Genomic DNA, 115,343 nt, shown 5'->3' with positions numbered 1-115,343 from the left:
ATGATATTCCGGTGTTTCATGTCTATTCGCTCGTGAATCGCGCCTCCATTTTGGACTTGGCCCCGGGCACAAGCTTAATTGAGGGATTTGGATCGAGAGGATATGACGTTTATTTGCTAGATTGGGGAGCTCCTGCTTATGAGGACAAAGATATCACGCTAGAAAACTATATTGTTTCATATCTTCAGCAGGCAGTGAAACGGGCAATCAGGCATTCGGGAGCCGCTGAAATTTCATTAATCGGCTACTGCTTAGGAGGGACAATGGCCGCGATTTATGCTGCCATTGCGGAGGAACCGATTCGAAATTTAATTTTCATCGCTACACCGGTGGATATGAAAAATCTCCCCATTATGAATAAATGGGTGGAGGCGCTTCGAAGCGGAACGATTCAGCCTGCTTCATTTTTTCGCGAGATCGGCATCGTACCAAGGGAATTCATTAAGGCAGGAGTTCGATTATGCACAGTTCCTCTTTACTTTAGCCACTATTTCTCTCTTTTGCAGCGCGCCCATGATGAAGCCTATGTGAGGAAATGGAAGCTTTTCAACGATTGGACGAACGATCATATTCCTTTTTCGAGTGCCGCTTTTCTTGATTTAATGGATTTGATTGCTCAAAATAAAATAATCAATGGCCTCCTTCGAATAAAGGGAAAGTCTGTTCAATTGGAAAATATCACGGCCAATTTGTTGGTTGTGTGCACAAATGGAGATCGCTTAATTCCAGCTGAATTATCTTATCCGATCATCGAAAAAGCTTCAAGCCATGATAAAACATATCAACAAGTGGAAGGAGGACACGTATCGTTTGCGTTACAAGGAGGAATGCCGGAATTTTGGGATGAATGGCTAAAGCAGCGCTCGTCCTTATAGCTTCTCCCTTTTATCATCTGTTTTGTTCCCTGTTCCATTATGGATAGGGACTATTTTTTTATGTTTTTACTGGCAGGCCTTCTAACAAAGCCTATCTGTTTTTTTTACTTTAACCTATATGGACCGGAATGAACCTCTCCTCCCGTTCCTTCGTGTAGAGGAGGAGACTTCTCGGTGGGGAGTGTGAAAAAAATCGTCATCAATGAAAAAGCTTCATCGGACGGAAAGAATAACGGAAACAGGTGCGGATAATTCCAATGGTGGGCGACCGGACAACGCCGCTTTACAGAATGGTGAATAGGTCTGAAAGCGGCGTTGTTTCAATCTTTGTCACGTATCCGCAGCTGTAGATTGTAGATTTTGATTTGATAGATGAGTATGGAAAGTATGATGCCGTCCATTCATGTGATGAAGCGACAGTTGAAGATCTTTCATCCCTTCCGTCTTTTTTGCTATTAAGCTGAATCTGTATAGATGTTTATGACAAAAACCCCATCACCGTCGGAAGGAGGAAAAGCGGCCATTCACTCATCATAGATGAAGGGACTATTTTTGGATAGGTGGAAAGGCAGATATGATCATATTGAATGATTTTGCAGAGCGGAATGCATCGTCTCTACATATATATGAATAACAGTTTCTCTGTTCAGAGCGCTGGAGCTTGTCTGTTTATGTGATAAAGAAAGAACATTGGAGGGATGATAGTGGCGGAAGATATTCATGTGTTGCTTTTAGATTATACATCACCGATTTCGTTATCGAAGGTGCTTATTTCTTTACAGCTTCTTCACTTGCGGATTAATCATATTACCATAATAAACAAAGGAGATTTAGTCCCTTCGCTTCATATTCCCGCCTTGCCGCAACCGGTAACATATCAAAAGATCATCGAAGGAAATTTAGGGAAAACAATCCAACAGCTTGTTAGAGCAAGTGGGTGCGAATATACATTATTTCTGTACGATCATGATTATTTAACAGAAAAAATTCAACACGTATTATTGCAATTGGAGAAAGACAATATGATGATGGTCGATTCGTATCGTGTCCGCGATTTAACGATACATCGCCCTTTTTTAGTAAAAACGCGTCTTTTGCAGCAATCCTCTTCTTTATTGGAGCATCAAGTCCCGTTCAAGGAAGCGGTATTGCCTTGCTGGTTCAGTCGTTTAAACGCAGTCGATACCGTCATGATTTCAGAGGGAGCGGTCAAGCAAACAAGAAGCGTTGCGAATCATACTAGCTTTTATAAACAAGAGATGATCCAGAAATACTTTAACCGTCCTATAAATTTCGCAGAATCCCCTTCAATTTCCATTATGTTGGCAAATTACAATATGGAACAATATATCGACATCGCTCTTGCTTCCTGTTTTTATCAAACGGTACAACCTGATCAAATATTGGTGATTGACGATGGCTCAAGGGATCGCTCCTATGAAAAAATCCAAAAGTGGAATGGGGTAATCCCCCTCGAAAGCTTCCAGCAAACAAATAGCGGGAAAGCGCGTGCTTTCAATCAATTATTGCCGCAAATCAAGTCGGATTTTGTGTTGGAGCTGGATGCCGATGATTGGCTGGATCCTGATGCGATGGCTGTTTTAAAACAACATTTGGCCCAGCTTCCCGAGGATGTTTCTGTTCTTTATGGGAATTTGAGATTTTGGAAGCAACAAAACAATGGGGATGTCATATTTAAAGGAATTCGAAAAGGGAAGCCTGTTCACAATCAACAGGATTTAATAGAATATCCTTTTCCGTTAGGACCGCGTATCTATAGAACGTCGGCTTTAAAAGAAAATGGCGGCTTCCCTGTAAAAGATTTTCAGGATGGCCGCCTGTACGAGGATGTACTAGTGTTAAATGATTTATTAAAAAAGGGACATCTTCATTATGAAAATTTTACTATATATAATGTTCGTAGGCATCATGCAAGCATTACGAAAAAAAATCACTCCAAATGGAGCGAATTCATCAAATATCTTGATTAAGAAGCGATCGGGAAGCGGATAAAGTTAATGTCAGCAATTAAAATAAAATGTGTGACATTGCTGTATCCAGTAAATTCTACCACTACAATCGAGTTATCTTTTAAGCCTCCTAAAATCCCGGATACAAATAAATCATTCGTTTCAAGCTCTACCAATTGACCAACACGCTTTGCAAGTTCTTCTCTAAATGTGGGACTAAACATAGAAGTGGTTCCCTCCTTTAAATTTCATTAACTTCTTCAATTTTGTCCAGGGGAATCAAAACTAATGAACCATCAAACTCTACCATTACGATATAATCCTCCTGAATCGCAATCAGTGTGCCACTAATCACTTCACTTGGAGTTGTAACGGCAATTTCCTTATAAAGATATTGCTCGAGCCCGCCAGGAGTTGGAGGACTAGGACATGGGAGATGAATAGAAAAATCAAGATCGATACCTAGCAGGTCAATCATAAAGGAGAAATCGATCCCGCAGTTAGCGGAGTCCGTCGGCGTTAATCGTTGTGTAAGAGCAACGAGCTGTTTTTTTAATTTTTCTGTTTGTGGATTAGTTGCCAATGTAACCATCCTTTCATTCATTGATGTTTGATACTTTGATAGTATATGTATCAACGGATTCTCTTGGATAAGCGATTTCACTAGGAATTGCATATTTGATGCAATTAACTATATAGATTTGGAGCGAAAAATCGACAGCGACGGAAAGTGTTTCAGTGTGGAGAAAGAATAACAGAAAATGGTTTGTGAATGTTGGATATTCACTAGTATTTATTTTTATATAGAGGCAATTGGATACATCAACTTTATTCCAAAGTGAGCAGGTGATAAGCCATTTCGCTAGTCGGGCGACTAAACAACATCGTTTGCTGACAAAGGGATTGGTCAGCCGTCGGTGTTGTTCCACCTTTCGTCACATGGACGCGAAGAGAGTTTCATCTTCAAGGGATGTTGGAGCTTATCGTTTGCTAGCAAAACCATTTTTTCCCGTACCTTTTCCGCTGTATTTCATAGTATGTATAGAGAGGCAACTTGATATGTCGACATTTTCGCTTCTTCGCTGAAGCGATTGTTGGCTTTCGGCAGTTGAGTGATCGAACAATGTCGTTTCTAGGTTTGAAAGACACTTCATTGTTCGATCCTCCATCGTGATGGAAGCAAGTCACCGTCTTGTCTCCAACTGTCGAAAAAATCAAGTCGCTTCTTTCCAATCTGCTATAAATCCATCTTCAAAATTGTATATAGAGGAAAAATGGTGATGGAGGGATCATGATGAACGTGATTATTTTTCCCCCGACGATTGATTGGTCATGGATGAGGCAACGGCCGCAACAATTGGCCAAGCAGCTGGCTAAAAGAGGATATACCGTTTTTTATTGCAATCAATCAACGCAAAAGAAGCCTGTAGAAGAAATGATGCCAGGATTATATGTTGTTCATCATTTTAGTAAATGGGTAAGAGAAGAGTATCCAAGACTGAAACAGACGTATGGAAATGTGGTTGGCCTATGGTGTACGTGGCCAAAATTAACGCCCTATATCAAAAAAATGAAACCGGATTGGGTGATCTATGATTGTGTAGATGAAATGGAAAGATGGCAGCGCTATGAACCGGAAATGGTAAAGCGATCGAATGCCATTATTTGCACGTCACAGCCTCTGTTTGAGCGGCTGCGAAAGGACTATCCCTTCAAGCGTATTGAGATTGTACGAAATGGCTACGATCCCGATTTATCACTTCATCTAGAACATGCATCGTCCATCCTTCCACGTGATTTACCAAAAAATAATAGGCCGCTAGTAGGTTATGTAGGGGCATGGGCACCATGGATTGACGAAGGGCTTGTGCGGCGGCTGCTGCGGGAGGAACTTGATTTAGTTGTCATTGGAGCCGAATTTGGCTTGAATTATTGTTCATACGGCAAATCGAATGTGCATTTTCTAGGACATAAAGCGCATGAGCAGCTTGCGAACTATCTCCCTTTTTTTCATGTTTGTATCATCCCTTTCCAAAAAAATAAACTTACAGCTGCTGTTAATCCTGTCAAAGCATATGAATATTTAGCAGCTGGAAAACCTGTCGTTTCAACCAATCTCCCCGAATGCAGACAGATGTATCCTTATGTAGAAATCGGACATTCTCATGATGAATTTGTTTCCAAGGTACTTCACTATATCCAGCATGCAGGAGATGCGTCTGATCGCATCCGCTATGCCTTGCAGCACACTTGGGATCATCGCGGTGAGCAAATCGAAATGATTATTAAAGATTTCGCGTCTTAAAAGAGATGATATAACGATGGAAGATGTATTCTATCATAAAATGGATTTATGCTTTCGACATCATTTCTCATATTTGAAACTGGCACCATATCATTTATATAGAGAGGCAATTTGACATGTTCACCTCTTTGAATAAGCGAATGTTGGATGACCGAACAACACCGCTTCCGGATCAATGCATTTGTCTGGAAGGCGGTTCGTTGTTTGGTGATCTGTCATGCACATTGGTATGACGAAGGCAAGGCGAAAAAATCAAAGGCTGCTTTTGAATGGGCCATCTAGTTTATCTTCTCGTTCACCATTCACAAATGGATCAAATGTCGAAATCCTTGATCACTTATATATAGGTTTTCAGTCTTGTCGCGAAAGTATGAAAATGTGCAGAGCGATATGTTCCAAGGATATTCTAGGTTTTCTGCCGTTCCGAAAATAGGAAAGAGCAATATAAATATAATCATAAACGTTGGTCATCTCTTTTATTGATTGAGCTAACAAAAAAGTTTGTTTCTATGAAAATATGAAACAGAAACAATGATCATGCACCATGTGTGTGTTGCAAAATCTAATGGGTTGCTTATCCTTCTGCTTTTATCGCTATCTGTTTTAGTAGGGGGAAAGAATAAACAAGAAGAGCTTATGGATGTCGAACCATTTACTTGTACTTACAAAAAGAAAAGGGTGATGTTATATGAAAGTATTAATCCATGGCTTTTATGGAGCCGGAAACGCCGGAGACGACGCCATTCTTCATTCTATTATCCGCACGCTTAAACAAGTCAATCATCAAATAGAAATCGTAGTGATTGCTTGGTCTAAAAACATCAAAGCGTATTACGGAGATGAAAAAATTGATTATATTTATGGCCTGGATTTTAAGCGGATTGCCCAAGCTTTAAAAGAAAGCGCACTATTGATTGTCGGAGGCGGAGGATTGTTTCAAGATTATAACACTTTTGCACCAGAAAATTTATTCATCGATCAAAAAGGAGCATTAAATTATTACTCAGCTCCCATTATTTTAGCGAAAATGCTAAATATCAAAACCATGCTATATGCTGTTGGAGTCGGTCCGTTAGCGAGTGAGGAATCGAAGCGGGCTATGAAGTGGATCGGCGAAATGGTCGACAGCATTACAGTAAGAGATGCTGCTTCAGCGCAGCTATTAACCTCGTTAGGTATCTCCAAGCAACAACTATCTGCCGATCCGGTGATCACATTACCTGCTGCTGATCAAACCAACTTCTCACTGAACAAAAAAACGTCGTTGCATAAATATATTGGATTGAATTTGCGCAATTGGTCATATGACCGCAAAAGCGCAAAGAAGGCAGAGCATCAGCTTATTTCTGTACTCAATCAGCTGTCTGAGAAATATTTGGTTACTTTTGTGATTATGTCTTTTAACAAACTACCATCAGAATTAGAAAAAGCGCGCCAGCTTGCTAAACGTCTTAAAGGAGATTCACTGATTTTGCCATATGATTGCTCTCCGGAGGAATATAAATCGATGTGTAGAGAGCTGGATTTAATGATTGCGATGCGGCTTCATGCCAGTATTTTTGCTTTGAGCGAAGGAGTGCCAAGCATCGGGTTATCCTATGATGACAAAGTAAGCGGTCTTTATCAAGAACTGGATTTAAAACCATATTGCTTTCCGATTGAAGAGATCGATATATCCTCTCTCCGTATGCTCATCGAGGACTGTCTGATCAACCCTCAAAATCATCGCCGGTTGATTCAGGATAACGTTACAGTTTTGCAAGAGAGAGAACGGATCAATCAAACCGTTCTAATGAAAATGCTTGGGGGGATGTAAGGATGGACAGCAGCACGTTAAAAATCGTATTTATTGGCAGATATACAGAGGGAGAAACAGGAATTATCCGCAGCATTCAAATGGGATTGCTTGAAAATGGCTATCAAGTGCATGAGATCAATTTAAAGCTAAGACCCCATCTCATTTATAATCCTTATCGTCGTTTTGGTGGCCATGGACCTGTGTATGTGAAATGGCCAGCCATTAAGGAAGAGGTGGCTCGCTTTCAGCCAGATATCATTCTGTTTTGTGCCGGAGGATTGACATTTCAGCCGGAGGTTCTAGAAGAAGTCAAAAAATATTGCACGGTCATTGGAATGACATTAAGCGATCCGGATGTGTATCCGACTGTCAGGCAGTTCGTTGGAAAATTTGATTACCACACAACGAATTCAGTTTTATCCTATAAACAATATAAGAAAGCAGGGATAATGAATACATTTTATATGCCGTTTGGGATCGACTCGCGCTTTTTTATTCCACGAGAGCCTGTTGCCAAGTACCAATCAGATGTTTCAATCATTGGCCATTATCGGCCCAATCGATTAGAAATTGCCCAATCGCTTCAAGATATTTTTCAAGCAAAAATTTTTGGAAGAGGATGGCCTTTGCAATCGGAAGGCCCTGTATATGGCGAGGAATGGTTTCAAGCGATGCATTCGGCGAAAATGGTCGTCAATTTTCCGAAAACAGGTGCAGGGTATACGAATGTGAAAGTTGGTGTCTTTGAAGCGGTGGCTACGGGAAGGTTGTTATTTACAGAGTATTTCGATGAAATGCGTCAGTTTTTTGAATATGATAAAGAAATTGTCGGATATAAAAATAAAGAGGATTTAATTGAAAAAATTCGTTACTATTTAGATCACCCTGACGAGGCTGAAGCGATTGCCCGTGCCGGACAAGAACGATGTGCTAAATGCCATACATGGAAGCAGCGTCTCCATACATTTTTCAGCGAGATCACATTAAAGACACCAGAAAAATCGTGGAGTGACTTACTCCAATCATAATCATAGACAGAACTAACACCAGCAGGGGGTCCCTGCTGATTTTATTGAACGCCGGCCATATCATCTTGTAAAACCGAGTCATGGTCCGCTGTTTTGTTTCATAAGGGCGATGTCCCTACTTTCGGCCGCTGATGGGGCAGGAGAGCAATACAGACAGTTGATGTGGCAGCTCTTTAACGGAAAATAGAAGAGCTGCTAGAAAGCATCAACGATATGGGAACGACGATGGAGAGTAAAGCCGTCAGCTTCTACAAACCTTATTTTCCTGCGCTTGCTTCTTGCCGCGCCGGATGAGAATGATAGAAAAACACACGGTAGTTGCATGTGCAAACGATGATGGAGGCGATAGCAGCGACAACCATAAGGGTAAAGACGATAAAAATTTGATATTTGACTGCAGCGATTGGTTCAGCCCCGGCTAAAATCATCCCTGTCATTGTTCCGGGAATTTGAACAAGCCCCATTGTTTTTAACGTGTCAACCGTCGGGATCATGGCGATTTTTATAGCGTTCCGTTTCATTTCCTTCTCATCTGTATTTTCTGATTTTTTCATCGTTTCTAGAACTACGCTAGCAGCCACCATGGCTGTCCCCGAAAACATTCCGCCGACCGGGATGATGTATTGAGCTTGGAAAGGAATGACGCCAACCATAAGCCATAAGCAAATAGAAAAGCCGACAGATGCAGAGATTCCCAACAATACAAAAGCAAATGTGCGTCTATATTCTATCCCTCTTTTAGAAACATTCAGCGAAGCAGCAATAATCATAGCCAATACATAACCTATGATGACATACCAGTGTTTAAAGGAGAAAATATAGGAAATAAAATACCCGAGCAGCAGGAGTTGAATGAATCCTCTTAACGAGGACCAAAGGATATCCTTTTCTAAGTTTAATGATTGTTTGTATGAAACAATGATAGGGATAAAAACAAAAAATAAAATGGCTAAAAGAGCCGTATTGTGAACATCTCGCAACGTAAAGCATCCTTTCTTCCTTAGTTGAGAATAGTTATCATTTATCTATTAGTATAAAGGAAAAACTTGTTTATTGTCCAATGTTAATCAGATCAAGGTGAGCTTCAGGGGGAGATCGTTTTTGCTGAGAATGACCTTTTCATGCGGAAGAAAAAAATGGTCTGTGTTAGTTTGTTCACACGGAGATAGGATACGTGAATGTGGCAAAAGGAGCAGAAGCATACAAAGCTGTGCTTCATGGAGATACCGTAGATGATGCTGAAGCGTTCAAAAAGATGCTTTCTAGAATCGTTGCTTAAGCAAGGGAAGGGGGGCCTATTATGATGTGGATAAAATTTAACTTTTTATCATGTGCGTTGTGATACATGGAGATTTAGATTGAAAAACCGGCTGGTATTTAGATATGATACATCAATTCAATATTTGTCCCCAAGTAAGCGGATGATCGCCGATTTCGACGGTTAAACAACTGAACAACACCGTTTCCAGACAAATTCATTTGTCTGAAAGCGGCTGGTTGGAGACAAGTTACGCACTTGCTTTCGAGTGTTGCCAGCATAGGATTCTGTTTATTGGATGATTCTTATATCATTTGCAAATGGATTGAATGCTGAAATCATTCATTGCTTATATAGGTAGCTACCTACACTCTAAGCGGAAGTTTTTTATTTGTTCAAAATGGGACATTCGCCCACGCTCTCCGCATTTGCCTGACATATGTATGAAGTGTGGGAATTTATGAAAGGTGAGGAGGAAAATCAACATGAATGATTTTATTGGTCAAGACACGAGAATTTGGGGACGTCCTTGGGGATGGGGAGTTCGTCCATGGGGGTTTTTTGGTCCACGCCCATTTTTCGGTGGCGGTCCCTTTTTTGGAGGTTTTTTAGGAGGATTATTAGGCAGCGCATTGGTTCCTCCATTTTATGGTGGATACCCATATTTTGGATACCCTTATTACTATTAAAAATAGGAAAGGAGGAATCAAGCGCTAGTATTGATTGATGAGAGGAGAATCGTAATGATTCGGGCAAACCCTTATGAAACGAGATGGTTTTTCGGTGGCCCATTTTTAGGTGGACTGTTAGGAGGATTAGTGGGGAGCGCGCTAATTCCACCGCTTTTTTACGGATACCCGAGACCATACGGCCCATTTCCTCCGTATGGTCCGTATCCTTATGGAGGATATTGGTATTGATGAGTGTTTTCCCCCGTACGTTTTATACGGGGGAAAACATTTATTGAACATTTGGTTGATATGGAAATTGATTCGTATATCCTTGGAATTGTTGATAAGATTGTTGCAGCTTTTGTTGATCTGCCGCTTCAAGCTTATACCATCCTTTTTTAAACATAAGATTATACAGTTCGCGCTGACAATTTTGCGTTTCAGTAAAAATATGCAGCATATCCTGATATAATTGTTGGTGGCTTGCTTCATGCAAAAATGTAGTATAGGAAGAGGTCATATATTTTTCAGTGGCTAATAAATCATTTAAAAAGTCGCGGTCGTTCATTTGTGGTGTTTTAGCCACTTGTGTTTCTGGATTTTGAATAGATGATTGGTTCATTTATTTTCCCTCCTCATTGAAAAGATGATGTAATGGATGGATTTGGCTGCTGCAAGTGTTGTAAAATTTGTTCATAATGACGTTGATGCATTTGTCCAGCTCTTTCGATAGCAGCTGCGACTTCTGGATCTTGGCACTGCGATGCAAAAAAGTGCGCTTTTTTCAGAGCGAGCAAGTTCCAAGACATCATATCTGTGAAATACATGGCATCTTTTGATGAAATCATTTGCGGCGGCTGAGGCATAGCAGCCTGCTGTTGGATGGGTTGCTGTTGCATAAGGTTCCACTCCTTTTATATAAATATGGTATCAATGACTCGGTTGTAGATTATCCGGTTTGTGGAATAATATACATAAAGGCGAATTTTGTCGAAAAAAGATATTCAATTATAAAAAAACATGCTAAAATCATCGTAGATGGTACGTGAAGGCGTTTACGGAAATAAGGAGGTAGTAAGATGGAGCAATTGATGCGTGACTTTTTTTTGTTTTTATCAAAAAATAAAACATTGACAAAATTGGCGAAAAAATACGGGTTGCGCTTCGGGGCTTCTCGTTTTGTGGCTGGAGAAACGATTGAACGTGCTGTAGAAGTGATTAAAGATTTAAATAAAAAAGGGCTTGCAGTGACGATCGATTATTTAGGAGAGTTTGTTGATAACGCAAAAGAAGCGAATGAAATGGCTGACAATTCTATTGAAGCCATTCGCGCAATCGGAAGAGAGAAGCTGAACTCCCAGCTATCCTTAAAAATGACATCAATGGGACTAGACATTTCTGATGAGCTTGTGATGCAAAATATGCGCCGGATTCTAGATGCGGCAAAAGAAAATGGTGTATTTGTTACCATTGATATGGAGGACTATTCACGTTGCCAAAAAACATTGGATATTTTTAAGCAATTGAAAAAAGAATATGATAATGTGGGTACGGTATTGCAAGCGTATTTATATCGTACGGAATCCGATATTGAAGATTTAAAAGATTACCATCCGAATTTGCGCCTTGTTAAAGGAGCGTACAAGGAATCGCAGGAAGTAGCGTTCCCTGAGAAAAAAGATGTTGATGATAATTTCAAAAAAATTATTAAAATGCATCTGCTGAATGGAAACTATACGGCGGTAGCGACTCATGATGATGCGATTATTGAATATACGAAACAGCTAGTAAAGGAATATAACATTCCAAATGATCAATTTGAGTTTCAAATGCTGTACGGAATTCGCCCAGAAAGACAAGAACAGCTTGTTCGCGAAGGATACACCATGCGTGTCTATGTACCGTATGGAACGGATTGGTACGGCTATTTTATGCGCCGTCTTGCTGAACGCCCAGCGAATGTAGCGTTTGTTATCAAAGGAATATTGCGTAAATAGTAAATGTACAAATATTCATGGTTTATTGTTTTGTGAAAAATCACAGCATGATATGGCTAAACACAAGCTTTTCTGCCTCTTCCGTTGGACAGCATGATAACGTTCGTTATTTGGAGAGGGCCGTACCTATCTCATGTGGTTAAGCTTTTAACAGTGAATGAAGAAAAAAATTCGCGATTTTGTTTCTTCGTTTGATTCCGCCTTTATTTTTCTGCTCTATCCAAAAGGGGCTGCCTGTTACCAGAAGGCAGCCCCTTTATATCGTTCACTCGTGGTGCTGTTCGATTGCTCGATCACCGACTCCTCAAATGGAAGAGAATGTTGAAGGATCAAGTTGTATGGATCATTGTTGCATGTATTGCCCAGCTATAGCAAGTATCGTTACTCTCCTTGCATGTTTGCTTTTTTATATTGCTGATTTTGACTTGTTTTTTTCCCGCTTCCATCCATCTCGACATTTGGTCCTGCGTTTCCTTTGACACTTGCGGCGCTGACGGCTGCTTTAGACGGGTTCTTCTGCATTTTTGCCATCCCTATCACCTCCGTTTTTAGCTTGGCTGAAAAAAATAATTTATACTCTAGACAAAAATTGTTAAGCATATATATTGCGAAAATTTAAAAGATACTTTATATTTAAATTATAAGAATAATAGTCAGCCAATATTTTTTTTGAGAAAAAATGAATGATTATTCATTCAATATATCGGAGGGGGAAGTTGCCATGGTCAAACGGATTAAACGGGCCGCGGTATTAGGTTCTGGAGTAATGGGCTCCGGCATTGCCGCACATTTAGCGAACGTCGGCATTCCAACCTTGCTTCTTGATATCGTGCCGCGTGAACGAACAAAGGAGGAGGAAGCAAGAGGTCTTACATTTGAACATACAGCTGTTCGTAACCGCTTGGCGAATCAGGCTCTGCAAAAGCTATTGAAGCAAAAACCGGCGCCGCTGATGGCGAAAGAAAAGCTGGCGCTCATCGAGACCGGAAATTTTGAAGATGACTTACACCGTCTGGCGGAGGCTGATTGGATTATTGAAGTAGTGGTGGAGAATTTAGACATAAAAAAACAGCTGTTTGCTAAAATCGACGCAGTCAGAAGAGAAGGGAGCATTGTAAGTTCCAATACGTCTGGTATTTCAGTGGAAGCCATGTCTGAAGGACGTTCGGAAGATTTTAAAAAGCATTTTTTAGGGACTCACTTTTTTAATCCGCCCCGCTATTTAAAACTTCTGGAAATCATTCCGACGAAAGCCACTGATCCAGAGGTTGTTGCCTTTATGAAGGAATTTGGCGAGGAAGTGCTTGGGAAAGGAGTCGTCATTGCTAAAGATACGCCTAATTTTATTGCTAATCGCATTGGAACGTATGGGCTGCTAGTAACAGTGCGAGAAATGATCAAAGGAGGCTACAGCGTTGGCGAGGTTGACTCGGTTACAGGGCCGTTAATCGGACGTCCGAAAAGCGCTACGTTTCGCACGCTGGATGTCGTTGGTTTAGATACATTTATTCATGTAGCGAACAATGTATTTGAAAAAGTGGACGGAGAGGAAAAAGAGGTTTTTCGCACTCCTGATTTTATGAAAGCAATGCTGGAAAAAGGATGGCTTGGCAGCAAAGCAGGACAAGGATTTTTCCTCAAAAAAGGAAAGGACATTTTAGAATTAAACTATGAAACCCTGGAATATGAACCAAGCAAAAAACTAAAAACACCAGCGGTCGAGATGAGCAAGCAGGCTAAAGGATTAAGCAATAAATTGAAAGCGCTTGTATATAGCGATGACCGTGCTGGAGAATTGCTTTGGAATATTTTAAGCCCGGTCCTTCTTTATTCGGCACAACTGCTAGGGGAAATTGCCGATGATATTGTCGCCATTGACCGGGCAATGAAATGGGGATTTGGATGGGAGTTTGGCCCGTTTGAAACATGGGATGCGATCGGTGTGGAAGCGTCTGTTCGCAAAATGCAAGAAGAAGGAAAGAACGTTCCTGATTGGGTTGCTCAAATGCTTGCTGCGGGGCATACATCCTTTTATAAGCGAGAAAACGGAAAAGTTTTAGTTTATGACAAGGGAGAATACAAGCCTGTTTCAGAGAATCCAAAAGTCATTCATCTTAAACGGTTAAAAGAAGAAAACAGGGTTATCAAAAAAAATAGCGGTGCCAGCTTGATTGATTTAGGGGATGATGTTGCGCTATTAGAGTTTCATTCACCAAATAATGCGATCGGCCTTGATATTGTCCAAATGATCAACGACTCGCTAGAGGAAGTCGATCGCAACTATAAAGGCCTTGTCATTGGAAACCAAGGGAAAAACTTCTGTGTTGGTGCTAATCTGGCTCTGATTTTAATGGAGGCCCAAGATGATAATTATTTTGAAATTGAGCTCGTTGTGAGACAGTTCCAGCAGGCGATGATGAATATTAAATATAGTCCAAAGCCAGTGGTTGCTGCTCCTTTTGCGATGACGCTTGGCGGCGGTACGGAAATTTGCTTGCCGGCCGCACGCATTCAGGCGGCAGGAGAAACGTATATGGGATTAGTTGAAGTTGGTGTTGGGTTGATTCCTGGCGGCGGTGGAAACAAGGAACTATATATTAAATATTTAAACAGCCTGCCGAATGGGGTGGACTTTGATTTGCAAAAAGTGGCGAATAAAGTGTTTGAAACGATTGCGACGGCCAAAGTATCTACATCGGCGTTGGAAGCTCGCGAGCTGAATTTTTTAAATCGACAAGACGGAATTACGATGAATGGTGACCATTTGCTTTATGATGCCAAACAGGCTGTAATTTCTCTATACGACAGCGGTTATCAGCCGCCTGTGCGCAAAAAGATTCCGGTCGTAGGCGAGTCTGGATACGCGGCATTGCTTTTAGCTGCTCAATCCATGCACCTTTCCGGTTATGCGACAGAGCATGATGTAAAGATTGCCAAAAAGCTTGCCTATGTCATTGCTGGAGGAAAAGTGCCGTACGGTACGGAGGTAGATGAACAATATTTATTAGATTTAGAGAGAGAAGCGTTTTTAAGTTTAGTAGGAGAAAGAAAGTCGCAGGAGCGGATGCAGCATATGCTTGTAAAAGGAAAGACGCTGCGCAACTAAATAACAAACATAGATATGCGGCCGTATCAAATGAGCCCAGGGGGCTTTCTCTTAACAATCGCAAGGGGATGGATTGACTGGCTTATAATCCGCTGCTCTCGTCAAAATTGCGTGGAATATGGTTTGGATGCGGTGGGGCATTCATGCTCGTAAAATCTTAAATAAAGCCTATATAGAAACAGGGGGGAAGATTGTGAGAGAAGCAGTCATCGTAGCGGGAGCGCGTACTCCGGTCGGAAAGGCGAAAAAAGGGACGCTTGCTCATATGCGTCCAGATGATTTAGGCGCGCTTGTTGTGAAAGAAACATTAAAGAGGGCGGAAAATTATGATGGAGACATCGATGATTTGATTTTTGGCTGCGCCATGCCGGAGGCGGAGCAGGGGCTAAATATAGCCCGCAACATAGGGGCATTGGCAGGTCTCCCTTATACTGTTCCAGCGATTACGATCAATCGCTATTGCTCATCAGGGCTGCAGGCGATTGCTTATGCAGCGGAGCGCATTATGCTTGGCCACTCTGACACGATTATCGCTGGCGGCGTTGAATCAATGAGTCTTGTCCCCATGCTGGGGCATGTTGTGAGACCGAATGCAAAAATTGCTGAAAGCATTCCAGAATACTATATGTCAATGGGACATACAGCGGAGCAAGTGGCCATGAAGTATGGAATCAGCCGCGAAGAACAGGATGCGTTTGCTGTACGCAGCCATCAGCGGGCAGCCCAAGCGATCCGTGACGGGAAGTTTGTGGATGAAATTGTTCCAGTGAATGTCACGATCCGTACGGTTGAAAATAACCGACTTGCGGAAAAACAGATCGTATTTGCTGAAGATGAAGGTGTTCGTCCGGAAACGAACAAAGAAATATTAGCAAAGCTGCGCCCGGCGTTTGCCGTTAATGGAACAGTCACTGCAGGAAATGCGTCGCAAACAAGCGATGGAGCAGCAGCGGTCATGGTGATGGATCGCGAAAAGGCAGAAGCGCTTGGCTTGAAGCCTCTTGGAAAATTCCGTTCATTCGCCGTAGCAGGCGTCCCTCCAGAAGTGATGGGAATCGGGCCGATTGCTGCTGTTCCAAAGGCGCTAAAGCTTGCTGGATTAGAGCTTTCCGATATCGGATTATTTGAGCTAAATGAGGCGTTCGCTTCACAAGCGATTCAAGTGATTCGGGAGCTCAGTCTAGATGAAGAAAAAGTCAATGTCAATGGCGGAGCGATTGCACTCGGGCATCCGCTCGGATGCACAGGGGCTAAATTAACGTTGACCTTGCTTCATGAGATGCGCCGCCGGCATGAGCAATTTGGTATTGTTACGATGTGCATCGGCGGCGGCATGGGAGCCGCTGGTGTATTTGAATTACTGGAGTAGTGTAAAGCAGATGATATCAAGGTTGTTCACATAAAAAACAAGGGGGAGAAACGCAATGGCAAAAGCGATGGATAATGTGGTGAAAGGTGGCAGCTTCTTAATTGAAGAGGTAGACTGCGGACGCGTGTTTACTCCGGAAGATTTTACAGATGAGCATAAAATGATCGCCAAAACAACAGAGGAATTTGTGATCAATGAGGTGTTGCCTCAGTTAGAGCACTTAGAAAATCATGAGTTTGATCGTTCTGTTAAACTGCTAAAGAAAGCGGGAGAAATTGGACTTTTAAGCGCGGATGTACCGGAAGAGTATGGAGGTTTGTCGCTTGATAAAATCAGCTCAGCATTAATTGCCGAAAAAATGGCGCGGGCCGGGGGGTTTTCGATTTCGCATGGCGCCCACGTAGGAATCGGCTCACTTCCTATTGTATTATTTGGAACAGAAGCGCAAAAACAAAAATATTTGCCGGCATTGGCCACAGGTGAAAAGATAGCGGCTTATGCTTTAACAGAGCCGGGCTCCGGTTCGGACGCTCTAGGGGCGAAAACGACAGCGAAGCTGAATGCAGAAGGCACTCACTATGTTTTGAATGGAGAGAAGCAATGGATTACCAATGCAGGGTTTGCGGATGTGTTTGTCGTTTATGCTAAAGTGGATGGCGAGCATTTCTCGGCTTTTATTGTAGAGCGTGATTTTCCTGGGGTGTCTACCGGAGCAGAAGAAAAGAAAATGGGAATTAAAAGCTCTTCCACTCGCACATTAATTTTGCAAGATGTCCTTGTGCCGAAGGAAAATTTATTAGGGGAAATTGGAAAGGGGCATGTCATCGCTTTTAATATTTTAAATATTGGCCGTTATAAATTAGGTGTCGGAGCAGTTGGCGGCTCCAAACGGGCTCTAGAGGTGACGATTCAATATGCGAATCAGCGCCAGCAATTTAAAACGCCAATTTCCCAATTTTCATTAACACAAGAAAAATTTGCGACGATGGCATCAAAACTATACGCTGCGGAGAGCTCGGTATATCGCACAGTTGGATTATTTGAGGAGCGCATGAGCAAGCTGGATGCCGAACAAGCGAGAGAAGGAAAAGAAATTGCTAGATCTATTGCTGAATATGCCATTGAATGTTCATTGAATAAATTTTTTGCAACGGAAGTATTGGATTACATTGTGGATGAAGGGGTACAGATTCATGGCGGCTACGGTTTTATGCAGGAATATGAAATTGAACGGGCGTATCGCGACTCGCGCATTAACCGTATTTTTGAAGGAACGAATGAAATCAACCGCCTGTTAGTACCGGGAACGTATTTGCGGAAAGCGATGAAGGGAGAGCTTCCTCTTTTGCAAAAAGCGCAAAAGCTGCAAGAAGAGCTCATGATGCTGATGCCGGAAGAAGTAGGAGATGGATTGCTAGAGCAAGAAAAATATTTGGTGCGGAACGCGAAAAAAATTGCTCTGTTGACAGCCGGCCTAGCCGTGCAGAAATTTGGCCCGAAACTAGAGAAAGAACAAGAAGTGCTAGTGAATATTGCCGACATTGTCAGCAATATTTATGCGATGGAATCAGCACTTCTTCGCACAGAAAAGGCGATTCAAAAATTTGGAGCAGAGAAAAATAAACAAAAAATTTTATATACAGAAATTTTCTGCCAGGAAGCATTTAATGAAATCGAAGCACATGCAAAAGAAACGATTGTAACGGTTGAGCAAGGAGATATGCTGCGAATGATGCTATCGGCATTGCGCAAGCTTACGCGCCATACTCCAATCAATGTCATTGCCAAAAAACGCGAAGCGGCGGCCGCGCTCATTGAAGCAGAACGTTATATTGTGTAATAATGAGAAGTACCAGACGAATCGTCTGGTACTTTGTTTATAGAGGGTGGTGAACGATCATGTTAACTTTTTACTGGTATCCGAAATGCAGCACTTGCCGAAAAGCGAAAAAATGGTTAGAGGAGCACGGCATCGCAGTGAATGATGTACATATTGCCGAACATCCACCAACAAAAGATGAATTAAGAGAGCTTTATCAAAAAAGCGGGCTTCCGCTCAAAAAGTTTTTTAACACAAGCGGCATGAGGTATCGGGAGCTAGGATTAAAAGATCGCATCAGCACAGCGACTGACGACGAGCTGCTTGAACTATTGGCATCGGATGGCATGCTGATTAAACGGCCGATTGCAACAGATGGGACGCATGTGGTAGTAGGATTTGATGAGCAAGCTTATGAAAAAATTTTTGGACAAGTATAACGAATACAGTCGAGTTTTTCAAAAAAATCAGTTATTATTAGAAAGAATACATTGCTGTTGGAGGGACATAAATCATGAACACACCAAAAGAATTGCGCTATTCTGAAGAACATGAATGGGTACGTGTGGAAGATGGTAAAGTTCGAATTGGAATTACTGATTTTGCGCAATCCGAGTTAGGAGATATCGTATTTGTTGAGCTTCCAGAGGTAGGTGCGGAACTTACAGCAAACGAGCCGTTTGGCAGTGTTGAATCAGTGAAAACGGTTTCTGAGCTGTATGCCCCTATCAGTGGAAAAGTTGTTGAAATTAATGAAGAATTAAACGACAATCCTGAATTTGTCAATGAATCTCCATATGAGAAGGCATGGATGATTGTTGTTGAGCCGACTGATTTAAGCGAAATCGATCGTTTATTGACGGCTGAACAATATGAGCAAATGATTAACCAAGAATAAGAGCGATTCTAGCACGCCGTGGCTAATAATGCCGCGGCGTATATATTTTATATGAATAGTGAATGGTTAAAGCAAGCATGGATTTTGTCTCCGATCTCAAGGCTGTTTTATTTTTGGAAGCAGGAAGGTAGAAAACAAAGAGCGAATGGAATACAATATACATAACTTCTTTTCATTAGGTGATGATCATGATGGATAAAGAAAAAGTAATTATTGTCGAGGGGCGATCCGATAAAAAGAAAATAGAGGGCATGATTAAAGATTCTGTTGAAATCATTTGCACAAACGGGACGATCAGCCGTGCCAAATTAGATGAGTGGATTGATCAGCTATATGATAAAGAAGTGTTTATCTTAGTGGATTCGGATGAAGCGGGAGAACGATTGCGAAAGCAGCTGCGCCGTGAATTTCCTGAGGCGGAGCATTTATATATCGACCGCATGTATCGAGAGGTAGCCGCAGCACCTAAAAAACATATTGCAACGGTGCTACTGAGCGCTAACATTGATGTGTATGCAGATGATTGGTAAAAGGTGTGAAGAAGTGTGGAAGAAGTAACGATACAGCAATTAGATGAACTCATTCAGCAGGAGGAGTTTGTATGTTTGTATGTATATACACCGATGTGCGGCACATGCCAGCTGGCGAATCGCATGGTCAGCATTGTTCAAGAGCTGGTTTCTCATGTAGCCTTTCGGAAGTCCGATATTAACTATATGCCGGATCGAGCGGTCAGCTGGGAAATTGAAAGTGTACCTTGCCTGCTGTTATTTAGAAACGGGGAAATGAAAAAGAAGTTATATGCATTTCAATCTGTTCCCTATTTATATGAGGTGATTCAAGAATTGCAAAAGCTATAATGCATGCATTTATGGATAAGAGAAGAACAAACAGTAGATGGGTCCATTTTAGATTGTGCAGAAGTGTTGGCATCCGTATAGATTGAAGCAAGCTTTTGGGGGCTTGCTTTTTTATTTAGAGTTTTTTTGACATATTTCTCGGGAAATATGAAAAATCGTGTACGTTTTCTTGATGATTTGTCGACAAGTTTATAAAGGAATTATGCTTTTTCCTATGGAAATAAATGAGAGAAAAGGATAATGGAGAGGCGGGAAAACGATGAAGATTTATGAATTAACTAAAAAATTTATGGAACGTGTACAGACGTTGCACCATCTGTTGCCGATTTTACCGGAGGAGGAACTCTACATTCGCTTTGAATGCGATGCAGAAACACTGATTTTCGCCATTTCAAAAACGGGAGTTCATCTGGCGCAGGAAGCTGATGAAAGGAAAATATTAACCATTAGAGGGTCGAAAGAGGCGCTTGTTAGTCTGTTGAAAGGTGAACTTAAATTGCAGCAGCAGCTCCGCTTAAAAGAATTAGTGGTTTCCGGTAGCTTTCGTCACATGCTTTTATTAGAGTCGCTTCTTCATTTAGCTAAACCATATCGTTATGCCTCTTGAATATGAAATCACGAAATGTTATTGACATGATAAAAAAACAGTGTTATTATTCAGAAAAATAAAATAATAAACAAGTTCTTATCAAGAGTGGCGGAGGGACTGGCCCGATGAAGCCCGGCAACCGGTTTGACACGGTGCCAATTCCAGCAGAGTGTATCGCTCTGGCAGATAAGAAGAGTTAAAGGAAATTCCCCCCTCTTCTTATGATGAAGAGGGGGTTTTCATTTGATTATAAAAAGGAGAGGATGACAGTGGGCGAAAAATCATATCGTTTAGAAACGCTGGCGGTGCATGGGGGGTTAAGTCCAGATCCTGTGACAGGAGCAAGAGCCGTTCCGATTTATCAATCGAACGCTTATCAATTTGCCAATACGGAGCATGCAGCCAACTTATTCGCATTGAAAGAAGAAGGGTACATTTATACGCGCATTCATAACCCGACCGCCACAGTCTTTGAGGAAAGAGTAGCACAATTAGAAGGAGGAATTGGAAGTCTTGCAGTAGCAAGCGGCATGGCTGCAATCACGCTTGCGATCTTAAATATAGCGCAAGCAGGAGACGAGATTGTGTCAGCTTCAACGCTATATGGAGGTACATATAACCTCTTTGCCACTACCCTTCCGAAATATGGAATTAAAACACATTTTGTTGATCCTGCTAATCCGGAAAATTTCCGTGCTGCCATTACGCCAAAAACGAAAGCGATCTTTGCAGAAACGATTGGTAATCCAAGTTTGCACGTACTAGATATTGAAGCGGTAGCCAACATTGCGCATGAAGCGGGCATTCCTCTCATTATTGATAATACGTTTGCCACTCCATATCTATGCCGTCCGATTGAGTATGGAGCGGATATCGTTGTTCATTCAGCTACTAAATGGCTGCTTGGAAACGGTACAACGCTTGGCGGCATTATTGTAGACGGAGGAAAATTTAATTGGGATTCTCCTAAATTTCCGGGATTTACAACTCCGGATCCAAGCTATCACAATCTTGTGTATGCAGAAGCTTTAGGTCCGGCTGCTTATATCATTAAGGCTCGTGTGCAATTGCTGCGGGATCTTGGACCAGCGATTAGCCCATTTAATGCGTTTCAATTTAATTTAGGGCTTGAGACGCTTCATGTACGCATGAAAGAGCATATTGCTAACACGCGTCGGATTGTAGACTATTTAGATCGCCATCCGGCAGTAGAATGGGTGCTGTATCCTGGACACGAAAAGCATCCAGCCAAGAATTTGGCCGAAAAATATTTGCCGAAAGGAGCGGGAGCCGTTGTGGTGTTCGGCATTAAAGGAGGAAGAGAAGCGGGAGCGGCTCTCATTAACAACGTGAAGCTTTGGTCGCACTTGGCCAATGTAGGAGACGCCAAAAGCTTAATTATTCATCCAGCCAGCACCACGCATCAGCAGTTGAGCCCAGAAGATTTGCAGGCTTCGGGAGTTACGGAAGATTTGATTCGTCTATCGGTCGGCATCGAAAATGTCGAAGACTTAATTGAGGATTTAGAGCAAGCCATCGCCATTGCCACAGGAATTCGTTCGCTGTATTCAGAGGTGTAGAAAATAGCCGTCAACAATTGAATCGGTCATGAAGTCCATTCATATTGATAAAACAATAGTTTCAACGAGAGGTTTAGAACATATTAAAAACAGGCGTGGTGATGATCCAATAAAACCGATTAACGCCGTCCGATTCCTCGTTTTTCCATCATAATCTGTAAACCCTTTGCTTGTCCACTGTCAGCATGTCTTTGTCAAACAACGAACGCTTTGTGGGCAAGATGGGCCCGCTGGCGCTTTTGCTCGAGGGAGATGCCGAAAAGGTTGTGTTAAGCCAGAGAATTTTGAATGGATCATCGGCGCTTGTGTATTGATTCTATGATTAGGAATTATTTTTCTGTTGACACCTTCCTTTATAGAATGATAGAATCACTTTTGTAGTTTGTATGATTCTTAGGTAAATTAAAGTATTAACTGAATAAAGGAGCGTTGCTGCTCTTATCAAGAGAGGTGGAGGGATGTGCCCTATGAAACCCGGCAACCGTCAGCATTCGACTGAAATGGTGCCAATTCACACAAAGCGTTCGCTTTGAGAGATAAGAGACAGAAATGGGAGATATTAAAACCTTTCTGTTCTCTTGAGCAGAAAGGTTTTTTAGTTGCGGGAACAAGGAAGGTGAATCGCGTTTGATTACGCTAGAAAATGTAACAAAAGTATATTCGTCAAGCCAGGGAGCGGTAACAGCTGTCAATGATGTAAATTTGCACATTAAAGAAGGGGAGATTTTTGGCATTATTGGATATAGCGGTGCTGGAAAAAGCTCGCTGATCCGTCTTTTAAATGGCTTGGAAAAGCCTACAAATGGAAGAGTGATGGTTGCCGGTCAAGACATCGCAAGTATTAAAGGAAGAGAATTGCGCAAGGCGCGGCAAGAAATCGGAATGATTTTTCAGCATTTTAATTTGCTTTGGTCAAGGACGGTCCGAGACAATATTGCGTTTCCCTTAGAGATTGCTGGGGTTCCAAAGGACCAGCGGTTAAAGCGGGCGGATGAACTTATTCAGCTTGTGGGTCTGCACGGAAGAGAAAATGCCTATCCATCGCAGCTCAGCGGGGGGCAAAAACAGCGTGTCGGTATTGCCCGGGCGCTCGCGAACAACCCGAAGGTGCTGTTATGCGACGAAGCAACTTCTGCTTTGGATCCGCAAACGACAGATTCGATTCTTGAGCTTTTAGTTGATATTAATCAACGTCTCGGATTGACCATTGTATTAATTACTCATGAAATGCATGTAATCCGTAAAATATGTGATCGTGTGGCGGTAATGGAAAACGGAAAAATTGTCGAAGAAGGAAAAGTATTGGATGTATTTCAAAATCCGCAACAGATGATAACGAAACGGTTTGTTCAACAGATTACGGAACCTGAAGAAACGAAAGAGACGATTGCTCATTTGTTCAACCAATATCCTAACGGCAAAGTTGTCCAGCTTACTTTTGCTGGCCATGCGACTGAACGGCCGCTCATCGCAGAACTGATCCGAAATTTTGAAATAACCATTAATATTTTGCAAGGGAAGATTTCACAAACCCATCAGGGCTCGTATGGAGTGCTGTTTGTTCATATGAGTGGAACGGATGAGGAAGTAGCCAAAGCGCTTGACTACATTCGTCAGCAACAAGTCGGTGTGGAGGTGATGACGAATGAGTAGCATGTTTCCTAACGTTCAATGGGAATCGATTTGGGCGGCAGCGTCGGAAACGCTGTATATGACAGGAGTTGCCGTGGCGTTTACATTTGTATTTGGACTCATTCTAGGATTGTTGCTATTTTTAACATCCAAAGATAATATTTGGGAAAACAAAGCCATTCATACAATCGTTTCTGCTTTTGTTAATATTTTTCGTTCTATCCCGTTTATTATTTTAATTATTCTGCTTATTCCTTTTACAAAGATGCTAGTCGGTACGATTCTTGGGGCAAACGCGGCCTTGCCGGCGTTGATTATTGGCGCTGCTCCATTTTATGCGCGCATGGTGGAGATCGCTTTGCGTGAAATTGACAAAGGTGTGATTGAAGCGGCGAAAGCCATGGGAGCGACAACGGCGACAATCATCTGGAAGGTATTGATTCCTGAATCGCTGCCGGCTCTTGTCTCAGGGATCACAGTAACCGCTATTGCGTTAGTTGGCTATACGGCGATGGCGGGAGTAGTGGGCGCTGGTGGCCTTGGGAATCTTGCTTATTTAGAAGGGTTCCAACGCAGTCATAACGATGTGACCTTTGTTGCTACAGTGCTCATTTTAATCATTGTATTTGCCATTCAGCTTATCGGTGACTTTGTCACTTCCAAAATAGATAAGAGATAACAATATAAAGGAGGAAAAACAGATGAAAAAATGGTGGGGTGCATTATTAGCGGTAGTGCTTGTGCTCGCGTTGGCGGCATGCGGCGGCAAAGACGGCGCACAAGGAGACCAAGAGAAAAAGGAATTAGTAGTAGGCGCATCGAATGTGCCGCATGCTGAGATTTTAGAAAAAGCGAAGCCAATTCTTAAAGAAAAAGGCGTCAACTTAAAGATTGTCACATTCCAGGATTATATTTTGCCGAATAAGGCGTTAGAGAATAAAGAAATCGACGCTAACTATTTCCAGCACATTCCTTACTTAGAGGCACAAATGAAAGAAAACGGCTATGATTTTGTCAATGCTGGCGGTATTCATATTGAACCAATCGGAATTTATTCTAAAAAATACAAAAGCCTTGAGGAGCTTCCAGAGGGAGCCACCATTATTATGAGCAACTCTGTCGCTGATCACGGGCGTATTTTGTCCATGCTTCAAGAGAAAGGACTTATTAAATTAAAAGACGGCATTGATAAAACAAAAGCCACTGTTAAGGATATTGTAGAAAATCCGAAGAAGTTAAAATTTAAAACCGATGTTGATGCCGGTTTGCTGCCACAAGTTTACCAAAACAATGAGGGCGATGCGGTCGTGATTAACGCCAACTATGCTTTAGATGCCGGATTGGATCCTGCGAAAGATCCGATTGCTGTCGAGTCGCCAAAAAACAATCCATATGTGAATATTATTGCGGTACGTAAAGGCGATGAGAATCGCAAAGACATTAAAACGCTTGTCGAAGTGCTTCAATCCAAAGAAATTCAAGATTTCATCAAAAAAGAATACAAAGGTGCTGTCATTCCAGCAACTGAGTAATACTATAAAGAAAGCGGAAGCTTCATAGCGGAGCTTCCGCTTTTTAATGTTCTCTTACTTTTGGTGTAATCAGCATGAGAAACCACGGGGCTTGATGATTATGCAACCATTTTCTCCAGATTGTTCAAGCCGATTTTTCTTTTCGATTCAGTTATATGATCTTCCCATTTTAGTCAATAATATAACCGCAGTTCTTATGATTTTGAAAGGAGCTTGAGGATGAATCAACCAACACATTCTTCAACAGAAGCAGCATTGCAGCATTATAAAGAAGGATTGGGCGCCTTCACACAGAAAATTCCCGCAGTGGCAGAGAAATTTAATGCCTTTACTGAAGCATGCTTTCAGGAGGGAGCTTTGTCGCAAAAAGAAAAGCAATTGATCGCTCTCGGGATTAGCCTAGCTACACAAGATGAATATTGTACGATTTATCATACGAAAGGCTGTATCGATCAAGGGGCGACAGAACAGGAAATCTTGGAAGCTTGCAGCGTTGCGGTAGCGTTTGCGGGAGGCGCAGCGATGAGCCAAGCGGTGACGCTTGTTCAAGAATGCATTGCCGAATTGACGACAAAACATTAGTGCAAAAGCCTCCAGAATAGGAGGCTTTTTTGATATGTTTACTTATTAAACTTTTTTATTTAAAAAGTATACTAATGGAGTTAAATGGTTGCTAATACCTTTCATTTGTTATAAGATTGTAATGAGAATAAAATGAGAATCATAATAACGATGAGATACACAAACTTCTTTTAGAAAATTGGAGGTATTTTTATGGCGGTATTGACAATCAAAGATCTTCACGTATCAGTGGAGGGGAAAGAAATTTTAAAGGGTGTAAATCTGGAGGTAAAAGGCGGAGAAATTCATGCCATTATGGGGCCGAACGGAACGGGAAAATCAACGCTATCTTCCGCAATTATGGGCCATCCAAAATATGAAGTAACAAAAGGAAGCATTACACTAGATGGACAAGACGTCCTTGAAATGGAAGTAGATGAGCGCGCGCGCGCCGGTTTATTTTTAGCTATGCAATATCCAAGCGAGATTAGCGGTGTAACGAATGCCGATTTCCTTCGTTCTGCCATTAATGCTCGTCTTGGAGAAGGGAACGAAATTTCGTTAATGAAGTTCATTCGCAAATTAGATGAAAAAATGGAGTTCCTTGAAATGAACTCTGATATGGCTCATCGTTACTTAAATGAAGGATTTTCCGGTGGAGAGAAAAAACGCAATGAAATTCTTCAGCTTATGATGCTAGAGCCGAAAATTGCGATTTTAGACGAGATCGACTCGGGGCTTGATATTGATGCTTTAAAAATCGTTTCAAAAGGTGTCAATGAAATGCGCAGCAGCGATTTTGGCTGTTTAATTATCACTCACTATCAACGATTGCTTAATTACATTACACCAGATTATGTGCATGTGATGATGCAAGGACGCATTGTGAAATCCGGCGGTCCGGAATTAGCGCAGCGCTTAGAAGCTGAAGGATATGACTGGATTAAAAAAGAATTGGGCATTGAAGATGAAATGATTGAGCAAGAAGCGTAAGCGTTAGGAGGATTATTTATGGCAATCGAAACGAAACTACCATTCGATCAACAGTATGTGCGCACTTTTTCTGAAGGGCGCGGAGAACCAAGCTGGCTTTTAGATCTTCGCTTACAAGCTCTTGCCAAAGCAGAAGAGTTGTCATTGCCAAAGCCAGATAAAACAAAGATTGATAAATGGAATTTTACCGAGATCACACAACATTTTGTACAAAGTGCGCCGTTTGCATCTCTAGAAGAACTTCCGGAATCAGTAAAAACACTTGTTGATGCAGGTGAAGAAGCAAAAAATTTATATATTCAACGCGACCAGACACCAGCATATGTTTCATTATCGGATGACTTAAAGAAGCAAGGAGTTATTTTTACGGATATTTTCACGGCTGTGCGCGAACATGGAGAGCTTGTGAAAAAATATTTTATGCAGGATGGAGTCAAAATTGATGAGCATCGCTTGACGGCTCTTCATGCAGCGCTTCTCAATGGCGGCGTTTTTGTATATGTTCCTAAAAATGTGGAAATCAATACCCCGCTTCAAGCTGTTTATATTCATGAAACAAAGGATGCGGCATTGTTTAATCACGTGATTGTTGTAGCGGAAGCGAATAGTAAACTTGCCTATGTTGAAAACTATGTTTCCATCCATGAAAATGCGAATGCAGTGGTTAATATTGTCGCTGAAGTATTTGCCCATGAAAATGCACAAGTGATTTTTGCAGCGGTTGACCATTTGGCAAAGGGAACGACCACATATGTCAATCGCCGCGGGATCGCAGGACGCCATGGCCGCATTGAGTGGGCATTAGGATTGATGAATGATGGAAATACCGTTTCTGAAAATATTACGCGATTAATCGGCGACGGTTCTTATGGTGACACAAAAACCGTGGTGGTTGGACGCGGCGAGCAAACGCAAAACTTCACGACAAGCGTTGTGCATTACGGCAAGAATACAGAAGGCCGCATTTTAAAGCACGGCGTCATGAAGGATAGCGCGACTTCCATTTTTAATGGTATTGGCAAAATTGAGCACGGTGCTTCGAAATCAAATGCTGAGCAAGAATCGCGTGTGCTTATGCTCAGCGACAAAGCGCGCGGCGACGCCAATCCGATCCTTTTAATTGATGAAGATGATGTAATAGCGGGCCATGCTGCTTCTGTTGGACGGGTGGATCCCATTCAGCTTTATTATTTAATGAGCCGAGGCGTTCCAAAGGTGGAGGCAGAGCGTTTAATTATTCATGGATTCTTAGCACCTGTTGTCAAAGAAATCCCGCTGGAGAACGTGAAAAAGCAACTTATTGAAATCATTGAAAGGAAAGTTAAATAATGAACGTAAAAGAGGTTCGTCAGCTGTTTCCAATTTTAGACCAAGAAGTTAATGGGAAGCCATTAGTATATCTTGACAGCGCAGCTACTTCTCAGAAGCCTCTTCCGGTAATTGAAGCGCTTAATCAATATTATCGCGGATATAACTCAAACGTTCATCGCGGCGTGCACACGCTTGGAACGAAAGCGACGGATGCGTATGAAGGAGCGCGTGAAAAAGTACGCAAATTTATTAATGCAAAATCAACACAGGAAATTATATTTACACGCGGGACGACGACCGCATTAAATACCGTGGCGGCGAGTTACGGACGCGCCAATCTGCGCGAAGGAGACGAAATTGTCATCACGTATATGGAACATCATAGCAATATCATTCCTTGGCAGCAGGTGGCTAAATATACAGGCGCTACGTTGAAATATATTCCGCTTCAAGAAGACGGATCCATCAGTCTAGAAGATGTTGAAAAAACGGTGACGCCGAATACAAAAATTGTTTCTGTTATGCAAGTATCGAACGTTTTAGGTGCGATAAATCCAATTAAGCAAATTGCGCAAATTGCTCATCAAAATGGTGCTGTCATGGTTGTGGATGCTGCACAAAGCGCACCGCATATGAAAGTCGATGTGCAAGATTTGGATTGTGATTTTCTTGCATTTTCTGGGCATAAGATGTGCGGTCCGACAGGCATTGGCGTATTATATGGTAAACGTTCGCTTTTGGAGCAAATGGAACCCGTTGAGTTCGGCGGAGAAATGATTGACTTTGTCGGTTTGTACGAATCGACATGGAAGGAACTCCCATGGAAATTCGAAGGGGGAACGCCGATTATTGCTGGTGCGATTGGGTTAGGAGCCGCTATTGATTTTCTTGAACAAATCGGTTTAGAAAATATCATGGCTTATGAACACCAATTGGCGCAATACGCGCTAGAGCAGCTTTCCGCTATTGAAGGCTTGACGATCTATGGACCAAAGGAACGTGCAGGTCTTGTCACATTCAATATCGACAATGTTCATCCTCATGATGTGGCCACGGTGCTTGATGCGGAAGGAATTGCCGTCCGTGCCGGACATCATTGCGCGCAGCCTTTAATGAAATGGCTCCATGTTTCCGCGACTGCGCGAGCAAGCTTTTATTTATATAATACTGAGGAAGACATTGATCGGTTAGTAGCGGCATTAAAGAAAACGAAGGAGTATTTCAGCCATGTCTTTTAATAACCCTTTAGATACATTGTATCGCCAAGTCATCATGGATCATTACAAAAATCCGAGAAACCGCGGCGTGCTTGAGGATGAAAATATTGATATTAATATGAACAATCCGACATGCGGCGATCGTGTCCATTTAACGATGAAGGTAGAAGACGGAAAGGTGATGGATGCGAAATTTGAAGGGGAAGGCTGTTCGATTTCGATGTCGTCTGCTTCGATGATGACGCAAGCAATTAAGGGAAAAACGATCGAAGAAGCGCTAGAGTTAGCCCATGTCTTCTCTGATATGATGCAGGGAAAGGAATACGATGAATCGCTTGATTTAGGAGATATTGAAGCGCTTCAGGGCGTTTCTAAATTTCCTGCTCGCATTAAATGTGCGACGCTTGCATGGAAGGCGATGGAGAAAGGCTTACGCTCACAGCAATGAAAGGCTTGTAAAAAAGGAGGCGAATCATAATGGCGAAAAAAATGCCAGAAATCGGCGAATATAAATATGGCTTCGTCGATAAGGATGTTTCGGTGTTTCGTGCGAAACGCGGATTGACGAAAGAGATTGTAGAAGAAATTTCGCGAATGAAAAATGAGCCGCAATGGATGCTGGAATTTCGCTTAAAAGCGTTAGATATTTTTTATAGCTTACCAATGCCACAATGGGGTGGCGATTTATCAAGTTTAAATTTTGATGAAATTACGTATTATGTAAAGCCATCAGAAAAATCAGGGCGTTCATGGGATGAAGTGCCTGCGGAAATTAAAGCGACATTTGATAAATTAGGCATTCCAGAAGCGGAGCAAAAATATTTGGCAGGGGTATCAGCGCAATACGAATCCGAAGTGGTGTACCACAACATGAAAGAAGACCTTGAAAAGCTCGGTGTGATTTTTAAGGATACGGATTCCGCTCTTAAAGAAAATGAAGATATTTTCCGAGAGCATTGGGCAAAAGTGGTGCCGCCAACAGACAACAAGTTTGCAGCGCTTAACTCGGCAGTGTGGTCGGGCGGCTCGTTCATTTATGTTCCGAAAGGAGTGAAAGTGGAAACTCCGTTGCAAGCATATTTCCGGATTAACTCGGAAAACATGGGACAATTTGAGCGTACATTGATTATTGTCGATGAGGGCGCACATGTGCATTATGTGGAAGGCTGTACCGCTCCGGTGTATACCACAAACTCGCTTCACAGCGCCGTTGTGGAAATTATTGTGAAGAAGGGTGCGTACTGCCGCTATACAACGATCCAAAACTGGGCCAACAACGTCTTTAATCTTGTAACGAAGCGTGCAGTTTGCGAAGAAAACGCAACAATGGAGTGGATTGACGGAAATATTGGCTCTAAATTAACGATGAAATATCCGGCTGTGATTTTAAAAGGAGAGGGCGCGCGCGGTTTGACGCTTTCCATTGCTATCGCTGGAAAAGGCCAGCATCAAGATGCCGGGGCGAAAATGATCCATTTGGCGCCAAACACATCTTCGACCATTGTTTCTAAATCTATTTCTAAGCAGGGCGGAAAAGTAACCTATCGCGGAATCGTCCACTTTGGTCGAAAAGCATCGGGCTCTCGCTCCAATATTGAATGTGACACGCTCATTATGGATAATCAGTCTACTTCTGATACCATCCCATACAATGAAATTTTAAATGACAACATTTCATTAGAGCACGAAGCAAAAGTATCAAAGGTATCAGAAGAACAACTGTTCTATCTCATGAGCCGAGGCATTTCGGAGCAAGAAGCGACGGAAATGATCGTGATGGGCTTCATTGAGCCATTTACAAGAGAGCTTCCGATGGAATATGCGGTAGAGATGAACCGTCTCATTAAATTCGAGATGGAAGGAAGTATTGGTTAATCCTTATCCTATCAAGGTGTAGTGTTTCCTTGGGGACGCTGCGCCCACCATTGATCCATGATTGCATCTGATCAGCTCTATTGATTTAGCTTCATCCCCACACTGTTGATTAAATATCCAGCAGTGTGGGGTGTTTTTATAGTCGAACATTCTAGTTTGGACGAACAAAGAAGCCAACATGTTTTGCTTCATCCCTGTTTCTAGCCAATGTATACAATAAAGCTGCGTTGTTTTCATGGAAGTTCAGGCCGATTTGCTACATTATTTTTCCACATAATTGTGTTATGATGAAGTTAAGGTGATGCGGATGATTTATATCGGATTAACTGGCTGGGGAGATCACGACAGCCTTTATCCACCCGGTCTTGCTTCTAAGGATAAACTGCAAGAATATGCGGCTCATTTCCCAACTGTCGAGGTCGATTCTTATTTTTATGCGATTCAGCCGCAGCAAAATGTAGAGAAATGGATTCGTGAAACTCCTGACGCTTTTCGTTTTATTGTAAAAGCGTATCAAGGAATGACAGGCCATGAACGTGGAGAAATCCCCTATTCAAGCAAGGAAGAAATGTTTGCTGCTTTTTTATTGTCCATTGCTCCGTTTTTAGAAGCGAAGAAGCTGGCCATGGTGTTGTTTCAATTTCCGCCTTGGTTTGATTGCCGGCGTGAGCATGTTGCTTACTTGCGCTGGTGTCGAGAGAAAATGGGGAATGTTCCAGTGGCCTTAGAGTTTCGGCATCAGTCATGGTTTTGGCCTCGTTTTTATGAAAAGACATTGAAGTTTATGGAGACGGAAGGATGGATTCATAGCATATGCGATGAACCGCAGGCAGGGGAAGGATCGATTCCGGCTGTTTTACATCCAACAAACCGCGAAAAAACACTGATTCGTTTTCATGGCCGCAACGTGCACGGATGGAATAAAGCAACGAGTGGAGAAAATTGGCGTGCAGTCCGTTATTTGTATCGCTATCGTGAAGACGAGTTGCGCGAATGGGTGCATCATATTCGGCGTCTTCAGAAGCAAACAAATGAGCTTTACATATTATTTAATAATAATTCTGGCGGAGATGCGGCAGATAACGCCAAACAGCTGCTTCAAATGCTTGGTATCGAGTATACGGATTTAGCGCCAAGACAGTTAGATTTATTTTAACGGAGAGGGGTATAATGGAGTACGTATTATTGGTTTTGGTCGGTTTTTTGGCCGGTACGATCGGCAGCTTAGTAGGGTTAGGCGGAGGGATTATTGTTGTACCTTCATTATTGTTTTTAGGAGCCATCCACTTTTTGCCCGACGTTTCTCCGCAAGTAGCAGTTGGCACATCACTAGTGGTCATTATTTTTAATGGTCTTTCCTCGACGCTGTCTTATATGAAAGAACGCATGGTGGACTATCAGAGCGGATGGCTTTTTTTTATCGGAAGCGGACCAGGGGCCATGCTTGGTGCGTGGACCAATCAAATGCTAAGCTTGAAACATTTTTCGCTTTACTTTGGCTTGTTCTTAGTTTTCGTTTCGTTTTTGTTGATGCTGACCAAACGTTCCGCCCATTTGCCTAAACAAAAGCATTTTGTTGTCACGCGCACATATATAACAAATGAGGGAGAAACGGTCATCTATGGATACCATCCGGCAATCGCGATTGCGATTGCCTTTGCCGTCGGCTTCTTCGGCGGATTGTTTGGGATTGGCGGAGGATCGCTGATGGTTCCAGCGATGATCCTGCTGTTTTTCTTTCCGCCGCACGTGGCTGTGGCCACATCCATGTTTATGATCTTTGTGTCTTCCGTTGTGAGCTCTATTACCCATATCGTGCTGGGAAATGTGGAATGGCTGTTTGCGATTGCTTTGATCCCAGGCATTTGGATTGGCGCAAAGATAGGGGCATGGATGAATAAAAAACTTAAAAGCCAAACGCTTGTTTTGATGCTGCGGCTTGTCCTGATTCTGCTTGGAGTGCGCCTTATTATTCAAGGCATTTCATAAAAGAGGTGTTTTTGGTTGAAGCAAAATCTTTATATTTATCATACAAACGATGTGCATAGCCATTTTGAAAATTGGCCAAGAATTGCTAAATTTTTGCAGGATAAACGACGCGAACATGAACGGCAAAACGAAAAAATGCTTTTGTTCGACATCGGTGATTTTATCGATCGATTTCATCCCATTACAGAAGCAACAAGGGGAAAAGCGAATGTGCAGCTATTAAATCAATTGCAGTATGATGCGGTGACGATTGGCAATAATGAAGGAATCACGCTTAATTATGAGGAGCTGAGTCAATTATATGAAAACGCCCGTTTTTCCGTTTTAGTAGCGAATTTGTTTGGAAAAGATGGGAAACGTCCGCCGTGGCTTCAGCCGTATCGCATCATTTCCGTGTCTGACACCCTTCGTATTGGCGTAATTGGAGTCACCGTTTATTTTAAAAAATTTTATGAGCTGCTAGGATGGAACATTACTCCACCATTAGAATGGCTGAATGACATTGTACACGATGTGCGGAAACAGGCCGACGTCGTGATTTTGCTGTCACACTTGGGAATTAACGATGACGAGTTCATTGCGCAAACGGTATCAGGGATTGATCTGATTCTCGGTGCACATACGCATCATGTGCTTTCAAAGGGGAAATGGGTGAACGATACGCTTCTATGTGGCGCTGGAAAGTATGGACAACACATTGGAGTGGTGAAGCTGTCCATGCCGGAAAAGAAATGGGAAGCGGAAGTAGTAGATATAGCTGCGCTTTCGGAATGCGAAGACACAAAGCAGATGCTTATGGGGCTGGAGAAGGAAAGCTTACAGCAGCTTGACAAAGAAGCAGTGGCTGAACTCCATCAAGAACTGCCTTTACAATGGTTTTCTCCATCACCTTTCGCTCAGCTGCTAGCCTCAGCCTTAAAAGAATGGTGTAGCGGCGATATAGGTATGGTGAACGCAGGAGTGCTGCTCGAACCGTTGCCAAAAGGCATTGTCACAAAAAAGGATTTGCATCGAATTTGCCCTCACCCGATTAATCCATGCAAAGTGTATTTACGGGGAGACGAACTAAAAGAAGTGATTTTACAAGCTCATACAGAAACGATGAAGCGGCTCTCCATAAGAGGATTCGGATTTCGCGGCAAAATAATGGGACAAATGGCGTATGATGGCGTGAAACTGCAAACAGAGAAGACAAGTGATGGCTCAGAACATGTTCGCCATATTTTTATTAATGGTAAGGAGCTGAGGGCTGATCAAACGTATGCTGTCGCTACGATTGATATGTTTACTTTCGGGCATTTTTATCCACAAATTCATCGCGCTCCGCAAAAAATCTATTATATGCCTGAATTTCTGCGAGATTTGCTGGCATGGAAATTAGCCCAGCCATCGTAAGCACACTTTTTTCTCTTTTTCATACATTGAATTAGAGAAAGGAGTGTGTTCGGTATGATCGATGTTAAACCTGTTATGATTGACAATTATCCATTTATCGCAATTTCTGTGCAGCTTCCTAAAACGAATTTATTAGCGGTCGCAAGCGATCAAGGGTACATTATGTGCGGAGCTCTAGATGTGGGATTATTGAATGAAAAACTGAAAGATAGAGGGATTATTGCAGGCAGGGCGGTAGGTGTCCGCACCATTGAACAGTTGCTAGAGGCGCCATTAGAGTCGGTAACGGTGGCAGCTGAAGAAAGAGGAATTATGGTTGGAATGACAGGAAGGGAAGCTTTGCTTAGAATGAAATAAAGGTTCTATAAATAGAAAAACAATCGTTTGATTTATAGAGAGGCAACTTGGGGTGTCAACACATTGTCGCTTTCTCAATGAAGCGGCGGTTTTATTGCGACTGTCGGGATGTCTAACGCCGCTTTCATCGTTCTGGGAGGCGGCGTTATTTGATTGCCAGGTTCGTTAGTTTAAGCCTTTATATCGAGGCAAATATCGAGTTACATCTATAATTGGGATAAAAAAAATAACAAATGTCCTCTCTTTCAAGCATACATATAGCTTGTAAAGGGGGGATTTTCCATTGACTGCATTTCCCGGACGTTTACCAAAAAAAGGGCCTCTTCCTTTTCGTTATTTATTCTTGCTCACTTTTGTTTTTTTTATTTTATCTACAGTAGTCAGTCTTTGGATTATTAATAAAGGAATCGAACCGGTGTTAATGAATATTGCCGAGAGTGAAACGAAGAGAGTCGCTAATCTGGTCATCAACAGCGCGATTAAGCAGCAAATTGAAGAAGAAGAAATAAACATGAATGATGTAATTGTGATCCAGCATGATACAAACGGCAATATCGCTTCCATTAATTATAATAATGCGATTGTCAATCGGGTTGTTACCAAGCTTGTTGATCGCGTGGAAAAGAATTTAAAAGCAGCATCTCGAGGAAAATTTCAGGAGCTTGAAATTTCTAGTGTGGGCGTTGAAGATTCGGAATCGAATGAGGATGGAATTATCTATTATATACCTGTTGGTCAAGCGACAAATAATGTGTTGCTTGGAAGTTTGGGACCTCGCGTTCCTGTTCGGTTTGACATCATCGGTGATGTGACGCCAGAAGTGAAAAAAAGCATCCAGCCGTTTGGAATTAATAATGCCCTTGTAGAAATTTCCGTCCGTGTCGAAGTGAATGTTCAAGTGATTATTCCATTTTCAACAAAACCGATTGTTGTGACTCGGGACTTTCCGGTTGCAATGCAGGTCATTGAAGGAGAGGTTCCAAACTTTTATAACAACGGAAATAATGTGAATCCATCGTTTGAAGTACCGACTCATTAATATGAAGCAGATGGATTTCCGTCTTTTTATAGAATCGATACGATGAGAAGCTGGGATGTATAACTGATGCAAAGCAAAATCTCCATTTTTTCGATGGTCGAAGGCAAGCTGCCGACTTCTTGCCAAGCATCCGCCTTTAGGCCCGTTCATCACTCTGTGACGCGCCACCTGACTGTGTGTGGCGGAAAAGGTCAAATTTCAGTTACTGTTCTCTATTATGTAGGGTAAGAAGAGATCGGATCATTTCCGATCTCTTTGTTTTCGTTTTATTTTCTCCATTCTTTCCCATATTTTTAAATGCGGATACGGATCAAATGACCACTCTGCATAGCCGTTATCTTTATACATGCCATAATGAAGATGCGGTGGAAATTTACCGGCAGTGCCGGGAGGGCCATAGCCTGAGCTGCCAACAGCGCCGATAATCATTCCCGGTTCAACAATTTGTCCTTGATGCAAACTTCCAGCAAATCCGTTTAAATGGGCAAAATAATGATACGTATTATTAATATCGCGTATGCCAACACGCCATCCTCCGTACTGGTTCCATCCTTTTAATTCAACGATGCCGTAACAAGTGGAGCGTACAGGAACTCCATAATCAGCGAAAATATCTGTTCCTTCATGAATTCTTCTTCCCCCCCAGCCTCTTGCATCGCCCCAAGTATCTTTATAGGTGTAGTTAGCGTGAAGAGGAAGAGGAAATGCGTGAGTATCAAGACGAAGAGTGCCATATTTTTTATAAATTTTCACTTTTCCTAAAATCATATCGACGGTTTTACTGCGATGATAATATTGCCATAGAGCCATTTTTAAATGCTCATGATCGGTGCCGTATGATTGGAGAAACCGCGCCATGGAAAAAATAATATCCTCATCATTTGTCGAATCAGCTACACCATCTCCATTTCCATCCATTCCAAAACCGCCAAATTGTGAGATCGTGAACGGATTCGTATCATTTTGATTTTTATTAAGAGGGCCAGACCATATTTCCGGTTTAATATAAATACCAAGAACGCCTTTCGCTTTCGGTAAATCGCGGCGCACAAGGCGGATATTTCGTTCATATTGATCAATTGCGGCAAAATAATACCAAGGAATGAGCGAGACTGCTTCTGCTTGTTTGTACAGCTCCATTCGCCGTTCATAAATATCTTCATCATGCATGGTTTCTTTTGCAAAGACGGACAGGGGAAACGAAACCATGCATAAAACGGCCAATGCCAGAGAGATTAGTTTATACACATCTTCCTACTCCTTTCAGAAAATCTGATATCATTAGTTTGAGGAGATTGGCGGTTTTCATAAATATTAAAAATTGGAAGCTGCAAGCGGTTACGACAATTTCCTTTGTGTTCAACCTTGCTTTTTTTTATAATAAAAATGTGTAAATAAATTATTGGAGTGTGAAAAATGGCTACAAACGAAGAACGCATTCGCAAACCCGATTGGTTGAAGATAAAGCTGAATACGAACGAAAATTACATCGGCCTGAAAAAAATGATGCGCGAAAAGCAATTGCATACCGTTTGTGAGGAAGCAAAATGCCCGAATATCCATGAATGCTGGGCTGTAAGAAGAACGGCCACCTTTATGATTTTAGGGGATGTTTGTACGCGTGCATGCCGTTTCTGTGCGGTCAAAACGGGCTTGCCGACTGAGTTGGATTGGAAGGAACCGGAAAGAGTGGCCGATTCCGTGCGCATTATGAACTTAAAGCATGTTGTTGTAACAGCTGTAGCGCGCGATGATTTAAAAGACGGAGGAGCGGCTGTGTTTGCGGAAACGGTCCGTGCGGTTCGCCGCAAAAATCCGTTTACGACCATTGAGGTGCTTCCGTCTGATATGGGTGGAGTATATGAAAATTTAAAAACATTAATGGATGCTCGGCCTGACATTTTAAATCATAATATCGAAACCGTCCGCCGTCTCACTCCAAGAGTTCGTGCCCGCGCTACGTATGAGCGCTCCCTTGAATTTCTACGGCGTGCTAAAGAATTGCAGCCGGATATTCCAACTAAATCCAGCATTATGATTGGACTTGGAGAAACAAAAGAAGAAATTATTGAAGCGATGGATGACCTAAGGGCTAATCATGTTGATATTTTAACGATTGGACAATATTTGCAGCCGACAAAAAAACATCTTAAAGTACAAAAATATTATCATCCGCATGAATTTATGGAATTAAAAGAAATAGCGCTAAGTAAAGGATTCAGCCATTGCGAAGCTGGACCGCTTGTGCGCTCTTCTTACCATGCGGACGAGCAGGTGAATGCGGCCGCGCGCCAAATGAACCAGCAAGCATAAATGTCAAAAGGTCCTGTTTTTTGTAAACAGGATCTTTCAGCTTGTCGACTTTGTCGACAAGCTTTTTTATTATAGTTGAGGAATAGTAAGGTGTATGGAGGTGAGAAATATGCTTCAACGACAAAATACGGACAAACGTCATTCGATGATGGCTGTTACTCTCGATGAGTTAGTACCCCAAGACCATCTTGTTCGAAAAATCGATGCAGCGATGATTTTTCGTTTATCTATGATTGATGAAAGATTTGTATTCGGAAGATAAAGGTCGTCCAAGTATTGATTCTGTCGTTCTGATTAAAATTCCATTGATTCAGTACTTATTTGGGATTCGACTTTCATGATCCGATCAACGTCAATTATAAATTATCTCGCATTATCTCACAATTATGTCTCGTTATTTCATAATTTATCATCATCACGATTAGTATTATTTAATATTCTCCGTGCGAAGCCGTTTGCGCGCAGCCTCGAACCGAACGATACCCGCCTCGTCACGATGGGACAGGAGCGTTACCGCGTGTATCGTTACAAAGGCATCCTAAACGGTCTTGAGAATGCGGTGGTGCTGCTGGCTTGGAAGGCGGATCAGCTGACGACACCGGAACCTCTCCATTGCGTCTTGAGCACCGACCGGGAATTGAGCGACTGCGTTACTACGCCCAGCGTTGGACAATCGAATGCTTTTTCCGTCAGGCGAAAGATCAACTGAAGCTGGATGGATACCGCGTTCGCCACATGCAGGCGGTGAAACGGTATTGGGCGGTGGTGCTCTTGGCCTGCGTGTACAGCATCGCTGAATCCCGACAAAACCTCTCCGCCGGACTGGAGCTTCTTCGATCGCGGAAAGGCCACCGCGTCGTAGAGTTCATTTATGACGCCGCGAAGCAAGATATTCCCATTGATGTGATCAAAAAACAGCTCCGTATCGCGTAAGGGGTACCCTGTTTGTCTCTCTAACCATGGAAATTATTGTGATTAAAAATGCTCATCTACAGATACATAAAAGTAAAAGGTCAATGGATGGATTTGTATCGTGCAGTTAATTTTGAAGGAAGTACCATTGATTTTTATTTAAGCAAAACAAGTGATCAAAAGGCTGCAAAGCGCTTCCTAAAGAAGCTTTGCGGTCTTTTTATGTTTCTAAGCCTCGTGTCATCACCGGCGATAAAAATCCAGCGTATTCAGTAGCCAGTCAACAGCTAAATATAATGCTCCCCAATGTCAAGACACACGAAGTGGAGTTCTAAGTTCATTCTCCTTTCGAGTATTGGGTCATTAGGCTGCACAAAATTCTCTACCGTTGTAAGTCTCCAGTGGACACAGATCGCCAATCGAGGAATGGGGTCTGTAGGTGTTGTATTCATGAATATACTCGGTAATGCCTTTTCTCAATTGACGTGGTGTCTCAAATTCTTGGGGGTAGATCAGGTCATATTTCAAAGTTCTAAAGAAACGCTCTGTTCTCACATTATCCAGAGCTTGTCCTTTTCCATCCATGGAGACTTTGATCTCGGCTCGATCCAGTAAACCTAAGTAATCCGGGTTTGTAAAGTGCGACCCTTGGTCCCTATTCATTATTTCAGGCTTGCGGCTTTTCAGTGCCCGTTCCAGACAGTTCATAACAAAGGTTTTCTCTAAGGTGCTGGAAAGCTCGTAATCGACGATACACCGACTGCACCAATCTATGATGACAAAGAGGTACATAACGCCCTTCTCCATCCGGAGATAGGTAATATCGATCCCCCAGACCTGATCAGGACGACAGCTATTTAGCTTTCTAAGTAGATAGGGACGAATATACTGAGCATGGTAACGCTTGCTGAGGTGGGGCTTCGGGTAAATGGTGTGCATGCCCATCTCACGCATCAATCTCCGGATCTTCTGACGATTCACGAGGATATGGTCATCGCGGCGGATGACTTTTGTGATGGTCCGGTAACTCCACGTAGGGTGGACCGTGTGCAGTTCATCGATTCTGCGCATGATAAATAAGTCGTCGTCAGAGATCACCGTCTCCTTGGGCGGCTGACGATAAACGCTGCTTCGATTGATGCTTAACAATTCAGCCTGCCGGCTAATCGTAATCTGAGAATCACTAAAATCAATATTATTTTTTCTTCCAGCCTGGTCCGAGGATTTCTGTAGATTTTTTTTCCAACCCGTCTACCCCATGGGTAAGCTGGCCAACCTTTTGCTCCAGTCCTGTGATATGTTGTTTACTTTGTTCGAGTTCCTTTTCGGCTTCGGAAGGCCCTTTCTTAAACACTTCCGAGGCCCGTTCGATGAACTCCTTTTTCCAACGAGAGAGTACAACTGGGCTGACATCATATTTGGCTGCAATTTGATTCACAGTAGATTCTTCTGACAAGATTTCAAGGACGACTTTCGTTTTAAATTCTGGCGTATGATTCGTTCTCTTCTTCATAGTTACAGTATAACTTAGATTTCGGATTTTGTGTTTCCCCCCCTGGGGACATTATAGTCCTTGCGCTTCTAACTCCATGACACGGTTCAAAAAAGGGGAAATCGGTGTTTTTCTTTTTCGTCGATGAATCGGTGGCGGAGTTGTCGTCTGAAGGTATTTTTTCACCGTTTTCCGATCCAGATCATATTCCTTCGCAAGCCCAGAAATGTTCTTCCCTGATGGATGAGCCGTTTGGATTTCTTGAATAAGTGCCCATTTTTGTTCTTGGCGCTCCTTTTTCCTCTTTTCTGCCTTTGTCCTTTCGATTTCACGAACAGATGGGAGAGATTTACTCCATGTCATCACAGAAGGAACGAGGAATAAAAGAAGAAAATCCAGTCTCTTCTTCGCATTCCCGATCAAATGCCATCGATCATACACATGAAGGATGGAAGGATTGGCATTGGCCATCCCTTGACGGAATGCTGTCAATCCATTTGAATTTTCCATCAAAAGAAGAATTGTTGTTCGGTAATCTGTCACTAATTCGCTTGATGAAGGAAATTCTTGACTTACCTCCGACAGCCGAAAAAATTTGTAACAGAATTTCTGATTATTTAGAACTCTAATCTTCAAGTTAAAATGATATAGATGTTTTACTATCCCCCACTTTGTACTTTTTGTAAAAAATAAACAAATAAATAAATAAGGGGATGGACAAAATTGACATTCCAAAGATCATGCCCTTGTATCCAGATTGTTCTCCAACTATTCCATATAGTGGGTACATAATAAGAGTTACAAAGTTTAAGGCTGTTCCGAAAAAAGAAAGAACAGTTGCTCGAACTTCTTCCTTAACATATTTATTTAAAAAGAAATACACAGAAGGCTCTAGAAAATCTAATTTAAGATAAATAAGGAAAAATCCAAAGATTACTAAGGGTATATATTCTGTAAGCAAACATATAATACCCACAAAGAACATACTGGTTGTAATAATTAATATTGTCTTTAATGTTAGTTTTGTCAGATGATAGGAATTTATAGCTGCTAGCGCACTCAGTACCGTACAAATACCATAAATGATTCCAATAGAATTAGTACTAATATTTAACTCATTAAAATATCCCTGAATAAATATAGTTACGGTGTTAGTGCTGGCAGCTAAAGTAGTCATAAATAAAACCAAAAATTGAATAGTAGGAATCCTTTTAATAACATTTAATCCTTCTGATGCAATTTTTAGAGGAGTTGTCCTAGATACTCTTTCTTTTATTGTTACAGATTTATTTTCTGGGAAGAATAGGATTACTAGTGTGGCAAGTAAAAACAAAATTCCTTGCCATAAAAAAGGTAAATTTATTGATTTAGAAGCTAAGAATCCTCCAATTATTGTTGTTGTTCCCAATGAAATTGCCGCGATCGCTTCTCTCCAACCTAAAAATTTTGGATATTTACTTTCCAAACCTTTTCTTTTTAAGTAATCATACAACATGGCTTGATCTGAACCACTAAGAAAAGAGGAAGCCATCGCATCTAAGCTAAATAATATTAAAAACACCCAAAAATATCCAGATATATCCAAAAAGCTAGTACTATAGAGTAGAATTCCAGACAAACTGGCTAGTAGACTACCAATAGCCATAGAGTATTTTCTTTTTATATAGTCTGCTAGAACACCACTTGGAAATTCGCTCAAAAAGCGAATACTATAATAAGAAAGCTGGATTAAACCAAATTGAAAAAGTGTAATTTTATTATTGATCATAAATATCAGTAATATAGATCTTGAAAATCTCGAGTTAGATAAAATTATAAATAAAAAATAAGATAGATATCCCATTAATACTTCAGTCCCTTTTTGATGAATAAAATATATAAGTTAAGGATTGAAAAAACGGTAGGAAAGTTGGAATATTGCTTGATCCGATGAAAAAACACTTCAATCGATCAACGCTTTTGATACATGCCATCGATTATGTCTGCCGAAACATGAGATTGATGACGACACAAATCTCAAACCTTCACAAAATGAAGATATTAGTAAATCTCAATAACACTGAGAGAATTAGATTGACTACAGTAAAACCTCTGAATTATTTTTTTATGAATTTGCACACAAAAAATAAAATTGTAACTAGGGTACCGTCAAAAATTTTGTGTAATGTAAGATAGATAGGGTATCTCTGAAATGGATTTTAGAATAAAGAGGGGGACTGTTTCCTCCACACAGGAGACTGAATATTCAGTTTTCTGTGCAGAAAGGGAGAATCCCCTAATTTTGTTTATTTACAACATTTGGTTAACCATAACGTTCTTCAAACATTCGTTGAAGGGCTTCATGAGCTTCAGCAAATCCTCGCAACCTTCTCCCTGCCCATTTCTCGTTAAAATCTTGAATCGTCAAATACACGATTTTTTCAGCAGCTTCTAAACTGCTCAAACTGTTCATCGGCTTGAGACATTTCCGAATCTCCTTGATCGTTCGTTCAATGGCATGGGTCGTGTAAATCACACTTCGAATACGGCTTGGATACTCCATAAATGTAAGGAGGACATCCCACTCATGGGCCCAAGATTGAACTTCTCTCGGATACTTGCTGGACCATTTCGACTCAAACTGTTGAAACATCTGGAACGCCATCTCCTTATTCGGTGCGCAATAAATCAGTTTGAGACCCTCTGCCACTTCAAATTGATCTTTTTTCCGAACACGATGTAAGGTATTACGCACTTTGTGAACGACACAGCGCTGCACATCGGCTTTCGGATAAACGGCTTTAAAGGCTTCCTCCAATCCCGGTAGTCCATCGAATACGCCCAGAAGCACTTCCTTTACGCCCCTGTTGTATAGTTGTTGAAGAATCTCCTGCCATACATAGGCGCTTTCCTGTCCTCCCACAAAGAAATCAAGAATTTCACGATACCCTTCTTCGTTTACCCCTAACACGACATAAATGACCTCTTTTTCTACTGTATCTCGACGAAGTTTCACGTACAGCCCATCCAAATATAAGACCGAATATCGCTTTTGTAGAGGACGTGTGTGCCATTTCGCAATGTCCTCCTTTACCACATCCGGATATGACTAATCGTTGTTGGTGAGTAGGCATTCCCTAAAATTCGTTCGATAAACTTGCCAATTTCACGCGTACTCATCCCACTTTGATACATCTTGATGACGAAATGCTTTACACAAAATTTTATACATCATCAGCATGGGGCTGTCCAAAAAGTCAGGGTAACTGACTTTTTGAAGCCCCTCTTATTTTTTTTATTTTTTAAAAAAGTACACAAAAAAATCGTCCTATCCTGTAAAATGAAGGTACCACCACAACATTCCAGAAAGGACGATTTTTATGAGCAATCAAATGATTACTACTGAAAATTATAACACGCAAATGACACTTTTTCCAGAAACAGAGGAAAAAAAGCTCTCTAAAAGACCATTAGCCCCTACTTTTAAACCCTATGACAACCGTCAAATTCAAGTTATTTTTGATATTGAAGCCCTCATACCAGAACATCACGTCGCACGAGTAGTGGATGAAATGGTTGAATCTGTACCAGATGAGCTATTGTTTTCTCATTATAAAGGCGGCGGCAGAAGTTCCTATCATCCCAAAATGATGCTGAAAATCATTCTGTATGCTTATTCTCAAAAGGTTTATTCCTGCCGAGGAATCGAAAAACTAATAAAAGAAAATATTCCTGCCATGTGGTTAGCTGCGATGCAACAACCCGATTTCCGCACGATCAATGAGTTCCGTGGAGAACGGATGAAGTCCTTGATGGATGAGTTATTTGAAGCGATGATTCTGAAATTGATTGAAGAAAATTACATCACGATGGAAAACTACTTTTTGGATGGTACTAAGATGGAAGCCAATGCCAATAAGTATTCTTTCATGTGGAAAAAATCAACCTCGAAATTGGAAGCGAAGTTAAGAGAAAAAATTCAAGAAACACTTCAGTACATTCAAGAATTAACCCAATTAGAAGCAAGAACAGCACAAAAAGAGGCGAACGAAGATCCAGAAATCACGGAACAGAACTTGGAAGCCATCGCTCAAAAATTAGAAGAAAAAGTCGAAATCCTAACAGAGGAAATCGAACAGGAATCCGATACAAAAGTTCGGAAGGAAAAACGAGCAGAACGCAAGAAATGGAAAAAACCTTTAAAGCTGATTCGGGAAAATTTCTTACCACGACTAGCTACATACAAGGAACAGAACGAAATCTTTGGCGATCGTAACAGCTATTCAAAAACGGATAAAGACGCAACTTTTATGCGAATGAAAGAAGATCATATGAAAAATGGTCAACTGAAGCCATGGTATAATGTGCAAATCGGGACAGAGAATCAGTTTATCTTGTTTTATACCATTCATCAACGACCAACCGATACACGTTGCTTTATCCCACATTTGGAGAAGCTAGCGTCCACTTCATTACCGATGCCCAAAACAGTCATTGCAGATGCAGGATATGGCAGTGAAGAAAACTATGTATATGCGATTGGTGATGAGAAAGAGCCTCGATTTGATTTTCTCATTCCTTATGGATCCTATGTACAAGAACAGACACGCAAATACAAAAAGGACATTAAAATGCGAAAAACTGGACCTATTGTGAAGAGGATGATTGTTTTATTTGCCCGAATGGAAGAAAAGTAACGTTTAAAAAATATCAAAACAAAAAGAATCCGTCTGGTTATGAGCAAAGCTTCAAAATATACGAATGTGAAGATTGTACAGATTGCCCATTAAAAGCGCAGTGCACGAAAGCGAAGGGCAATCGTCAAGTTCACTGGAATACCGTCTTCGAAGAAATGAAAGCGAAGGCAAAAACAGCCCTTGAATGTGAAGAGAAAGCCGCCATCTACGCTCGGCGCAAAGTCGAAGTAGAAAGTGTGTTCGGTCACATCAAGGGCAATCGGTCGTTCCGCAGATTTTCTTTGCGGGGCCTCGACAAGGTACATGTCGAGTTTGGGATTGTGGCGTTAGCCCACAACATACTGAAAGTAGCAGGCATCCGCCAGCTACTTTCGAAGAAAAATCGAAAAAATACAAAAGGGGCTGTCTCATAAGGGTCTGACCTCACGTGCGTTTAACAATATATAGCTCATTTATCCAACATTATGTCATATATATTGTGTTGTGGGGGCTGACTCTTCGATTTTGAGACAGCCTCTTCATTTTAGGGACTTATCAGACAGTCCCATTTTTTTGCATAAAACAAAATAGGTATAGTTGTTGAGTGACAAAAAAGTTGTTTAAATTACATAAATGTTGTTTAAATGCAAAAAAGTCGTTTAATTTTCTTTTTGTACCAACGAAGCAGGATAGAGAATAAGGTAATGAATGGTTAAACCTAAATAAAAAGGTTATTTATTTGATAATGTCGAAACTCTAAATAGGGAAAACAATATAAGAGACTTGCTTCGATAAATTAATTAAGAGGGGTGGTTTTTAAATGACTTTTTTGTTCGTAAACATAAAATAAAATAATCTAATAAATTGGGAGTTTTTATCGAAAAGATAACGCACTGAAAAGGACATTTTTACTTTGAAAAAACAGGATATAATTTTTTTAGGAAAGTGCGAGATGTAAAGTGATAAAAGGGATGTTTAAATTGTAAAAATATTTAAAAAACACAGTTTGCGGATTAAAATGGAAGTAATATAAAACTTTGGCTCTTCACCACAAAATGTACTTGACAATTAAATTTTTTTGTACATAAAGATACAAAAAAAGCGAAATTTCCTGTATGATAAAGGTGACCAAACCATCAACCATGGAGGAAATTTCGCATGCATTCTCAGTTGATCAAAGGTTTTATCGATTTACCAGACTTTCTTATTCAAGGAGAACGAAAAGAGGGAGATCGCTGGATTTTCGAACTGTCTCTTCCTCCGCATTGCCCGGTCTGCCTCGTTTGCTTCGGACGTACAACGAAAGTGTCATGCATCCAAACGGAAGCAATGGATCCATGGCTATACTCATACAATCGGTCTATTTTGTATTGAACTCCCTGTTGAAAGAAGACGTTGCTCCACTTGTTCCCTTACGTTTACCGTTTCCTATCCAGGACTTCCATCTTACAGTATCGTAACGGAATCGTTTCAACAGTGGGTCGCTCAGCTCTGTATCGAAAAAACGATTCAAGAAGTCGCTCACTTTTTACAACTTGCTTATACAACGGTAGAACGTTGGTTTTATCAATATACCTCGGCTTGTTTGTCAACTTCGGATTCGACCGTTGTATGCGTGGATGAATTCGCTTTCCGTAAAGGACAAGATTATAGAGTAGCCGTAGATGGATGCTCAAACTCGGCGTGCCCTGTCTATGGCTTCAGGAAAGAATGAAGAAGCGATTGCAGAGGTCCTTCAACCTGTCGCTTCAACGGCGAAGTATATCGTCAGTGATTTGGCTCCAGCCATGAGAAAAGCCATTCAAAAAGTGTGTCCAAGATCCATGTTCTCGATCACTTCCATGTCATTCAGTTGTTCACCGATGCACTCAAGCGTTGCCGTAAATACCTTGCTAAAGGTGGAACGAAACATGGAAGCGTTCGCCGTGTTTGCCGATTATTGAGCCAACGGCCAGAAAAGTTGACAGAAGAAGAGAGACAGAACGTTCGACAATGGTGTCAAGAAAGTTCGTATTTACGCCATGTCTATCAAACTCTTCAGCACTTCCGTTACGTATCGAAAAGTCCAACAAGAAAACAAGCCGAAACTCGTTTGGCACAATGGTTTGATCGCCACCTCTTTAGTGAATGTGCGGCTGTGCGAAAGTATTACCAAGGCGCTGCTCGCTCGAAAAGAGGCGGTGCTTTCTTGCATCGTTTTTCCTTATTCCAATGACCCAATGGAAGGAATCAACAACAAAATCAAGTTGATCAAAAGGCGGGGATATGGATACCGAAATATCCAACGCTTTGCTTTGCGTGTGCGTTTAGAGACTGCTATCATATGTTAACGTAAAAATCAAGTACATCTTTTGGTGATGAACCGAAATTTTGTTTTTTACGGTGGTGACTTGAAATGCGTGATTCTAATGACATTTATGCTAATGATAGTGTAGTGGATTATATGACACATCCAAATTTAATAATCATTCTTATCGTTGTAAACATGATATTGATGGCAACAGCTAAAAGAACATTTCCTTTCATAGTTTTCTGTGGTTTATTGCTTTTGTATTGGATTGGATTCGTTTATGATTATAGTTTTACTATGGAAAGAACTCCGCATGAAATACTTAGTAACCTCATGAATATCTTATACATAATATTTCCTTGGATGGTTTGGTGTTTCTTTGTTTACAGTGTCTATTCGAACGTTATACAACTTTTTAAGCGTAATAAATCTTAAATATAGTGTGTTTAATGAACGAGTGCGTTCGTGTAATAGTAATAGAAGAAGAAAACACCTAGCTTTTACAAGACGAATTTTTTATGTCCTAAAATCAATATTGAATGATGACAGAACCAAATATTTAATAGATAAGGAAAAGATTTATATGAATTCTAGCTAGCTTACAATTTATTGGAGGAATTATTGCTGTAATAATTTTTCGGGTACTATAAAAGGATGAAACTTGTAATTATAGCGTCAATTCTGCTTTTCCCCTCCTATTACTCTCATTCTAGTTTTGCTTTTAGATACATCAGAAAATTCAGGTAACATTTAATATTTATGGTTTGTAACTGCTAAACTAAACTGGACAGTTTCCGACAAATAAAATTGGACACTCATTTACCAAAAACGCTCTTAACAGCTAAGATAGATATTGACATTCTACTTAGTTGCTAGGAGGAAAAGAAAGGTGGATAAGTGGGAAGTGTACATGGAAATTTACCAACTGTTAAAGCAGGGATTTAGTAAAGTTGCAGTAGCTAAAAAGCTAAACATATCCCGAACAACTTTATATCATTATCTTCAGCGGTCACCAGAAGAGATGACGAGGTGGTTAGCTTCCACAAAGCAAAGGAAATTAGATCCGTATCGAGATATGATTTTACAGTGGATTCAGAAACATCCAGACATCTCAGCGTCCCAGATACAAGATTGGTTAGAGGAACGTGATCCAAACCTTTCGGTTGGAGAGAGTACCGTACGTCAATATGTCCGGCATTTACGTGAAGAATGGAAGTGGACCTCTGTCAATAGATTGGACAGCCAGAATCGAGAAAATTACGCAATTTGACCGTACATTCGTTCGTATTGAAAAGGTGTAAGATACCCGATAGCGGAATGTACGCGTTTCCGGTTGTAGAAAAACTCGATGTATTCAAAAATCCGACTTTGGGCTTCCTTGCGGGTTCTGAACTTCTCCAGATAGACGAGTTCCTTTTTGAGCACGCTGTGGAACGATTCGATGCAGGCATTGTCATAGCAGTTGCCCTTGCGGCTCATGCTGCATTTCATCCCGTATTTCAAGAGCCGTTTTTGGTACTCATGAGATGCGTATTGGCTGCCGCGATCGGAATGATGCAGGACTTCGCCTTTCGGCCGTTGACGGTTGTAAGCCTGATCCAGAGCTTGCAGGACCAATTCCTTGGTCATTCGCTCATCGGCGTGCCAGCCTACGATTTTGCGCGTGTACAAGTCCATCACGCTCGCGACATAGAGCCATCCCTCGTCTGTCGGAACGTAAGTGATGTCCGCCATCCAGACTTGATTGGGAGCTTGTGCCCTGAACTGCTGGTTCAGCACATTGTCATGCACTGGCAGATTGTGGTTCGAGTTCGTCGTCGTCTTGTATGTCTTGACGGTGCGCGACTTAAGCCCCAGTTCCTTCATGATGCGGGCGACCGTTTTTTCGGATACCCGAACACCTTGCTGGCGCAAGACTTGAGCGATCTTCGGGCTGCCGTACAGGCGACGCGAGTCCACAAAGATACGGCTAATCTGTTGTTCTAGTTCTCGGCGACGTTTCTTTTGCTCGCTTTCCTGGCGCCTGGTCCATTGATAATAACCACTCCGGGATACGTTCAAAACCTTGCACATCTCCGATACCGGATACTTGGAGCGGTGTTTGTGGATAAACGCAAAGATCCGTTCCGGTCTTTTGCGAAGATGTGCATCGCCTTTTTTAAAATTTCGTTCTCCATCTCGAGTTGGCGGATTCGTTTCTGCCTTTCGAGAAGGGTTTTTTCCTCGATTTTCAGGTTGCCGCTGCCGCGAAACGCATGGACCGGATCCTGTTTGAATTCGTTGATCCAGCGGTACAGAGTATTGTCGGATACGCCCAATTCTCGGGCGACCTGCGCCACCGGCTTCCCCTGTTCCTGAATCATTTTTACGGTTTGGATTTTGAACTCTTTGTCATATTTCTGACTCATCTTCGGACACCTCGATTTTGCTAGGTTTATTGTCGCATTCTCGATTCTCGGTGTCCACTATTTAGTCTAGCATCACTTTGCCTCATCTGGTGAAAGAGAGACGACCAACGAATTTGTAAGATTAAGCCTCTTGTGCTTTTTGTCTTTAAACTTCTCTTTTGAGAATTTATCTAGTGATTCTGGATTTTTTAATGTTACAATGTACTCTTCTTCTGTGGATTCTGCAGAACTCGTGGGAGCAACAGGTTCAACAAAAGTAATAATTAGTAAGAGAGATAAAAATAATGCTAAAATTCTTTTCATTCTTTCACTCCTTTTACATTTTTATATAATTACATGAAAATATTAAGATAACTGTTGGTACCGTCAAGAATTTTGTGTAATGTAAAATAGATAGGGTATCTCTGAAATGGATTTTAGAATAGAGAGGGGGGCTGTTTCCTCCACACAGGAGACTGAATATTCAGTCTTCTGTGTGGAAAGGGGGGATCCCCTTTTATTTCGTTAATTTACAGTGTTTGGTTAGTGATAACGCTCTTCAAACATTCGCTCGAGGGCTTCATGAGCTTCGGCAAATCCTCGCAACCTTCTCCCTGCCCCTTTCTCATTAAAATTTTGGATGGTCAAATACACGACTTTTTCAGCAGCTTCTAAACTGCTCAAACTGTTCATGGGCTTGAGACGTTTCCGAATCTCCTTGATCGTTCGTTCGATGGCATGGGTCATGTAAATCACACTTCGAATACGGCTTGGATACTCCATAAATGTAAGGAGGACATCCCACTCATTAGCCCAAGATTGAACTTCTCTCGGATACTTGCTGGACCATTTCGACTCAAACTGTTGAAACATCTGTAACGCCATCTCCTTATTCGGTGCGCAATAAATCAGCTTGAGACCCTCTGCCACTTCAAATTGATCTTTTTTCCGAACACGCTGGAGCGTGTTGCGGACTTTGTGAACGACACAATGCACATCGGCTTTCGGATAAACCGTCTTAAAGGCTTCCTCTAAACCCTAGTAGTCCATCGAATACGCCTAGAAGGACTTCCTTGACGCCTCTGTTGTATAGTTGTTGAAGAATCTCCTGCCATACATGGGCGCTTTCCTGTCCTCCCACAAAGAAATCAAGAATTTTACGAAACCCTTCTTCGTTTACACCTAGCACGACATAAATGCCCTCTTTTTTACCGTATCTCGACGAAGTTTCACGTACAACCCATCCAAATATAAGACCGAATATCGCTTTTGTAGAGGACGTGTGTGCTATTTCGCAATGTCCTCCTTTACCACATCCGTGATATGACTAATCGTTGTTGGTGAGTAGGCATTCCCTAAAATTCGTTCGATAAACTTGCCAATTTCACGCGTACTCATCCCACTTTGATACATCTTGATGACGGCTTCCTCAAGCCAGCCGGTATGGCGTTGGTAAGGGGTGAACAACTGCGTTTGAAATTCCCCGTTTCGGTCTCTTGGGACCAAAAGTCCTTCAATACGACCATACTGCGTATCTAGATTTCGTTGATAGTAGCCGTTTCTCATATTCGATGTTCCGGCTTGTTCTATTTCGAGGAAATTTTTTATTTCTTCCCGCATGATCCGTTCTAGTTTTTCCTTTACAAACTGACGAATGGCGTTTTCCATTTGATTGACCCAGTCTACATTCGGTATACTTTTAGACATAGGTAGGGTTCTCCTTTCTCTAAGATTTTTGGCCAAATCAGAGAATACCCTACCTTTTTCTTTTGGTCTAGTAAAATGCTTTACACAAAATTTTATACATCATCGTAACTAGAGATGTATATTTATAAATTTATCCAAAAGTTATAATCTGACAGTAATATAACATAAATTGCAAAAAATATAACACAAATTATACCAAAAAAATACAACAAAATAACACATTATTCGACAAATATTTTTGATAACCCTTGAATTCATAGCCAGTATACCTTTATATATTTCTTAATATTTCGAATTTTTTATTTTAAATACTTGTACAGTATCATATTAGATAAAATTAGACACATGGCTTTACATGGAGTGACGGACATGTTTTATCACATGTATTTACGACGGCAATCGACATGACGAATCTGTCGAACCTGGATCTCTGCCATCTTTATCTAAATGGAATATTGAATTTGCGTTGCGTGATGCGGCAGATGATAGTAAATCAATTCGTCAAGCCATGGCAAGCAACCATAGCCGACCTTCCCATCATAACTGATTCATTTTTTGAATGAACTCGTCTTTTGTTGGATTCGTGTATAAAAGCGTAGTATGAATGTTCGAGTGTCCTGTTGATTGGCCACTTCATGTACACTCAATCCTCGGCTAATGGCGTGAGAACAAAAAAATGTCGCAAATCGTGAGGAGTTATCCCTTTTCCGATGTGTTCCGAGTACTCTTTAAACAGCTTATTGATCGTCGTGCGGTTTAACGGTTGATTGCGGTTGCTAATGAAAAGGTACTCACTCTCAATCCCTTTTTCTTTTTGTTCCTTTAACCATAACTCGAGAGCGGATTTAACCTTGTCGTTCATAAATACTACTCGATACTTATCTTCTTTGCTACTTCTTATCGTGATTTCCCTAGAAACAAGGTTGCAATCGCTCATTTTCAGGTTCAGCGCTTCAGAAATTCGCAGTCCAGCATACGCCAAAAGGGTAACTAACGCATAGTTACGCTTATTTCCGCTATCCAGTACCAGTTGACGGAATTTCTCAACGTCTTTCAGCTCCACTTTGGCCAATGAAGCGTATTGTGGCTGTACCTTCATATAATCCTTTTTGGTTAATACCATATCCCGCTGTACTTTCGTTTCGAGCAGAAACTCATTGAATTTGACCAAGGCGTTTAATTTTGTGTTAATTGTTGGTTTTGCTTTCTTAACGGTTCGTAAAAAAGAAATATACTCTTGAACATTCTCACGATGAAGCCGTTTAAACTCTACATCTTTGGATTCATCAAACCATTTCAAAAATCCTGCGACCGACTGCAAATAGCTTTTAATGGTATTTTCGCTTTTCCCTTCTTCCCATAAATATCGTTCGAATTGTTCCAGCATTCCTCTCACCACCTATAAACTATGTTGAATTTTACACTTAAATATTGCCACCATCATCATTACTATTCAACATAGTTCATATTTTATGTTGAATGAAAATGACATTGCAGCAAACTAAGCTACTTCCTAACGATCTACGAACTTATAAAAACGATAATCAATTTTAAGCCACTTATTAATCCCGTAGAGCGTTTTTTAAAGCAAGGGGAAAACCATTACCCTGCCATTTAAAATGCGTTATACGCCAATTTTAGCGGCCATTTTTTTGTTCAGGGATAAAAATGGAGTATTTTTTTATTTTTGAAAAAAAGAGTAATAAAACATGCAGTAAAGTTTGTTTATCCCATCATGTTTTATCCTTCAATTTTTTCTTGGCCTTTAAAGGAGTGGACGAATTATCCATCCCCCCTTGCGTTTTGCGAGGTCATCCATATGAGCGGAGCTTAATTCTGGTCATAGACACAATCGGGTACAGCGTAGGGTGCCCAATTGTAACTACCCAGCCGTGGGTATGTTTAATGGGGTATAGCCGAACACTGAATTTTCCTAGCTTCGCCGCATTTTTTGCTGCACTTAGAATGACACAAAAAAACTCCGACCATATATGTTTTTTACGCCCATTTTTACGCAATAAAAAATGCCTACCAAAGTAGGCGAAAGCTTGTCGACTTTTTCGACAAGCTGAGGTCCTGTTTTTTGTAAACAGGACCTTTTCGTTATTTTGCTTTTGTTTCTTTTGGTGTGCCATCGCGAAAATCACGATCGAGACGATCGTTCATTTCATGAATCATTTCGCCATTGGCATTTTCTCCGTCACTCAGCTTCCGACCTTGCGGATATTTAAGCATGTCTTTAATCGTTGTGTCGAGAATTTGGTCAATATTTTGGCTGTTCGAATCTAAACGGCCAAAGCGTTCGATTTCTTTCATCATTCGCGGGTCATCCGCGACATAGACATGATAGTAGCGCGGTACGACAGAAAGGGCGGTTTTTTTCACTTGATCGGCTGTCTCCAATCGGTTTTTTGTATCTGTATCGTAAGCAATGAGTACTTCCTCATCAGTTACGAGCGTCGCCACATCATTCACATTTGGCAGCTGTACACATAATTTGCTAATTAAATCGGCGACCCGTTCGCGATTTAATGTTGGCATCGCGCCATAAGATGTTCGATCTCCCATAATTGGGCTTTTTTGATGGCGGACGTAACCGAAGTTATTCAGCCTTGAATCATTGCCGTTTGGAACGCCTTCGACATTATATAAATCATTTCGGTCGGTGACATTAATCGTATTTCCATTTCGTCTATATAAATCCCCGTTGTTGTTATCCTCTGCCATTTGCGCACATCCAGTGAGAGACACGACGGCGCCAATGGAAAAAGCAAGGACCGTTTTCTTCACTATAAACACCTCCTCGTTTTCATCATTCCTTTCTATGCAAACTTTCATAACAGTAATTGATTGGGAGTGCTTCATCATTTATGATAAAGGATGAGGTGAAAGAAATGATTTGTATTAACAATACATGCTATGAGCTAGTTGAAAATGTGAAAAACGGGTTCAATGAAGAAGCCTTTCGCACACGCTATGCGGATATTTTGAATAAATACGATTATATTGTTGGAGACTGGGGATATAATCAGCTACGGCTGCGAGGCTTTTTTGACGATCATAATCAAAAAGCGACATATGATACAAAAATTAGCACATTATCCGAATATTTGTATGAATATTGCAATTTCGGCTGCGCCTATTTTGTATTACGAAAAGTTAAAAAATAAGCATGGCTGAGATGGTAGGCAAATACAGTTTACATGATGCCTTCTTTCTAACAGGTGATCATTTAACACCCTCCACGGCGAAGTTTCCCACCTTTACACGCAGGGAAGGTGAGAGGAAGGGGTTCATGTATAAAGTTATCGCGCCTTTTTCTGCCTCAGACGGTCTTAAAAACGCTTGCCACATAAAGATAACTGAGCAAAGATAAGAATGAAACAAAGAAGTTCATAAGCGGATGGGCGAAGAGAGGGGCTCAGAATGAAAGCGCTGGTCAATAGGATGGCTATCTCAAGAGATATGAGATAGCCATGTTTTTTCGTTAGTCATTAAGCTGATCATACGGAGGTTGTTCATCCCTCGCCGGATCATCATGAGGTGGATGGGCTCCTGGATATTGGCGTGGAATATTTTGATGGAACGCTTTATATTCATAATTAAAGTTGCTGTAATAGCGTTGTCCTTCATGCCAAGGTGTACTTTTATTTTGGACAGGTTCCTCTTTCCTGATGGGCGATCCGTATGGACCATCGGGAAATTCTTCAGATGTCAGAAAGTCTCTCCGTTTTTCGACACTGGAAAAGTCCGTATAAGGCATTTTGTTCATCCTCCTTCATCTAAGGGGATGTTTATAATATGCCCCTAAAATGAACACGATATGAATAACGGAAGCAAAAATGTCTCTCCGCTTTGTTACAGGCAGAAGACTTCTCGGTGGATGGGGTTAAATCACCTCAAACAAGAAAGAACGCAAATCGTCGGCATCTTCTTCACTTAATTGGTAAGCATGTTCTAAATAGCCTGGCTCTTCAAGATCATCCTGCCCAATAATGGCAAACCGATTACCTTGCATATCAAGAACGAGATATTTTCCATAAAAGCGGTCGGTTTGAACGATCGCCAAGTCAAAGCGCTGCCGTTGGCCAAGGAAGCTAACAAATCTTGTCTTGGATTCAACGGCATCATCATATAAAAAAAATCGTTCACTCATGCGTTGCACCTCCAAAAAAGTCGATATATTCATCTTACCAGACGTTTATGCGATCTGTCTCCGTTTGTTATAATACACTATAAAGGGGTTTAATTGAAAAGGGAGGCAGGATGACATGTATTTTGTTGATCGCGCTAAAATTGAAGCAACCTTATGCTATATGGAGCGGCTATTAAGGATTTATGAACAACAAACGGAATGGGAGGAAGAAATTGCTCAGCTCGCATTTGAACGTATTGCCCATCTTTGTATTGATGCCGTGCTTGATGTGGGAAACGCGATGATTGATGGCTTTATTATGCGAGATCCGGGCAGTTATGAGGATATCATTGATATTTTAACAGATGAGAAAGTCATCACAAGCGTTCAAGCTCAAGAGTTAAAAGCCATTATTCAATACCGGAAAATGCTTGTGCAGCAGTATACAGAACAAAACCATTCCGAGCTGCTTGCAATATTCCGACGGGCGCTGCCCGCTTTGCAGTCGTATCCAGCTTCGGTTCGCATATACTTAGAAAATGAACTTGGGCCTGTTTCAGCGTTTCGCAATTGATCATTGATTTTTGAAACTTTTTTGTTTAAAAATTGTGTAAATGTCAGAAATAACGTAAAATGAGGGAGAGGACGGTGAACGAGATGAATAATCAATCCTCTTCCACGAAACAGCAATTGCTGCAGCTGTTGAAAATAGAAAAACGGCTGACCGCGGGTGAACTAGCCAAGCGGCTAGAAGTGAGTGAGATGGCTGTGCGCCGCCACCTTCATACATTGGAGCGTGACGGTCTTGTTCAGGCAACGCTTGTTCGCCAAGCGATGGGAAGACCAACGAATGTATATGAGCTGTCGGAGAAAGGGGAAGAACGTTTTCCGCAGCATTATAAACAGCTCACGATGGACTTGCTCAAGGAGCTGGAGCATGTAGCGGGAGCCGAAATGCTGGAAAGGCTTTTTCGAGCGAGGACCGAACGGCTCAAAGCAACATATGAGCGTGATTTTCAGAAGAAAACATTTGAACAAAAAATGAAGCGGCTCTTAAAGCTGCAAAATGAGCAAGGATATATGGCAAAAGTCAAGAGGGATGAAGACGGAACGTACCACCTCATTGCGTATCATTGTCCCATTTCTGAAGTGGCTAAAGAATATCATTCTGTTTGCTCGTGCGAACAGCAGCTTTTTCGCCAGCTTTTGGACACTTCCGAAGTTGTTTTACGCACTTGTATAACAAAAGGAGACGACAGGTGCCACTATCAAATAAAAGAACAGACAGGTGAATGATAAAAAACAAGAACGCTCTATTTATGCAATAAAGGGCGTTTTTGTTTTTGCGTTCGGACTTTTGATCGAATGGATGTTAGTATAAGTGTCGCCGTTTCATAAGGAGCATATATTTTGTCATTCCAGCGTGTTTGTTGTTAATATAACCTTGTTTTACGGTTGTAACGTTTCCTGCAACCCAATCCCTATATCAAGGAGTCACAAATGGAGTGCCAACGGTTTTCTCCATGTCCTTATGAACATCATGCAAAAAAGAAAGGAGGAAGGCGCATTCCTCTCCCCCTTACTCCCTTTAGTCGTTGGAGCGGGGGGGCTCCTGCGCCAAAAATATGATGAAGAAATATAAAGGCTATTTAATTGATCTGGACGGAACCATGTACCGTGGAACAGAATGTATTGCAGAAGCAAGAGAATTTGTAAAAGAGCTGCATCGGAGAAATATTCCTTATTTATTTGTTACCAATAATTCCTCACGCACACCCATACAGGTGGCTGAAAAGCTGAAGTCATTTGATATTCCAGCGACTGAACAACAGATTTTCACAACAAGCCAAGCGACAGCGAACTATATTTTTGAACAAAAACCGGACGCTTCGGTCTATGTCGTTGGTGAGGACGGAATTCGTGAAGCCTTAAAAGAGAAAGGATTTACATTTGCAGCAGAGGATGCTGAATTTGTTGTAATGGGCATTGATCGGGCGATTACATATGAAAAGCTGGCCATCGCTTGTTTGGCTGTGCGCAACGGCGCTACATTTATTTCGACTAACGGTGATATCGCGATTCCTACAGAGCGCGGGCTGTTGCCTGGGAATGGATCATTGACAGCTGTGGTCGCCGTTTCTACGCAAGTGTCCCCTATTTTTATTGGTAAGCCCGAAAAAATCATTATGGAACAGGCATTAAAGGTTCTAGGAGTGCCTAGAGAAGAAACATTAATGATCGGTGACTATTATGATACGGATATTAAGGCAGGAATGAACGCAGGAATCGACACATTGCTTGTACACACTGGCGTTACTACAAAAGAATTGCTAAAGCAATATGATCAGCAACCAACTTACACGGCAGATTCGCTTCAAGAGTGGCTGGAAAGGCTTTGATGTGCCGATGCTCCATTCATAGCTTAACAAGGTTCGAGAGAAGAAGTATACCATGAAAAAGGGTGCCTGTTCATTCAGGCACCCTTTCCGATGAAAGCAGAAATAGGCAATGGATAGCCCATATGAAGCTTCGCCCTAGAGGCGGGGGATAAAATATCGTCTACGATGATCACCTAATAATAGGCATTGTCTTTTGTTTTGTATAAACATCAAGAATGGAATGCTCGGCTAACGTTCGCTTTATTTTTTTTCATGGGCGGCACGGTGTGCCAAACGGCTTGAAGCTGCTGCCGCGATGGCTCCGACAATGTCATCTAAAAATGTATGGCATTTTCCTGTTGATTTATCATTCAAATATTGGAGAATTCCCGGTTTTTGTTTATCAATGTAGCCGTAATTGGTGAAGCCAATCGATCCGTATACATTCACAATCGATAAGGCGAGAATTTCATCTACTCCGTATAGCCCTTCATCTCGATGGATGATGGATTGAAGAGGTTCTTCCAGCATCCCTTTTTCCGCTAATACATCCAGCTGTATTCCTGTAAGAATCGCATTTTGAACTTCACGTTTGGAAAGAACACGATTCACATTTTCAATGCATTCTTCCATTTTTAAGTTTGGATGGTATTTGGATTGTAGATAGTATACTAAATCAGCAATATCTTCGATTTTGACGCCACGTTTTTCTAGCCAATTGCGAGCGGTTTGTTCGAGATTTTCCATTGATTTCACCTATTTCTTTTATAAAGTGTTTTGTATTGTATATGTTTGCTGCCGTGTAAACGTGTCTAATTTATGCATGATATCATGGGTGTTGATAGTTAGACCGCTTCATTGCAGCCTGTCTGCCAGCCGGACATCGATGATTGGCTGCCTTTTTGAAAATAAACAGCGATGGCTGTCTGCTTTGCTTGTATTTTTATCAATGAAAGCATCACTTTGTTTTTTCCTGATCAAGCCTATACCATACTGTCGCAATGTTTTAGCAAAACAGAGGAAAATCCATCTTTATTGAATTTGTTAGTATTATACTCAAAAAGCGAAATAGGGCGCAAATATTTTATGTCTATGCCGGCTCGACAGATTATACAAATTTTTCTTATGCTCTCCTCATATACTTTGTTGAAGGAGGATGAGAGCTGTGCGTGAGGTCATTAACGATGAATACGGGCTAAGTATAGAGCAGACAGAGAAGATTGGAGAGTATGATACATTTCTATTCAAAAATGAACGATATATGATTGTTCCTGTTGAACAGCGAACGAGTGAGGAAGTTAATGAGTTGTATCAGATGGGAATGTACTTGCACGCGAAAGGAGATCTATCAGTCGCTTCTTTTGTACAGACCAAAACAGGTACGATCATAGCCTATCATCAAGACCGGCCTTTTGTTGTTCTGCGTATTTATCCGCACGTATATACGCGAACGATTCCAATGGGCAAGGAATTAGCAAAGCTGCATGAACAGGGGCGGCATTTTCCAGCCTATGTTGCCCACTGTAAGCGAATTGGTCTATGGAAGGAATTGTGGGGGCAAAGGCTTGATCAGATGGAGTCTTTTTGGAAGGAAAAAATAAAGATGCCACGAGAAGCAGAGTTTGAGCAGCTGTTTATTGAATCCTTCCCATATTATATGGGGCTTACGGAAAATGCTATTCAATACATCACGGATACGGAACTGGATGAACAGCCGTATTTTGTTGATTCGGCTACCATTTGCCATGAACGAATTGCCCACACCCTTTGGGCTGAAGGAAGAGAGGTCAAGCTGCCGACAGATTGGGTATATGATCATTGCGCGCGCGATTTGGCAGAATGGGTGCGAGCCTTATATATGAAAGAAGGAAGAAGCGATGATGAGCAAATTCGCCATTTTTTCCGTGAGTACGAACGTTTGACGCCGTTGTCCGCTTTTGCTTGGCGGCTTATCTACGCCCGTTTAGTATTTCCGCTTCACTATTTTGAATGTATTGAAGGCTATTACTCCACCAACAAAGAGGAAGAAAGGCATGGACGGGAACAGACGCTTCGAATCATTTTGGCCAATACAAGAAACTATGAGCAGTTTTTAGCCACCTTTTATGACCGGCTTGAGCTTGTTCGCCGCTTCCGATTGCCAACCATTAAATGGCTATCGCCTGCCTAGCCTTTTGTATATGAGAAGAGCATCCTATAGACATGCCCGGTCGGCAAGCCAATCGGCTTGTCGACTTCAGCAGAAAAGCGAGAACTCCAGCCCTGTTCATTGGTTTGTGTTGAATCATCAATACCTATGCTTTTATAAAAATGTGATGTATTTAGTTGGCTTGCTTCTGTGGTTGTAAGGCCGATCGATCAAGAGAAATCTTTTTTTTCGTTTTGTTTATGATAAGATGAAAAAGAAAGATGATCGTATAAGGAAGGAGACGGGGCAATAGTGAAGCCGTATGTTTTTATTACGAGAAAATTGCCAGATGAAATCATTGCACCTCTCAAGGAATATGCGGAAGTGACGATGTGGCCTTACGAAGATGTAGCTGTATCAAGAGAAGTTTTGTTGGAGGAAGCGACGAAAGCGGATGCGCTACTAACGATGCTTTCAGAGCAAATCGATGGTGAAGTAATGGAAGCTGGAAAATCGTTGAAGGTTGTCGCCAATTTAGCTGTCGGTTTTGATAATATTGATGTCTCACTGGCAACGGAGAAGGGAATCGCCATTTGTAATACACCAGATGTATTAACGGATACAACCGCGGATTTAACATTTGCGTTATTGTTAGCTGCTGCGCGTCGTATGGTAGAGGCTGCTGAATTTATCAAAAGCGGCGAATGGAAAAGCTGGAGCCCTTTTCTACTGGCGGGAACGGATGTTCATCATAAGACGATTGGAATTGTTGGAATGGGAAAAATCGGCCAAGCGGTGGCCAAACGCGCTGCAGGGTTTGACATGAACATTTTATATCACAACCGGTCGAGAAACGAGCAGGCGGAAGCGCAGCTTGGCGCAGTCTATTGTTCTTTTTCCGAGCTTTTGCAGCAATCTGATTTTATCGTTTGCTTGACTCCTTTAACGAAGGAAACCCGGCACCTCTTTAATCGTTCCGCTTTTCAAATGATGAAGCGTTCCGCGATTTTTATAAATGCTTCAAGAGGGGCGGTTGTCGACGAAGATGCCTTGTACGAGGCGCTTGTTCAACAAGAGATTGCAGGTGCAGGATTGGATGTGTTTACAAAAGAACCGATTGATCCTTCTCATCCGTTGCTTTCCTTAAAAAATGTCGTGGCCTTGCCTCATATTGGCAGTGCAAGCATTGAAACGCGCTGTAGCATGATGGAATTATGCTGCCAAAATATACTGGCTGTCTTAAAAGGCGAGACGCCAAAAACGCTTGTAAACAAAGAATGGTTACTCAACCGCCACAATGCGTAATTCCCCGCATAGCGGGGAATTTTTATGAATAAAAAATTATCTGAATTTACTTGATGTTAAGCGTTTTCAGAATATATGATAATAAAATAATCATTGTAAAAGAAAAGTATATCTTTTATAATGTCTACTATAAAAGAACAAATGTACATACAGGAGAAACAAAAGGGGTGGAAAATGTGGCAAAACCGATTGCAGTAGGCTTATTAGGATTAGGAACAGTGGGGAGCGGTGTAGTTAAAATCATTGAAAACCATCAGGATCAGCTTATCCATCAAGTGGGTTGCCCTGTTGTCGTGAAAAAGATTCTTGTGCGCGATGTATATAAGGAACGTGATGTTCAGGTGAACACTTCATTGCTGACCACCCGTGCTGATGAGGTGATCAACGATCCAGAGATCGATGTGATTATTGAGGTAATGGGCGGAATTGAAGAAACGAGAAGGCATCTTTTGCAAGCATTGCAGCAAGGAAAGCACGTGGTAACGGCTAATAAAGATTTAATGGCCTTATATGGTTCGGAATTGCTGGCCACAGCAACAGAAAACGGATGCGATTTATTTTATGAAGCCAGCGTTGCAGGGGGCATTCCCATTTTGCGAAGCCTTGTCGAGGGATTAGCTTCTGACCGCATTACAAAAATGATGGGGATTGTCAACGGAACGACTAATTTTATTTTAACGAAAATGTGCAAATACGGGATGCCTTATGAGCAAGTGCTTGCAGAAGCCCAGGCTCTTGGCTATGCGGAAGCCGATCCGTCCGCGGATGTTGAGGGATTGGATGCAGCCAGAAAAATGGCGATTTTGGCTCGTCTTGGTTTTTCTATGAATATCGATTTAGAAGATGTACAAGTAAAAGGCATTACGGATATTACGGAAGAAGATTTAGATTATAGCAAACGTTTAGGTTATACGATGAAATTAATCGGTATTGCCCATCGTGATGGCGATAAAGCCGAAGTCAGCGTGCAGCCGACGCTGCTTCCTGATTCACACCCGCTTGCTTCTGTGAGCGACGAGTACAACGCTGTATATGTATACGGGGAAGCCGTTGGAGAAACGATGTTTTATGGACCTGGAGCAGGCAGCTTGCCAACCGCGACCGCTGTCGTATCGGATTTGGTGGCGGTGATGAAAAATATGCGGCTTGGCGTCAACGGTAGAAGTGCAGTCGCCCCGCAATACGAGAAGCGTCTAAAATCACGTTCAGAAATCTTTTCTAAATATTTTGTACGCATCCATGTGAAGGATGAGGTGGGGGCATTTGCTAAAATTACCGCAATTTTTGCTGAGCAGGGGGTAAGTTTTGAAAAAATTCTTCAGCTTCCGCTTAAAGAAAAAGGGCTGGCCGAGATTGTCATTGTTACTCACAGGGCCTCACAGCAGGCTTACGAAGACATTTTGCAGCGTTTAAGGGATCTTGAAATTGTTCATCAAGTCAAAAGCTCGTACCGCGTAGAAGGGAATGGAAATTGATGATGTGGAAGGGATTATTGCATGAATATCGTCATTTTTTGCCGATTACAGAAAAAACCCCGCTTCTTTCACTAAATGAAGGAAATACTCCGCTTATTCGTTTGGAGCGTTTATCGAAGTTGCTTGAAATCGATCTTTATGTAAAGGTCGAAGGGGCCAATCCAACGGGTTCATTTAAAGACAGGGGAATGGTTATGGCTGTCGCCAAGGCGAAGGAGGAAGGAAGCCATACGATTATATGCGCTTCGACAGGAAACACCTCTGCGGCAGCGGCTGCGTATGCGGCCAGAGCAGGATTGCGCTGCATTGTTGTGATTCCGCACGGGAAAATTGCAATGGGCAAGCTAGCTCAGGCCTCGATTTATGGAGCAGAAATTTTCGCCATTGAGGGCAATTTTGATGAGGCCTTGAAAATGGTGCGCCGGCTTAGTGAAATGGCGCCAATTACCCTTGTTAACTCGGTCAATCCATATCGAATTGAAGGGCAAAAAACAGGGGCCTTTGAAATTTGCGATCAACTGGGAAAGGCACCGGATGTACTAGCGATTCCTGTTGGTAATGCGGGAAATATCACCGCTTACTGGAAAGGGTTTAAAGAGTATCATGAAGCGAAAGGCACGGGTCTTCCAGAAATGCGCGGGTTTGAAGCAGAGGGGGCGGCAGCGATTGTCCGCAACCAGGTCATTACTCAACCAGAAACGATTGCAACCGCGATTCGCATCGGCAATCCGGCAAGCTGGAATCAAGCGGTGCAGGCCGCTAGCGAATCGAAAGGGAAAATTGATGAAGTATCCGATCAGGAAATGGTGACGGCTTATAAGCTTCTTGCCAGAGAAGAAGGCATTTTTGCTGAGCCAGCTTCATGCGCATCCCTGGCAGGGGTCATCAAGCAGAGAAATAACAAGGAAATCAGCAGCGGAAGCACAGTCGTTGCCGTGCTTACTGGAAATGGATTAAAAGATCCGGCGATTGCCATCGATGTGGCAGAAATCAAGCCGCTTGTTCTCCCAAATGATGAACAGGTCGTATTTGAGCATATTCAAGGGGCTGTTCGCCAATGAAAGAAGGAGAGATGCTAAAGATCGTTGTTCCAGGCAGTACGGCTAATCTAGGACCTGGATTTGATTCGCTTGGTCTTGCCGTTTCTCGTTATTTAGAATTGGAAGTGCATAAAGGCGATGAATGGCGCTTTATTCCTCAAACGGCCGAAGTTCAAACGATCCCTCAAGGAACGGAAAATTTGATTTTTCAAGTGGCAGAACGCCTCGCCAGCCAGTATGGACGTGCCCTGCCGCCTTGCGTTGTCAAGGTATTCAGCGATATTCCATTTACGCGCGGACTTGGAAGCAGCGCTGCAGCTGTTGTCGCTGGAATTGAATTAGCTAATGAGCTTGCGGACTTATCCTTGACAATGGAGGAAAAAATACGGCTGGCTGCTGCTTATGAGGGGCACCCTGACAATGTTGGCGCTTCATTATATGGAGGACTGGTCATTGGCAGTCATCGTAACGAGGAAACGACGATTGTCCATCTTTCTGATATTGATCTCGATTTGGTCGCCGTCATTCCCAGCTATGAATTGGAGACAAAAAAAGCACGCAGCGTTCTGCCGCAATCGTTCACTAGGGCAGAAGCAGTAGAGGCAAGCGCTATAAGCAACGTTTTAGTCGCTGCACTGCTCATGAAAAACTGGGAGCTGGCCGGAAAGATGATGGAATGCGATTTATTTCATCAGCCGTATCGTCAAGAGCTGATTCCAGAATTACCGCTTGTCCTGCCGCTTGCGAAGGAATATGGAGCGTTTGGTGTAGCGTTGAGCGGCGCAGGGCCAACCATCCTTTGTTTTGTTGAGCCTGGAAAGGGAGCACATGTAAGAGAACGATTGGCTCCTCATTTTCAGCATTGCCAGGTTGAAACGTTAACCGTCGAGCCAAAAGGAAGTCAAGTGTATAAAACAACCTTAGAAGCATATGAAATGGATAGGTAAAAGAAGAGAAGGGCGTCCCGCTTAGGACACCCTTCTATTTATGTTTAGAATACTTGCTCTACTTCAACGACTCCTGGCACTTCTTCTAAAAGAGCACGTTCAATTCCGGCTTTTAAAGTGATGGTTGAGCTTGGGCAGCTGCCGCAAGCACCAAGCAAGCGCAATTTAACTACGCCGTCCTCAACGTCGACAAGCTCGCAGTCGCCGCCATCGCGAAGAAGGAATGGGCGCAACTTATCTAACACTTCTTGTACTTGTTCTTTAATTTCCAAATCGCTCATTCTTATCGACTCCTTTCCTTAACTTTATTATAATCGGTATAAAGAAAAAAATCTAATAACTTTATTTGTCATAGAGAGGAAAGGTGGCCGCCTATGTCGTTAAAGCAAGTGGAAATATGCGTATATGGCGCAGAGATCATATGTGCTTCGTGTGTTAATTTGCCCTCTTCAAAAGAAACGTATGAGTGGCTTGAAGCCGCCATTAAACGGAAATATCCGGATCAGCCGTTTCTTATCACATATGTCGATATTTTTAATCCGCCGGATGACCAGGTTAAGAAAGCGTTTGCGGAAAAGGTCATTGAAGAGGATTTATTTTACCCGGTTGTGGTTGTGGAAGGGGAAATTGTGGGAGAAGGAAATCCGAAGCTAAGGGCCATTTATGAAAAAATGGAGCAATACGGTTATCAAGCCGTTGAGCAACTGTAAAAATAAAACACGGCCGTCAAAAGTTTTTCCTATAAACTTGGCGGCCGTGTTTTACATTTTTACACAAGTGTTGATGAACCATTATTTTACTAAACATATGGAATGATTGGGCTAGAAATCAAGCCAGTCAATGGGTTTTTATTGGAGCATCCACACAGCTGACATTTTTATGCATTCAGGCTTTGCTGACTGGAAGCAGAAGCATGCAGCCTTCGGGAAAAGTAGCTGTGCAAAATCATACCGATGACAATGGCTAGCATGCCGAACCATGAAAGGGCTGAAGGCATGGGAGCCGACAAGAGGAGGATTTCTCCGAACACGGCGAAAAGCACTTCCATTGATTGTGTTGCTTCAACAGCCGCCAGCTTATGCATATCTTTGCGCACCATGTCGGTAGCTTGAAAAAAAAGAATCGTAGCAATAATTCCTGAAAAGATAGCGACGAGCAGTGACTGGATGATTTGTTCCTTGCTTGGTGCGCCTGCTGTCATCAACCCGTATAGCGATAAGAGCAGCCAAAATGGCAGGCTGGCCAACGTCATTCCAAGCGTTCGCTGATAGCTATCCAAACGGCCGCCGCAAATTTCCATCATTTTACGATTACCAAGCGGATAAGCGAAGGAAGCGACAATGACTGGCGCAACACCGAGCAGAACCGTGCGCCAAGATACATGGTTGGCTTGCTCAAGCTGCATAAGAATAATGCCGAAAAAAATGATCAATGAGATCGCCAGCCCTTTAATAGGAATCTTTCCCCGAACTTTTTTCAATCCTTGTGGCGTTTCGATGGTCTCGAAAAAAAGAGGAGCGAGCAACGACCCGGATATAATCGTAAATTGCCACGTCCCGGCAATCAGCCAGCCTGGAGCATACATGGCAGCAAAGCAAAGCGGGGCGTAAAACAGCCCGAATCCGACCAAGCTCCATACGAACCAAGAGCTAGGCTGCTTTCTCATCTCTTGAAACAAAACCCGCGTGTTTTTTCGTGAAGCGACAATAAGAAAAAGAAACGGTACCATAAAAATAAATCGCAGTGATGCGCTCCACACCCAACTCCCTCCAGATAATTCCATTGATCGATTAAGGATAAAAGTGGAGGCAAAGAAGAAGGCCGCACAAATTCCTAAGAAAATCGGACGCAATGAGCTCACCTCTTACATGTGATTGAATGATCTAAAACATACATGTGGATAAAATAGTTTCCCTCGCTTGCCCTATTTGCATCAACCCACTAGATCTGGGCGGGGTATATGACTTATTTTAGCAGAGATGGAGGAGAAGGGGTATCGATAAATACAAGCTTGAAGATGGAAAGCCCTTTCTTTTGACCACCCATATGAGATGGTGTCAGAACCGCATTAGATGAGGAACATCGTATTTGTAAACCTGTGAACGACTCACCACTTATGAAGTGAGAGACGATTTTCTAAGGGGCATTTCAAGTTTCCATCTAGTACGTACCGGATGGAAGAAAAATGAAGTCAGGGAAATCCAGTGATGGTTTGCTGGATTTGTTATTGTTGCATATCTTTTTTCAATCAAAAAGGCGGAGTCATTTCCGCCTTTTTTTACATCAAAAACCGTCGGAGTTTTGATTTTTTATAAGCAAATACTGATTGATCAAAGGTTTTGAAGATATTTTGAGCCGTTTTGCATCAATATCCATTATGATATTTGTACATCCAAAGAACGCCAGATTTTAACAGACGCGGCACTCTGCCGGTTAAAGGACGGTCAGCGACAAGGCCAAATCCATGCTTTTTGCCGAGAGAACCGAGAATGCCTTTTAGCTTAATCGGCGGAAATTCGTTTGGCGGTTCTTCTCCGCGCCAGCGGCTTTGCAGCACTTGAACAATTTGCTCTGCCTGTCCTTCCGCAAGCTGTGCGCTTGGGGAATGAGGAAGGCTCGCACAGTCGCCGACAACATAGACATTTTCATATTCAGGGATATGGTGCTGGTTGGTTAAGACCACGCGGCCTTGCCCGTCTTTCTCCACATTTAACTCACGAACGACCCGGCTTGGCTGGATTCCTGCTGTCCATACAATGGCGTCACAGTGAATAGGCTCATCGTGATTATATAATATGCCTTCTTCAACTTTTGTAATATTGGAATGGCGGACAATGCTGATGCCATGCTCATGAAACCAGCTTTCGACATATTGGCTGAGCCGCTCTGGAAACATAGGTAAAATTCGTTCTCCGCGGTCAAATAGCATCACGTAAAGATCAGGACGGCTTTCGGCCAGCTCACTTGCCAATTCGACACCGCTTAATCCTGCTCCGACGATACCGACAGTGGATTGCGGAGGTAAATTGCTTAATGTTTGATATGTGACACGGGATTTTTCAATCGACTGGATGCTATGTGTAAACTGTTCCGCCCCAGGGACGTTATGATACTTATCCTCACAGCCTAATCCGATGACTAAATCATCATATGCTACAGTCGTCCCATCATGCAATAAGACCGTACAGGCATCCAAATCAATACGAACAACTTCTCCAAAGCAATATGTGAGGCGAGGGTGTTCTGGAAAAGGTACACGAATATCGTGGTCGCTGACGGTACCAGCAGCTAATGCATAGTATTCCGTTTTTAAACAGTGATACGGAACACGGTCAATCAGCGTAATGTGAACGTTCTCAGGTAAATGGTTTGGGAGAAGGCGAAGCAAAATTCGCATATTTCCATAGCCCCCACCAAGCAGAACGAGGTTTCTCATGCTAGAATTCCCCTTTTGTAGTTGTCTTTTCACGCAAAACGTTGACCAAATGACATTAAAAGTATAGCGAAATTGTGACAAAATCACAATAATTTTTCGAAAAAAATGATAAATATATAAAGGACTTTCTTTATTCAGGATGGCGGAATCAAGAAATAAAGTGTCATAAATTGACGGCGACGATAAAAATCGTTACCATTTAAAGCAGGTAGTGAGGTGACAAGCGTTGATTCAGCCAATTATTGAATTTTGTATAAGCAACTTAGCGAATGGTTCACAAAAAGCGCTGGAAAAATTGGAAAAAGATCCGAACCTAGATATCATTGAATATGGATGCCTAAGCTATTGCGGGAAATGCGGCCAGTCGCTTTTTGCGTTAGTAAACGGCGAAGTAGTAACAGGGGAAACGCCGGAGCATTTGGTAGAAAACATTTATAAATTTCTTGAGGAAAATCCAATGTTTTAGAAAAAAGCGGCTGCAGACAGCCGCTTTTTGAATATCCTTTTTTATATGGTTGTCGCTTGATATGTTAGCATAGAGTTCGTCAGATTTTTGCCATGCGAATGCGTGAAGAAAAGATCAGTCACAAGAAGCTCTGAATCTAAGATTTATTCGTTCAATCTTTATAAATGCATGCATATCGATTTTTGGGAGCCATTGGTGCTAGAAATCGACCACTTGCGCTTATTTTAGCCGTTCATCGCCGTGTTGATGGTTAGAGTTTTCGCCGCTGCGAATTTCCTGCCATCGTTCATGAGCCATAGCAATAATCCCTGTTTCAATGGTTTCCTTCTTTTTCGCAATCACTTTTGAAAAATATAAAATCGCCTGTTTTGTTTCACCTAATCTTCGATGCAGTTCACCTATGAGATAAAGAATACGCACCTCAGACATATGGGTTCCAAGAAAATCGTCGTTGCTATAGGATGCCATGTATTCCTGTAAAGCGAGACGCATAAAACGCTTTTCTTGTTCAGGAACTTTGTATGTGCGATAAAGCCAAGCAAGACGCATATACAAGCCAGCAAGAACAATGTGTTTTTCCTGCTTCAGCGTAGCTGAATAAATCCCGAGCTTATACGTGCTAACCGCTTCTTGAAACGTTCGCTTTCCACTATAATTGTGTCCGCTCCAAAGCTGACAAATATGTTGCTGAATCGCTTCAAATGTTTGAGGAGGGAAATAAGCAGAAAAATCTTCTGTCACCGAAAATCCGCAATGAGGACAAACACTCACATAATAAAGCAGCGGATTTAGGTCTTCAGACTGGTAGTATGAACAAAAATCGCTGTCGTGTTTTATTGGCCGAAGAAAGCGGGAGCGAATCTTTTTCGTGGTGTATGGCTGATGACAAACAAGGCAAGAAATCTTCCGATCATATAACTCATTTATTTCCATGATGCTTCCCCCGCGATTGATTTAAGGATAAAGGCCTATTACAAATTTATTATACAGATAAGAGCACAAAAAAAGAAGATGCCAGAGCATCTTCTTTTAAAGGTGTATATGAAAAAACGGGGGATATTTTCATTGTTTCCCAACAATATCGCGTTTATACTTATATGTACAAAATTTTTAGGAGGATGTACAATGGGCAATTTTTCGTTTGCGAAAATGCACGGCTTAGGAAACAGTTATATATATGTCAATTTGTTTGAAGAGACGATCCCAGAAGAGCTTTTGCCAGAGCTAGCGATCAAAGTATCCAATGTTCACACAGGGATTGGATCGGATGGACTGATTTTAATTTGTCCGTCAAACGTCGCTCCTGTGCGCATGAGGATTTTTAATAGTGACGGCTCCGAAGGAAAAAATTGCGGCAACGGCCTTCGCTGTGTAGCGAAATATGCTTATGAGCATCAGTTGGTGAAGGAGCGCTCATTTTTTATTGAAACATTGTCAGGGCTGGTGAAAGCCGAAGTTTCTGTGGAAAATGGCCTTGTGACTAACGTAACTATTGATATGGGGCACCCTCGCCTTAAGCGGAGTGAAATTCCGATGATCGGAGAGGAAGCAGAGCAGGTGGTCGCAGAACCGATTCGGATCGCTGATCAAACATATACGATGACCGCTGTTTCCATGGGGAACCCGCATGTCATTTTTTATGTAAATGATATTCACCAGGCTCCTGTGACCTCGCTTGGTCCTATTGTTGAAAAAGACAAACGGTTTCCAGAGGGGGTTAATGTGGAATTTGTAGAAGTTGTCAGTGATCATGAACTGCACTTTCGTGTATGGGAGCGCGGTTCAGGAGTCACACAGGCGTGCGGAACAGGGGCGTGTGCAGCGGTGGTAGCCTCCGTACTGAATGGTTGGACGGCCCGTAATCGTGAAACAGTTGTTCATCTATTAGGTGGCGATTTATTTATTACCTGGACAGAGGAAGGAAATGTGCTGATGACAGGGCCTGCCGAAACCATTTGCACAGGTGTGTATGAGTACTAAGATCAAGTGTTGATCTCAATCGGTAAATGGATCTTTGGCCCAAATGATCGTTAGTTGTCCAAAGAAAGCTAAAGCTGTAGCAAAATGGAGGCTGACGATTTGAATCGTTTGAACAAGTGATAGGAAAACAGATATACTAATGAAAAAGGAGGGAATGATATGAGCGACGTCATTCAGTTGACGGAAGCAGCGGCGTTTCAAATTAAAGATATGATGAAAGAGCATGGAGAAGAGAACGCTTATCTCCGCGTAGGAGTAAAGGGCGGCGGCTGTAGCGGATTATCATATGGCATGGGGTTTGAACATGACCGCCATGAAGATGATCATGAGCTGGAGCAGCATGGTATTAAAATATTGATTGATAAAGAAAGCGCGCCAATTTTAAAAGGCACGATTATCGATTACAAACAGTCGTTAATGGGTGGAGGTTTTACAATCAACAACCCGAACGCGATCGCCACATGCGGCTGCGGATCGTCGTTCCGTACGGCGGCAAACGCTGGAACACCGGAGGAGTGTTAAGGCTATTTAGCGACGAACTTCTTTATAAAAAGGGCGTCCTTATGTTAAGGGCGCTCTTTTGTGTTATTTGCCATAAACATTGTGTTCCATATTTGTGAAGAAAATAAAACACGGCAAGGAGGGCTAGGAATCGACCGCCTTGCCGCAGATGGTTTAGAACATAGAAGAAGAATGCATTGGCTGTATTTTGGCTTTTGGATCAATATAGGCTTTCGCGTTATTGACTGCCGTTGGCGCTTCACCGAAGCCGCAGGCAATTAATTTTACTTTTCCTTCATATGTGCAAATATCGCCAGCTGCATAAATGCCTGGAATATTTGTTTCCATTTTGGAGTTTACTTTAATGGAGTTTTTTTCAATTTCAAGTCCCCATTCTTTAATCGGTCCAAGGGATGATACGAATCCATAGTTGACCACTACGGCATCCACATCAATCGTTTCTTTTGAGCCGTCTTTTGCATTTTCGAGAATCACTTGGCGAATGCCCCCATCGTCACCGACTAAATCAACGGGCACAAATGGTGTTTTGACAACAACTTTGGAATTCATTAAATTCTCTACACTATGCTCATGAGCCCGGAATTTATCGCGGCGATGGACAATGGTCACTTTTTCAGCAATTGGCTCAAGCATAAGCGCCCAATCGACAGCCGAGTCGCCGCCGCCGCAAACAAGCACTTTTTGTCCCGCAAATTTATTTAAATCATCAATAAAGTAATGCAGGTTTTTCCCTTCATATTGAGCGGCATCTGCCAACTCAAGGCGTCGTGGCTGGAAGGCGCCGTTTCCAGCTGTAATGATGACAGCTTTCGAATAATGGATTTCTTTGTTTGTTGTCAGTTTAAAAATACCATCATCCTGCTTTTCCAGTTTTTCAACGGATTGTTCTAAGCAAACGGTCGGATTAAATTTGGCCATTTGCTCCTTTAAATTATCAATCAGTTCTTGTGCGCGAATTTTAGGAAACCCAGCGACGTCGTATATGTATTTTTCTGGATAAAGAGCAGATAACTGTCCTCCCAATTGTGGAAGGCTTTCAATAATTTTTACGCTTGCTTGGCGCATTCCTCCATAAAACGCTGTAAACAGCCCTGTTGGTCCGCCGCCAATAATCGTAATATCATATACCTTCTGGTCTTCCTTCATGACCCCTTCTCCCCCTACTCAATGAAAAATGCAGACACTTACATCATAACATATTCATTACTTTTATAAAAAAGAAAAAAATCACTTGAAAACGATACGAAAAAAGACTAATATGTTTTTGGATGGATTGTTAAGATTTTTTGACAATTATTCGACATTTTTTTGTCCCTTATCGTGAATTTATTCACAAACTTTTTTTCAATAAAATGCAGCATGAAAGCGCACGCTAGTGGTAAATGCTGCAAATAAAAAATAAAAAGGTGGAAGTGATTGAGTTGAAAAAGCCAAATGTTGTAATTTTAGGGGCAGGCTATGGCGGTTTGATGACCGCGGTGCGCTTGCAAAAGTTTGTTGGAGTGAATGAAGCGAACATTACTCTTGTCAACAAAAACAATTATCACTACGAAACTACGTGGTTGCATGAGGCCTCAGCTGGAACGCTGCATCATGATCGTGTGCGCTATCCAATCGCTGATGTGATTGATCGCAGCAAAGTGCAATTTGTGCAAGATACGGTTGTTAAAGTAGTTCCTCAAGAGAAGCGAGTGATTTTACAAAACGGCGAATTAACTTACGATTATTTAGTCATTGCGCTCGGTTTCGAATCTGAAACATTTGGCATTAAAGGGCTAAAAGAGTACGCATTTTCTATTGCTAACGTGAATGCCGCCCGCCAAATTCGCGAGCATATCGAATATCAATTTGCGACCTATCATACAGAAGAAGAAAAGCGCGATGAGCGTTTAACGATTGTTGTTGGCGGTGCTGGATTTACGGGTATCGAATTTCTTGGCGAGCTGGCAAACCGCATTCCAGAGCTTTGCCGTGAATATGATGTGGATCCGAAAAAAGTGCGCATCATTTGCGTTGAGGCTGCTCCGACAGCTCTTCCTGGCTTTGATCCAGAGCTTGTGGAATATGCGGTTAGCTTGTTGGAGCGCAAAGGAGTAGAGTTTAAAATCGGAACAGCCATTAAAGAATGTACACCAGAGGGCATTGTGGTTGCGAAAGGTGACGAAGTTGAAGAAATCAAAGCAGGCACAGTCGTTTGGGCCGCGGGTGTGCGTGGAAGCTATGTCATTGATGAATCTGGCTTTGAAGCAATGCGGGGCCGTGTAAAAGTGGATCCGTTCTTGCGCGCTCCTGGTTATGATAACGTATTCATTGTCGGCGACTGTTCACTAATGATTAATGAAGAAACGAATCGCCCATATCCGCCTACAGCACAAATTGCGATGCAGCAAGGCGAGTTATGCGCGAAAAACCTTGCCGTTTTAATTCGCGAACAGGGCGAACTGCAGCCATTTAAGCCAGATATTAAAGGAACGGTATGTTCGCTTGGGCATGACGACGCTATTGGCGTTGTGTTTGGTAAAAAGATGTGGGGGGCAAAAGCAAGCTTTATGAAAAAAATGGTTGACAATCGCGCCCTCTACTTGATTGGCGGTCCATCTCTCGTTATGAAAAAAGGAAAATTTAAGTTCTTCTAAATAAAGAAATACTTAGATGTGGGCAAACAAGCTTTTGTTTGCCCTTTTTTAAAATTGAAGAAAAAAAGAGGTTGAAGCATATGAAAAAGAAGCGTGGGCATGTGTGGCTGGCGGCGGCAGGGATCGTACTCAATGATGCGGGGGAATGGCTTGTTGTCAAGAAGAAGTATGGCGGATTGCAAGGACAATGGTCATTGCCGGCAGGATTCGTGCAGCGTGGAGAAACAGCAGATGAAGCGGTGATCCGGGAAGTGGAGGAAGAAACAGGAATCCAAGCCGAAGTGATCGGATTGATTGGATTGCGCACAGGAGTCATAGATGATGAAATCAGCGACAATATGATGATTTTTTTGTTGAAGGCTTTATCCAAAAAATGGTCATCCAACAAGAGGAACTATGGACAGCGGCGTTTTTATCGAAAGAGTCTCTTTTGCGTGATTCAAGTGCATCGACTTTGCTGCAGCATCTGCTGAAAGCATGGCCTTTATCCTATTTCCATTTTCATAACGGATTGGATCCGGGTGAACCATTCGGATATACAAAATACCACGTTTATTTCAAAAATTCAAAAAATTAAGAAAATCAAAGGAAATGAAAGGATTTTGCCAATGTATCCGTTTACATCGAGGGAAATCGTCCGAAATGCTCCTTTTCTTTTTGTATAGATCTTTGATATATTATCAGAAAATTAAGAAAAGGGAAGAGGGATGACATGATGAAAAAGACAGAATCAACGGTATGCCCATATTGTGAAGGAAATGGTTACGTTCAATTGTTGTTAGGCGGTTCAGAAACATGCTATTGCTGCTCCGGAAAAGGAACCGATAGCAAAAATCGTAAATAAATGATAACTGGGGGCAAGTTTATATGCTTGCCTCTAGCATTTTGCTATGCAAAAGCGCTTATATGAATGCTTTCATTGACTCCCATTCTACGTTTCAGTACACTTAAGAAGGATGTACTGGAGGTGATGGGGATGGAAATGAGCGTACCCGTTTTATTAATATCCATGTTATTGTTTTTTGTGTTATTTTTTGGGATTGGCTTTTTATTGAATATGATTTTAAGAATGTCGTGGATTATGGCCATTTTAAGTCCGATTGTCTTTATTTTTATTATTGATGATGTGAGATGGACAGAATATTTTACTCATCCAGGCGCTTCGTTTACTGCGCTCAAACACAAAATACTATCGCTGGCGCCTGCTGATGTTATGATCCTTAGCAGCGGGCTTGTCGGCGCCATTTTTGCCGGAATTGCGATTCGGGCGCTGCGTGCTAAAGGATATCAAATGTTTTAAGACTTTCGCTGAATAAGCGAGAGTCTTTTTTATTTTCTCATTCTTCCCCCGGTGAATATTTCGTTTTCCCTGTGGAAATAAATAGAACCATGGGAGGAGTGAGGAAATGAATATAATTAGAAGAATGAGTATGACGCTTTTATTTATCGGCGCGCTTTTTACTACATTTCAATCTGTTTCTGGAGTAGAAGCGAAGACAATTGTTCACTCACTTTATAATTCATCCGTTTCATTTTTTCAACGCAGTTATTCTTTTTTTGATAACTTCGAGATAGACAACCGTGCATTAGCAAATGAGCAATGGACTCGATATGAAGAGCGGGCGCAGCCGCAAATTTCATCCGAACAAACGATGAATCACTCGCTAAACTTAGAGGAAGCGATCGATTGGTCGCAATACCCGTCCACTACTGTTGTTGCGACTGGCTATACAGCAGGCGTGGAATCGACAGGGAAATCGCCGAACCATCCGGAATACGGCATTACTTATTCAGGTGTACGAGTCAAAAGAGATCTCTTTTCAACGATTGCTGCTGATTTAAATGTGTTTCCTATTGGAACGATTTTGTTTATTCCGGGATATGGATATGGGGTAGTGGCAGATAAAGGAGCGGCTATTAAAGGGAACCGCATTGATTTATACTACCATACAGTAGATGATGTGTACAAACATTGGGGCAAGAAAACGGTGAAAGTTTATATTGTAAAAAAAGGAAATGGGACATTATCCGAGCAAGAGCTAACTAAATTAAATGAGGATGAAGCCATGCAAGTATTTCGGCAGCAATATTTAAAATCGGAAAGCTAATGAAAATAGAGAAGGGCTGTTCATGACAGCCCTTCAGATTGTTTATAAATGCTTCCATCCTGCGTCATGGGTCTCGTACGTCCCAAGCACTCGGCCATGTTTCTTGTCTGCCAAGTGGCTTTAAGCCAGTCTGGTGTGAGACCATCACCAATGAAGAATGTTAAAATGGTTGTAGACAAAGTCAACAGTGACTTTGTCTTTTTTCGTGAAGTAAAGGATCGATATGATCATATTCTGGAAATATGTCAGGGTGAAGTAAAGAAGCAAGTTTTTTTAATCCGAGCAGTAGCCTTGGTGAAGGACGGCAAAATAAAGATTCTTCGAGGACGGAAATGCGCCCTGCTTTTACTGCTTGGATTTCGCTCCATCCGGGACGTTTGTTGACGATGGTTGGATCGATTTTTTCCGTTCTCACTCCAACCCAAACAAGGCAAATATGTTCCGGGTTTCGTTTTTTTACTTCATTCCAGTCTGTTTGGATATTGGCTGCCTCGATATCAGCAAAAACATTCGTTCCTCCTGCTAGCGCGCTTATTTCAGTAAGCCAATTTGTTCCTCCAGGAGTGAATACAGGTTTTGGCCACCATTCCCAGTAGAGAGAGGTCGGCGTCTCGATCTTTTTAGCTAGTTGCTTATAGCGATGGATAAACGTTTGATAACGAGTGACGATTTTTTGTGCTTGTTCTTTTTTGTGCATTGCTTCTCCTAATAAAAGCAAATCGGAAGCAATATCATTCAACGAATTTGGCTGGAAGACGATATAAGGAATACGTCGTTTTTGCAACTCAGCAATGTTTCTCTCCATTCCTGGCACGCTTAAGGAAGCAAGCACAAGATCTGGATTCATCGCTTCGACTGCATCCATATCGATCTTTAGATCAGGCCCCACTTTAGGAAGGGAATGTACTGCTCTTGGCCAATCCGAATAATCGTCCACGGCGATTAAATTCTCTAAGCCTCCTAGGTAAGCGAGCAGTTCTGTATTGCTTGGGCATATGGAAATGATTCTCATGATTATCACCTCTTTTTTATTCCATAATGGTGTATTCTTCTTCTGCTGTGCGGTTTCCTTGTGATATGCTGAAAAAGGGGAGGGAGAAGCATGTATCCGCTTGCGTATTATGAGTTTTTTGTGAAATTTAACGAGGGAGATTTTTATACGTGCCATGATTTATTGGAAGAAATTTGGATGGAGGATAAAAGCAATTTTTTCATTAAAGGATTGCTGCAAATGACGGTAGCTTTATATCATTATAGCTATGGCAATGTGAAAGGAACACGGATGATGATGGAAGCTGCCCAAAACTATTTGCAGCCTTATCGGCCCATCCATTGGGGGCTGGATGTAGAAGCGGTATACAGCTTTATTGAGCGCTGTCTTGACTTGATTCCAGCAGATATTGAGCGAGTGGATTTTTCTCAGATTCATCGTCTGCCTTCTCTTCCTGAGCTTGTATTAGTGCTACAAGATTAGCTGGCTAGCGAAATGGGATGATGCATTGTATGATGATAGAGGAAAAATCAGACAAAGGAGGATTCATATCATGTTTAAAGTGGTTCAGGAGTCTCTAAATGAAACAAAGCATGAGGCTTGTATTGTTGGGATATTTGAGCGGCAGAGCGCATTGGGTGGTGTGCTGGCTGCTTGGGATGAACAGTTAAATGGACAACTTACAGCATTGTTGAAAGAAGGAGATCTTTCTCCAAAGCGAAAGCAAATTGCTAAAATACATACGCTAGGGCAATTGAATATCAAGCGCCTTTATTTTGTAGGATTAGGCAAGGAATCAGACCTGACATTTGATGGATTACGAGAAACGATTGGCCGGCTGTTTAAAATGTTAAAAGGAGAAAAGCTCACAGAAGCAGCAGTGGCTCTCGATACGTTTATTACCGAAAATCTTGATGCTAGCGAGGCAGCTCACGCTTTTGCTGAGGCGTTTGCGCTGGCGACATATCAATTTGTCGGATATAAACAAAAATCAAATGAACCAGAAAAGAAACTGGAAGAGATGACTGTCTATACAGCGGCGGACCCTAAAGAAGTGGAAGTGAGCCTTTTGGTCGGTTCTGTTTATGGAAGGGCTACCAATTCAGCTCGGACGCTGGTGAATACACCAAGTAATTTATTAACGGCGACAGATTTGGCCGATTATGCAGTAGAATTGGCGCGAAAATATAAGTTTGAATACGAGGTGCTGGAAAAAGCGGAAATGGAAAAGCTCGGAATGGGAGCGCTGTTGGCTGTTAATAAAGGGTCGTCGGAACCGCCGAAAATGATTGTTTTGAAGTACCAAGGGAAGGAAGCGTGGGAGAATGTCATCGCGCTTGTCGGAAAAGGAGTAACCTTTGATACAGGCGGCTATTCCATTAAAACAAAGGATGGAATTGTCGGTATGAAGACCGATATGGCCGGTGCAGCCGCTGTCCTTGGTGCGATGGAAATTATCGGTGAACTCCGGCCGGAGCAAAATGTGATCGCCGTCATCCCAGCTACTGATAATTTAATTAGCGCTGATGCGTTTAGACCGGACGATGTGATTACATCCATGAGCGGTAAAACGATTGAAATTAAGAATACTGATGCAGAAGGGCGCTTGATTTTAGCGGATGCCATTACTTATGCCAAGCATCATGGTGCGAACTACATTATCGATGTAGCTACCTTAACAGGGGGCGTCATTATTGCGCTTGGTGTCCATACTACAGGCGCGCTGACGAATCATGAGGAAATGTTTGAGCAGCTTTTAGAGGCATCAGTGGAAACCGGTGAATGTATTTGGCGCCTGCCAATTACAGAAAAAGATAAGGAACGTGTACGCAATAGTCCGATCGCTGATCTCAACAACTCTCCAGGACGCGAAGGCCACGCGATTATGGGCGGAGCCTTTCTCGCTGAATTTGCTGAGAACACTCCTTGGGTACATTTAGATATTGCCGGTACCTCCGTTACATCGAAAGACCATGATTTAGGGCCGGCCGGTGCAACCGGTGTGATGGTGCGCACTCTTGCTACTTTCGTCGAGCGTTTCCAGTAAGGAGAAGAAGCCGTTCATCAGCGGCTTCTTCAGACTGTTGAGAACTTTTTATCCTACATCGTTTGCCGCACTCGGCTGTGTTCCGTGTCTCAGATCGGCGAAGGGAAAAATCAAAATGATTAAATGAGACAAAGTTTTTTGTTAAGCTTGCTGCTGCTACGCTGAACCACTCCCACCTCCGTTTCATTTAGAGGTGGGAGGCTTTTTAGTAGATATGTTAACTCTAAGACGAATACGAGCGAATCGTTCATCCAAATGTAAAGATAATGTAAATTTAGTGTTAATTTTTTTTAAAATTGTTGTAAATTCGACGGTTATTGATAAAATAAGACAGGATGGCTCAACATTAGTTACATAAAATGGGGGTTTTTTTATGGTTTTTGCACCAAAAAAAGATGTCTTTTTTGATTTATTGTTTACAATTTCGGAGAATGTAAAAGAGGCAGCACAGTATTTTGTTGAGTACAAAATCAATAACATTAGTGATCTCAAAGAGTTTGCACGTGTCATGAAAGAGTATGAAAAGAAAGGCGATTCGTTTATTCATGAGCTTGTCGTTGCTTTAAATAAGACATTTATTACGCCGATTGAACGGGAAGATATTCACCAATTAGCGATGAAAATGGATGATGTATTAGATGGATTTGAGCAATGCTCTGCTCGTTTTGAAATGTTTTCGTTTACCGATATTGATGACCATATGGCGAAATTTTTTGAAAATATTTATCAAAGTACCATTGAAATCGCTAAAGCGTTGAAACTGTTAGCAAGCAAAAAACTGCTTGATATGCGGGTACATGCCATAAAAATCAAAGATTATGAAACAAAATGTGATGAAATTTTAAGAGCCTCTATTAAAAACTTATTTGTGACACAAAAAGATCCAATTAAATTGATCCAATATAAAGAATTGTATGAAATGCTAGAAGAGATCGCTGACAGCTGTGAGGATGTTGCCAATACCATTGAAACCATCATTATGCGCAACGCGTAAAAGGAGATTGCTCTTTTATGGATACGGTGTTCATACTTACAGCTTTAGTTGTCATCTTTGCGTTAGCTTTTGACTTTATTAATGGCTTTCACGACACAGCGAATGCGATTGCAACATCAGTTTCGACAAGAGCACTGACGCCGCGTCAAGCGATTATTTTAGCAGCGACGATGAACCTAATCGGTGCTTTAACTTTTACAGGGGTTGCTAAAACGATTACGAAAGATATTGTTGACCCGTTTGCCTTAGAGAATGGTTCCGTTGTTATTTTAGCAGCGCTGACAGCAGCGATTGCTTGGAACTTAATTACATGGTATTACGGAATTCCAAGCAGCTCTTCTCATGCGATTATTGGGGCTGTTGCCGGAGCTGCTATCTCAGCAGCCGGTTTTGACGTTTTGAACTACGAAGGATTTTTGAAAATTTTACAATCCCTTATCCTTTCTCCGTTTCTTGCATTTGGCGTAGGGTTTATTATGATGAATTTATTCCGAATAACGTTTAAAAACGCCAACCTCTCCAAAACGACCAAGGGATTTCGCATGTTTCAAGTGTTGACGGCAGCGATGCAGGCTTATACACATGGGACGAATGATGCGCAAAAAGCGATGGGGATTATTACGATGGCATTAATTGCTGGAAATTATCATCACTCCACTGACATTCCAGAGTGGGTGCGTTTCTCAGCAGCCATTGCCATGGGGCTTGGAACCTCCGTTGGCGGCTGGAAAATCATTAAAACCGTTGGCGGAAAGATTATGAAAATTCGTCCTGTCAACGGGGCAGCAGCTGACCTTTCTTCTGCCCTTATTATTTTTGCGGCAACGACATTTAAATTGCCGGTGAGTACGACTCACGTCATTTCTTCTGCTGTTATGGGGGTTGGTGCGGCACAGCGTGTGAAAGGTGTAAAATGGGGAGTCGCACAGCGCATTGTGCTCACATGGATTATCACTCTGCCTGTTTCAGCGTTGATTTCCGGATTTATTTACCAATTATTTAAATTATTCTTATAAGAAAAACCGGGCGTTGATTTTACGCCCGGTTTTTTCAATTATGCTGCATGTCGATTGGCTGCGAACGATTTGCGAAGAGAGGCATAAATTCGAGGCGATATTACGCCGGCGACGATGGATAATATAATATCCTTTGGCAGAGGTACGAACATCCAGGCCCATGCCATGCTATAAGAGAATCCTTCTGGAGCTTGTCCCCAATATTTATACGCTAAAAACATCCAATTTGTACCGATTACATAATTGATGATCATTCCGATGAGGGCAGCGACAACAAAACGAACGACAGAAGGAGACGGGCTGCCTTTTTCGACGATCCAACCAGTGATATATGCTGCTAAAATATAGGATAGAATAAAGCCAAATGTCGGACGGACAACCATGCTGAATCCACCAGAAAATTGGGCGAATACAGGTGCGCCGACTAAACCGACGAGCATATATACAATCATGGCAAAGGCACCTAGGCGCCGTCCTAAAACAGCACCGGCAAACAAACAAAAAAACGTTTGCAATGTAATCGGTACTCCGCCAATGACTAAAAATGGTGCCCAAGAAGTAATATTGGCTCCAATGGCCATTAAGGCTGCGAACATGGCGATTAATGTCATATCAAGTGCGCGGAATGACGGTTTTGGTGTCATATGTGAACCTCCTTGTTTATTTGGTTAACAAAATCGTATCGAACAATTGCTTGACTGTCAATTAATTTTTTGAATAATCCGGTCGTTTTTAGAAAATATATAAATACAAATGAAAGCTGGACAAATAGGATCTGTATACGATTAGAGGAAATCGGTGGCTTGCCTTACTCGCGTGAAAGCGTGCCGCCGCAACGAGATCATGGTTTGCTTACTTTTGTATAGATGCTGATTCAGTGCCATTACCATGGGTTACTATAAAGGCTCCAATAGCGAGAATATGGGGGAATTGATATTGAAAACGGAGAAAGATCGAAACCATATTGAGAGGGCAAGCCAACAAGGTGCTCGTGAGGATCTCATCCATGTAAGTTCGGATGATGAAGGAAGCGATTATGATTTACGGGATGCACAGGAGATTGGACGAAAGCAACTCGATCATGAATAAAACATCAGACTGCTGATAAATGCTTTCATGTTGCATCACTTGTTTTGCTCGTCCGCTTATGAACGTCTTGATTCGATTCTTAACTTTGTTCCTTATCCGACAAGTGTTTTCAAGACAATCTGAGGGAAATGAATGGATGCTTAAAGTGATGGTCAAAGCAAAAATGGACTTTATTTACAATCTGAGATGTTTGGCTTCTCAAATATCTCAAAAACTAAAATACGTTCCAACGCAGTCCGATGGTTAGTTGGCAGCAATGAGGCATGCTAGACGAACCTCTCCCCCTCTTAACCGAGTGTAGGTGGGAAGGCTCACTTATACGTCATGAACATGAAACAGAAAAGAGCGAGTCATTAGCATGAACTCGCTCTTTTTTACTACATTAGATAGCGCAAAAATAAATACAAATGTGATAGAAGCAAAGCGATCAGCGTTAAAGGAGCACCGATTTTCAAAAAATCCATATAGCTGAATCCATGTCCTTCTCGTGAAGCGATGCCAGCGACAATAACATTAGCCGAGGCACCGATGAGAGTGCCGTTTCCTCCTAAGCAGGCTCCGAGCGCTAACGCCCACCATAAAACATCAATTTGCGGGGCATCAGGCGACAATCCCATTCCTGTTGCCATATCTTTAATCAGCGGAATCATCGTGGCGACAAACGGGATATTATCAATAGTCGCTGAGGCGATTCCTGAAACCCAAAGAATAAAATAGGCAGCGACTGGAATATTGCCTCCTGTCACATCCAATGCTTTTTCAGCGAGACTTTTAATCAAACCGATATCGACAAGCCCTCCTACTAATGTAAACAACCCAGCAAAGAAGAAGATCGTCACCCATTCTACTGAAGAAAAGATATCTTCCATCTCATGCTCTTGCACTCCAATCACCATGAGAATCGTCGCGCCAGTCATTGCAATAACGGCTGCATCGACATGGATAGAAGAGTGGAGAATAAATCCCAAAATCGTTAGCACTAAGACGGTGACAGACTTTTTTAACAAGACGCTATCTTTAATGTAATCGCTCTCATTCAGTTCCATTAACTGCTCAATTAATTTTTGATCGGATTTTAACTGGCGGCGATAAATCAAAAATAAGACAGCCACCGTTACAAGCATAATAATGACGACGATGGGAGCCAAATTCGTTAAAAAATCGTTAAAATCTAGATGTTTATTTGCTGAGCCAATCATAATGTTGGGGGGATCGCCGATCAGAGTAGCGGTACCGCCGACATTTGAGGAAAGCACCTCAGAGATTAAATAAGGAACTGGATTCACGCGAAGGATACGCGTAATTGAGAACGTCACCGGGACGATAAGCAAGACGGTTGTGACATTATCAAGAAAAGCTGATAATACAGCTGTCAGCAAAGATAACATCACTAAAATGCGGCCGGGATTACCTTTAGCGGCTTTAGCGGCCTTAATGGCTACATACTGAAAAAAGCCGGATTTGCTGGTAATGTTCACAAGAATCATCATTCCGATTAATAATGTAATGGTTTCCCACTCAATGTGATGAGTAAAGGCTTTATGCAAATCAACAATTCCAAAAATCACCATGAGTGCGGCTCCAAGAAGGGCAATCACCGCGCGATTGATTTTTTCTGAAATAATGATGGCATAGGTGACTAAAAAAATAGCGATTGCTGCATAATATTGCACATTTGAAACTTCTGCTGCTACTGTGTCATGCAATGGTTTTCACCTCTTTATTGAATAGTTTGTCCACAGGAAGGGCAAAGCAAAGGGGATGAGTTCTCAATGTCTCTTGTGTAAAACACAAACTGGCAATTCGAGCATTGCACTTCCCTCAAGCGATCAATAAATAGCTTATGCGATGGGCGCTGCGGAATGGATGTATCAACCATCTCTACATGAATCGCTTCGCGCGAATCGTCTTCCGCCACGACAAGTCCTTCGGCTTCCTCTTTTGTTCGCCAGCCCTGGTCGATTAAATGCTGCTGCAGCTGGCTATGAGACGAATGCTGAAGCATTTCCTCAGCCAATTTCATATATTGCTCATTTGTCAACGAAACAAATGGCACACCCGTTTTTTTCTTTTCCCAATATGCTTTTAATTGTTCCTCCGTAAAAATCAAAGTTACGATTTTATGAATGACGACATTTTTCAACGATAGTTCCCCTTTCTTTGACGGTATATTCCCCAATGTTTATTATAGCTTTTTCTTTATAGGGACTCAAAAAATTTTTAGAGGCGTACGTTCGCCCTTTTTTGTTTATTTTCTGAAAAAATAAGTAAAAGAATGGAATCTCATGATATAATAAAAATACGATCATCGTCCGAGTGATGAATCATGGCGAACGAGTGTGGAGAAAGGAGGGACAATCATGCAGGCGAAGGACCATCAATATTTGTTTCTTGATTTTGAATTCACGATGCCTGAAAACAAGACAAAGCCGCGCGGTTTTTTTCCAGAAATCATTGAAGCCGGCCTTGTATCGGTCATCAATGGCCAAGTCTATGACCAATTTTCTTCCTATGTCAAGCCAGTTCATTTTCCCACTTTGACGGAGCGATGTAAGTCATTTTTGAACATTGCGCAGGAACAAGTTGATCAAGGAATTTCTTTTGAAGAGCTCGTACATTGGTTGCAGGAATATGACCGCTTATGCCCGAATACCGTTGTTACTTGGGGAAACATGGATATGAAAGTGCTAAGGCATAATTGTTTGCAAGCCAATCTCCCTTTTCCGTTTACCGGTGAACACCGTGATTTAGCGATGGAATATAAAATGTTTTTTGGAGAACGCAATCAAACTGGGCTGCGCAAAGCGGTTCAAGAGTATGGAAAAGAAGGAGTCGGAAAGGCGCATTGTGCGCTAGATGATGCGTTTACTACCTATAATATTTTTAATTTAGTAGAGAAGGATAAAAAATATTTAGCGAAGCCAGAGCAGCCAACGATTGGCGAGCGTGTAGACTTTAGCCAGCTGCTAAAAAAATTTGCGTTATAATAGGCCAAGTCACCATGTGCAGTGGTTTGGCTTGTTTGTTTTTGTTATAATCAATCTTGCCAAGATTTTATCGAATGAGAGGCTGACGAAATGATGATTCCATATATCCTTAACTTATTTTTATATTTTCCAGAAGACAAGCGTGAATACATTCCAGCGGCTATCACGTGTACTTTATTTTTAATCGCTGCTCTTTTAACGATGCGGCTTATTATTAAAATTTCAAAATATCAGGAAGAAAAAGCGAAGCAATTTGAAGAGCAGCTCAGAAGAGAAAACATTATTCAAGATGACAAATAATCGTTTAAATTCCCTTTCGTCTGGAAATACTGCATGAAAAAAGAGGCGGGAGGGATTTTGTGTTTAAAAGATTATATGTGTTATTGGCTATACTTGTGCTTGCCAGCGGCTGCAAGCAGTCTGCACCAACAAAGCTCAATGTCAAAATGGTGAATCGTGCAGGCGAAGTATTGGGGACGGCGAAGCTATCCGAGCAGCCGAGAGGGGTCAAAATTTCATTAGATTTGGAGGGGCTTCCTCCGGGGACGCATGCAATTCATATTCATGAAAAAGCCAGCTGTAAAAAAACAGACTTTCAGTCAGCTGGCAGCCATTATAATCCTGATGAGAAAAAGCATGGTTTACTTCATCCAGAAGGAGCGCATGCCGGTGATTTGCCCAACATTATTGTGAAAGAGGACGGAACTGTAAAAACGGAATTGATGGCCCCGCAGGTGACACTAAAGGAAGGTAAGGAGACATTACTAACCAAAGCAGGCACCGCTCTAGTGATTCATGCAGGCCAAGATGATGGAATGACTCAGCCGGCGGGAGATGCGGGAGATCGAATTGCCTGTGGCGAGATCAAACGATAAAGAATAGAGGATTTCTTTGCAAGTTTTTTCATTGTTATAGAAATCAAGTGTTATGTTTAATCTTTTCATATTTTTCGCATTCTAACACCATCCATCGAGAAGTCTCCCACCTCTAAGCGAAGTGGAGGTGGGGAGGTTTATCGAATCGTCCATAAAATCTTTCCGACGCTACTTCTGCTTTCGAGCTAATGGTGCGCTTCGATCGCTTCTTTACGCATAAATGGTTTTCCGATTTTCATTTTTAGCTGTCCAGTTGCTAAAAGCTAGGTGAAATGTCTGGCTTCTGTATATCCGTATACTTCATGACTTCCGGCGGACCAAACTCTGTTATGACAATCGTTTTCATCTATATCCCATCCTTTCAATCCAAGCTATTGCTCGTCAAGGTTTTTGAGTTTCAAAGCAGAAAAATAGGCTTACAGTCCCTCGAAAGCGTCCCGAAGTCGTTCGAAGGCATTTTCAAGCGTTTGTTTTGTGCAGGCGATGTTAAGACGGATAAATCCACGTCCTTCATCACCGAATTTGCTGCCCATTTCCACAGCAATTCTCCCTTTATGGAGAAGCCGCTGCTTAAGCTCCGTTTCTGTTATTCCAAGGCCGCGACAATCGATCCAGATAAGGTATGTTGCTTCTGGACGAACGGCTTGTACGCCTGAGAAAGAATTGTGAATAAACGTGCATGTACGGTCTATATTGGTTTTTAAATATTCCAATAGTGCATCAAGCCACGGACCTCCATAACGGTAGGCGGCTTCCGCTCCAACAGTGGCGAATGTGTTAAGTGTAAAAAAGCCGCGCCGATGCTGAACTTGATCGAATTGTTTTTTTAAATCGCGATTTGGAATAATCACACTCGCTGATTGCAAGCCAGCCAAATTGAATGTTTTCGTCGGTGCCAAGCATGTCACGCTTATGCTGGCGAAGGCTTCGTTTATGGAAGCGAACGGAGTGTGACGAAATGGCGAAAATGTTAAATCCGCATGAATTTCATCGGATACAACGATCACGTTATTTTCTAAGCAGAGAGATCCTAGAGTCTCCAATTCTTTTCTGGTCCATACTCGTCCCCCAGGATTATGAGGGCTGCATAAAAGCAGCATTTTGGCCCCTTTTAACTTTTCCTTAATATCGTCCCAGTTGATTTGATATCCACCCTCAGTCAGAAGAAGGGGACTTTTGAACAGTTTTCGCCCATTTTTTTGTACAAGTTGAAATAAAGGAGGATATACTGGCGTGAAAACCACAATCGCATCATTTGGGGAAGTGAAAGCTTCGATACATGTTGCTAGCGCTGGAACAACACCAGCAGAAAATGAGATCCAATTTGTCTCAATCGTCCATTGATTTCGGTTTTTCAGCCATTCTGCGAGTGCTTCTTTTAACGAGTGAGGGATGGCAGTGTAACCAAATACCCCATGCTCCAAACGGTCAGTGAGCGCTTTGATGACAGGAGGAGGAGCTTGAAAATCCATATCCGCTACCCACATTGGCAATACGTCTGGAACCCCGAATATTTGTTCTGCTTCATCCCATTTTACCGAGTGGGTATGCCGCCGCTCGATCATATCGTCAAATGAATACATGGTAAATAACCCCTTTCTTGCAAAATAATCACTGAGCGAAGGATGACCATCATGGCTTATTTTTTTCTGATTGAGAAAGAGCCTCCAAAAAAGCCGCGATGCCCACGCTAAAAGAAAGGCTCCATCCACCGCTTTATTTTGCTCCGTGTGATCGATTATAATTGGTTTATCATCTCATAAGGAAAGGCGGATCATGCGATGAATGCAGCGAAAACCAATCAAACATTGCTTGAGATGATTCAGCGCTGGGACCCGTTTGGCTACGGAGTAGAAGCCTATGAAACGGAGGCGGTAGATGTGATTCAAGCTGTTCATGAATGCCATGATGCTTATACGCTTGCTAAAAAAATCCAATCCATTTATGAATTCTCTTTTGAACAGCTAATTCCTTTCAGCAACTGCATGAAATTAGCGGAAGCTTTATTAGTGGTCAAGCATGGAGCAGAATGCTCGCTGTCATGATAATCGATTCTCGCTTTTGGCTGATAAAAACATGGATGAGCGCCATGAAAAACGTCAATGGGGCAAAGCGATCGCGCAGATGAACGGCTGCGGATCGCTTTGCTTATTTTTGCTGCTTCTATCAAAAATTTTTCGTGCAAATGATCATGAATTGTGTGAAAATTCTCTATAGGGGGGATTCATGATGAAATTGACGGAAAAAGAACTGGAAATCGTGGAAATACTCGAAAAAAATGCCCGTTTGCCGCTGGAGACATTGGCAAAGATGGCCTCATTAACAACAGAAGAAGCAGCAGCGATTTTAGAAAAGCTTGAGGAGAAAAAAGTCATTGTTCAATACGCCGCTATTGTTGATTGGAGGAAAATTGATGGGCATGAGGGGGTAACGGCGATGATTGATGTCAAAGTGACACCGAAGCGCGGCGTTGGATTCGACGAAGTTGCGGAACGGATTTATCGCTTTCCAGAGGTTAAGTCGGTGTATTTAATGTCAGGAGCGTACGATTTATCTGTTGTTATTGAGGGACGCTCGATGTCGGAGGTGGCTCATTTTGTTTCAGAGAAATTATCGACTCTAGAATCAGTCATTTCCACGACAACACATTTTATTTTAAAAAAATATAAACACGATGGTACGGTGTTTGAGCAAGGAGAACAAGATCGGCGTATCGTGGTGTCACCATGACGCGGGCAACCAAAACATATGTATCGGAAACGGTCAGCCGATTAAAGCCATCAGGCATTCGGCGTTTTTTTGACTTGGCTGCAAGCATGGATGGCGTTATTTCGCTTGGGGTGGGAGAACCTGATTTCATCACCTCATGGAACGTGCGAGAAGCGTGCATTTTATCGCTGGAACAAGGGCATACATCTTATACGGCCAATGCGGGACTAATGGAACTGCGGGAGGAAATTTCCTCTTATTTGCTGCGGAAGTTTCAAGTGAAATATTGCCCGGAGGGTGAAGTGCTTGTGACAGTTGGAGCGAGCCAAGCGCTGGACTTGGCTTTGCGGGCGATCATCAATCCGGGTGATGAGGTCATCATTGTTGAACCAAGCTTTGTCTCCTATGGACCGCTTGTGACGTTGGCTGGAGGAACTCCTATACCGGTTCGGACAGAGGGAACAGATGAATTTAAGCTTCGTCCCCAACAAATTTTGCAAGCATTAACGGAACGAACGAAAGCGATCCTCCTTTGTTCGCCCAATAATCCGACTGGTACTGTATTGAACAAAGAAGAGCTGGCCGCGATTGCTCACATTGCGAACATGCATGATTTGCTAGTCATTTCCGATGAAATTTATGCCGAGCTAACATATGACGAGAATTATACGAGCTTTGCCGCAGTGGGAGGGATGCGGGAGCGCACGATTTTAGTGTCTGGATTTTCAAAAGGGTTCGCGATGACGGGATGGCGCCTCGGCTTTGTAGCTGCTCCTGAGGAAATCATGCAAGCGATGCTGAAAATTCACCAATATGCGATGATGTGCGCACCGACAATGGCTCAATATGGAGCCATTGAAGCGTTAAAAAACGGTGAACATGACGTGGAGGAAATGCGCAAAAGCTATCGCCGCCGCCGCAATTATTTTGTTCAATCATTAAATGAAATAGGCCTGCGCTGTCATATGCCGGGTGGAGCATTTTATGCATTCCCTTCCATTCGGGAAACAGGTCTTACATCGGAGCAATTCGCCGAACAGTTATTGTTAAAGGAAAAAGTGGCAGTTGTCCCTGGCAGTGTGTTTGGGGAGAATGGAGAAGGATATGTACGCTGTTCCTATGCCTCATCACTTGAGCAACTGCAAGAGGCGACCAAGCGAATGAGAAGATTTTTGCTTCAGCTGTAAACGTGGGAAGCTTGTTGTTTCCGCCACTGTTTGAGGTGGCGGAAACGCCCTCTTTTATTGAGGGTCTCCGTATTTGATTTCATAAAGCATTTGCATGACACGGAGAAAGTCTTCCTCGCTGAACTCCTTTGCTTTGCGCAAAATCAGCTTTGCCCGCTTTAATCCTATTTCTTTGATCAAATGCTCAATTTCAGGATCCATTTCCGAAGCGGTATTATTTGCCCCTTTTTCTAAGAGCTCTGAAGCTGGAACATCCAGCACGGTAGAAAGCTTAAGAATGGTTGGGACGTCAGGAATTTGCTCTCCAGATTCGTATTTTTGAATTGTGGCTGTCCCCACACGTACTTTTAGCGCCAACTCTTGTTGACTCATGTTGCGCCTCTCTCGGTACATTTTGATGTTCTCGCCAATCGCACTCATGAATTTATTACCCTCCTTTGCATTCTTTGTATCTCCATCATATCATGTTTTATTCTTCTTGATAGGACATTTCACTAATTCGTTGAAAACTGTGCAGAAAATTTTTATAATTTTTTGATTCGTTTGCTCAATCATGGTATAATTTAGAACTGCATATTTGAAAATCAACAAATAGGAGTTGTTTTTTTTGAGAAAATTAAAAGTGGGAAGCGTCGTCAAAGGGATTGTGACGGGAATTCAGCCGTATGGCGCGTTTGTATCCATTGATGAAGATATACAAGGACTTATTCACATTTCGCAAATTTCCCATCAATATGTTAAAAATATTCACGATTTTATCAAAATGGGTGATGAAGTAACCGTAAAGGTGCTTTCCATTGATGAAAAAACAAAGCGAGCCAGCCTTTCTATACGTGCGCTTGAGCCTTCAGACGCGGAAAAAAGGGGAAGAAAGCGAAAGGTTAAAATTGTAAAAGCCAATGAATCAGCTAAAGGATTTAATACTTTAAAGCGAAAATTAGAAGAATGGATTGAACAATCGAAGTGCGAGGATTCATTCAATTAATAAAAACAAACACTCACCCTGTGAATGGTGAGTGTTATGTTTGTTGTTTTACGTACGAGAGGTTTTTGGTTCTGTACGTCCAAGCTCTTCGGCTGGTTTAAATAAAATCGCTAAATTAATTAATCCAGCGATTCCGACAAGGCCGTAAATGATACGAGCTAATGCTGAGTCTTGTCCTCCGAAAATAGCTGCTACTAAATCAAATTGAAAGAAACCAATTAAGCCCCAGTTAATCGCACCGATTATTGTAAGTAATAACGCAACGCGTTGAAGTCCACTCATTGAGGATTCCTCCTTTTGCTTTTAGATCGTTCAAGTATAGGTTGCATAATCAAGAATAAAAATATGCACAAAAATATGCCTGGTTGTTTCTTCAAAGCAAATTATTTTACATAAGGAAATGAAACGTACGATAATGATGGTAAAAGAAGGAGGTGTAAATTCTGGCACTAAATAGCTGAGCGACTAGTGGACATGGTCGATAGATAAGGAGAGAGATGGCGATTGCTCAGTGGAGCCGTTTGGAATTTTTGGAGCCAGAGAAGAGGTATGGAGAATTTTGTTTTTCACAATCCAACGAAATTAATTTTTGGAAAAGGACAAATTGAACAGTTGCGACAAGAAATTCCTAAGGATGCTAAAAACATACTCATCGTATATGGTGGCGGTAGCATCAAGCGCAACGGATTATACGATGAAGTCGTGGCGTTATTAGCCGAAATGGGGAAGGAGATATTCGAACTATCCGGAGTGGAGCCTAATCCGCGTGTGTCAACGGTTCGCAAAGGAGCAGAGCTTTGCCGGAAGGAGCACATGGATTTTTTACTGGCAGTTGGCGGCGGCAGTGTGATTGATTGCACGAAAGCGATAGCGGCTGCGGCAAAATATGAGGGAGATCCATGGGATTTTGTGACGAAAAAGACATTTGTGACAGAGGCCCTTCCATTTGGAACGATCTTGACGTTAGCGGCGACTGGATCAGAAATGAACTCAGGCTCTGTTATTACGAATTGGGAGACAAAGGAAAAGTATGGATGGGGCAGTCCGGCTGTATTTCCGCAATTTTCGATTTTAGATCCAACCTACACGATGACTGTTCCAAAAGAGCATACGATTTATGGAATAGTAGATATGATGTCACATGTATTTGAGCAGTATTTTCACCATGTTCCTAATACGCCACTTCAAGATCGGATGTGCGAAGCGGTGTTAAAAACAGTCATTGAAACAGCGCCGAAGCTTGTCAATGATTTGGAGAACTATGAATGGCGAGAAACGATTTTATACAGCGGAACGATGGCGCTCAATGGCTTTTTGCAAATGGGATTACGCGGCGATTGGGCGACTCACAATATCGAGCATGCGGTATCAGCTGTATATGACATTCCTCACGGAGGAGGACTGGCCATTTTGTTTCCAAATTGGATGAAGCACGTTGTTGATGAAAATGTGGCTCGTTTTAAACAGCTTGCTGTTCGCGTCTTTGATGTTGATTCGACTGGAAAATCTGATCGGGATACAGCGCTTGAAGGGATTGAGAAGCTGCGCCAGTTCTGGACAAGCATCGGTGCACCGTCGCGTTTAGCTGATTATGGCATCGGTGATGAACAGCTTGAATTAATGGCTGATAAAGCGATGGCGTTTGGCGAATTTGGCCGTTTTAAAATCTTAAACCGTGAGGACGTGCTGGCGATTTTACGGGCCTCTCTTTAGTGTTAAAAGCATGAAGCGATGCAACAAAGGGAAATCATTCCTTTTGTTGCATCTTGTTAGTGTAAATGAAGGGAAAATCTTGTTCGTTCCATTGTGGTTGGACAGAAAATGCAAGCCTTTCTTGATCGAGGGAAAATTCCGCATGTATGCCTCGCTTGTTCCCACGGGCATCTAAGCGGATCCAGCGATTGATTGCCCGGAGAAATACGGCATTCAATGCATGAATGCAATAGCCTTGGTCTGGGGAATTAAAGAGCCTAAGCCGCTGATCACAAAAAACTGTTGGAATTTTTTGTGATCTCAATAATGCGGCTAATAAATTCGCTTTGGCATAGCAAATTCCTTCCCTATAGTAAAGCACCTCTGAAGCTTTGCATGTAATTCTTGAACTTTGAATGTCCCAAGAGTGAGCGATGCGATCTCTTACAAATTCATAGGCTGTTTTTGCTTTTTCCATTTCAGGCATCCCTTGATGAAACAATTCACAGACAGCTTGCTGGATAAGGGGATGAGAGAAATTGACCACATTTAGTTCTTCAAGATAATCCTGGAAATGAGAAGATTCAGGAACTAGCTTCATTGATAGCGATCCTTTCTTTTTTTTGCATAATTATATGTTTTTTTGAATTGAAATCCAACTATTTCTTGTGAAAGACCATTTCGTTGCGCGGATGATTTGTTCGCTTTTTGATAATAAGAAGAAGGATCTTTGTTGTTTGCACAGATTGATTGTCAAAGACAAAAATGTTCAAAATGAATCCGTTTTCAACTTTTTTGATCGCTTGATTATCCTTGTTTGTTTCGTTAAAGTGTAAGAAGTACAATATTTTTCTCTTGGAGGAACGAGAGTATGACACATATTCGTTTTGATTACTCAAAAGCACTATCTTTCTTCGGAGAGCATGAGCTTACATATTTGCGCGATGCTGTGAAGGTGGCACACCATTCACTGCATGAAAAAACAGGAGCGGGAAATGATTTTTTAGGATGGATCGACCTTCCTGTTGATTATGATCGCGAAGAGTTCGCCCGTATTCAAAAAGCAGCTGCTAAAATCCAAGCAGACTCCGATGTATTGCTTGTCATTGGTATCGGCGGGTCTTATTTGGGGGCCCGGGCGGCTATTGAAATGCTCCAGCATTCATTTTATAATGTGCTGCCAAAGGAACAGCGCCGCACGCCACAAATTATTTTTGTTGGCAATAACATAAGCTCGACCTATATGAAAGATGTCATGGATTTGCTAGAAGGCAAGGAGTTCTCCATTAATGTGATTTCCAAGTCAGGAACAACGACGGAGCCGGCAATTGCCTTCCGTATTTTCCGCAAGCTACTGGAAGAAAAATACGGAAAAGAAGAAGCTCGTAAACGCATTTACGCGACAACGGACCGTGCTCGGGGAGCGCTTAAAACATTGGCGACAGAAGAAGGCTACGAAACCTTTATTATTCCGGATGATGTGGGCGGACGCTATTCCGTTTTGACGGCTGTTGGTTTGCTTCCAATTGCGGTCAGCGGTGCTAACATTGAAGAAATGATGAAAGGGGCAGCACAAGCGCGTGAAGACTTCAGCAAATCTGAGCTTGAGGAAAATGCGGCTTATCAATATGCGGCTGTCCGTAATATTCTTTACAATAAAGGAAAAACAATCGAAATGCTGATTAACTACGAGCCTGCGCTACAATATTTTGCGGAGTGGTGGAAGCAATTATTTGGCGAAAGTGAAGGGAAAGATCAAAAAGGCATTTTCCCGGCATCTGCAAACTTCTCGACCGATCTCCATTCATTAGGACAATATGTGCAGGAAGGACGTCGCGATTTATTTGAAACCGTTCTTAAAGTGGAAACATCGCGCCATGAACTGACGATTGAAGCCGAAGACAGCGATCTGGATGGCTTGAACTATTTAGCGGGGCAAACGGTTGATTTTGTTAATACAAAAGCGTTTGAAGGCACGCTGCTCGCTCATACTGACGGAGGAGTTCCGAATTTGGTCGTGACGCTTCCACGATTAGATGAATATACATTCGGCTATCTCGTTTACTTCTTTGAAAAAGCGTGCGCCATGAGTGGCTATTTATTAGGAGTGAATCCATTTGACCAACCGGGAGTAGAAGCTTATAAAGTGAACATGTTCGCTCTTTTAGGCAAGCCGGGCTATGAGGAGAAGAAGGCAGAGCTTGAAAAACGCTTGAAATAACGAGGTTTTGCGACATATAAAAAGCAAGAAAAATCGGGGTCTCTTACAATGTTGAGGGACCCCGATTTGCGATGTGTTTAAGGAATTTACCATAATACTCACCTAGAAGCCTCCTGCCTCTAGCCAGAGTATAGAAGGGAAAGCTTCTTAGTTGATAAAAGATATTGGGGAAACGAAGCTTATGAGCTGAAACATGCTAGAGACAACAGCTGTCCTCGGCTCCCAACAAAAAAGAGGCTCCGCCTCCATTCCTCTCAAGGATCATATGGATAGAGACAGCCTCTTATTTTGAACAATAAAACTCAACTATCATTATTCCTCGTTCGTTTGATTTCCTTTTCCTTTAATAATCTCCCATATTTTTAGAAGTTGCTGACGTTGTTCTTTAGGAGCGTTTTTCAACTCTTTGATCAATACATCTAACTCCGGATCGTGTTCTTCCTTCTGAGCATGTTCCTCGCCCGTTGCCGTGTCCGGATTGACGGTGCGTCCAAGCAAATAGTCAGTAGATACACCATAATAATCTGCAAATTCTCGAATCGTCTCAGGATCGGGATTGCTTGCTCCTGATTCATAGCGATGAATTTGATATTTTGTAAGACCGAAAATTTCCCCAGCCCGTTCTTGGGTAAGGTTATGCTTTTCTCTTAACTTTTTCAACCGATAACCTAGTACACTCATCACTCGCATAACTCCCTTATGTTTCTCGAAAAAAATCATATCATAATTGCTAAAAGTGCAAAACAAAATTGCGAAAAACGAAAGAAAATGTTTGACGTTGCGAAAAATGAAACATATAATAAGAAGTGTTGATTGCGAAAAATGCAACAGAAAAGAGGGTGGGGTCATTGGTAAAGGTCAATCTTCGCAAAATTAGAGAATGTCGAAAAGCAAAAGGTTTATCACAAGGGGAGGTTGCAAAGCTTTTAGGGTTCAATACCGTCTATCCTTATCATCGCAAAGAAAGCGGCCAGCAGCCTTTTACGGCGGAGGAGCTAATGGAGCTGGCTCAGCTGTATAATGTACCTTATGAGCATTTTTTTATATGGGATTATGCTAAAAAGCGAGACAATATGTAGGACGCACAGAAAATGCTGCATTGGTAGGATGCAGAGAATAAGGCAGGCAATGTGGTAGGAAAAAGATTTATTTCGTATACTTTTGGCCTTTGTTGCAGGATGCAGTCGAGAATGAATGTATTGCAAAAAAATAAACAAACCATAATTATCCATATCTGTTGGATGTTTAATTTTTTTATGCCATAATAATAAGATAAGAGCGAATATTGAAAGAACCAGCTTTTGTTCCTTCTGCTTTCGCTAATTTTATTACATGAAAAAAATCCTGTTGACAGAGGAGGAGTATAGTGGGGAATTTTGTGCAAAAAATGAATCAAGAACGGACGCAGCAAGAGGATCCTGCTTTGCAATGCACGCAAATGCTGGACAAGCAGATTCACGAATATGTTCCGGAAAATCAATCCATGCATTTTCATCATTTTTTGTCCATGAGTTGTCTTTTATTTGACACAGATCATCAGTCATCGTTCATTATCGATTACTGTCTAAATAATAAGAACGACGAGGCTGTTCGAGAAGCGATTGAATGGGCCGCCAACAATGGGCTATATGAGCTGGTATCTAGCTTGGCTGAGCTTTATCCGAGCTGCTTTAGCGATCTGTATTTGCTTTGTCTGAAGAAAAAAAACGCTGAGATTTCTCCTGTTCAATTGTACAATGAGTTAGAAAAAATGAAATTTCGCTTAGGAAAAGAAGCGGAGGTACCTGAAGTTCTTGTTTTAGTGAAAATTATGTCCTTATATAGCTTTCTTAGCTTACATTCATACGGACTCATTTTACCGGTAGCTGCCGAAGCGTTTAACGAAGCGGAATTCATTAAAAACAGCTATATCAAAGAATCCTATATGATTCGAATCAAAGAAATCATGGCGATTTATTATACAAAGCAATCGCATTTACAAGATGCGATTTCAATCGCTCAAGAGACGATCAATTTAGAAAATTTCAGAAAATTCCCATTTTTTGTTAATTCTATGCTGCATTTATTAGCAGAGATCTATGTTTATGACGATTATAACAAAAGTATTTATTATATTGAAAAAGCGATTGAACATTTTAAGGAAATTGGAAGTTCTGAGCGGTTTTTGGATTATGAGCACGCCCTTTATGCGACGCATGATTTTATTAAAATCACGAATGGAATGCACCAAAATTTATATTTAACTGATAAGGCGGAAAAAGCACATTATTTAGCGCGCCAGCCAGATGCTTTTTCAAAAGAAAGAGCTCTTTATTTATTGGAAGAGATAGCTAAAGAAAACGGGAAGCTTTCTCCGTTTCATCTTTGCTACAAAGCCCTCGCATTAGGCGATTTGCGACTCATGAAATTTGCTGAAACAGAATTTCTGAAAAACGGGGAATTATTCCACGTTCGGTTGCCAAGAAGATATTTAAAAGCTATGGAACAATAGAGGAAACGGCATGCCTTTTTAGTATAAAAATATAAAGATCAAACAAGCATGCTACGGTTGAAGCAACGCCGCTTTTAGACCTATTCTTGCTTCTGTAACGCGGCGTTGTTAAGTAGAAAAAAGCAAATGTTAACATGTTAAGTTGTGTGTATATATTTTAAGATCATGACAATTAGGGCAATCTATTTAAAAAAGGAGGTCATTTGTCATGATTGAAATTCCTTCCGCATTAGAAGGCAAAACATTTCGCTTATATAAGCTTGAACAGGAGCTTAAACCGCTCGGCTATGTTATTGGTGGCAATTGGGATTACGACCATGGTTCATTCGATTATAAAATTGACGACGAAGTGGGCTATCAATTTTTGCGTGTCCCATTTGAAGCCGTTGATGGGCAGCTTGACTCCAATGGGACAACCGTCAAACTAGGGCGCCCCTATTTATTATCACACAAATACCAAATTGGCGTGGATGATCATGCCCATATCGGAAATTTGAGCGCATCATTTAATCAATTTGCAGAGCCACAAGACCCAGACGCTCAAATTCCAGAAAAATATATCAATATAGGCAAAATACTTGTGAAGGAGCTGGAAAATCATTTGCTTCAGTGATGCTTAAGCACAAAAAGCCGATCGCTTTGTTGAATGGTAAAAAGGGGGGAGGGATTCATAAATGGCACTCCCTCTCTGATAATTCCAATCAACAGAATTTGTTGATTAAGCAAAATGCGGCTGCTTTCAGCCATTGTCTGTCCAACCAGCTCATCAGGTGGATCAAGAAATTGAAAGCAGTTTTCCCCAAGTCGATACAATAACTGTTCAATTAGCGGCGAAATGCCCGGAGACTGAAGGCTGTTGATGATCGAAAAGCTTGAGAGCTGGTTCGTTTGAATAATTTCATCTGCACCTGCTAGTTTGGCATTGTTGACTTGCTGCGTCGTCAAAATTTCAATGATGGCATAAATGTCTGGATTGATTCCTTTGGCTGACAATAAAGTTAAAATTGATGCCATATCGGCATCCAATTCATTTTTATGCTGGTCGGCTGTGATAACAATCATCTTTGCCTTTGCTACGTTCGCTTTTTGTAAGATCGAATCATAGGTCGGATTTCCTTTAATAAAGTGGACTTGGTTATAAGAAACCGGAAGAACGTCTAGTGTTGCATCGACAATAACAAAAGTAAAGGACGGGTGAGCGGCTGTTAACTGCTTGAGCAGCTCGCGTACTCGTTCGTTCCAGCCGACGACAACAACATGCCCCTCTTTTGTATAAGCAACGTTTCCATGCAAGAGAGCATTTTCTCTGGATATGGCGGAAGCAGATAGCGCTGCAAAATAGGCCGAAATAAAGCCTGTACCAAATAAAATAAGCGCAATGCCAAGAAATTTGCCAAGCATCGTTTTGGGAACAAAATCTCCATAGCCGACGGTTGCGGCCGTTACAATGGCCCACCATATGCCATCAAATAACGTTCGATATGTATTCGGCTCTGCGGCATGAATCAGACCTCCGAATAAAAGAATAAAGCTGAATCCTACAAGCAGCATGCGGACAAATATAGGGAGACGAAAATAAGCGTATTTCATCGTTTCCTCCTTCATTTAGGCATATAGATGCAGATTCACCACTTCGCTTTTGGTATGAGATAAGGCTTGCATGGTTCAATGGTTGGGTCGCTGAATAACCAATCGCTTATCGATCCATGAATGGGGCTGGAGGCGACGTTGTTTGGCTTGTTGCCATGTGATGGTCACATAACGCAAGAAAAAGTCCGTGGCTTTGCCTTTAGCTTTCGATTTTCCGCAGCCCTCTGCATTTTTATAGATATGGATATTTTGCACAAAATCATGTTTTTCTTGCATAGATCTTCTTCAATTGCCAACACTACTACTGCTATTAACCAATGCAAGGAGGATGCTTTCATGGATATGAACCGTGTTAAGCAAATTATTTCTTCACCTGCTGATGTTTCTGTTTATTACAATGGTGTGCCTGTCTGGATTGACGATTACAATGAGAAAGCTGGAACAGCCAAGGTACATATGCGTGACGGTCTGCTTCAAGAAACGAGAGAAGTGCCAGTCGAAGAGCTGGAAGAAGAAAACGCCTGAATAAGGCGTTTTTAAATTTTTTGCAATAAAGGCTGCTTTTATTTTTTTAAACTCCTTTATCAATCGACCATAACAGACAGATCATATAATTTTCATTGTTTTAACATCATCCACCGAGATCCCATCTCTTAACGGAGTGGAGATCGAGAGGATTATATGTCGAAATATTAAGGTGAATATAGAGGATTTTCTAGCAAGGTGGTCAAAAATATATGATCATAAACAATAAGAAAGAGGTGAAGATGGATGGAGAAAGCAGGGAAAAATGATCTTTGTCCTTGTGGAAGTGGAAAAAAATATCAAAAATGTTGTGGCAAGCAGCGAGAGGTAATATCGATGAATGAATTCATCATGCAGGAGGTTATGCAGGTCCAGCGCGATTTGCTCCATTATGCCTTGACAAAACATAAAAAGGAACTGGGTGAATTTATTGCGCGAAGAACGAACCATTTACTAGATGATGAATGGGACGAACTGTTTGTATTTTATACCACTTTATGGGCGATATTCTGCCAACCGTTGGTGAACAGAAAAACGATTATTGAACATTATATCCAAACATGCGCTTCACAGATTAAGAGCCCAACTATCCGCAAACTTCTCCACACTTGGGGTCGTGAGTTCCCTTCGTTTGTGCGCGTCATCGAACGAGAATCCCTCAGCTTTGTGATCGCTGAAGATATTTTTACCCAAAAACAAAAACGTATTGCCTTCGATAAACCAGAAATAAAAGAGGGCCATTTGCTTATCGGAACCCTTGTATCCTCTGGTCCAGCCTATTCTTTTTTTATTTCTTGTTTAGAAATAGAAAGGCACGTAGCCGAAACAGTCATTGAACTCCTTCAGGAGATGTTTGATGAAAAAAAAGATGTTTCTGTCCGTGAATTTGTTACCTTATCTTTTCCGGAGCTATTATATGAATGCTTTTTACAATTATCTTCTAAATATCTTTCAATTGAATCGCTTGAATGGGAGCAACCAGTTTATGAACAGGTGGCCTATGTATTGCAGGAGCGAATGGAAGAAATTCATGGAAATGGGCCTTGGATTTATGTGGCTATTGTGCTATGGAAGGTATATTGCGGCTTAGAGCGGCCTTTTATTCAAAAGCCGGAGCTGTATGCAGCTGCTATCCATTATTTAACTCTTGTCATTGTGATTCCGTACCAAGCGGCAACACAGAAAGAGATCGCAAAATGCTACAGGATTTCCAGCAGGAGCATGGCTATCAAATATCGCGAAATGGAAGAGTCTATGGCAGAGTTTATCGCACAAATATATAAAAAAATAGATCATTTTGAAGAAGGACGCATTTTAACCCCAGAGTTCATTCCCCATTCGCAAATCACGACTGAACCAAACAGGCATAATATTCGTCGTCTCATACAGAAACCAAACGATTCAGCAGCTCAAGAAGGACACTTGTTTGTTCAATCGATGCTTACTAATAAAAAGAGCGAATCGTTGAGAGAACAAGCACAAGAATTGCTTGATCAAGCATTTCACGAAGTAAATCCAAAAAGGCGAAAGGAGCTTGTGCATCAAGCTTTGCGTTTGTACCCGAATAGTGCAGCTGCTTATAATATTTTAGGTGACGAAGCAACGACATTGAAGGAAGCAGTGACCTATTATCAAAAAGGAATGGAAGCGGGAGAAAAGGAGCTTGGAAAGAGCTTCTTCCGTGACTATAAAGGTCATTTCTGGATGATAACGGAAACAAGATCATATATGAGAGCAAAAGAAAAGTACGCACAGGCACTTTGGCTGCTCGGAGAAAAAGAAAAAGCGATTAAGCAGTATGAGCAGCTGCTTCAATTAGATTTTAACGACAATCAAGGAACTCGCTATGTGCTGTTGCCTGCTTATTTAGAAACGGAAAAATACGAAAAAGCAGAAGAACTGATAGAGCAGTATGATGAGCCCACTGCCTTCATCAGCTATAATCGCTTGCTTTTAGCGTACTTGAGATACGGTCTTCATGAAGAGATGGAGGAATTGTTAGAGCAAGCTTGGCAAACAAATGAGTATGTGATGGATTATGTATTGAAAAAGAAGCGGCCTCCAACAAATTCTCCTTCGTTTTATAGTCTTGGCGATGAAAATGAAGCTGTCATATATGCAAAAGAACATCTTGCTTTTTGGCAAAAGGAGCGTGAACTGCTTGGGTGGCTTCAAGCAATGGCTCCTTCTTTTAAAACAAAATGGTAGCAACATGAGAACGGGATGAGGAATAAAAAATCATGGACAGTGAATCTTTCAGCCTAGTTGCCCATCATCTCTACATGCCTCCAACCCCCTAACAAGCTGTGCTTCGTATTTTTTCTCTTCCATCTTATCCATTACCACCTGGGCAAAACGATCAGACGCGGAGGAGAAAGGGCTTTTGATTTTTGGAAGTTTAGATTATAGGGCAGAAATGGGGCGATATGTTAGCCGGAGCATCCGTTCACGCTATATCAACGCTAGTAAAAAAGAGACGAACGATCTTTGGAAGAGCGGCGACCGGAAACGAATTTGTGAATTTGCCTTCGTCACGCATCTGTGTGACGAAGGTTTGAGAACGTTGCTTTCAGTCTTACACCCGGCTGCCGAAACAGCAAGGCCTCATATCCATGATGCTCCAGCTACCTTAATTTCTTCATTTTTCAACGGGAGAGTCTTACAATATGTTTTCAACCTACGAGTTTGTTGGCCACGAAAAGCGATATGGTTCAATGGGGGAAAGGACAAATCTTGTTCGAACGTCCTTCCCTAAATGACCACTAGAAACGTTGGATTATTGCGGCTTATAGGCTGCTTTGCCAAATTGCTTCATAAGTATTAACGAGCAGCAGAGAAACAGCACATCAACAAATCCATAGATCGTATCATATCCGCCGATTTTAAGAAGCCAGCTCCCGATTATAGGTCCGCACGCCATTCCAATATATCGGAAAAAATTATAGACCCCAATAGCAGTAGATCGGTTGGAATGAAATATTTGCGTAAGAAGAGTTGTTTGTACAGGCAAAGAGGTTCCTAGGAAGAATCCAAATAGCATGATGGAAACAATCAGTAATGGGAGCGCTATATGTGAAACTAAAAGAAATAAGAACACGGCCAACACATTTAAATAGGCGGTCGTGACAATCACATTTCGGCTTGGGAAGCGTCCTTGTATCCTTCCGCCGACGAAGCTGCCCACGACAATAAACAAAGACATGCATAGAAACACGATTCCCTTTTGTTCTGCTGGAAGCGCGTATCGGTCGTTCAAAATGTTTGGCAAAAATACTAAAAAGTTATATAGCGCATAGTATTGCGTAAAGCCCAATAAAATGATGGACGCGCCCGTGTGATTTTTTAAAATAAAAACAAAATCCCGTGGCTGGAAGCGTTCTGTAGAGCCTGTTTCCGTTTTAGTTTCTTTTAAAAAAATAAAATTGAACAGGAAAATAACAGCGCCTACGAATACAAGGACAAGAAAGACGGTATGAAAGTTAAAGCTTCCCCCAATAAAGCCTCCAGCGATCGGCCCTGCGACCGGGCCAAGCGAAACCATCATTTGAAACGTTCCCATCGCTTTTCCTCTTGCTTTCCCTTCAAATAAATCGCCGATCACCGTAGCAGCAACGACGGAGCCAGCCGCAATTCCAATGGCTTGCAGAGCGCGAAAGACGAGCAAGATAGAAATGGAATGTGAAAAGAAACAGCCAAGAGATGCTAGTACATAAATAAAAATACCAAATAAAAGAACCTTTCTTCGCCCCTTTGTATCTGTAAGAGGTCCATAAACGATCTGCATGAGTGCTAAAAACAAAGTAAAAATGGAGATTGTCAAATTCACCAAAAATGAAGATGTGCCAAAATCTTTTGTGACTTCTGGTAAAATAGGTGTGTAGATCGTTTGTGTAAATGGACCAAGAAATGCAGCAAGCGACACTAAATACACGATCAGTGTCTTATTCATCTGCTTCCTCCTTTCATGTTTTATTAAGAAGTAAAATCAGCGCTTCTGGAAGATTCAGTCACTCGCTTTAAATAATATTTAAGTATGCTCCCTTTTTATGTATTTTTGCAAATAAAATGCTTAAGGAGGAATGGGAAGTATGCAGGAATCATTGATTATTAGGGATGCTCGTTATGAGGATCTTTCGGCGATTGTTCGGATATATAACGAAACCATTCCCTCAAGAATGGTCACAGCAGATTTAGAACCGATAACGATAGAGAGCAGAGAAAGCTGGTTTTGGGAACATTTTGCTGACACCCGGCCGCTATGGGTCGTTGAGAAAGAGGGGCAAATATGTGCATGGCTCAGCTTTCAGTCTTTTTATGGACGGTCTGCTTATCAGCATACAGCGGAAATCAGCATCTATATTTCTGAACAATATCGCGGACAAGGAATGGGAAAGCAATTGTTACAAGCCGCCATTGATGAATGCCCAAGGCTGAATATTAAAACGCTACTCGGATTTATTTTTGCCCATAACGAACCAAGCTTGCGTCTTTTCTCTCATTTTGGCTTTACTACATGGGGGCATTTTCCGAAAGTTGCGGAATTAGATGGCGTGGAGCGAGATCTTATCATTGTAGGAAAACGCATCGTATAGACAGTCGGTTGGTGGGAAATATAATAGAAAAATCGTCAGTACTTATAAAGGCCAACAAACAGTGAAAAGAGGGAGAAAGTATGAATGTAATGCCGATTCGTCTATTTACGATCCAAGATGGAGAAGGATTTGTCGCTGATGTATTCCAATGTCCAGTCACGAAAAACCTAATTTATAAATCGTCGGGGACGCCGGCTATTGTGTCTTATGAGCAGCTGTCTGAAATTCAAAAACGCGAGCTGCAAAGGTATGGATTTCAATTATTAACGGAAAAAGAGTTGTTAGCTTCCAATCAGATTCATGGTGAAGACAGCCATATCATTGAGGAATTTTTGCCGAAACACTGACCAAAACACTGCCCAAAACATGTCATCATACATTTGCTAAGTGTAGATTTCCGCCCTTCAAGCGAACGGCACCTTGATTAGCCTCTGACCGTCGAAAAAATGAGATTCTGCTTGTGAAGCGGGTTGCATCATTCGATAGATGAAAGAAGGCCAAAGGGGCTGTCCAAAAAGTCAGGGTAACTGACTTTTTGAAGCCCCTCTCATTTTTTTCATTTTTTAAAAAAGTACACAAAAAAATCGTCCTATCCTGTAAAATGAAGGTACCAGCACAACATTCCAGAAAGGACGATTTTTATGAGCAATCAAATGATTACTACTGAAAATTATAACACGCAAATGACACTTTTTCCAGAGACAGAGGAAAAAAAGCCCTCTAAAAGACCATTAGCCCCTACTTTTAAACCCTATGACAATCGTCAAACTCAAGTGATTTTTGATATTGAAGCCCTTATACCAGAACATCACGTCGCACGAGTAGTGGACGAAATGGTGGAATCTGTACCAGATGAGCTATTGTTTTCTCATTATAAAGGTGGTGGCAGAAGTTCCTATCATCCCAAAATGATGCTGAAAATCATTCTGTATAGTTATTCCCAAAAGGTTTATTCCTGCCGTGGAATCGAAAAACTAATAAAAGAAAATCTTCCTGCCATATGGTTAGCTGCGATGCAACAACCCGATTTCCGCACGATCAATGAGTTCCGCGGAGAACGGATGAAAGCCTTGATGGATGAGTTATTTGAAGCCATGATTCTAAAATTGATTGAAGAAAAGTACATCACAATGGAAAACTACTTTTTGGATGGCACCAAGATGGAAGCCAACGCCAATAAGTATTCTTTCGTGTGGAAAAAATCAACAGAGAAATGGGAAGCAACATTAAAAGAAAAAATTCAAGAAACACTTCAGTACATTCAAGAATTAACCCAATTAGAAGCAGGAACAGCACAAAAAGAGGCGAACGAAGATCCAGAAATCACGGAACAGAACTTGGAAGCCATCGCTCAAAAATTAGAAGAAAAAGTCGAAATCCTAACAGAGGAAATCGAACAGGAATCCGATACAAAAGTTCGGAAGGAAAAACGAGCAGAACGCAAGAAATGGAAAAAACCTTTAAAACTGATTCGAGAAAATTTTTTACCTCGACTAGCCAAATACAAGGAGCAGAACGAAATCTTTGGCGATCGTAACAGCTATTCAAAAACGGATAAAGACGCAACTTTTATGCGAATGAAAGAAGATCATATGAAAAATGGTCAACTGAAGCCAGGGTATAATGTGCAAATCGGGACAGAGAATCAGTTTATCTTGTTTTATACCATTCATCAACGACCAACCGATACACGTTGCTTTATCCCACATTTGGAGAAACTGGCGGCTACTTCTTTACCGATGCCCAAAACCATCATCGCGGATGCAGGATATGGCAGTGAAGAAAACTATGTATATGCGATTGGTGATGAGAAAGAGCCTCGATTGGATTTTCTCATTCCTTATGGATCCTATGTACGAGAACAGACACGCAAAGACAAAAAGGATATCAAAAACGCGAAAAACTGGACCTATTGTGAAGAGGATGATTGTTTTATTTGCCCGAATGGAAGGAAAGTAACATTTAAAAAATATCAAAACCAAAAGAATCCATCTGGTTATGAACAAAGCTTCAAAATATACGAATGTGAAGATTGTACAGATTGCCCATTAAAAGCGAAATGCACGAAGGCGAAGGGCAATCGTCAAGTTCACTGGAATACCGTCTTCGAAGAAATGAAAGCGAAGGCAAAAACAGCCCTTGAATGTGAAGAGAAAGCCGCCATCTACGCTCGGCGCAAAGTCGAAGTAGAAAGTGTGTTCGGTCACATCAAGGGCAATCGGTCGTTCCGCAGATTTTCTTTGCGGGGCCTCGACAAAGTACATGTCGAGTTTGGGATTGTGGCGTTAGCCCACAACATACTGAAAGTAGCAGGCATCCGCCAGCTACTTTCGAAGAAAAATCGAAAAAATACAAAAGCAAGTGGAGAAAAACGGCTCGTTTTTCTCCACTTGTTTCATTTTAGGGACTTATCAGACAGCCCCTTTGGCTCTGTTTGGAGGAGGTTTAATATACTCCTACTTGGTTCCAAGCGTTGGCCACCGCATTATATGTTGAACTGCCGGATCCATACAAATCAGCAGCAGCTTGTAATAAAGCGGCTCGAGCATTGCTGAAATTGCTTGTTGGAGTTAAATAGACAGTTAATGCTCGATAATAAATTTTTTCTGCTTTTTCCTTGCCAATTGCAGTAATCGTCAAATAGGCAGCTTTATTTGGAATACCGCTATTTGTATGCACTCCGCCGTTATCTGAAGAGGTGTATACATAGTCGTTCATGTGAGCTGGCTGTCCGTATGCTTGAGGATTAGAAAGGCTTCTTAAAGCATCGCCGGAAACGTTAGGTGTATAGACGTCTTCGCCGATTAAGTAATCATTTGAATCTACAAAGCAAGCGAAAACATCTGACATTGATTCATTTAATGCGCCTGATTGGTTGCGATATTCGAGCCCTGCTGTTCGATCAGTGACAGCATGTGTTAACTCATGTGCGACAACATCGAGTCCGCCTGATAAAGGAGCGAACGTCGTTCCGTCCCCGTCTCCATAAACCATCTGTACTCCGTTCCAAAATGCGTTGTTATATCTATTGCTATAATGAACCGTTGAGCGAATCGTTGCTCCGTTGTTATCAAAGCTATTGCGATTATGCGTGTTTTTGTAATAGTCGTAGACGACTCCTGCATAATAATGGGCATCTACATCAGCACGTTGTGAAGAAGCAGTCCATGCATTATTGCTGTCAACAGAGTAGGAGCCAGGCAAGTTCGTGCCATTTTGCGCCGTGCGTGTTTCGATGACCCCTGACATCGGCTTTGTCACATCGTATAAATAATAGGTGCCGTTAGAGTAGTAAGTATTAAGAGTTTTGTAATCTCCTAATACTCCGTAGCCATAGCCGCTTGTTGCCTCTTCGGCTACAGCATTGTAGGCATCGACAATTTTGCCGTTATTTGCATCAACGTAAATTTTCCAATTGGCCGGATACGGATAAATAAATTGCAATTCTACTTTGTGGGTCAAATAGTAGTTTCCATCCTTCTCGTAAATAACCAGTTTGCTTTTTTCCACTGTATTGGCGACATCCGCTTTTTCTTTTAAAGGTGCGTTATCCTCTTTGACCTCTGTTTCTTGTTTCGTTACATTAATGTGCTTCCAAGCCAAGTCAATGGCTTCTTTATCCGAAATTTTAGCGGCTGTTTTGTTTTTAAATTTGTCCGAAGCGCTAGGACGGAGCTTTCCGTTCGTGGCTTTGACAATCCCGTTTTTATCCGTATGGACTAAAAATTCTCCGCCATCTATCGGAACGCCATTGAGTGACTGAACATATTTATAGTGGGTCATGCCTAATTCATCGGTCTTCACATCGACTAATGTAAGCTCTGTGTCAGGATTGATCTGATAAATTTCTTGATTGTTTTTCAAAAATTCCCGGATCGTTTTTTCACTTTTAAAAGACTGTGAAGATAGCTTTCCGGATAGAAATTCTGGAGCACCGTTTTTCGCATCCCAGTTTTCTTGGAGGATTTGCATTTTCTGGTGGGCATGCTTTTGTGCTGCGGGAGATTGTACGGCCGCATACGATGATGGAAGAAGGGCACTAAACGTTAAACCTGCTGCTAAAATAAAAGTAGCTTTCTTTTTCATAAATTTCCTCCTTTGTAAAATTGGATTATATACGATAAAAATTGTATTATACAAAACGGCAAATGGGTATTGAGAAAGTGGTCATTAAAGTTGGATAGAGATGGGAATGATTTGGCCTTTATTTTTCAATATGTTCATAGTGTTAAATGGACTGTGCCTCATTGCAGCTAACGATCAGGCGTGTTGATCATCCAATAAAAACCAATGAACAATACCGGATTCCTCGCTTTTCATCTGAAGCCGGCGAGCCGATTTGCCTCCCGATCGTGAGTTTTAATATGGTCCATTCATCATAATTATTACAGCACGAAGGACAATTAGTTTGATTGTATTGCTCGATAGATGATCGCTTTAAATAAAGAGAAAGAAGACATAAACAACCGAAATTCTCTGAACAAATTTCCTAATGAGGAAAGTTTATTGGAAAAAGTTAAATACTTTCTGAAATGAGCCAATTTACACAATAGAGTAATAACAGTGGAATATGTTAAAAATTACTCCAGTCCTGACGATAAAGAAAATGTTAGAAATAGTTTACTAAAATAATAGTGAAAGGAGTAGTGCTTTGGTTTCATTGCGGTATAGTCAACCTAATGTTTTTGTACAGTTAGAGTAACATGATAAGACATGGATGTAGCATGGACGAGCGTGCTTCTATAGTACTAATTTTTATTTATTAGAAAGGTGCATCAAGATGATTCTTATCAATGATCAAATTATTTCACCGATTTTGCTTGCATCATTGCAAGAATTGGATATCCCTGTTTTGGTTCAGGGGAATCCATCGAATTCTTTAAATGGCTTAAAGACATTAGACGAGACAGAATTTTTTGGGCTCATGAATGAGCAAACAAAACTATTAACGAATTCAGAAAGCTGCTTAAAATTGCTTGAATCATATGCCCCAGATAGCGTGCAAAACCGTTGGTCCAAACAGTTAAAAGACAAAGGGCTTTTTCGTTCTGCTTTGAAAAAAATGTATCCAGATTATTTTTACAAAGTTGCGGATAGGAATGAGCTGTACAGCCATTCGATTGATGAGATCCCTTTTCCTGTTGTCATAAAGCCCAGCAAAGGGTACTCAAGCGTAGGCGTATATAAAGTAAAAAGCGCAAATGAATGGGAAGCGGCGTTGCGGCAGTTAGAAACAGAACTGTTTGTAGCGGAGAATATGTATCAAAGTGTTATTGATGGAGAAAGTATTTTAATTGAAAAATGGATTTTTGGAGAAGAATACGCGATTGATGGCTATTATGACCACAGCGGTCATCCGGTGATTTTAAATGTTTTTAAACGATTGTTTAAAGATGAATATGATACATCAGACCGGATTTATTATACATCAAAGCAGGTGATTGCCGAGATTTACGATGACATTCTTGCGTTTATGCATCAGTTTCAAGAAATTTATCCATTAAAAAACTTTCCTATTCATTTTGAAATTAGAAAAAATAATGACAGCATAATTCCGATTGAAGTGAACCCGCTTCGGTTTGCTGGAGCAGGTACAACAGATCTCGGATTCTATGCTTATGGATGCAATGTATATGAACACTATTTCCGAGGAACATGCCCGGACTGGAACAGAACGCTTCAACATATGGACGATCACATCTATAGCTTCCTTTGCGCCGAAATTCCTATGCATATTTCTCAAAGCTTGATTCAATCCATTAATCACCCATTATTTCAAAAACAGTTTGACCACATCTTAGAATACCGGCCGATACAAGCAGCAAATGACCGAACTTTTGCGATCGTATTTTTTAAAAGCAAAACAATGGACGAGCTTTATCGGTTGCTGCGGCTCGATTTACAAGCATTTATCCACAGAAAGGAACTTCAATATTTGGGAGAAGGGGCTAAAGAATGAAAAAGATGCTTTGGAGAAAATCGATTCGATCTCAGCTTATTATAAGTTTTATCTTGCCTTTTATTTTATTTTCCGTCGTTGCATTTGGCTTTGTTTATTATGTGTCTAGTTACATTATCCAAGATCATGTAATTCCACAGTTTGATGAGCGCTTAACTGAAAATGGTGAAACATTGGCGGAAAAACTTGATCCAACTCTTATTCAAAATGTTATTGCCTTTCCAGAGAAATATGGGGAGGAGCTTAAACAAGAGCTTGACTCATTTATTAAAAATAAAAACGGAATTGAGTATGTATATGTATTGGCGAGACATAATGGGCGAGATGTCATTGTCGCTTTAAATGACAGCGACGAATTTATGGTGGAGTCTCCGTTTACAGAGGAACAAAAACAATCATATGAACAAAAAGAACAGATTTTAAGCAGCATTTACCAAGATAAGTGGGGAGTCCATAAATCCTTTTTTATGCCGGTGCGGGGAACGGATGCGATCATTGGCGTGGACATGAGTGCTAAGTTTATTAAGCAACTCGAGCATTGGATATGGACCTTTTCGATCATTTTAACTGCGGTGATGATTGCAGCTGGCATCATACTGGCGCTATTCATCGGAAATCGAATATCCAAGCCTTTAAAACAATTAGTACAGTACACAAAGCGTCTCTCTAATGGGGATCTTAGCCAGCCGATCAAGATGAAACGAGAAGATGAGATCGGCATTTTAGCAGCCAGTTTTGAAGAAATGAGAAAAAATTTAAGCCATATCATTCAGCAAGTAAGCGATAATTCACAAACCATCCATGGAAGCAGTGAAATTCTTTTGGGGTCCTTTGCCGAATTGTCTCAAGCATCGCAGCAAATTGCTGTCAGCACAAATGAAGAAGCAAAAGGATCAGAGGAAAGAGCGCATCATATTGATCGCATTTCTCATATGATTTCTGAAATGTCGATGTCTATTTCTAATGTCGACGAGCAAACAAAATGGATTAAAAACCTTACAGGTCAGGCACGAGAGCAGGCGGAAAAAGGGAACATTCAAGTACAAATGATTACAGAACAAATGAGTAAAATTAAACAAAATGGAATAACGAGTAAACAAAATCTGTCTGATCTTGGGGAAAAACTAAAACAGATTAACCACATTATTCAAATGATTCAAGAGATTTCATCGCAGATTCATTTGCTGGCTTTAAATGCTTCCATCGAAGCAGCCCGCGCTGGAGATGCAGGGAGAGGATTTTCGGTCGTAGCTCAAGAAGTTCAGAAGCTGGCCCATCAAACCGACGAATCCATTCAAGTCATTTCTCAAGCGATAGAGGAAATGAACGAACAGGCTAAAGTGGTGCTTCAGCTAAATCAGCAAGATTTTGAAGATATTGTAAAAGGGGTGGAGATTGCTGAAGATAATGGCCGACTATTTCATGCGATTTATGAATCCGTAGAGCAGTTAACAAAAGGAATGGATGCTATCGCCAAAAATACAGAAGATCTATACCAATCCTCCGATCAGGTTTTGACATCCATTCAGGAAATTGCGGCTATTTCTGAACAAGGGGTAGCGGTGATTCAGGAGATTTCTGCTTCTGCTATTCAACAAAACCATACTATTGATTACTTAAAGGAGCAGAACATTCAACTAAAACGTTTAGCTGATCACCTTCAAGAGATGATTGCAAAGTTTAAGATAGAGTAAGTATTCCTCAGTAAAATCACGATCTCAATTTATAAAGAGTCGAGTGAATCTTTCGGCCTTTTCGTTTAAGCGGCGTAATCAAGTGTAATGATATCACTTTAATGGAATGTCAGGTGTGTTGATGATCCAATAAAAACAAATTGGCATCGCTTGACTCCTCGCTTTTCTGCCGTAGTCGGCAAGCCATTCGCTTGCCGACTGGGCATGCATCTGGCAGAAACGCTTGTGTCTAGCTCAATTATTCCATATTTTTAGTAAAATAATGGATCATTGCATTCTTGGATTGTCCATCATTAACCACTTTCAATATCAATATGAACAATGGATGAGATGCTGCGAAGCGAATAATAGACATCCGTTATTGATTTTTTCTGATCAACAGCTACTTTTAGTCTAATAAGATGATGATGATCATCAAAATCTTTAATTCGAACCGTTTTTATATCAATGATTTGCTGGTTAATGGCAGAAATCACATCATCAATATGATCGTTATTAGAAATAGTAATTTGTAAAACAAACTCTTTTTCTCGCAGCTGCTTTGGGCCGAAAAAAGAGGTGAGAAGAGGAATGAGTTCTACGCTTAAAATAAGTAATCCCACGCTTAAAATAGCTTCCCAGTAAAATCCCGCCCCAACGGCAATGCCGATTCCGGCTGCTCCCCAAATAAGAGCAGCCGTTGTCAGACCTGAAATGCTGTCGTTCCCCCGACGCAAAATGACGCCTGCTCCTAAAAAACCAATGCCGGATACAATTTGCGCAGCAAGACGAAGCGGGTCCATGGCCATGCGGTTTTTTAAAGGAAATACATATGCCGACTCAATAGAAACAATCGTTAATAAGCAGCTCACAATGGAAATGACTAAACATGTCTTTAATCCCACCGGCTTTCGCTTTAATTCTCTCTCGATGCCGATCACAAGGCCTAATACCGTTGATATTCCCAGCTTCATAAAAAGATGAAAATCCATATTTTATCACCTTTTCTTATTCAATCAATGTTATAATCATTATAAATTATAAATTATAAAACGTTGAACGAGGGATGGATGATGCAATCACAAAATTTATTTAAGCCGTATCTCGCTCTTTTTATCGGTGCGCTCTCGATATCAACATCGGCCATCTTAGTAAAATGGGCGCACGCTCCTGCAGCTGTAATCGCTTTTTACCGTCTTTTTTTCACAGTTTTACTGATGACTCCGATGTTCCTTCCAACTTGTCGTGAACTATTGAAAATTTCGAAAAGAGATTGGTGGTTTTCTGCTATTTCCGGTGTACTGTTAGCTTTTCACTTTATTCTCTGGTTTGAATCTTTAAACTATACGTCGGTCACAAGCTCTGTTGTGCTTGTGACGCTGCAACCATTGTTTGCATTCGCTGGAGGCTACGTGTTTTTTAAGGAAAGATTGACGATTGGCGCGTTGTTAAGCGGCTTGCTTGCGATTGCTGGAAGCACCATCATTAGCTGGGGAGATTTTCGAATAAGCGGACAGGCGCTATTCGGTGATATGCTAGCCTTGCTTGCTTGCATGATGATTACAGGATACTGGCTGTTTGGACAGGATTTACGGAAAAGACTATCGCTGACGATCTATACATATGTTGTGTATGGAATCAGCTCTCTTACCCTGCTGCTCTATGTGCTTTGCTTTCGCTATCCTCTATTTTCTTATAAAAAAACAGATTGGCTTTGTTTTATTTTACTTGCTATCATCCCTACTTTGCTGGGCCATTCGTTAATGAATTGGTCGGTAAAATGGGTAAGTGCTGCGACCATTTCAATGGGAATTTTATTTGAACCTGTTGGTGCAGCTATTTTAGCCTATTTTTTACTTGGAGAAATGATCCAGCAATCGCAATGGATTGGCGGTTCCTTAATTTTATTGGGCATCGGCACATATTTATGGAGTGAAAATCGAAAAAAAACATTACAAATTCAAGAAAGTTGATGAACCGATTTTTCCAATGAACAGACGGCTTGGATCGAATGGCAAGGCTATGCGCTGCTCGTTATTGGCAAACCTGCTTAAATATTTAAAATCTACTCTTGTTGTTTGTTCTAATAAGTAAGCTGACTTTTTCGCTGCTTTTTTTCGCCGTTTATTGAGCGCTGAAATAATTTCATCCTTTGTTTTGATTCCGATCCCATGCCCATAATAAAGGTCGTCTCCTAAGTAAATGGTGTTTTCTCCTTGCCATTGAGGCATTTCTGGATCGACATCAGGATTTTTAAAATATAGACAATCGCCGGGAATGTAGTCGTTCCCGGTTTTTGTTTGTACTCCTAAATCTTCGTCATAATGCCAATCGTATAAAAGAAGGTTGGAGAACAGTTGATTAAAAGTTTGCCGGTCAATCGTATCTAAGACTGCCTTATAGAAAATGATGACAATAGCTGTTGCACACTCAAAGGCGTATAGCTGGCTGTTTTCAAAAATATCATTAATCGCATCAGCTGGAGTCACGCTCTTTTTTAACTCAAATCCGCCTAAATGGTTTCGTGACCAAAACTGCTCATTACATCTCGAAAAACGGAAAATGGTAAATCTTGCTTTACTTTTTGCTAAGCGAATAGCCGTATGAAGAATTTGTTCTCGTAGCTTCAGCTCAAATAGAAGCTGTTGTTCGTTTTTATATGTGTATTTTTTTCTTTCTTTTAGTAAGGCTTGAAAAATCATAGTTTGCTCTTTGGATAAAGGGGAATGGGAAAGAAATTGGTTATCCACAATCGAGCTTTTAACTTGAATCATGTTGTCCACCCTTTCATTTAGAGGTTATCAACAAATTGTGAATATTAAAAAAAGTTACTCACATATCTGCCAAAATCAGCGCGAGCATTTAATTAACAGTGTGAATAAGCACTGTTTTTTTGTGGAAAAAATGTGGATAATATTTGTAACAACATTTTAGAAAATAACAAAGGATCAACAAAGATATGGGGATTAGTGTTCTCATGTTTTACGGATAAGTATAGTGGATATAGTAGATTATATAAGAGCTTTTCTTGAAAATTAGGCTAAAAAGTAGAACATTCATTCATATCCTTTCTTTGAAGAGAAATTCTTCCATTTTTTTATGAATCCATATTTCTTATGTAAATGTCGTTATGAAGTCTTTGGCTGCTGTATAATGAAAATCTGTTTCTACCGTTTGCTCTCATATGTGTCTATTTTTCTCAAAGGAATCTGACTGATGAACATCTAAAATTCGCTGTGACCAAAAAGAGTACAATAAAGAAGAGCGATTGGTACAAGAAGCTGCTCAATCGATAAAAAATGGAATCAACATTTGCCGATGATGCTGTAAGGCTTATGTGCGCTGTTACAAAAAATATGCGCATTTGGATGCTGGAACTGTTTG

General features: G+C 41.6%; 113 protein-coding genes, 11 pseudogenes and 2 riboswitches (1 of these 126 only partly in view). Of the genes and pseudogenes, 84 read left to right on the top strand and 40 right to left on the bottom strand.

What is annotated here, in order from left to right:
- Positions 1-875 carry the 3' portion of an alpha/beta fold hydrolase gene (locus tag GRQ40_RS15885; RefSeq protein WP_159720347.1) on the top strand. Its footprint begins 166 nt before the window's first position, so 875 of the gene's 1,041 nt are visible here — the last part of the coding sequence; its start codon lies beyond the left edge, outside the window; the stop codon is at positions 873-875.
- Between the two features lie 704 nt (positions 876-1,579).
- Positions 1,580-2,866 carry a glycosyltransferase family 2 protein gene (locus GRQ40_RS15880; RefSeq protein WP_159720346.1) on the top strand — a complete coding sequence of 429 codons (1,287 nt, stop codon included), beginning with the start codon at positions 1,580-1,582 and terminating at the stop codon, positions 2,864-2,866.
- Here GRQ40_RS15880 and GRQ40_RS15875 read toward each other — a convergent pair.
- Together GRQ40_RS15875 and GRQ40_RS15870 are read right to left on the bottom strand one after the other, a co-directional pair.
- Positions 2,863-3,069 (bottom strand): hypothetical protein, encoded by a 207-nt coding sequence (locus tag GRQ40_RS15875; RefSeq protein ID WP_044742773.1) that lies wholly within the window; start codon positions 3,067-3,069, stop codon positions 2,863-2,865. The genes GRQ40_RS15880 and GRQ40_RS15875 overlap by 4 nt on opposite strands.
- A gap of 17 nt (positions 3,070-3,086) precedes the next feature.
- Complete coding sequence (locus GRQ40_RS15870) at positions 3,087-3,428, bottom strand: hypothetical protein (protein ID WP_044742772.1); 342 nt, start codon at positions 3,426-3,428, stop codon at positions 3,087-3,089.
- A gap of 711 nt (positions 3,429-4,139) precedes the next feature.
- Here GRQ40_RS15870 and GRQ40_RS15865 point away from each other — a divergent pair.
- The 3 genes from GRQ40_RS15865 to GRQ40_RS15855 all read left to right on the top strand — a co-directional run bounded on the left by GRQ40_RS15865 (position 4,140) and on the right by GRQ40_RS15855 (position 7,976).
- Positions 4,140-5,150: a glycosyltransferase family protein gene (locus GRQ40_RS15865; protein ID WP_159720345.1), complete on the top strand. Its 1,011-nt coding sequence runs from the start codon at positions 4,140-4,142 to the stop codon at positions 5,148-5,150.
- A gap of 688 nt (positions 5,151-5,838) precedes the next feature.
- Positions 5,839-6,966 carry a polysaccharide pyruvyl transferase family protein gene (locus GRQ40_RS15860; RefSeq protein ID WP_159720344.1) on the top strand — a complete coding sequence of 376 codons (1,128 nt, stop codon included), beginning with the start codon at positions 5,839-5,841 and terminating at the stop codon, positions 6,964-6,966.
- 2 nt (positions 6,967-6,968) lie between these two features.
- Positions 6,969-7,976 (top strand): CgeB family protein, encoded by a 1,008-nt coding sequence (locus GRQ40_RS15855; RefSeq protein ID WP_159720343.1) that lies wholly within the window; start codon positions 6,969-6,971, stop codon positions 7,974-7,976.
- Between the two features lie 257 nt (positions 7,977-8,233).
- Here GRQ40_RS15855 and fetB read toward each other — a convergent pair whose 3' ends face one another.
- Positions 8,234-8,956, bottom strand: a complete 723-nt coding sequence (fetB, locus tag GRQ40_RS15850) for an ABC transporter permease (protein WP_159720342.1) — start codon at positions 8,954-8,956, stop codon at positions 8,234-8,236.
- Positions 8,957-9,719: 763 nt separating this feature from the next.
- Between fetB and GRQ40_RS15845 the strand changes: the two genes are divergently transcribed.
- Positions 9,720-9,923 carry a hypothetical protein gene (locus GRQ40_RS15845; RefSeq protein WP_159720341.1) on the top strand — a complete coding sequence of 68 codons (204 nt, stop codon included), beginning with the start codon at positions 9,720-9,722 and terminating at the stop codon, positions 9,921-9,923.
- A 54-nt stretch (positions 9,924-9,977) separates the two neighbouring features.
- Entirely contained in the window at positions 9,978-10,154 is a 177-nt protein-coding gene (locus GRQ40_RS18360; RefSeq protein ID WP_172798659.1) for a hypothetical protein, read from the top strand.
- 40 nt (positions 10,155-10,194) lie between these two features.
- On the opposite strand, the gene GRQ40_RS15840 is transcribed toward GRQ40_RS18360, so the two are convergent.
- Both GRQ40_RS15840 and GRQ40_RS15835 read right to left on the bottom strand, forming a co-directional pair.
- Complete coding sequence (locus tag GRQ40_RS15840) at positions 10,195-10,527, bottom strand: spore coat protein (protein ID WP_159720340.1); 333 nt, start codon at positions 10,525-10,527, stop codon at positions 10,195-10,197.
- A gap of 13 nt (positions 10,528-10,540) precedes the next feature.
- Positions 10,541-10,804: a hypothetical protein gene (locus GRQ40_RS15835; protein WP_159720339.1), complete on the bottom strand. Its 264-nt coding sequence runs from the start codon at positions 10,802-10,804 to the stop codon at positions 10,541-10,543.
- Between the two features lie 180 nt (positions 10,805-10,984).
- On the opposite strand from GRQ40_RS15835, the gene GRQ40_RS15830 reads away from it, so the two are divergent.
- Positions 10,985-11,902: a proline dehydrogenase family protein gene (locus GRQ40_RS15830; RefSeq protein ID WP_044742765.1), complete on the top strand. Its 918-nt coding sequence runs from the start codon at positions 10,985-10,987 to the stop codon at positions 11,900-11,902.
- 381 nt (positions 11,903-12,283) lie between these two features.
- On the opposite strand, the gene GRQ40_RS15825 is transcribed toward GRQ40_RS15830, so the two are convergent.
- The gene (locus GRQ40_RS15825) at positions 12,284-12,433 is read right to left on the bottom strand and encodes a YuzL family protein (RefSeq protein WP_080862757.1); all 150 of its coding nucleotides are present in this window, start codon (positions 12,431-12,433) and stop codon (positions 12,284-12,286) included.
- 190 nt (positions 12,434-12,623) lie between these two features.
- Here GRQ40_RS15825 and GRQ40_RS15820 point away from each other — a divergent pair, with 190 nt between their 5' ends.
- The 23 genes from GRQ40_RS15820 to yunB all read left to right on the top strand — a co-directional run bounded on the left by GRQ40_RS15820 (position 12,624) and on the right by yunB (position 36,024).
- Positions 12,624-15,008, top strand: coding sequence for a 3-hydroxyacyl-CoA dehydrogenase/enoyl-CoA hydratase family protein (locus tag GRQ40_RS15820; RefSeq protein ID WP_159720338.1), 2,385 nt, complete (start codon positions 12,624-12,626; stop codon positions 15,006-15,008).
- Between the two features lie 193 nt (positions 15,009-15,201).
- Positions 15,202-16,377 (top strand): acetyl-CoA C-acetyltransferase, encoded by a 1,176-nt coding sequence (locus tag GRQ40_RS15815; RefSeq protein ID WP_159720337.1) that lies wholly within the window; start codon positions 15,202-15,204, stop codon positions 16,375-16,377.
- Positions 16,378-16,432: 55 nt separating this feature from the next.
- Positions 16,433-18,217, top strand: a complete 1,785-nt coding sequence (locus tag GRQ40_RS15810; RefSeq protein WP_159720336.1) for an acyl-CoA dehydrogenase family protein — start codon at positions 16,433-16,435, stop codon at positions 18,215-18,217.
- A 59-nt stretch (positions 18,218-18,276) separates the two neighbouring features.
- On the top strand, positions 18,277-18,636 hold the full coding sequence (locus tag GRQ40_RS15805) for an arsenate reductase family protein (protein WP_249218657.1): 360 nt from the start codon (positions 18,277-18,279) through the stop codon (positions 18,634-18,636).
- Positions 18,637-18,710: 74 nt separating this feature from the next.
- The gene (gcvH, locus tag GRQ40_RS15800) at positions 18,711-19,094 is read left to right on the top strand and encodes a glycine cleavage system protein GcvH (RefSeq protein ID WP_044742760.1); all 384 of its coding nucleotides are present in this window, start codon (positions 18,711-18,713) and stop codon (positions 19,092-19,094) included.
- A 182-nt stretch (positions 19,095-19,276) separates the two neighbouring features.
- A complete protein-coding gene (locus GRQ40_RS15795) occupies positions 19,277-19,624 on the top strand; it encodes a toprim domain-containing protein (RefSeq protein ID WP_044742759.1) in 348 nt (115 codons plus the stop codon).
- Positions 19,625-19,639: 15 nt separating this feature from the next.
- Complete coding sequence (locus GRQ40_RS15790; protein ID WP_159720335.1) at positions 19,640-19,954, top strand: thioredoxin family protein; 315 nt, start codon at positions 19,640-19,642, stop codon at positions 19,952-19,954.
- Between the two features lie 259 nt (positions 19,955-20,213).
- Positions 20,214-20,561, top strand: a complete 348-nt coding sequence (locus GRQ40_RS15785; RefSeq protein WP_066148808.1) for an SCP2 sterol-binding domain-containing protein — start codon at positions 20,214-20,216, stop codon at positions 20,559-20,561.
- A 75-nt stretch (positions 20,562-20,636) separates the two neighbouring features.
- Positions 20,637-20,736: riboswitch (SAM riboswitch) on the top strand.
- Positions 20,737-20,806: 70 nt separating this feature from the next.
- The gene (locus GRQ40_RS15780; protein ID WP_159720334.1) at positions 20,807-22,123 is read left to right on the top strand and encodes an O-acetylhomoserine aminocarboxypropyltransferase/cysteine synthase family protein; all 1,317 of its coding nucleotides are present in this window, start codon (positions 20,807-20,809) and stop codon (positions 22,121-22,123) included.
- A 435-nt stretch (positions 22,124-22,558) separates the two neighbouring features.
- Positions 22,559-22,666: riboswitch (SAM riboswitch) on the top strand.
- An 84-nt stretch (positions 22,667-22,750) separates the two neighbouring features.
- Positions 22,751-23,776, top strand: coding sequence for a methionine ABC transporter ATP-binding protein (locus GRQ40_RS15775; RefSeq protein ID WP_159720333.1), 1,026 nt, complete (start codon positions 22,751-22,753; stop codon positions 23,774-23,776).
- The gene (locus GRQ40_RS15770) at positions 23,769-24,434 is read left to right on the top strand and encodes a methionine ABC transporter permease (protein WP_066148813.1); all 666 of its coding nucleotides are present in this window, start codon (positions 23,769-23,771) and stop codon (positions 24,432-24,434) included. The genes GRQ40_RS15775 and GRQ40_RS15770 overlap by 8 nt, the downstream gene beginning before the upstream one ends.
- Before the next feature lie 22 nt (positions 24,435-24,456).
- A complete protein-coding gene (locus tag GRQ40_RS15765; RefSeq protein ID WP_080862751.1) occupies positions 24,457-25,287 on the top strand; it encodes a MetQ/NlpA family ABC transporter substrate-binding protein in 831 nt (276 codons plus the stop codon).
- Between the two features lie 219 nt (positions 25,288-25,506).
- Positions 25,507-25,869, top strand: a complete 363-nt coding sequence (locus GRQ40_RS15760; RefSeq protein WP_066148816.1) for a carboxymuconolactone decarboxylase family protein — start codon at positions 25,507-25,509, stop codon at positions 25,867-25,869.
- 192 nt (positions 25,870-26,061) lie between these two features.
- Entirely contained in the window at positions 26,062-26,841 is a 780-nt protein-coding gene (gene sufC / locus GRQ40_RS15755; protein ID WP_066148818.1) for a Fe-S cluster assembly ATPase SufC, read from the top strand.
- 18 nt (positions 26,842-26,859) lie between these two features.
- The gene (gene sufD, locus GRQ40_RS15750; RefSeq protein WP_159720332.1) at positions 26,860-28,170 is read left to right on the top strand and encodes a Fe-S cluster assembly protein SufD; all 1,311 of its coding nucleotides are present in this window, start codon (positions 26,860-26,862) and stop codon (positions 28,168-28,170) included.
- Positions 28,170-29,390, top strand: coding sequence for a cysteine desulfurase (locus tag GRQ40_RS15745; RefSeq protein WP_159720331.1), 1,221 nt, complete (start codon positions 28,170-28,172; stop codon positions 29,388-29,390). Before sufD ends, GRQ40_RS15745 begins: the two co-directional genes overlap by 1 nt.
- Positions 29,380-29,817 (top strand): Fe-S cluster assembly sulfur transfer protein SufU, encoded by a 438-nt coding sequence (gene sufU / locus GRQ40_RS15740; RefSeq protein ID WP_066148822.1) that lies wholly within the window; start codon positions 29,380-29,382, stop codon positions 29,815-29,817. Before GRQ40_RS15745 ends, sufU begins: the two co-directional genes overlap by 11 nt.
- A gap of 29 nt (positions 29,818-29,846) precedes the next feature.
- Positions 29,847-31,244: a Fe-S cluster assembly protein SufB gene (gene sufB, locus GRQ40_RS15735; protein ID WP_044742747.1), complete on the top strand. Its 1,398-nt coding sequence runs from the start codon at positions 29,847-29,849 to the stop codon at positions 31,242-31,244.
- A gap of 307 nt (positions 31,245-31,551) precedes the next feature.
- Positions 31,552-32,400 (top strand): DUF72 domain-containing protein, encoded by an 849-nt coding sequence (locus tag GRQ40_RS15730; protein ID WP_159720330.1) that lies wholly within the window; start codon positions 31,552-31,554, stop codon positions 32,398-32,400.
- A 14-nt stretch (positions 32,401-32,414) separates the two neighbouring features.
- The gene (locus GRQ40_RS15725) at positions 32,415-33,233 is read left to right on the top strand and encodes a sulfite exporter TauE/SafE family protein (RefSeq protein ID WP_159720329.1); all 819 of its coding nucleotides are present in this window, start codon (positions 32,415-32,417) and stop codon (positions 33,231-33,233) included.
- Between the two features lie 15 nt (positions 33,234-33,248).
- Entirely contained in the window at positions 33,249-34,628 is a 1,380-nt protein-coding gene (locus tag GRQ40_RS15720) for a bifunctional metallophosphatase/5'-nucleotidase (protein WP_066148828.1), read from the top strand.
- 54 nt (positions 34,629-34,682) lie between these two features.
- A complete protein-coding gene (locus GRQ40_RS15715) occupies positions 34,683-34,985 on the top strand; it encodes a YunC family protein (protein WP_066148830.1) in 303 nt (100 codons plus the stop codon).
- Between the two features lie 283 nt (positions 34,986-35,268).
- A complete protein-coding gene (gene yunB, locus GRQ40_RS15710; protein ID WP_159720328.1) occupies positions 35,269-36,024 on the top strand; it encodes a sporulation protein YunB in 756 nt (251 codons plus the stop codon).
- Positions 36,025-36,264: 240 nt separating this feature from the next.
- Here yunB and GRQ40_RS15705 read toward each other — a convergent pair whose 3' ends face one another.
- Positions 36,265-37,233 (bottom strand): M23 family metallopeptidase, encoded by a 969-nt coding sequence (locus tag GRQ40_RS15705; RefSeq protein ID WP_201295998.1) that lies wholly within the window; start codon positions 37,231-37,233, stop codon positions 36,265-36,267.
- Positions 37,234-37,440: 207 nt separating this feature from the next.
- On the opposite strand from GRQ40_RS15705, the gene lipA reads away from it, so the two are divergent.
- The 4 genes and pseudogenes from lipA to GRQ40_RS15685 all read left to right on the top strand — a co-directional run.
- Positions 37,441-38,337, top strand: coding sequence for a lipoyl synthase (gene lipA, locus GRQ40_RS15700; RefSeq protein WP_159720326.1), 897 nt, complete (start codon positions 37,441-37,443; stop codon positions 38,335-38,337).
- Positions 38,338-38,446: 109 nt separating this feature from the next.
- Positions 38,447-38,669 (top strand): annotated as a pseudogene (locus GRQ40_RS15695) (IS5/IS1182 family transposase); the annotation flags it as partial.
- A 113-nt stretch (positions 38,670-38,782) separates the two neighbouring features.
- Positions 38,783-39,270, top strand: a pseudogene (locus GRQ40_RS15690) (transposase); the annotation flags it as partial.
- Positions 39,271-39,333: 63 nt separating this feature from the next.
- Positions 39,334-39,539, top strand: a pseudogene (locus tag GRQ40_RS15685) (DDE-type integrase/transposase/recombinase); the annotation flags it as partial.
- A gap of 73 nt (positions 39,540-39,612) precedes the next feature.
- Here the strand turns inward: GRQ40_RS15685 and GRQ40_RS15680 are convergent.
- From GRQ40_RS15680 to GRQ40_RS15665, 5 genes and pseudogenes are all read right to left on the bottom strand, one after another.
- Positions 39,613-40,443 carry an IS3 family transposase gene (locus GRQ40_RS15680; protein ID WP_338079038.1) on the bottom strand — a complete coding sequence of 277 codons (831 nt, stop codon included), beginning with the start codon at positions 40,441-40,443 and terminating at the stop codon, positions 39,613-39,615.
- Position 40,444: 1 nt separating this feature from the next.
- A complete protein-coding gene (locus GRQ40_RS19075; protein ID WP_338079036.1) occupies positions 40,445-40,762 on the bottom strand; it encodes a transposase in 318 nt (105 codons plus the stop codon).
- A 51-nt stretch (positions 40,763-40,813) separates the two neighbouring features.
- On the bottom strand, positions 40,814-41,233 hold the full coding sequence (locus tag GRQ40_RS15675; protein WP_201295963.1) for a hypothetical protein: 420 nt from the start codon (positions 41,231-41,233) through the stop codon (positions 40,814-40,816).
- Positions 41,234-41,378: 145 nt separating this feature from the next.
- Complete coding sequence (locus GRQ40_RS15670) at positions 41,379-42,584, bottom strand: MFS transporter (protein WP_255458210.1); 1,206 nt, start codon at positions 42,582-42,584, stop codon at positions 41,379-41,381.
- Positions 42,585-43,043: 459 nt separating this feature from the next.
- Positions 43,044-43,924: pseudogene (locus GRQ40_RS15665) on the bottom strand (IS256 family transposase); the annotation flags it as partial.
- Between the two features lie 176 nt (positions 43,925-44,100).
- Between GRQ40_RS15665 and GRQ40_RS15660 the strand changes: the two are divergent.
- From GRQ40_RS15660 to GRQ40_RS15645, 4 genes and pseudogenes are all read left to right on the top strand, one after another.
- Complete coding sequence (locus GRQ40_RS15660; protein WP_159720322.1) at positions 44,101-45,417, top strand: IS1182 family transposase; 1,317 nt, start codon at positions 44,101-44,103, stop codon at positions 45,415-45,417.
- Entirely contained in the window at positions 45,393-45,830 is a 438-nt protein-coding gene (locus GRQ40_RS18810) for a transposase (RefSeq protein ID WP_159720942.1), read from the top strand. Before GRQ40_RS15660 ends, GRQ40_RS18810 begins: the two co-directional genes overlap by 25 nt.
- A 724-nt stretch (positions 45,831-46,554) precedes the next feature.
- Positions 46,555-47,726 (top strand): annotated as a pseudogene (locus GRQ40_RS19070) (ISL3 family transposase).
- Positions 47,727-48,575: 849 nt separating this feature from the next.
- Positions 48,576-48,956 (top strand): helix-turn-helix domain-containing protein, encoded by a 381-nt coding sequence (locus tag GRQ40_RS15645; RefSeq protein WP_236546348.1) that lies wholly within the window; start codon positions 48,576-48,578, stop codon positions 48,954-48,956.
- On the opposite strand, the gene GRQ40_RS15640 is transcribed toward GRQ40_RS15645, so the two are convergent.
- The 5 genes and pseudogenes from GRQ40_RS15640 to GRQ40_RS15620 all read right to left on the bottom strand — a co-directional run bounded on the left by GRQ40_RS15640 (position 48,944) and on the right by GRQ40_RS15620 (position 54,507).
- Positions 48,944-50,094, bottom strand: a protein-coding gene (locus GRQ40_RS15640; RefSeq protein WP_201295959.1) for an IS3 family transposase whose coding sequence is annotated in 2 segments (ribosomal slippage) — positions 48,944-49,839 and positions 49,839-50,094 — 1,152 coding nt in all. Because the reading frame shifts where the segments join, the coding sequence is not laid out codon by codon here. The two genes, GRQ40_RS15645 and GRQ40_RS15640, sit on opposite strands and share 13 nt — an antisense overlap.
- A 72-nt stretch (positions 50,095-50,166) precedes the next feature.
- Positions 50,167-50,397 (bottom strand): hypothetical protein, encoded by a 231-nt coding sequence (locus tag GRQ40_RS15635; protein WP_159720321.1) that lies wholly within the window; start codon positions 50,395-50,397, stop codon positions 50,167-50,169.
- A gap of 219 nt (positions 50,398-50,616) precedes the next feature.
- Positions 50,617-51,780: pseudogene (locus GRQ40_RS15630) on the bottom strand (IS256 family transposase).
- A 537-nt stretch (positions 51,781-52,317) separates the two neighbouring features.
- Positions 52,318-53,167 (bottom strand): annotated as a pseudogene (locus GRQ40_RS15625) (tyrosine-type recombinase/integrase).
- Between the two features lie 716 nt (positions 53,168-53,883).
- On the bottom strand, positions 53,884-54,507 hold the full coding sequence (locus tag GRQ40_RS15620; RefSeq protein ID WP_369818775.1) for a YhcN/YlaJ family sporulation lipoprotein: 624 nt from the start codon (positions 54,505-54,507) through the stop codon (positions 53,884-53,886).
- 167 nt (positions 54,508-54,674) lie between these two features.
- Here GRQ40_RS15620 and GRQ40_RS15615 point away from each other — a divergent pair, with 167 nt between their 5' ends.
- Positions 54,675-54,950: a YutD family protein gene (locus GRQ40_RS15615; protein WP_044742343.1), complete on the top strand. Its 276-nt coding sequence runs from the start codon at positions 54,675-54,677 to the stop codon at positions 54,948-54,950.
- Between the two features lie 317 nt (positions 54,951-55,267).
- Here GRQ40_RS15615 and GRQ40_RS15610 read toward each other — a convergent pair whose 3' ends face one another.
- Together GRQ40_RS15610 and GRQ40_RS15605 are read right to left on the bottom strand one after the other, a co-directional pair.
- A complete protein-coding gene (locus GRQ40_RS15610) occupies positions 55,268-55,543 on the bottom strand; it encodes a cytosolic protein (protein WP_369818726.1) in 276 nt (91 codons plus the stop codon).
- 126 nt (positions 55,544-55,669) lie between these two features.
- On the bottom strand, positions 55,670-55,936 hold the full coding sequence (locus GRQ40_RS15605) for a DUF3055 domain-containing protein (RefSeq protein WP_044742337.1): 267 nt from the start codon (positions 55,934-55,936) through the stop codon (positions 55,670-55,672).
- A 115-nt stretch (positions 55,937-56,051) separates the two neighbouring features.
- Here GRQ40_RS15605 and GRQ40_RS15600 point away from each other — a divergent pair, with 115 nt between their 5' ends.
- The 3 genes from GRQ40_RS15600 to GRQ40_RS15590 all read left to right on the top strand — a co-directional run bounded on the left by GRQ40_RS15600 (position 56,052) and on the right by GRQ40_RS15590 (position 58,314).
- Positions 56,052-56,489 (top strand): DUF86 domain-containing protein, encoded by a 438-nt coding sequence (locus GRQ40_RS15600; RefSeq protein WP_159720320.1) that lies wholly within the window; start codon positions 56,052-56,054, stop codon positions 56,487-56,489.
- 83 nt (positions 56,490-56,572) lie between these two features.
- Positions 56,573-57,211 (top strand): helix-turn-helix transcriptional regulator, encoded by a 639-nt coding sequence (locus GRQ40_RS15595; protein ID WP_044742342.1) that lies wholly within the window; start codon positions 56,573-56,575, stop codon positions 57,209-57,211.
- Between the two features lie 332 nt (positions 57,212-57,543).
- Positions 57,544-58,314 (top strand): TIGR01457 family HAD-type hydrolase, encoded by a 771-nt coding sequence (locus tag GRQ40_RS15590; RefSeq protein ID WP_159720933.1) that lies wholly within the window; start codon positions 57,544-57,546, stop codon positions 58,312-58,314.
- Between the two features lie 240 nt (positions 58,315-58,554).
- On the opposite strand, the gene GRQ40_RS15585 is transcribed toward GRQ40_RS15590, so the two are convergent.
- Complete coding sequence (locus GRQ40_RS15585; RefSeq protein ID WP_066148845.1) at positions 58,555-59,040, bottom strand: phosphatidylglycerophosphatase A family protein; 486 nt, start codon at positions 59,038-59,040, stop codon at positions 58,555-58,557.
- 409 nt (positions 59,041-59,449) lie between these two features.
- On the opposite strand from GRQ40_RS15585, the gene yutH reads away from it, so the two are divergent.
- From yutH to thrB, 5 genes are all read left to right on the top strand, one after another.
- Positions 59,450-60,463 (top strand): spore coat putative kinase YutH, encoded by a 1,014-nt coding sequence (gene yutH / locus GRQ40_RS15580; RefSeq protein ID WP_236546347.1) that lies wholly within the window; start codon positions 59,450-59,452, stop codon positions 60,461-60,463.
- Positions 60,464-60,730: 267 nt separating this feature from the next.
- Positions 60,731-61,726 (top strand): 2-hydroxyacid dehydrogenase, encoded by a 996-nt coding sequence (locus GRQ40_RS15575; protein ID WP_159720929.1) that lies wholly within the window; start codon positions 60,731-60,733, stop codon positions 61,724-61,726.
- Positions 61,727-61,902: 176 nt separating this feature from the next.
- A complete protein-coding gene (locus GRQ40_RS15570; RefSeq protein ID WP_066148924.1) occupies positions 61,903-63,201 on the top strand; it encodes a homoserine dehydrogenase in 1,299 nt (432 codons plus the stop codon).
- A complete protein-coding gene (gene thrC / locus GRQ40_RS15565; protein WP_159720927.1) occupies positions 63,201-64,262 on the top strand; it encodes a threonine synthase in 1,062 nt (353 codons plus the stop codon). The genes GRQ40_RS15570 and thrC overlap by 1 nt, the downstream gene beginning before the upstream one ends.
- Positions 64,259-65,188, top strand: a complete 930-nt coding sequence (gene thrB / locus GRQ40_RS15560) for a homoserine kinase (RefSeq protein WP_159720319.1) — start codon at positions 64,259-64,261, stop codon at positions 65,186-65,188. Before thrC ends, thrB begins: the two co-directional genes overlap by 4 nt.
- Positions 65,189-65,232: 44 nt before the next feature.
- Here the strand turns inward: thrB and GRQ40_RS15555 are convergent.
- Positions 65,233-65,534 (bottom strand): annotated as a pseudogene (locus GRQ40_RS15555) (NifU family protein).
- Between the two features lie 28 nt (positions 65,535-65,562).
- On the opposite strand from GRQ40_RS15555, the gene GRQ40_RS15550 reads away from it, so the two are divergent.
- Positions 65,563-65,898: a YuzD family protein gene (locus GRQ40_RS15550; protein ID WP_159720318.1), complete on the top strand. Its 336-nt coding sequence runs from the start codon at positions 65,563-65,565 to the stop codon at positions 65,896-65,898.
- 167 nt (positions 65,899-66,065) lie between these two features.
- On the opposite strand, the gene GRQ40_RS15545 is transcribed toward GRQ40_RS15550, so the two are convergent.
- On the bottom strand, positions 66,066-67,040 hold the full coding sequence (locus GRQ40_RS15545; protein WP_236546346.1) for a DMT family transporter: 975 nt from the start codon (positions 67,038-67,040) through the stop codon (positions 66,066-66,068).
- Positions 67,041-67,553: 513 nt separating this feature from the next.
- Complete coding sequence (locus tag GRQ40_RS15540) at positions 67,554-68,624, bottom strand: NAD(P)/FAD-dependent oxidoreductase (protein ID WP_159720317.1); 1,071 nt, start codon at positions 68,622-68,624, stop codon at positions 67,554-67,556.
- 226 nt (positions 68,625-68,850) lie between these two features.
- On the opposite strand from GRQ40_RS15540, the gene GRQ40_RS15535 reads away from it, so the two are divergent.
- Entirely contained in the window at positions 68,851-69,090 is a 240-nt protein-coding gene (locus tag GRQ40_RS15535) for a YuzB family protein (RefSeq protein WP_044745114.1), read from the top strand.
- Positions 69,091-69,309: 219 nt separating this feature from the next.
- On the opposite strand, the gene GRQ40_RS15530 is transcribed toward GRQ40_RS15535, so the two are convergent.
- Positions 69,310-70,023: a DUF2225 domain-containing protein gene (locus tag GRQ40_RS15530; RefSeq protein ID WP_249218696.1), complete on the bottom strand. Its 714-nt coding sequence runs from the start codon at positions 70,021-70,023 to the stop codon at positions 69,310-69,312.
- Between the two features lie 192 nt (positions 70,024-70,215).
- Between GRQ40_RS15530 and dapF the strand changes: the two genes are divergently transcribed.
- Entirely contained in the window at positions 70,216-71,070 is an 855-nt protein-coding gene (gene dapF, locus GRQ40_RS15525; protein WP_044745112.1) for a diaminopimelate epimerase, read from the top strand.
- A gap of 159 nt (positions 71,071-71,229) precedes the next feature.
- On the top strand, positions 71,230-71,592 hold the full coding sequence (locus GRQ40_RS15520) for a HesB/IscA family protein (RefSeq protein WP_044745111.1): 363 nt from the start codon (positions 71,230-71,232) through the stop codon (positions 71,590-71,592).
- A 153-nt stretch (positions 71,593-71,745) separates the two neighbouring features.
- On the opposite strand, the gene GRQ40_RS15515 is transcribed toward GRQ40_RS15520, so the two are convergent.
- On the bottom strand, positions 71,746-72,738 hold the full coding sequence (locus tag GRQ40_RS15515) for an NAD(P)/FAD-dependent oxidoreductase (protein ID WP_066148859.1): 993 nt from the start codon (positions 72,736-72,738) through the stop codon (positions 71,746-71,748).
- Positions 72,739-73,004: 266 nt separating this feature from the next.
- On the opposite strand from GRQ40_RS15515, the gene GRQ40_RS15510 reads away from it, so the two are divergent.
- The 5 genes and pseudogenes from GRQ40_RS15510 to GRQ40_RS15490 all read left to right on the top strand — a co-directional run bounded on the left by GRQ40_RS15510 (position 73,005) and on the right by GRQ40_RS15490 (position 76,336).
- Positions 73,005-74,228 carry an NAD(P)/FAD-dependent oxidoreductase gene (locus GRQ40_RS15510; RefSeq protein WP_066148928.1) on the top strand — a complete coding sequence of 408 codons (1,224 nt, stop codon included), beginning with the start codon at positions 73,005-73,007 and terminating at the stop codon, positions 74,226-74,228.
- An 80-nt stretch (positions 74,229-74,308) separates the two neighbouring features.
- Positions 74,309-74,805: pseudogene (locus GRQ40_RS15505) on the top strand (NUDIX domain-containing protein).
- A gap of 138 nt (positions 74,806-74,943) precedes the next feature.
- Positions 74,944-75,072, top strand: a complete 129-nt coding sequence (locus tag GRQ40_RS15500; RefSeq protein ID WP_159720923.1) for a YuiA family protein — start codon at positions 74,944-74,946, stop codon at positions 75,070-75,072.
- 132 nt (positions 75,073-75,204) lie between these two features.
- A complete protein-coding gene (locus tag GRQ40_RS15495) occupies positions 75,205-75,528 on the top strand; it encodes a YuiB family protein (RefSeq protein ID WP_044745108.1) in 324 nt (107 codons plus the stop codon).
- 106 nt (positions 75,529-75,634) lie between these two features.
- Positions 75,635-76,336, top strand: a complete 702-nt coding sequence (locus tag GRQ40_RS15490; RefSeq protein ID WP_159720316.1) for a 3D domain-containing protein — start codon at positions 75,635-75,637, stop codon at positions 76,334-76,336.
- Between the two features lie 181 nt (positions 76,337-76,517).
- On the opposite strand, the gene GRQ40_RS15485 is transcribed toward GRQ40_RS15490, so the two are convergent.
- Entirely contained in the window at positions 76,518-77,348 is an 831-nt protein-coding gene (locus GRQ40_RS15485) for a cobalamin-binding protein (RefSeq protein WP_159720315.1), read from the bottom strand.
- Between the two features lie 90 nt (positions 77,349-77,438).
- Between GRQ40_RS15485 and GRQ40_RS15480 the strand changes: the two genes are divergently transcribed.
- From GRQ40_RS15480 to GRQ40_RS15465, 4 genes are all read left to right on the top strand, one after another.
- Entirely contained in the window at positions 77,439-77,810 is a 372-nt protein-coding gene (locus GRQ40_RS15480; RefSeq protein WP_044745105.1) for a DUF309 domain-containing protein, read from the top strand.
- A 70-nt stretch (positions 77,811-77,880) separates the two neighbouring features.
- Positions 77,881-79,374 carry a leucyl aminopeptidase gene (locus GRQ40_RS15475; RefSeq protein ID WP_159720314.1) on the top strand — a complete coding sequence of 498 codons (1,494 nt, stop codon included), beginning with the start codon at positions 77,881-77,883 and terminating at the stop codon, positions 79,372-79,374.
- Between the two features lie 373 nt (positions 79,375-79,747).
- Positions 79,748-80,368 (top strand): DUF47 domain-containing protein, encoded by a 621-nt coding sequence (locus GRQ40_RS15470; RefSeq protein ID WP_044745103.1) that lies wholly within the window; start codon positions 79,748-79,750, stop codon positions 80,366-80,368.
- 17 nt (positions 80,369-80,385) lie between these two features.
- Positions 80,386-81,384 (top strand): inorganic phosphate transporter, encoded by a 999-nt coding sequence (locus GRQ40_RS15465; protein WP_080862626.1) that lies wholly within the window; start codon positions 80,386-80,388, stop codon positions 81,382-81,384.
- A 38-nt stretch (positions 81,385-81,422) separates the two neighbouring features.
- Here the strand turns inward: GRQ40_RS15465 and GRQ40_RS15460 are convergent, their stop codons facing one another.
- Positions 81,423-82,028 carry a biotin transporter BioY gene (locus GRQ40_RS15460; RefSeq protein ID WP_236546345.1) on the bottom strand — a complete coding sequence of 202 codons (606 nt, stop codon included), beginning with the start codon at positions 82,026-82,028 and terminating at the stop codon, positions 81,423-81,425.
- Between the two features lie 292 nt (positions 82,029-82,320).
- On the opposite strand from GRQ40_RS15460, the gene GRQ40_RS15455 reads away from it, so the two are divergent.
- A complete protein-coding gene (locus tag GRQ40_RS15455) occupies positions 82,321-82,473 on the top strand; it encodes a hypothetical protein (protein ID WP_201296004.1) in 153 nt (50 codons plus the stop codon).
- A gap of 377 nt (positions 82,474-82,850) precedes the next feature.
- On the opposite strand, the gene GRQ40_RS15450 is transcribed toward GRQ40_RS15455, so the two are convergent.
- Together GRQ40_RS15450 and GRQ40_RS15445 are read right to left on the bottom strand one after the other, a co-directional pair.
- A complete protein-coding gene (locus tag GRQ40_RS15450) occupies positions 82,851-84,179 on the bottom strand; it encodes an ArsB/NhaD family transporter (protein WP_159720312.1) in 1,329 nt (442 codons plus the stop codon).
- A 14-nt stretch (positions 84,180-84,193) separates the two neighbouring features.
- Positions 84,194-84,616 (bottom strand): hypothetical protein, encoded by a 423-nt coding sequence (locus tag GRQ40_RS15445; RefSeq protein ID WP_159720311.1) that lies wholly within the window; start codon positions 84,614-84,616, stop codon positions 84,194-84,196.
- A 217-nt stretch (positions 84,617-84,833) separates the two neighbouring features.
- Between GRQ40_RS15445 and kapD the strand changes: the two genes are divergently transcribed.
- The 3 genes from kapD (at position 84,834) to GRQ40_RS15430 (ending at position 86,335) form a co-directional block, all read left to right on the top strand.
- Positions 84,834-85,460: a 3'-5' exonuclease KapD gene (gene kapD, locus GRQ40_RS15440; protein WP_066148879.1), complete on the top strand. Its 627-nt coding sequence runs from the start codon at positions 84,834-84,836 to the stop codon at positions 85,458-85,460.
- Between the two features lie 90 nt (positions 85,461-85,550).
- Entirely contained in the window at positions 85,551-85,760 is a 210-nt protein-coding gene (locus tag GRQ40_RS15435) for a hypothetical protein (protein ID WP_066148880.1), read from the top strand.
- A gap of 59 nt (positions 85,761-85,819) precedes the next feature.
- Positions 85,820-86,335: a superoxide dismutase family protein gene (locus GRQ40_RS15430; RefSeq protein ID WP_159720310.1), complete on the top strand. Its 516-nt coding sequence runs from the start codon at positions 85,820-85,822 to the stop codon at positions 86,333-86,335.
- Positions 86,336-86,751: 416 nt separating this feature from the next.
- Here the strand turns inward: GRQ40_RS15430 and GRQ40_RS15425 are convergent, their stop codons facing one another.
- A complete protein-coding gene (locus tag GRQ40_RS15425; protein ID WP_159720309.1) occupies positions 86,752-87,918 on the bottom strand; it encodes a MalY/PatB family protein in 1,167 nt (388 codons plus the stop codon).
- Positions 87,919-88,116: 198 nt separating this feature from the next.
- Between GRQ40_RS15425 and GRQ40_RS15420 the strand changes: the two genes are divergently transcribed.
- Genes GRQ40_RS15420 through GRQ40_RS15410 form a run of 4 tightly spaced genes read left to right on the top strand, consistent with a single transcriptional unit; the run spans position 88,117 to position 90,231 of the window.
- A complete protein-coding gene (locus GRQ40_RS15420; RefSeq protein WP_044745093.1) occupies positions 88,117-88,380 on the top strand; it encodes a DUF1871 family protein in 264 nt (87 codons plus the stop codon).
- Positions 88,355-88,552: a hypothetical protein gene (locus tag GRQ40_RS18355; protein WP_066148886.1), complete on the top strand. Its 198-nt coding sequence runs from the start codon at positions 88,355-88,357 to the stop codon at positions 88,550-88,552. The genes GRQ40_RS15420 and GRQ40_RS18355 overlap by 26 nt, the downstream gene beginning before the upstream one ends.
- A gap of 12 nt (positions 88,553-88,564) precedes the next feature.
- Entirely contained in the window at positions 88,565-89,065 is a 501-nt protein-coding gene (locus tag GRQ40_RS15415) for an Lrp/AsnC family transcriptional regulator (RefSeq protein WP_044745091.1), read from the top strand.
- The gene (locus GRQ40_RS15410) at positions 89,062-90,231 is read left to right on the top strand and encodes an aminotransferase (RefSeq protein ID WP_066148888.1); all 1,170 of its coding nucleotides are present in this window, start codon (positions 89,062-89,064) and stop codon (positions 90,229-90,231) included. Before GRQ40_RS15415 ends, GRQ40_RS15410 begins: the two co-directional genes overlap by 4 nt.
- 54 nt (positions 90,232-90,285) lie before the next feature.
- On the opposite strand, the gene GRQ40_RS15405 is transcribed toward GRQ40_RS15410, so the two are convergent.
- Entirely contained in the window at positions 90,286-90,651 is a 366-nt protein-coding gene (locus tag GRQ40_RS15405) for a helix-turn-helix domain-containing protein (protein WP_044745089.1), read from the bottom strand.
- A 187-nt stretch (positions 90,652-90,838) separates the two neighbouring features.
- On the opposite strand from GRQ40_RS15405, the gene yugI reads away from it, so the two are divergent.
- Entirely contained in the window at positions 90,839-91,216 is a 378-nt protein-coding gene (gene yugI, locus GRQ40_RS15400) for a S1 domain-containing post-transcriptional regulator GSP13 (protein WP_159720308.1), read from the top strand.
- A gap of 48 nt (positions 91,217-91,264) precedes the next feature.
- Here the strand turns inward: yugI and GRQ40_RS15395 are convergent, their stop codons facing one another.
- Positions 91,265-91,498, bottom strand: coding sequence for a DUF378 domain-containing protein (locus GRQ40_RS15395; RefSeq protein WP_044745087.1), 234 nt, complete (start codon positions 91,496-91,498; stop codon positions 91,265-91,267).
- Positions 91,499-91,765: 267 nt separating this feature from the next.
- Between GRQ40_RS15395 and GRQ40_RS15390 the strand changes: the two genes are divergently transcribed.
- Positions 91,766-92,929, top strand: coding sequence for an iron-containing alcohol dehydrogenase (locus GRQ40_RS15390; RefSeq protein ID WP_159720307.1), 1,164 nt, complete (start codon positions 91,766-91,768; stop codon positions 92,927-92,929).
- 58 nt (positions 92,930-92,987) lie between these two features.
- Here GRQ40_RS15390 and GRQ40_RS15385 read toward each other — a convergent pair.
- Positions 92,988-93,509: pseudogene (locus GRQ40_RS15385) on the bottom strand (transglutaminase domain-containing protein); the annotation flags it as partial.
- 270 nt (positions 93,510-93,779) lie between these two features.
- Here GRQ40_RS15385 and GRQ40_RS15380 point away from each other — a divergent pair.
- Complete coding sequence (locus tag GRQ40_RS15380; protein WP_159720305.1) at positions 93,780-95,129, top strand: glucose-6-phosphate isomerase; 1,350 nt, start codon at positions 93,780-93,782, stop codon at positions 95,127-95,129.
- 312 nt (positions 95,130-95,441) lie between these two features.
- Here GRQ40_RS15380 and GRQ40_RS15375 read toward each other — a convergent pair whose 3' ends face one another.
- Positions 95,442-95,810: a helix-turn-helix domain-containing protein gene (locus GRQ40_RS15375; RefSeq protein ID WP_066148895.1), complete on the bottom strand. Its 369-nt coding sequence runs from the start codon at positions 95,808-95,810 to the stop codon at positions 95,442-95,444.
- 167 nt (positions 95,811-95,977) lie between these two features.
- On the opposite strand from GRQ40_RS15375, the gene GRQ40_RS15370 reads away from it, so the two are divergent.
- The 3 genes from GRQ40_RS15370 to GRQ40_RS15360 all read left to right on the top strand — a co-directional run bounded on the left by GRQ40_RS15370 (position 95,978) and on the right by GRQ40_RS15360 (position 98,233).
- Positions 95,978-96,208 carry a helix-turn-helix domain-containing protein gene (locus GRQ40_RS15370; RefSeq protein ID WP_044745082.1) on the top strand — a complete coding sequence of 77 codons (231 nt, stop codon included), beginning with the start codon at positions 95,978-95,980 and terminating at the stop codon, positions 96,206-96,208.
- Between the two features lie 287 nt (positions 96,209-96,495).
- Entirely contained in the window at positions 96,496-97,620 is a 1,125-nt protein-coding gene (locus GRQ40_RS15365) for an AimR family lysis-lysogeny pheromone receptor (protein WP_044745081.1), read from the top strand.
- Between the two features lie 208 nt (positions 97,621-97,828).
- Positions 97,829-98,233: a YugN-like family protein gene (locus tag GRQ40_RS15360; protein WP_044745080.1), complete on the top strand. Its 405-nt coding sequence runs from the start codon at positions 97,829-97,831 to the stop codon at positions 98,231-98,233.
- Here GRQ40_RS15360 and GRQ40_RS15355 read toward each other — a convergent pair.
- Together GRQ40_RS15355 and GRQ40_RS15350 are read right to left on the bottom strand one after the other, a co-directional pair.
- Complete coding sequence (locus tag GRQ40_RS15355) at positions 98,227-99,210, bottom strand: potassium channel family protein (protein WP_231734629.1); 984 nt, start codon at positions 99,208-99,210, stop codon at positions 98,227-98,229. The genes GRQ40_RS15360 and GRQ40_RS15355 overlap by 7 nt on opposite strands.
- A 75-nt stretch (positions 99,211-99,285) precedes the next feature.
- The gene (locus GRQ40_RS15350; RefSeq protein WP_159720304.1) at positions 99,286-99,486 is read right to left on the bottom strand and encodes a hypothetical protein; all 201 of its coding nucleotides are present in this window, start codon (positions 99,484-99,486) and stop codon (positions 99,286-99,288) included.
- A 60-nt stretch (positions 99,487-99,546) separates the two neighbouring features.
- Here GRQ40_RS15350 and GRQ40_RS15345 point away from each other — a divergent pair, with 60 nt between their 5' ends.
- The 3 genes and pseudogenes from GRQ40_RS15345 (at position 99,547) to GRQ40_RS15340 (ending at position 101,943) form a co-directional block, all read left to right on the top strand.
- On the top strand, positions 99,547-99,735 hold the full coding sequence (locus GRQ40_RS15345; protein WP_066148897.1) for an H-type small acid-soluble spore protein: 189 nt from the start codon (positions 99,547-99,549) through the stop codon (positions 99,733-99,735).
- A gap of 246 nt (positions 99,736-99,981) precedes the next feature.
- Positions 99,982-100,053 (top strand): annotated as a pseudogene (locus GRQ40_RS19065) (SEC-C metal-binding domain-containing protein); the annotation flags it as partial.
- Between the two features lie 18 nt (positions 100,054-100,071).
- Entirely contained in the window at positions 100,072-101,943 is a 1,872-nt protein-coding gene (locus GRQ40_RS15340; protein ID WP_201296003.1) for a hypothetical protein, read from the top strand.
- A 568-nt stretch (positions 101,944-102,511) separates the two neighbouring features.
- Here GRQ40_RS15340 and GRQ40_RS15335 read toward each other — a convergent pair.
- On the bottom strand, positions 102,512-103,684 hold the full coding sequence (locus GRQ40_RS15335; protein ID WP_044745076.1) for an MFS transporter: 1,173 nt from the start codon (positions 103,682-103,684) through the stop codon (positions 102,512-102,514).
- Positions 103,685-103,823: 139 nt separating this feature from the next.
- Between GRQ40_RS15335 and GRQ40_RS15330 the strand changes: the two genes are divergently transcribed.
- The 3 genes from GRQ40_RS15330 to GRQ40_RS15320 all read left to right on the top strand — a co-directional run bounded on the left by GRQ40_RS15330 (position 103,824) and on the right by GRQ40_RS15320 (position 106,882).
- Positions 103,824-104,327 (top strand): GNAT family N-acetyltransferase, encoded by a 504-nt coding sequence (locus tag GRQ40_RS15330; protein ID WP_201295961.1) that lies wholly within the window; start codon positions 103,824-103,826, stop codon positions 104,325-104,327.
- Positions 104,328-104,407: 80 nt separating this feature from the next.
- A complete protein-coding gene (locus GRQ40_RS15325) occupies positions 104,408-104,674 on the top strand; it encodes a hypothetical protein (protein ID WP_159720303.1) in 267 nt (88 codons plus the stop codon).
- Positions 104,675-105,010: 336 nt separating this feature from the next.
- The gene (locus tag GRQ40_RS15320) at positions 105,011-106,882 is read left to right on the top strand and encodes an IS1182 family transposase (protein ID WP_370514207.1); all 1,872 of its coding nucleotides are present in this window, start codon (positions 105,011-105,013) and stop codon (positions 106,880-106,882) included.
- Here GRQ40_RS15320 and GRQ40_RS15315 read toward each other — a convergent pair.
- Positions 106,773-108,413 (bottom strand): M4 family metallopeptidase, encoded by a 1,641-nt coding sequence (locus GRQ40_RS15315; protein ID WP_159720302.1) that lies wholly within the window; start codon positions 108,411-108,413, stop codon positions 106,773-106,775. The genes GRQ40_RS15320 and GRQ40_RS15315 overlap by 110 nt on opposite strands.
- 694 nt (positions 108,414-109,107) lie before the next feature.
- Here GRQ40_RS15315 and GRQ40_RS15310 point away from each other — a divergent pair.
- Both GRQ40_RS15310 and GRQ40_RS15305 read left to right on the top strand, forming a co-directional pair.
- Positions 109,108-110,286, top strand: a complete 1,179-nt coding sequence (locus tag GRQ40_RS15310) for an ATP-grasp domain-containing protein (RefSeq protein ID WP_159720301.1) — start codon at positions 109,108-109,110, stop codon at positions 110,284-110,286.
- On the top strand, positions 110,283-111,980 hold the full coding sequence (locus tag GRQ40_RS15305) for a methyl-accepting chemotaxis protein (RefSeq protein ID WP_159720300.1): 1,698 nt from the start codon (positions 110,283-110,285) through the stop codon (positions 111,978-111,980). Before GRQ40_RS15310 ends, GRQ40_RS15305 begins: the two co-directional genes overlap by 4 nt.
- Positions 111,981-112,273: 293 nt before the next feature.
- Here the strand turns inward: GRQ40_RS15305 and GRQ40_RS15300 are convergent, their stop codons facing one another.
- Positions 112,274-112,951: an MgtC/SapB family protein gene (locus tag GRQ40_RS15300; RefSeq protein WP_044745071.1), complete on the bottom strand. Its 678-nt coding sequence runs from the start codon at positions 112,949-112,951 to the stop codon at positions 112,274-112,276.
- Between the two features lie 81 nt (positions 112,952-113,032).
- Here GRQ40_RS15300 and GRQ40_RS15295 point away from each other — a divergent pair, with 81 nt between their 5' ends.
- Positions 113,033-113,932 (top strand): DMT family transporter, encoded by a 900-nt coding sequence (locus GRQ40_RS15295; protein ID WP_159720917.1) that lies wholly within the window; start codon positions 113,033-113,035, stop codon positions 113,930-113,932.
- Here the strand turns inward: GRQ40_RS15295 and GRQ40_RS15290 are convergent.
- Positions 113,912-114,733 (bottom strand): protein-glutamine gamma-glutamyltransferase, encoded by an 822-nt coding sequence (locus tag GRQ40_RS15290; protein WP_159720299.1) that lies wholly within the window; start codon positions 114,731-114,733, stop codon positions 113,912-113,914. The genes GRQ40_RS15295 and GRQ40_RS15290 overlap by 21 nt on opposite strands.
- Positions 114,734-115,343: the final 610 nt, after the last annotated feature.

Source organism: Anoxybacillus sp. PDR2 (genome assembly GCF_009834045.1).
GTDB classification, from domain to species: Bacteria; Bacillota; Bacilli; order Bacillales; family Anoxybacillaceae; genus Anoxybacteroides; species Anoxybacteroides rupiense.
The sequence above is the reverse complement of the archived record's forward strand: the minus strand, read 5'-3'. Positions and strand labels throughout refer to the sequence as shown.

Bases quoted from the DNA above. Each gene is read 5' to 3' on its own strand.
- GRQ40_RS15875 (WP_044742773.1), bottom strand. From the start codon at position 3,069: ATGTTTAGTCCCACATTTAGAGAAGAACTTGCAAAGCGTGTTGGTCAA.
- GRQ40_RS15865 (WP_159720345.1), top strand. From the start codon at position 4,140: ATGAACGTGATTATTTTTCCCCCGACGATTGATTGGTCATGGATGAGG.
- GRQ40_RS15860 (WP_159720344.1), top strand. From the start codon at position 5,839: ATGAAAGTATTAATCCATGGCTTTTATGGAGCCGGAAACGCCGGAGAC.
- GRQ40_RS15855 (WP_159720343.1), top strand. From the start codon at position 6,969: ATGGACAGCAGCACGTTAAAAATCGTATTTATTGGCAGATATACAGAG.
- GRQ40_RS15845 (WP_159720341.1), top strand. From the start codon at position 9,720: ATGAATGATTTTATTGGTCAAGACACGAGAATTTGGGGACGTCCTTGG.
- GRQ40_RS18360 (WP_172798659.1), top strand. From the start codon at position 9,978: ATGATTCGGGCAAACCCTTATGAAACGAGATGGTTTTTCGGTGGCCCA.
- GRQ40_RS15840 (WP_159720340.1), bottom strand. From the start codon at position 10,527: ATGAACCAATCATCTATTCAAAATCCAGAAACACAAGTGGCTAAAACA.
- GRQ40_RS15835 (WP_159720339.1), bottom strand. From the start codon at position 10,804: ATGCAACAGCAACCCATCCAACAGCAGGCTGCTATGCCTCAGCCGCCG.
- GRQ40_RS15830 (WP_044742765.1), top strand. From the start codon at position 10,985: ATGGAGCAATTGATGCGTGACTTTTTTTTGTTTTTATCAAAAAATAAA.
- GRQ40_RS15825 (WP_080862757.1), bottom strand. From the start codon at position 12,433: ATGGCAAAAATGCAGAAGAACCCGTCTAAAGCAGCCGTCAGCGCCGCA.
- GRQ40_RS15820 (WP_159720338.1), top strand. From the start codon at position 12,624: ATGGTCAAACGGATTAAACGGGCCGCGGTATTAGGTTCTGGAGTAATG.
- GRQ40_RS15810 (WP_159720336.1), top strand. From the start codon at position 16,433: ATGGCAAAAGCGATGGATAATGTGGTGAAAGGTGGCAGCTTCTTAATT.
- GRQ40_RS15805 (WP_249218657.1), top strand. From the start codon at position 18,277: ATGTTAACTTTTTACTGGTATCCGAAATGCAGCACTTGCCGAAAAGCG.
- gcvH (WP_044742760.1), top strand. From the start codon at position 18,711: ATGAACACACCAAAAGAATTGCGCTATTCTGAAGAACATGAATGGGTA.
- GRQ40_RS15795 (WP_044742759.1), top strand. From the start codon at position 19,277: ATGATCATGATGGATAAAGAAAAAGTAATTATTGTCGAGGGGCGATCC.
- GRQ40_RS15785 (WP_066148808.1), top strand. From the start codon at position 20,214: ATGAAGATTTATGAATTAACTAAAAAATTTATGGAACGTGTACAGACG.
- GRQ40_RS15780 (WP_159720334.1), top strand. From the start codon at position 20,807: ATGACAGTGGGCGAAAAATCATATCGTTTAGAAACGCTGGCGGTGCAT.
- GRQ40_RS15770 (WP_066148813.1), top strand. From the start codon at position 23,769: ATGAGTAGCATGTTTCCTAACGTTCAATGGGAATCGATTTGGGCGGCA.
- GRQ40_RS15765 (WP_080862751.1), top strand. From the start codon at position 24,457: ATGAAAAAATGGTGGGGTGCATTATTAGCGGTAGTGCTTGTGCTCGCG.
- GRQ40_RS15760 (WP_066148816.1), top strand. From the start codon at position 25,507: ATGAATCAACCAACACATTCTTCAACAGAAGCAGCATTGCAGCATTAT.
- sufC (WP_066148818.1), top strand. From the start codon at position 26,062: ATGGCGGTATTGACAATCAAAGATCTTCACGTATCAGTGGAGGGGAAA.
- sufD (WP_159720332.1), top strand. From the start codon at position 26,860: ATGGCAATCGAAACGAAACTACCATTCGATCAACAGTATGTGCGCACT.
- GRQ40_RS15745 (WP_159720331.1), top strand. From the start codon at position 28,170: ATGAACGTAAAAGAGGTTCGTCAGCTGTTTCCAATTTTAGACCAAGAA.
- sufU (WP_066148822.1), top strand. From the start codon at position 29,380: ATGTCTTTTAATAACCCTTTAGATACATTGTATCGCCAAGTCATCATG.
- sufB (WP_044742747.1), top strand. From the start codon at position 29,847: ATGGCGAAAAAAATGCCAGAAATCGGCGAATATAAATATGGCTTCGTC.
- GRQ40_RS15730 (WP_159720330.1), top strand. From the start codon at position 31,552: ATGATTTATATCGGATTAACTGGCTGGGGAGATCACGACAGCCTTTAT.
- GRQ40_RS15725 (WP_159720329.1), top strand. From the start codon at position 32,415: ATGGAGTACGTATTATTGGTTTTGGTCGGTTTTTTGGCCGGTACGATC.
- GRQ40_RS15715 (WP_066148830.1), top strand. From the start codon at position 34,683: ATGATCGATGTTAAACCTGTTATGATTGACAATTATCCATTTATCGCA.
- GRQ40_RS15705 (WP_201295998.1), bottom strand. From the start codon at position 37,233: ATGGTTTCGTTTCCCCTGTCCGTCTTTGCAAAAGAAACCATGCATGAT.
- lipA (WP_159720326.1), top strand. From the start codon at position 37,441: ATGGCTACAAACGAAGAACGCATTCGCAAACCCGATTGGTTGAAGATA.
- GRQ40_RS19075 (WP_338079036.1), bottom strand. From the start codon at position 40,762: ATGAAGAAGAGAACGAATCATACGCCAGAATTTAAAACGAAAGTCGTC.
- GRQ40_RS15670 (WP_255458210.1), bottom strand. From the start codon at position 42,584: ATGGGATATCTATCTTATTTTTTATTTATAATTTTATCTAACTCGAGA.
- GRQ40_RS15660 (WP_159720322.1), top strand. From the start codon at position 44,101: ATGAGCAATCAAATGATTACTACTGAAAATTATAACACGCAAATGACA.
- GRQ40_RS15635 (WP_159720321.1), bottom strand. From the start codon at position 50,397: ATGAAAAGAATTTTAGCATTATTTTTATCTCTCTTACTAATTATTACT.
- GRQ40_RS15620 (WP_369818775.1), bottom strand. From the start codon at position 54,507: ATGGCAGAGGATAACAACAACGGGGATTTATATAGACGAAATGGAAAT.
- GRQ40_RS15615 (WP_044742343.1), top strand. From the start codon at position 54,675: ATGATTTGTATTAACAATACATGCTATGAGCTAGTTGAAAATGTGAAA.
- GRQ40_RS15610 (WP_369818726.1), bottom strand. From the start codon at position 55,543: ATGCCTTATACGGACTTTTCCAGTGTCGAAAAACGGAGAGACTTTCTG.
- GRQ40_RS15605 (WP_044742337.1), bottom strand. From the start codon at position 55,936: ATGAGTGAACGATTTTTTTTATATGATGATGCCGTTGAATCCAAGACA.
- GRQ40_RS15600 (WP_159720320.1), top strand. From the start codon at position 56,052: ATGTATTTTGTTGATCGCGCTAAAATTGAAGCAACCTTATGCTATATG.
- GRQ40_RS15595 (WP_044742342.1), top strand. From the start codon at position 56,573: ATGAATAATCAATCCTCTTCCACGAAACAGCAATTGCTGCAGCTGTTG.
- GRQ40_RS15590 (WP_159720933.1), top strand. From the start codon at position 57,544: ATGAAGAAATATAAAGGCTATTTAATTGATCTGGACGGAACCATGTAC.
- GRQ40_RS15585 (WP_066148845.1), bottom strand. From the start codon at position 59,040: ATGGAAAATCTCGAACAAACCGCTCGCAATTGGCTAGAAAAACGTGGC.
- yutH (WP_236546347.1), top strand. From the start codon at position 59,450: ATGAGAGCTGTGCGTGAGGTCATTAACGATGAATACGGGCTAAGTATA.
- thrC (WP_159720927.1), top strand. From the start codon at position 63,201: ATGATGTGGAAGGGATTATTGCATGAATATCGTCATTTTTTGCCGATT.
- thrB (WP_159720319.1), top strand. From the start codon at position 64,259: ATGAAAGAAGGAGAGATGCTAAAGATCGTTGTTCCAGGCAGTACGGCT.
- GRQ40_RS15550 (WP_159720318.1), top strand. From the start codon at position 65,563: ATGTCGTTAAAGCAAGTGGAAATATGCGTATATGGCGCAGAGATCATA.
- GRQ40_RS15540 (WP_159720317.1), bottom strand. From the start codon at position 68,624: ATGAGAAACCTCGTTCTGCTTGGTGGGGGCTATGGAAATATGCGAATT.
- GRQ40_RS15530 (WP_249218696.1), bottom strand. From the start codon at position 70,023: ATGGAAATAAATGAGTTATATGATCGGAAGATTTCTTGCCTTGTTTGT.
- dapF (WP_044745112.1), top strand. From the start codon at position 70,216: ATGGGCAATTTTTCGTTTGCGAAAATGCACGGCTTAGGAAACAGTTAT.
- GRQ40_RS15520 (WP_044745111.1), top strand. From the start codon at position 71,230: ATGAGCGACGTCATTCAGTTGACGGAAGCAGCGGCGTTTCAAATTAAA.
- GRQ40_RS15515 (WP_066148859.1), bottom strand. From the start codon at position 72,738: ATGAAGGAAGACCAGAAGGTATATGATATTACGATTATTGGCGGCGGA.
- GRQ40_RS15500 (WP_159720923.1), top strand. From the start codon at position 74,944: ATGAAAAAGACAGAATCAACGGTATGCCCATATTGTGAAGGAAATGGT.
- GRQ40_RS15495 (WP_044745108.1), top strand. From the start codon at position 75,205: ATGGAAATGAGCGTACCCGTTTTATTAATATCCATGTTATTGTTTTTT.
- GRQ40_RS15490 (WP_159720316.1), top strand. From the start codon at position 75,635: ATGAATATAATTAGAAGAATGAGTATGACGCTTTTATTTATCGGCGCG.
- GRQ40_RS15485 (WP_159720315.1), bottom strand. From the start codon at position 77,348: ATGAGAATCATTTCCATATGCCCAAGCAATACAGAACTGCTCGCTTAC.
- GRQ40_RS15480 (WP_044745105.1), top strand. From the start codon at position 77,439: ATGTATCCGCTTGCGTATTATGAGTTTTTTGTGAAATTTAACGAGGGA.
- GRQ40_RS15475 (WP_159720314.1), top strand. From the start codon at position 77,881: ATGTTTAAAGTGGTTCAGGAGTCTCTAAATGAAACAAAGCATGAGGCT.
- GRQ40_RS15470 (WP_044745103.1), top strand. From the start codon at position 79,748: ATGGTTTTTGCACCAAAAAAAGATGTCTTTTTTGATTTATTGTTTACA.
- GRQ40_RS15465 (WP_080862626.1), top strand. From the start codon at position 80,386: ATGGATACGGTGTTCATACTTACAGCTTTAGTTGTCATCTTTGCGTTA.
- GRQ40_RS15460 (WP_236546345.1), bottom strand. From the start codon at position 82,028: ATGACACCAAAACCGTCATTCCGCGCACTTGATATGACATTAATCGCC.
- kapD (WP_066148879.1), top strand. From the start codon at position 84,834: ATGCAGGCGAAGGACCATCAATATTTGTTTCTTGATTTTGAATTCACG.
- GRQ40_RS15435 (WP_066148880.1), top strand. From the start codon at position 85,551: ATGATGATTCCATATATCCTTAACTTATTTTTATATTTTCCAGAAGAC.
- GRQ40_RS15425 (WP_159720309.1), bottom strand. From the start codon at position 87,918: ATGTATTCATTTGACGATATGATCGAGCGGCGGCATACCCACTCGGTA.
- GRQ40_RS15420 (WP_044745093.1), top strand. From the start codon at position 88,117: ATGAATGCAGCGAAAACCAATCAAACATTGCTTGAGATGATTCAGCGC.
- GRQ40_RS18355 (WP_066148886.1), top strand. From the start codon at position 88,355: ATGGAGCAGAATGCTCGCTGTCATGATAATCGATTCTCGCTTTTGGCT.
- GRQ40_RS15415 (WP_044745091.1), top strand. From the start codon at position 88,565: ATGAAATTGACGGAAAAAGAACTGGAAATCGTGGAAATACTCGAAAAA.
- GRQ40_RS15410 (WP_066148888.1), top strand. From the start codon at position 89,062: ATGACGCGGGCAACCAAAACATATGTATCGGAAACGGTCAGCCGATTA.
- GRQ40_RS15405 (WP_044745089.1), bottom strand. From the start codon at position 90,651: ATGAGTGCGATTGGCGAGAACATCAAAATGTACCGAGAGAGGCGCAAC.
- GRQ40_RS15395 (WP_044745087.1), bottom strand. From the start codon at position 91,498: ATGAGTGGACTTCAACGCGTTGCGTTATTACTTACAATAATCGGTGCG.
- GRQ40_RS15390 (WP_159720307.1), top strand. From the start codon at position 91,766: ATGGAGAATTTTGTTTTTCACAATCCAACGAAATTAATTTTTGGAAAA.
- GRQ40_RS15380 (WP_159720305.1), top strand. From the start codon at position 93,780: ATGACACATATTCGTTTTGATTACTCAAAAGCACTATCTTTCTTCGGA.
- GRQ40_RS15375 (WP_066148895.1), bottom strand. From the start codon at position 95,810: ATGAGTGTACTAGGTTATCGGTTGAAAAAGTTAAGAGAAAAGCATAAC.
- GRQ40_RS15360 (WP_044745080.1), top strand. From the start codon at position 97,829: ATGATTGAAATTCCTTCCGCATTAGAAGGCAAAACATTTCGCTTATAT.
- GRQ40_RS15355 (WP_231734629.1), bottom strand. From the start codon at position 99,210: ATGAAATACGCTTATTTTCGTCTCCCTATATTTGTCCGCATGCTGCTT.
- GRQ40_RS15350 (WP_159720304.1), bottom strand. From the start codon at position 99,486: ATGCAAGAAAAACATGATTTTGTGCAAAATATCCATATCTATAAAAAT.
- GRQ40_RS15345 (WP_066148897.1), top strand. From the start codon at position 99,547: ATGGATATGAACCGTGTTAAGCAAATTATTTCTTCACCTGCTGATGTT.
- GRQ40_RS15340 (WP_201296003.1), top strand. From the start codon at position 100,072: ATGAATGAATTCATCATGCAGGAGGTTATGCAGGTCCAGCGCGATTTG.
- GRQ40_RS15335 (WP_044745076.1), bottom strand. From the start codon at position 103,684: ATGAATAAGACACTGATCGTGTATTTAGTGTCGCTTGCTGCATTTCTT.
- GRQ40_RS15330 (WP_201295961.1), top strand. From the start codon at position 103,824: ATGCAGGAATCATTGATTATTAGGGATGCTCGTTATGAGGATCTTTCG.
- GRQ40_RS15325 (WP_159720303.1), top strand. From the start codon at position 104,408: ATGAATGTAATGCCGATTCGTCTATTTACGATCCAAGATGGAGAAGGA.
- GRQ40_RS15320 (WP_370514207.1), top strand. From the start codon at position 105,011: ATGACACTTTTTCCAGAGACAGAGGAAAAAAAGCCCTCTAAAAGACCA.
- GRQ40_RS15315 (WP_159720302.1), bottom strand. From the start codon at position 108,413: ATGAAAAAGAAAGCTACTTTTATTTTAGCAGCAGGTTTAACGTTTAGT.
- GRQ40_RS15310 (WP_159720301.1), top strand. From the start codon at position 109,108: ATGATTCTTATCAATGATCAAATTATTTCACCGATTTTGCTTGCATCA.
- GRQ40_RS15305 (WP_159720300.1), top strand. From the start codon at position 110,283: ATGAAAAAGATGCTTTGGAGAAAATCGATTCGATCTCAGCTTATTATA.
- GRQ40_RS15300 (WP_044745071.1), bottom strand. From the start codon at position 112,951: ATGGATTTTCATCTTTTTATGAAGCTGGGAATATCAACGGTATTAGGC.
- GRQ40_RS15295 (WP_159720917.1), top strand. From the start codon at position 113,033: ATGCAATCACAAAATTTATTTAAGCCGTATCTCGCTCTTTTTATCGGT.
- GRQ40_RS15290 (WP_159720299.1), bottom strand. From the start codon at position 114,733: ATGATTCAAGTTAAAAGCTCGATTGTGGATAACCAATTTCTTTCCCAT.